This is a genomic window from Aquirhabdus parva (assembly GCF_003351745.1).
Classification (GTDB): Bacteria; Pseudomonadota; Gammaproteobacteria; order Pseudomonadales; family Moraxellaceae; genus Aquirhabdus; species Aquirhabdus parva.
The window spans coordinates 1,959,334-2,074,676 of sequence record NZ_CP031222.1; the positions used below are offsets into that span (position 1 = coordinate 1,959,334).

At 44.5% G+C, this 115,343-nt stretch carries 106 protein-coding genes and 2 tRNA genes (2 of these 108 only partly in view); 51 read left to right on the forward strand and 57 right to left on the reverse strand.

The genetic code is table 11. The features are described 5' to 3' along the window. The 3 genes from nirB to HYN46_RS08760 form a co-directional block, all read right to left on the reverse strand. Positions 1-357: the 5' portion of a nitrite reductase large subunit NirB gene (gene nirB / locus HYN46_RS08750; protein WP_114899029.1), read on the reverse strand. It extends 2,199 nt beyond the left edge of the window; 357 of the gene's 2,556 nt are visible here — the first part of the coding sequence; it begins with the start codon at positions 355-357; its stop codon lies off the left edge, out of view. Between the two features lie 80 nt (positions 358-437). Beyond that, positions 438-3,182 (reverse strand): nitrate reductase, encoded by a 2,745-nt coding sequence (locus HYN46_RS08755; RefSeq protein WP_210009111.1) that lies wholly within the window; start codon positions 3,180-3,182, stop codon positions 438-440. Then, positions 3,179-4,474, reverse strand: a complete 1,296-nt coding sequence (locus tag HYN46_RS08760; protein WP_114900690.1) for an NAD(P)/FAD-dependent oxidoreductase — start codon at positions 4,472-4,474, stop codon at positions 3,179-3,181. Before HYN46_RS08760 ends, HYN46_RS08755 begins: the two co-directional genes overlap by 4 nt. A 290-nt stretch (positions 4,475-4,764) precedes the next feature. Between HYN46_RS08760 and HYN46_RS08765 the strand changes: the two genes are divergently transcribed. Then, positions 4,765-5,886 carry an aminotransferase class I/II-fold pyridoxal phosphate-dependent enzyme gene (locus HYN46_RS08765; protein WP_114899031.1) on the forward strand — a complete coding sequence of 374 codons (1,122 nt, stop codon included), beginning with the start codon at positions 4,765-4,767 and terminating at the stop codon, positions 5,884-5,886. A 22-nt stretch (positions 5,887-5,908) separates the two neighbouring features. Here the strand turns inward: HYN46_RS08765 and HYN46_RS08770 are convergent, their stop codons facing one another. The 6 genes from HYN46_RS08770 to tusA form a co-directional block, all read right to left on the reverse strand. Then, positions 5,909-6,247: a YceK/YidQ family lipoprotein gene (locus tag HYN46_RS08770; RefSeq protein WP_162818134.1), complete on the reverse strand. Its 339-nt coding sequence runs from the start codon at positions 6,245-6,247 to the stop codon at positions 5,909-5,911. A 93-nt stretch (positions 6,248-6,340) separates the two neighbouring features. Continuing rightward, entirely contained in the window at positions 6,341-7,714 is a 1,374-nt protein-coding gene (locus HYN46_RS08775; protein WP_228254783.1) for a leucine-rich repeat-containing protein kinase family protein, read from the reverse strand. 9 nt (positions 7,715-7,723) lie between these two features. Beyond that, positions 7,724-8,845 carry a cell division protein ZapE gene (gene zapE / locus HYN46_RS08780; RefSeq protein ID WP_407640798.1) on the reverse strand — a complete coding sequence of 374 codons (1,122 nt, stop codon included), beginning with the start codon at positions 8,843-8,845 and terminating at the stop codon, positions 7,724-7,726. A 2-nt stretch (positions 8,846-8,847) separates the two neighbouring features. Continuing rightward, positions 8,848-9,465, reverse strand: a complete 618-nt coding sequence (locus HYN46_RS08785) for an alpha/beta hydrolase (RefSeq protein WP_114899034.1) — start codon at positions 9,463-9,465, stop codon at positions 8,848-8,850. 1,468 nt (positions 9,466-10,933) lie between these two features. Continuing rightward, a complete protein-coding gene (locus HYN46_RS08790) occupies positions 10,934-12,193 on the reverse strand; it encodes an NADH:flavin oxidoreductase/NADH oxidase family protein (RefSeq protein WP_114899035.1) in 1,260 nt (419 codons plus the stop codon). A gap of 137 nt (positions 12,194-12,330) precedes the next feature. After that, positions 12,331-12,579: a sulfurtransferase TusA gene (tusA, locus tag HYN46_RS08795; protein ID WP_322887807.1), complete on the reverse strand. Its 249-nt coding sequence runs from the start codon at positions 12,577-12,579 to the stop codon at positions 12,331-12,333. 154 nt (positions 12,580-12,733) lie between these two features. Between tusA and HYN46_RS08800 the strand changes: the two genes are divergently transcribed. Both HYN46_RS08800 and lnt read left to right on the forward strand, forming a co-directional pair. Beyond that, the gene (locus HYN46_RS08800) at positions 12,734-13,588 is read left to right on the forward strand and encodes a transporter associated domain-containing protein (RefSeq protein ID WP_114899037.1); all 855 of its coding nucleotides are present in this window, start codon (positions 12,734-12,736) and stop codon (positions 13,586-13,588) included. 185 nt (positions 13,589-13,773) lie between these two features. Further along, a complete protein-coding gene (gene lnt / locus HYN46_RS08805) occupies positions 13,774-15,273 on the forward strand; it encodes an apolipoprotein N-acyltransferase (RefSeq protein ID WP_114900692.1) in 1,500 nt (499 codons plus the stop codon). 45 nt (positions 15,274-15,318) lie between these two features. On the opposite strand, the gene HYN46_RS08810 is transcribed toward lnt, so the two are convergent. Beyond that, positions 15,319-16,380, reverse strand: coding sequence for a CobW family GTP-binding protein (locus HYN46_RS08810; protein WP_114899038.1), 1,062 nt, complete (start codon positions 16,378-16,380; stop codon positions 15,319-15,321). 209 nt (positions 16,381-16,589) lie between these two features. Here HYN46_RS08810 and HYN46_RS08815 point away from each other — a divergent pair, with 209 nt between their 5' ends. Further along, positions 16,590-17,312 (forward strand): pirin family protein, encoded by a 723-nt coding sequence (locus HYN46_RS08815; RefSeq protein WP_114899039.1) that lies wholly within the window; start codon positions 16,590-16,592, stop codon positions 17,310-17,312. Positions 17,313-17,358: 46 nt separating this feature from the next. Then, positions 17,359-17,772, forward strand: a complete 414-nt coding sequence (locus HYN46_RS08820; RefSeq protein ID WP_114899040.1) for a DoxX family protein — start codon at positions 17,359-17,361, stop codon at positions 17,770-17,772. A gap of 62 nt (positions 17,773-17,834) precedes the next feature. Here HYN46_RS08820 and gspG read toward each other — a convergent pair whose 3' ends face one another. The 3 genes from gspG to wrbA form a co-directional block, all read right to left on the reverse strand. Beyond that, on the reverse strand, positions 17,835-18,284 hold the full coding sequence (gene gspG / locus HYN46_RS08825; RefSeq protein WP_114899041.1) for a type II secretion system major pseudopilin GspG: 450 nt from the start codon (positions 18,282-18,284) through the stop codon (positions 17,835-17,837). 76 nt (positions 18,285-18,360) lie between these two features. Then, positions 18,361-19,572, reverse strand: a complete 1,212-nt coding sequence (gspF, locus tag HYN46_RS08830) for a type II secretion system inner membrane protein GspF (protein ID WP_114899042.1) — start codon at positions 19,570-19,572, stop codon at positions 18,361-18,363. Between the two features lie 164 nt (positions 19,573-19,736). Beyond that, complete coding sequence (wrbA, locus tag HYN46_RS08835) at positions 19,737-20,342, reverse strand: NAD(P)H:quinone oxidoreductase (protein WP_114899043.1); 606 nt, start codon at positions 20,340-20,342, stop codon at positions 19,737-19,739. A 249-nt stretch (positions 20,343-20,591) separates the two neighbouring features. On the opposite strand from wrbA, the gene HYN46_RS08840 reads away from it, so the two are divergent. Continuing rightward, positions 20,592-21,893 (forward strand): YhjD/YihY/BrkB family envelope integrity protein, encoded by a 1,302-nt coding sequence (locus HYN46_RS08840; RefSeq protein WP_114900693.1) that lies wholly within the window; start codon positions 20,592-20,594, stop codon positions 21,891-21,893. 74 nt (positions 21,894-21,967) lie between these two features. Here HYN46_RS08840 and lpxA read toward each other — a convergent pair whose 3' ends face one another. The 12 genes from lpxA to HYN46_RS08900 form a co-directional block, all read right to left on the reverse strand. After that, a complete protein-coding gene (gene lpxA, locus HYN46_RS08845; protein ID WP_114900694.1) occupies positions 21,968-22,768 on the reverse strand; it encodes an acyl-ACP--UDP-N-acetylglucosamine O-acyltransferase in 801 nt (266 codons plus the stop codon). A gap of 80 nt (positions 22,769-22,848) precedes the next feature. Continuing rightward, a complete protein-coding gene (fabZ, locus tag HYN46_RS08850; protein WP_210009114.1) occupies positions 22,849-23,325 on the reverse strand; it encodes a 3-hydroxyacyl-ACP dehydratase FabZ in 477 nt (158 codons plus the stop codon). 231 nt (positions 23,326-23,556) lie between these two features. Next, positions 23,557-24,639, reverse strand: coding sequence for a UDP-3-O-(3-hydroxymyristoyl)glucosamine N-acyltransferase (gene lpxD, locus HYN46_RS08855; protein WP_114899045.1), 1,083 nt, complete (start codon positions 24,637-24,639; stop codon positions 23,557-23,559). Next, positions 24,640-25,143: an OmpH family outer membrane protein gene (locus HYN46_RS08860; protein WP_114899046.1), complete on the reverse strand. Its 504-nt coding sequence runs from the start codon at positions 25,141-25,143 to the stop codon at positions 24,640-24,642. 76 nt (positions 25,144-25,219) lie between these two features. Then, on the reverse strand, positions 25,220-27,649 hold the full coding sequence (gene bamA / locus HYN46_RS08865; RefSeq protein ID WP_114899047.1) for an outer membrane protein assembly factor BamA: 2,430 nt from the start codon (positions 27,647-27,649) through the stop codon (positions 25,220-25,222). Between the two features lie 78 nt (positions 27,650-27,727). Next, on the reverse strand, positions 27,728-29,092 hold the full coding sequence (rseP, locus tag HYN46_RS08870) for an RIP metalloprotease RseP (RefSeq protein WP_114899048.1): 1,365 nt from the start codon (positions 29,090-29,092) through the stop codon (positions 27,728-27,730). A gap of 45 nt (positions 29,093-29,137) precedes the next feature. Then, on the reverse strand, positions 29,138-30,394 hold the full coding sequence (gene ispC / locus HYN46_RS08875) for a 1-deoxy-D-xylulose-5-phosphate reductoisomerase (RefSeq protein WP_114899049.1): 1,257 nt from the start codon (positions 30,392-30,394) through the stop codon (positions 29,138-29,140). Position 30,395: 1 nt separating this feature from the next. Beyond that, complete coding sequence (locus HYN46_RS08880; RefSeq protein WP_114899050.1) at positions 30,396-31,211, reverse strand: phosphatidate cytidylyltransferase; 816 nt, start codon at positions 31,209-31,211, stop codon at positions 30,396-30,398. Then, complete coding sequence (uppS, locus tag HYN46_RS08885) at positions 31,204-31,992, reverse strand: polyprenyl diphosphate synthase (protein ID WP_114899051.1); 789 nt, start codon at positions 31,990-31,992, stop codon at positions 31,204-31,206. Before uppS ends, HYN46_RS08880 begins: the two co-directional genes overlap by 8 nt. Positions 31,993-32,014: 22 nt before the next feature. Continuing rightward, positions 32,015-32,569, reverse strand: coding sequence for a ribosome recycling factor (gene frr / locus HYN46_RS08890; RefSeq protein ID WP_114899052.1), 555 nt, complete (start codon positions 32,567-32,569; stop codon positions 32,015-32,017). A 165-nt stretch (positions 32,570-32,734) separates the two neighbouring features. After that, positions 32,735-33,466, reverse strand: coding sequence for a UMP kinase (gene pyrH, locus HYN46_RS08895; RefSeq protein WP_114899053.1), 732 nt, complete (start codon positions 33,464-33,466; stop codon positions 32,735-32,737). Between the two features lie 441 nt (positions 33,467-33,907). Beyond that, positions 33,908-34,543, reverse strand: coding sequence for a glutathione S-transferase N-terminal domain-containing protein (locus tag HYN46_RS08900; protein ID WP_114899054.1), 636 nt, complete (start codon positions 34,541-34,543; stop codon positions 33,908-33,910). Positions 34,544-34,770: 227 nt separating this feature from the next. On the opposite strand from HYN46_RS08900, the gene HYN46_RS08905 reads away from it, so the two are divergent. The 9 genes from HYN46_RS08905 (at position 34,771) to HYN46_RS08945 (ending at position 40,538) form a co-directional block, all read left to right on the forward strand. Next, positions 34,771-35,472 (forward strand): TetR/AcrR family transcriptional regulator, encoded by a 702-nt coding sequence (locus HYN46_RS08905; RefSeq protein WP_114899055.1) that lies wholly within the window; start codon positions 34,771-34,773, stop codon positions 35,470-35,472. Next, positions 35,469-35,903 (forward strand): thiol-disulfide oxidoreductase DCC family protein, encoded by a 435-nt coding sequence (locus tag HYN46_RS08910; protein WP_114899056.1) that lies wholly within the window; start codon positions 35,469-35,471, stop codon positions 35,901-35,903. The genes HYN46_RS08905 and HYN46_RS08910 overlap by 4 nt, the downstream gene beginning before the upstream one ends. 262 nt (positions 35,904-36,165) lie before the next feature. Continuing rightward, the gene (locus HYN46_RS08915) at positions 36,166-36,381 is read left to right on the forward strand and encodes a hypothetical protein (protein WP_114899057.1); all 216 of its coding nucleotides are present in this window, start codon (positions 36,166-36,168) and stop codon (positions 36,379-36,381) included. Between the two features lie 29 nt (positions 36,382-36,410). Beyond that, complete coding sequence (locus HYN46_RS08920) at positions 36,411-36,791, forward strand: VOC family protein (protein WP_114900695.1); 381 nt, start codon at positions 36,411-36,413, stop codon at positions 36,789-36,791. 109 nt (positions 36,792-36,900) lie between these two features. After that, positions 36,901-38,178, forward strand: coding sequence for an OmpP1/FadL family transporter (locus HYN46_RS08925; RefSeq protein ID WP_114899058.1), 1,278 nt, complete (start codon positions 36,901-36,903; stop codon positions 38,176-38,178). Between the two features lie 82 nt (positions 38,179-38,260). After that, positions 38,261-38,671 carry a YeeE/YedE family protein gene (locus tag HYN46_RS08930; protein WP_114899059.1) on the forward strand — a complete coding sequence of 137 codons (411 nt, stop codon included), beginning with the start codon at positions 38,261-38,263 and terminating at the stop codon, positions 38,669-38,671. 13 nt (positions 38,672-38,684) lie between these two features. Further along, on the forward strand, positions 38,685-39,098 hold the full coding sequence (locus HYN46_RS08935) for a DUF6691 family protein (RefSeq protein WP_114899060.1): 414 nt from the start codon (positions 38,685-38,687) through the stop codon (positions 39,096-39,098). Between the two features lie 208 nt (positions 39,099-39,306). Further along, positions 39,307-39,942 (forward strand): lipocalin family protein, encoded by a 636-nt coding sequence (locus HYN46_RS08940; RefSeq protein ID WP_114899061.1) that lies wholly within the window; start codon positions 39,307-39,309, stop codon positions 39,940-39,942. Further along, positions 39,939-40,538, forward strand: coding sequence for a short chain dehydrogenase (locus HYN46_RS08945; RefSeq protein ID WP_114899062.1), 600 nt, complete (start codon positions 39,939-39,941; stop codon positions 40,536-40,538). The genes HYN46_RS08940 and HYN46_RS08945 overlap by 4 nt, the downstream gene beginning before the upstream one ends. Positions 40,539-40,671: 133 nt before the next feature. Here the strand turns inward: HYN46_RS08945 and bfr are convergent, their stop codons facing one another. Beyond that, on the reverse strand, positions 40,672-41,136 hold the full coding sequence (bfr, locus tag HYN46_RS08950) for a bacterioferritin (protein WP_114899063.1): 465 nt from the start codon (positions 41,134-41,136) through the stop codon (positions 40,672-40,674). A gap of 302 nt (positions 41,137-41,438) precedes the next feature. Here bfr and HYN46_RS08955 point away from each other — a divergent pair, with 302 nt between their 5' ends. Both HYN46_RS08955 and HYN46_RS08960 read left to right on the forward strand, forming a co-directional pair. Further along, positions 41,439-41,900, forward strand: coding sequence for a hotdog fold domain-containing protein (locus tag HYN46_RS08955; protein WP_228254938.1), 462 nt, complete (start codon positions 41,439-41,441; stop codon positions 41,898-41,900). Between the two features lie 85 nt (positions 41,901-41,985). Then, positions 41,986-42,573: a TetR/AcrR family transcriptional regulator gene (locus HYN46_RS08960; RefSeq protein WP_162818136.1), complete on the forward strand. Its 588-nt coding sequence runs from the start codon at positions 41,986-41,988 to the stop codon at positions 42,571-42,573. Between the two features lie 51 nt (positions 42,574-42,624). Here HYN46_RS08960 and tsf read toward each other — a convergent pair whose 3' ends face one another. After that, entirely contained in the window at positions 42,625-43,515 is an 891-nt protein-coding gene (gene tsf / locus HYN46_RS08965; protein WP_114899066.1) for a translation elongation factor Ts, read from the reverse strand. A gap of 291 nt (positions 43,516-43,806) precedes the next feature. Continuing rightward, on the reverse strand, positions 43,807-44,583 hold the full coding sequence (rpsB, locus tag HYN46_RS08970) for a 30S ribosomal protein S2 (RefSeq protein ID WP_114899067.1): 777 nt from the start codon (positions 44,581-44,583) through the stop codon (positions 43,807-43,809). A gap of 347 nt (positions 44,584-44,930) precedes the next feature. Here rpsB and map point away from each other — a divergent pair, with 347 nt between their 5' ends. The 3 genes from map (at position 44,931) to dapC (ending at position 49,813) form a co-directional block, all read left to right on the forward strand. Next, complete coding sequence (gene map, locus HYN46_RS08975) at positions 44,931-45,734, forward strand: type I methionyl aminopeptidase (protein ID WP_114899068.1); 804 nt, start codon at positions 44,931-44,933, stop codon at positions 45,732-45,734. A 168-nt stretch (positions 45,735-45,902) separates the two neighbouring features. Further along, a complete protein-coding gene (gene glnD, locus HYN46_RS08980) occupies positions 45,903-48,581 on the forward strand; it encodes a [protein-PII] uridylyltransferase (protein ID WP_114899069.1) in 2,679 nt (892 codons plus the stop codon). A 47-nt stretch (positions 48,582-48,628) separates the two neighbouring features. Further along, positions 48,629-49,813 (forward strand): succinyldiaminopimelate transaminase, encoded by a 1,185-nt coding sequence (gene dapC / locus HYN46_RS08985; RefSeq protein WP_114899070.1) that lies wholly within the window; start codon positions 48,629-48,631, stop codon positions 49,811-49,813. Positions 49,814-49,891: 78 nt separating this feature from the next. Here the strand turns inward: dapC and trxC are convergent, their stop codons facing one another. From trxC to HYN46_RS09000, 3 genes are all read right to left on the reverse strand, one after another. Then, positions 49,892-50,311 (reverse strand): thioredoxin TrxC, encoded by a 420-nt coding sequence (gene trxC / locus HYN46_RS08990; RefSeq protein ID WP_114899071.1) that lies wholly within the window; start codon positions 50,309-50,311, stop codon positions 49,892-49,894. 80 nt (positions 50,312-50,391) lie between these two features. Next, a complete protein-coding gene (locus tag HYN46_RS08995) occupies positions 50,392-50,646 on the reverse strand; it encodes a DUF6868 family protein (RefSeq protein WP_114899072.1) in 255 nt (84 codons plus the stop codon). A 171-nt stretch (positions 50,647-50,817) separates the two neighbouring features. Continuing rightward, the gene (locus HYN46_RS09000) at positions 50,818-51,465 is read right to left on the reverse strand and encodes a YidC/Oxa1 family membrane protein insertase (RefSeq protein WP_114899073.1); all 648 of its coding nucleotides are present in this window, start codon (positions 51,463-51,465) and stop codon (positions 50,818-50,820) included. A 256-nt stretch (positions 51,466-51,721) separates the two neighbouring features. On the opposite strand from HYN46_RS09000, the gene HYN46_RS09005 reads away from it, so the two are divergent. Continuing rightward, on the forward strand, positions 51,722-53,278 hold the full coding sequence (locus HYN46_RS09005) for a S41 family peptidase (protein WP_162818137.1): 1,557 nt from the start codon (positions 51,722-51,724) through the stop codon (positions 53,276-53,278). A 72-nt stretch (positions 53,279-53,350) separates the two neighbouring features. On the opposite strand, the gene HYN46_RS09010 is transcribed toward HYN46_RS09005, so the two are convergent. From HYN46_RS09010 to dusB, 4 genes are all read right to left on the reverse strand, one after another. Next, entirely contained in the window at positions 53,351-54,400 is a 1,050-nt protein-coding gene (locus HYN46_RS09010; RefSeq protein WP_114899075.1) for a GGDEF domain-containing protein, read from the reverse strand. Between the two features lie 164 nt (positions 54,401-54,564). After that, complete coding sequence (locus tag HYN46_RS09015; RefSeq protein ID WP_228254784.1) at positions 54,565-56,037, reverse strand: glyceraldehyde-3-phosphate dehydrogenase; 1,473 nt, start codon at positions 56,035-56,037, stop codon at positions 54,565-54,567. Positions 56,038-56,186: 149 nt separating this feature from the next. Then, positions 56,187-56,441 carry a DUF1244 domain-containing protein gene (locus HYN46_RS09020; RefSeq protein WP_114899077.1) on the reverse strand — a complete coding sequence of 85 codons (255 nt, stop codon included), beginning with the start codon at positions 56,439-56,441 and terminating at the stop codon, positions 56,187-56,189. 83 nt (positions 56,442-56,524) lie between these two features. After that, complete coding sequence (gene dusB, locus HYN46_RS09025; protein ID WP_114899078.1) at positions 56,525-57,541, reverse strand: tRNA dihydrouridine synthase DusB; 1,017 nt, start codon at positions 57,539-57,541, stop codon at positions 56,525-56,527. Positions 57,542-57,668: 127 nt separating this feature from the next. Here dusB and trmB point away from each other — a divergent pair, with 127 nt between their 5' ends. Beyond that, positions 57,669-58,424 carry a tRNA (guanosine(46)-N7)-methyltransferase TrmB gene (gene trmB / locus HYN46_RS09030; protein ID WP_114899079.1) on the forward strand — a complete coding sequence of 252 codons (756 nt, stop codon included), beginning with the start codon at positions 57,669-57,671 and terminating at the stop codon, positions 58,422-58,424. A 96-nt stretch (positions 58,425-58,520) separates the two neighbouring features. Here the strand turns inward: trmB and HYN46_RS09035 are convergent, their stop codons facing one another. The 3 genes from HYN46_RS09035 to HYN46_RS09045 all read right to left on the reverse strand — a co-directional run bounded on the left by HYN46_RS09035 (position 58,521) and on the right by HYN46_RS09045 (position 61,516). After that, positions 58,521-59,792: a dihydroorotase gene (locus tag HYN46_RS09035; RefSeq protein ID WP_114899080.1), complete on the reverse strand. Its 1,272-nt coding sequence runs from the start codon at positions 59,790-59,792 to the stop codon at positions 58,521-58,523. Continuing rightward, positions 59,789-60,802: an aspartate carbamoyltransferase catalytic subunit gene (locus tag HYN46_RS09040; RefSeq protein WP_114899081.1), complete on the reverse strand. Its 1,014-nt coding sequence runs from the start codon at positions 60,800-60,802 to the stop codon at positions 59,789-59,791. The genes HYN46_RS09035 and HYN46_RS09040 overlap by 4 nt, the downstream gene beginning before the upstream one ends. Positions 60,803-60,934: 132 nt before the next feature. Beyond that, positions 60,935-61,516: a flavodoxin family protein gene (locus tag HYN46_RS09045; RefSeq protein WP_114899082.1), complete on the reverse strand. Its 582-nt coding sequence runs from the start codon at positions 61,514-61,516 to the stop codon at positions 60,935-60,937. Between the two features lie 221 nt (positions 61,517-61,737). On the opposite strand from HYN46_RS09045, the gene HYN46_RS09050 reads away from it, so the two are divergent. Genes HYN46_RS09050 through HYN46_RS09060 form a run of 3 tightly spaced genes read left to right on the forward strand, consistent with a single transcriptional unit; the run spans position 61,738 to position 63,461 of the window. Then, a complete protein-coding gene (locus tag HYN46_RS09050; RefSeq protein WP_114899083.1) occupies positions 61,738-62,778 on the forward strand; it encodes a hypothetical protein in 1,041 nt (346 codons plus the stop codon). Positions 62,779-62,805: 27 nt separating this feature from the next. Next, positions 62,806-63,156 (forward strand): VOC family protein, encoded by a 351-nt coding sequence (locus HYN46_RS09055; RefSeq protein WP_114899084.1) that lies wholly within the window; start codon positions 62,806-62,808, stop codon positions 63,154-63,156. 14 nt (positions 63,157-63,170) lie between these two features. After that, positions 63,171-63,461, forward strand: a complete 291-nt coding sequence (locus tag HYN46_RS09060; protein WP_114899085.1) for a hypothetical protein — start codon at positions 63,171-63,173, stop codon at positions 63,459-63,461. On the opposite strand, the gene HYN46_RS09065 is transcribed toward HYN46_RS09060, so the two are convergent. From HYN46_RS09065 to uvrB, 3 genes are all read right to left on the reverse strand, one after another. Further along, positions 63,458-64,663 (reverse strand): GNAT family N-acetyltransferase, encoded by a 1,206-nt coding sequence (locus tag HYN46_RS09065; RefSeq protein ID WP_114899086.1) that lies wholly within the window; start codon positions 64,661-64,663, stop codon positions 63,458-63,460. The two genes, HYN46_RS09060 and HYN46_RS09065, sit on opposite strands and share 4 nt — an antisense overlap. A gap of 53 nt (positions 64,664-64,716) precedes the next feature. Then, positions 64,717-65,880: a hypothetical protein gene (locus HYN46_RS09070; protein WP_114899087.1), complete on the reverse strand. Its 1,164-nt coding sequence runs from the start codon at positions 65,878-65,880 to the stop codon at positions 64,717-64,719. A 140-nt stretch (positions 65,881-66,020) separates the two neighbouring features. After that, entirely contained in the window at positions 66,021-68,138 is a 2,118-nt protein-coding gene (gene uvrB, locus HYN46_RS09075; RefSeq protein WP_114899088.1) for an excinuclease ABC subunit UvrB, read from the reverse strand. Between the two features lie 415 nt (positions 68,139-68,553). Here uvrB and HYN46_RS09080 point away from each other — a divergent pair, with 415 nt between their 5' ends. Continuing rightward, positions 68,554-69,801, forward strand: a complete 1,248-nt coding sequence (locus tag HYN46_RS09080; RefSeq protein WP_114900696.1) for a pyridoxal phosphate-dependent aminotransferase — start codon at positions 68,554-68,556, stop codon at positions 69,799-69,801. A gap of 113 nt (positions 69,802-69,914) precedes the next feature. Here HYN46_RS09080 and HYN46_RS09085 read toward each other — a convergent pair whose 3' ends face one another. The 5 genes from HYN46_RS09085 to HYN46_RS09105 all read right to left on the reverse strand — a co-directional run bounded on the left by HYN46_RS09085 (position 69,915) and on the right by HYN46_RS09105 (position 75,918). Then, a complete protein-coding gene (locus HYN46_RS09085; protein ID WP_162818138.1) occupies positions 69,915-71,936 on the reverse strand; it encodes an SRPBCC family protein in 2,022 nt (673 codons plus the stop codon). 291 nt (positions 71,937-72,227) lie between these two features. Then, positions 72,228-73,316 (reverse strand): oxygenase MpaB family protein, encoded by a 1,089-nt coding sequence (locus tag HYN46_RS09090; RefSeq protein ID WP_114899090.1) that lies wholly within the window; start codon positions 73,314-73,316, stop codon positions 72,228-72,230. Between the two features lie 247 nt (positions 73,317-73,563). After that, the gene (locus HYN46_RS09095; RefSeq protein ID WP_114899091.1) at positions 73,564-74,181 is read right to left on the reverse strand and encodes a carboxymuconolactone decarboxylase family protein; all 618 of its coding nucleotides are present in this window, start codon (positions 74,179-74,181) and stop codon (positions 73,564-73,566) included. 83 nt (positions 74,182-74,264) lie between these two features. Continuing rightward, positions 74,265-75,233, reverse strand: a complete 969-nt coding sequence (locus tag HYN46_RS09100; RefSeq protein ID WP_114899092.1) for a 3-hydroxyacyl-CoA dehydrogenase NAD-binding domain-containing protein — start codon at positions 75,231-75,233, stop codon at positions 74,265-74,267. A 277-nt stretch (positions 75,234-75,510) separates the two neighbouring features. Continuing rightward, the gene (locus HYN46_RS09105) at positions 75,511-75,918 is read right to left on the reverse strand and encodes a DUF3224 domain-containing protein (protein ID WP_114899093.1); all 408 of its coding nucleotides are present in this window, start codon (positions 75,916-75,918) and stop codon (positions 75,511-75,513) included. 179 nt (positions 75,919-76,097) lie between these two features. Between HYN46_RS09105 and HYN46_RS09110 the strand changes: the two genes are divergently transcribed. Beyond that, the gene (locus tag HYN46_RS09110; RefSeq protein WP_114899094.1) at positions 76,098-78,134 is read left to right on the forward strand and encodes an Ig-like domain-containing protein; all 2,037 of its coding nucleotides are present in this window, start codon (positions 76,098-76,100) and stop codon (positions 78,132-78,134) included. Between the two features lie 152 nt (positions 78,135-78,286). Here the strand turns inward: HYN46_RS09110 and HYN46_RS09115 are convergent, their stop codons facing one another. Continuing rightward, a complete protein-coding gene (locus HYN46_RS09115) occupies positions 78,287-78,724 on the reverse strand; it encodes a hypothetical protein (RefSeq protein ID WP_114899095.1) in 438 nt (145 codons plus the stop codon). Positions 78,725-78,943: 219 nt separating this feature from the next. Continuing rightward, positions 78,944-79,126, reverse strand: a complete 183-nt coding sequence (locus HYN46_RS09120) for a DUF3224 domain-containing protein (protein ID WP_114899096.1) — start codon at positions 79,124-79,126, stop codon at positions 78,944-78,946. Positions 79,127-79,347: 221 nt separating this feature from the next. Between HYN46_RS09120 and HYN46_RS09125 the strand changes: the two genes are divergently transcribed. Next, positions 79,348-79,704, forward strand: a complete 357-nt coding sequence (locus HYN46_RS09125) for a hypothetical protein (RefSeq protein WP_114899097.1) — start codon at positions 79,348-79,350, stop codon at positions 79,702-79,704. 111 nt (positions 79,705-79,815) lie between these two features. Here HYN46_RS09125 and HYN46_RS09130 read toward each other — a convergent pair. The 3 genes from HYN46_RS09130 to HYN46_RS09140 all read right to left on the reverse strand — a co-directional run bounded on the left by HYN46_RS09130 (position 79,816) and on the right by HYN46_RS09140 (position 80,916). Beyond that, positions 79,816-79,891, reverse strand: a tRNA-Asn gene (locus tag HYN46_RS09130). Between the two features lie 258 nt (positions 79,892-80,149). Then, a tRNA-Asn gene (locus HYN46_RS09135) sits at positions 80,150-80,225 on the reverse strand. 232 nt (positions 80,226-80,457) lie between these two features. Continuing rightward, entirely contained in the window at positions 80,458-80,916 is a 459-nt protein-coding gene (locus HYN46_RS09140) for a DUF1289 domain-containing protein (RefSeq protein ID WP_114900697.1), read from the reverse strand. Positions 80,917-81,208: 292 nt separating this feature from the next. On the opposite strand from HYN46_RS09140, the gene trhO reads away from it, so the two are divergent. From trhO to HYN46_RS09200, 12 genes are all read left to right on the forward strand, one after another. Next, a complete protein-coding gene (gene trhO, locus HYN46_RS09145; RefSeq protein WP_407640799.1) occupies positions 81,209-82,123 on the forward strand; it encodes an oxygen-dependent tRNA uridine(34) hydroxylase TrhO in 915 nt (304 codons plus the stop codon). Between the two features lie 231 nt (positions 82,124-82,354). After that, the gene (locus HYN46_RS09150; RefSeq protein WP_114899099.1) at positions 82,355-83,557 is read left to right on the forward strand and encodes a class I SAM-dependent rRNA methyltransferase; all 1,203 of its coding nucleotides are present in this window, start codon (positions 82,355-82,357) and stop codon (positions 83,555-83,557) included. Positions 83,558-83,623: 66 nt separating this feature from the next. Next, positions 83,624-84,559, forward strand: a complete 936-nt coding sequence (gene prmA, locus HYN46_RS09155) for a 50S ribosomal protein L11 methyltransferase (RefSeq protein ID WP_114899100.1) — start codon at positions 83,624-83,626, stop codon at positions 84,557-84,559. A gap of 103 nt (positions 84,560-84,662) precedes the next feature. Further along, positions 84,663-86,261 (forward strand): zinc-ribbon and DUF3426 domain-containing protein, encoded by a 1,599-nt coding sequence (locus HYN46_RS09160; RefSeq protein WP_162818139.1) that lies wholly within the window; start codon positions 84,663-84,665, stop codon positions 86,259-86,261. A 247-nt stretch (positions 86,262-86,508) separates the two neighbouring features. Further along, complete coding sequence (gene fis, locus HYN46_RS09165; protein ID WP_114899101.1) at positions 86,509-86,778, forward strand: DNA-binding transcriptional regulator Fis; 270 nt, start codon at positions 86,509-86,511, stop codon at positions 86,776-86,778. Positions 86,779-86,983: 205 nt separating this feature from the next. Next, positions 86,984-88,561 carry a bifunctional phosphoribosylaminoimidazolecarboxamide formyltransferase/IMP cyclohydrolase gene (gene purH, locus HYN46_RS09170; protein ID WP_114899102.1) on the forward strand — a complete coding sequence of 526 codons (1,578 nt, stop codon included), beginning with the start codon at positions 86,984-86,986 and terminating at the stop codon, positions 88,559-88,561. Positions 88,562-88,772: 211 nt separating this feature from the next. Further along, on the forward strand, positions 88,773-90,059 hold the full coding sequence (gene purD, locus HYN46_RS09175) for a phosphoribosylamine--glycine ligase (protein ID WP_114899103.1): 1,287 nt from the start codon (positions 88,773-88,775) through the stop codon (positions 90,057-90,059). 267 nt (positions 90,060-90,326) lie between these two features. Then, a complete protein-coding gene (locus tag HYN46_RS09180; RefSeq protein ID WP_114899104.1) occupies positions 90,327-91,733 on the forward strand; it encodes an ABC1 kinase family protein in 1,407 nt (468 codons plus the stop codon). Between the two features lie 43 nt (positions 91,734-91,776). Next, positions 91,777-92,436 (forward strand): lipoyl(octanoyl) transferase LipB, encoded by a 660-nt coding sequence (lipB, locus tag HYN46_RS09185; protein WP_114899105.1) that lies wholly within the window; start codon positions 91,777-91,779, stop codon positions 92,434-92,436. A gap of 304 nt (positions 92,437-92,740) precedes the next feature. Next, positions 92,741-93,352, forward strand: a complete 612-nt coding sequence (locus HYN46_RS09190; protein ID WP_114899106.1) for an SCP2 sterol-binding domain-containing protein — start codon at positions 92,741-92,743, stop codon at positions 93,350-93,352. Between the two features lie 2 nt (positions 93,353-93,354). Further along, positions 93,355-94,542, forward strand: coding sequence for an iron-containing alcohol dehydrogenase (locus HYN46_RS09195; protein WP_114899107.1), 1,188 nt, complete (start codon positions 93,355-93,357; stop codon positions 94,540-94,542). 119 nt (positions 94,543-94,661) lie between these two features. Continuing rightward, positions 94,662-95,087, forward strand: coding sequence for a DUF2059 domain-containing protein (locus HYN46_RS09200; protein WP_114899108.1), 426 nt, complete (start codon positions 94,662-94,664; stop codon positions 95,085-95,087). A gap of 28 nt (positions 95,088-95,115) precedes the next feature. On the opposite strand, the gene HYN46_RS09205 is transcribed toward HYN46_RS09200, so the two are convergent. Together HYN46_RS09205 and sat are read right to left on the reverse strand one after the other, a co-directional pair. Next, positions 95,116-95,583, reverse strand: coding sequence for a tRNA (cytidine(34)-2'-O)-methyltransferase (locus HYN46_RS09205; RefSeq protein ID WP_114899109.1), 468 nt, complete (start codon positions 95,581-95,583; stop codon positions 95,116-95,118). Between the two features lie 126 nt (positions 95,584-95,709). Beyond that, entirely contained in the window at positions 95,710-96,924 is a 1,215-nt protein-coding gene (sat, locus tag HYN46_RS09210; RefSeq protein WP_114899110.1) for a sulfate adenylyltransferase, read from the reverse strand. 178 nt (positions 96,925-97,102) lie between these two features. Here sat and rlmM point away from each other — a divergent pair, with 178 nt between their 5' ends. The 3 genes from rlmM to HYN46_RS09225 all read left to right on the forward strand — a co-directional run bounded on the left by rlmM (position 97,103) and on the right by HYN46_RS09225 (position 99,694). Beyond that, positions 97,103-98,209 carry a 23S rRNA (cytidine(2498)-2'-O)-methyltransferase RlmM gene (gene rlmM / locus HYN46_RS09215; RefSeq protein ID WP_114899111.1) on the forward strand — a complete coding sequence of 369 codons (1,107 nt, stop codon included), beginning with the start codon at positions 97,103-97,105 and terminating at the stop codon, positions 98,207-98,209. Positions 98,210-98,241: 32 nt separating this feature from the next. Further along, a complete protein-coding gene (locus tag HYN46_RS09220; protein ID WP_228254785.1) occupies positions 98,242-98,724 on the forward strand; it encodes a DUF3465 domain-containing protein in 483 nt (160 codons plus the stop codon). A 127-nt stretch (positions 98,725-98,851) separates the two neighbouring features. Continuing rightward, positions 98,852-99,694, forward strand: coding sequence for a DUF4198 domain-containing protein (locus tag HYN46_RS09225; RefSeq protein ID WP_114899113.1), 843 nt, complete (start codon positions 98,852-98,854; stop codon positions 99,692-99,694). An 82-nt stretch (positions 99,695-99,776) separates the two neighbouring features. Here HYN46_RS09225 and tmk read toward each other — a convergent pair whose 3' ends face one another. The 4 genes from tmk to HYN46_RS09245 form a co-directional block, all read right to left on the reverse strand. Next, complete coding sequence (gene tmk, locus HYN46_RS09230; RefSeq protein ID WP_114899114.1) at positions 99,777-100,370, reverse strand: dTMP kinase; 594 nt, start codon at positions 100,368-100,370, stop codon at positions 99,777-99,779. Between the two features lie 3 nt (positions 100,371-100,373). Beyond that, positions 100,374-101,525: an endolytic transglycosylase MltG gene (gene mltG / locus HYN46_RS09235; RefSeq protein ID WP_114899115.1), complete on the reverse strand. Its 1,152-nt coding sequence runs from the start codon at positions 101,523-101,525 to the stop codon at positions 100,374-100,376. 27 nt (positions 101,526-101,552) lie between these two features. Beyond that, a complete protein-coding gene (pabC, locus tag HYN46_RS09240) occupies positions 101,553-102,404 on the reverse strand; it encodes an aminodeoxychorismate lyase (RefSeq protein ID WP_114899116.1) in 852 nt (283 codons plus the stop codon). A 176-nt stretch (positions 102,405-102,580) separates the two neighbouring features. Then, on the reverse strand, positions 102,581-103,237 hold the full coding sequence (locus HYN46_RS09245; protein ID WP_114899117.1) for a hypothetical protein: 657 nt from the start codon (positions 103,235-103,237) through the stop codon (positions 102,581-102,583). A gap of 506 nt (positions 103,238-103,743) precedes the next feature. On the opposite strand from HYN46_RS09245, the gene ahcY reads away from it, so the two are divergent. The 8 genes from ahcY to HYN46_RS09285 form a co-directional block, all read left to right on the forward strand. Next, on the forward strand, positions 103,744-105,129 hold the full coding sequence (gene ahcY, locus HYN46_RS09250) for an adenosylhomocysteinase (RefSeq protein ID WP_114899118.1): 1,386 nt from the start codon (positions 103,744-103,746) through the stop codon (positions 105,127-105,129). 164 nt (positions 105,130-105,293) lie between these two features. Then, the gene (gene metF / locus HYN46_RS09255) at positions 105,294-106,130 is read left to right on the forward strand and encodes a methylenetetrahydrofolate reductase [NAD(P)H] (protein WP_114899119.1); all 837 of its coding nucleotides are present in this window, start codon (positions 105,294-105,296) and stop codon (positions 106,128-106,130) included. Between the two features lie 46 nt (positions 106,131-106,176). Continuing rightward, entirely contained in the window at positions 106,177-106,752 is a 576-nt protein-coding gene (locus tag HYN46_RS09260; protein WP_114899120.1) for an FMN-binding negative transcriptional regulator, read from the forward strand. Next, positions 106,749-108,122 carry an adenosylmethionine--8-amino-7-oxononanoate transaminase gene (gene bioA / locus HYN46_RS09265; protein ID WP_114899121.1) on the forward strand — a complete coding sequence of 458 codons (1,374 nt, stop codon included), beginning with the start codon at positions 106,749-106,751 and terminating at the stop codon, positions 108,120-108,122. The genes HYN46_RS09260 and bioA overlap by 4 nt, the downstream gene beginning before the upstream one ends. Next, complete coding sequence (locus HYN46_RS09270) at positions 108,119-108,832, forward strand: 16S rRNA (uracil(1498)-N(3))-methyltransferase (protein WP_114899122.1); 714 nt, start codon at positions 108,119-108,121, stop codon at positions 108,830-108,832. The genes bioA and HYN46_RS09270 overlap by 4 nt, the downstream gene beginning before the upstream one ends. Before the next feature lie 181 nt (positions 108,833-109,013). Continuing rightward, positions 109,014-111,905: a putative bifunctional diguanylate cyclase/phosphodiesterase gene (locus tag HYN46_RS09275; protein ID WP_114899123.1), complete on the forward strand. Its 2,892-nt coding sequence runs from the start codon at positions 109,014-109,016 to the stop codon at positions 111,903-111,905. A gap of 362 nt (positions 111,906-112,267) precedes the next feature. Next, positions 112,268-114,547 (forward strand): NADP-dependent malic enzyme, encoded by a 2,280-nt coding sequence (locus HYN46_RS09280; protein WP_114899124.1) that lies wholly within the window; start codon positions 112,268-112,270, stop codon positions 114,545-114,547. Between the two features lie 286 nt (positions 114,548-114,833). Beyond that, positions 114,834-115,343, forward strand: the 5' portion of a protein-coding gene (locus HYN46_RS09285; protein WP_162818140.1) for a hypothetical protein. The gene runs 9 nt beyond the window's last position; only the first 510 of its 519 coding nucleotides appear in the window; its start codon is at positions 114,834-114,836; its stop codon lies off the right edge, out of view.

A 115,343-nucleotide genomic window follows, 5' to 3' on the forward strand; every position in this document is an offset into this window, starting at 1 on the left:
TAACGGCGGCACAAATGGAAATGATCCTGTTGCAAGTACCAGCTTGTCATAAGGAATCTTCTCGCCACTGGTGGTCGTGACCGTTTTAGCAGCACGATCAACTTCAGTTGCGCCTTTACCCAGATGCAACTTAAAGCCGCTATCTTCAAAGAAATTGGGGGCAACCAATGACAAATCATCAGCTGTTTTGCCAGAAAAATAAGAGGTGAGCTGTACCCGATCATATGCAGGTAAATGCTCCTCACAAAGCACCGTTACATCGATAGGTGTCTCTAAGCTGACCGCTGACGCATCACGCGCAAGCACTTCAACAAAACGATGACCCACCATGCCATGACCAACGACGACGATACGCATATCTCACTCCTCACCACTTTAAAAACGCATTAAATTTGGAAACCAATGATCAAGAAAACGTTACAGAAACACTTTAATCACTAAACTGCGCTTGCCACAGGTTTACACTCCTGTTCAAGCAATCTAAAAATTTCGCTTTGACATGAACCACAGTTGGTTCCTGCTTTTAAGCATTGACCAACCGCTGCAACGGTTGTCAAATTCTGGGCATGGATTGCTCGGGTAATTGTATTTTTACCCACGCTAAAACAAGAGCATACAATTGGACCAACATCAGAATTTGGGTCAGCAGCCAAACCAGAAAGCAACGTCCTACGAGTAACACTGCTCACTTCTTGGCCTAATTGATCATCTAACCAAGAGCGTGGCGGCAAAGTTGCGCGCGCATCAGGATTAGATGCGATTGCAGCAAATGCGATGAGCTGCTGATCGAGGACCCAAGCAAATCGGACAATCCCTTGAGCAAGATCGATGTATTCCATACGCTCAGCTTGAACCGGGACAACGACTTGACTTGAAAGCCATTCCGATAAATTCAAATTAGTTTCATGTAACATATCATCAGTGAATGCAAACTCATGACGAAAGCCATTTAAAGTTCGTACATTCACGGCATAATCAGCCTTGATGAGATTCAAGCTATTTAATGACATGATGAAACCATGCGTGTTTAGGGCTGCTTTTTTCAGCATCACTGGCGTGTGTTTGCATTCAGGTTGACCCGAGTATGGATCGACCACAGGATTCACGACTGCACCTATACGACTTTGAGTACTATTAATGCCATTCCAATGAATAGGCACAAAAACCATGCCGGGTTGTTGACCATCACTGATAATTACGCGAGCAAGCGCTTGCCCCCATTGGCTATTAATTTGTAAGATATCGCCAGAAGATACATGTAACTTTTCCGCATCTTTAGGATTAAGTTCCGCGAATGGCTCACCGATATGACGGGTTAAACGTGAAGTCAAACCAGTGCGAGTCATCGTATGCCACTGGTCACGTATACGGCCTGTATTCAACGCATACGGAAACTCGTTGCTTGTAACATTTCCAGTTGCTACATTTTGGACGGGAACAATTTTCGCACGGCGATTAGTGGTAAAAAATCCGCCTTGTTCAAACAAACGCTGAGTTCCCACAAGCTTTTGATCCACCAGCTTGATAGGCCATTGAATCGGATTCAATGCATCGTATTCGCCTTGAGTAAGCGCCGATAATGCAGAGATATCAAAGTCACGGAGGACACCGCCCTCTTGATTGTCTACACCAGAGAGTGCGGCATGCTCAACAAAGACATCACGTGCGCTTTGATAATCGAAACCTTCAAATCCCATTTTTTGAGCAACTTGGGCAAGTGCCCACCAGTCGGCACGACTCTCTCCCGCGCCAGCCAAAATGCCGCGCTGACGGGAGATACAACGTTCAGAATTCGTCACTGTGCCATCTTTCTCACCCCAACCCAAAGCTGGTAAGACCACATCCGCGACACGCGTACAATCGGTATCAGCAATGACATCTGATACGATGACCAATGGGCAGTTGGCTAAAGCATCACGGACACGATCAGCATTTGGCATCGAAACAATGGGATTGGTTGCCATAATCCAAACCGCTTTAACCTTGCCCGTAGCCACAGCATCAAATAAATCAACAGCCTTCAGACCTTGCTTCTCAATCATAGTTGGCGACTGCCAAAAATCCTGCACCAAAGCACGATGAGAAGGTTCATGAATATCCAGGTGCGCGGCCAACATATTGGCAAGCCCACCAACCTCTCGCCCACCCATGGCATTAGGCTGCCCTGTTAAAGAGAAAGGGCCCGCTCCTTCACTGCCGATACGGCCTGTTGCTAAATGCACATTAATAATGGCATTCACTTTGTCAGTACCTTGACCGCTTTGATTCACACCCATCGAAAATAGCGTCATGGCTTTTGGTGTTGCAATAAACCACTCTACAAACTGAGCCAAAGTGACGCCATCCACACCCAAACGTTCTGCAACATCACCCAAAGCGACATCGCGCTGTGCAGCCAACAGTGCGTCCGCTAAACCGTCAGTGAATTGATCAATATATGTCGTGTTGAGCGCTGGGCTTTTTGACACCTCAACTAATAAATAGTTGAATAACAGGACATCCATACCCGATTTAATCGGTAGATGCAGATCAACTATTTCGTTGGTATCGGTTTTACGCGGATCAATCGATACGATTTTCATCTCAGGATTATTGGCTTTCGCTTTTTTTATACGCTGATACAAAATCGGATGACACCAAGCCGCATTCGATCCGACAAAGGTCAATAAATCGGCATGTTCAAAATCTTCATAGCTATTAGGTACTGTATCCGTACCAAAAGCACGTTTATGCCCAGCCACGGCGGATGACATACACAAACGCGAATTGGTATCGACATTTGGTGTACCGATAAACCCTTTGGCAAGCTTGTTCACCACATAATAATCTTCAGTTAAAAACTGACCCGATACATAGAATGCAACAGCCTCCGGTCCATGTTCCGCGATAATGTCTTTCAACTGAGAAGCGATATATGTGGTTGTATGATCCCAATCAGCACGGACGCCGCCAATGGCTGGATACAACAAGCGACCCTCAAGGCCAACCGTCTCTCCCAAAGCAGAACCCTTGACACACAAGCGACCGAAATTAGCGGGATGCTCTAGATCTCCAGAAATTGAAAAATGACGATCGGCGTCTACAGTTGCGAGCACCCCACAGCCTACGCCACAATAGGCACAGGTTGTTTTAATAGCTTCGCCACGCAATGAAGCGGTTAAAACGGTATCTACGGTCATCATGCGGCTCCCTGTAACTCTTTGACAGAAGAGTCATCTGATGTGTGATCTGGCGTAAAAATCAACGTATGACGTTGTGCCGAGATATCAGCGCCGCGCTGAATCAAATCAAAATAGGCAACGCCATCCTGAATATCTCCATAGAGAACGGCACCGACTAACTTATTGTCTTTGATGAAGAGTTTTTTATAGACTGAATTACTGTGGTCGCGCATGATCAAGGCTTCACTGCCCTCACCACTAAAATCACCTGCTGAATACAAATTCACCCCAGTAACTTTAAGCGTCGTCGCTGTCGCTTTTTGTATATAGCGACGAATACCATGCTCAGCCAAATGGCTAGCGCAGACTTTGGCTTGATCAAAGAGCGGTGCAACAAGACCAAAAAGTGCACCACGGTGTTGAACACACTCGCCGACTGCATAAACCCGAGGATCAGAGGTTTGCATCGTATCGTCGGTGAGTACAGCCTTATCAACTTGTAAACCCATGGATTTTGCTAGAGCAACGTTTGGGCGTACGCCGACCGCCATTACGAGCATGCTGCACTCAATCATTTCTCGATCTTTGAACGCCAAACCACACATATTCCCCGCTTCATCTATCACGATATGATCGCTTTTGACACCGATAACAAACTCAATACCGCGACTCTCCAATGCAGCTTGCAACAAATTGGCAGCTTCACGATCTAATTGTCGATTCAGCAAATAATCAATGTCATGCACCACAGTCACTTTCACACCACGTTTGACTAATCCGTTGGCGGCTTCAAGACCCAGTAAACCACCGCCGAGTACAATGGCGCGCTGACCCGATAAATTTGCTGCAGCCTCAACCATTTTTTCAACATCTTGAATATCGCGGAACTGAATCACAGATGGATGCTGGTGACCAGGCATAGGAATCACAAAAGGATTAGAGCCTGTCGCAATCAATAGACGGTCATACCCCACTACACCACCATTGCTCAATGTCACTTCACGACGCTTACGATGCACTGACTCCGCAACAATGCCTGAGATGAGTTTGATCCCATGCATCACATACCACTCTGGGGTATGCAACATGATTTCTTGAAAAGATTTTTCGCCTGAGAGTACGGGTGACAACATAATGCGGTTGTAATTACCATGAGGCTCACGCCCAATCACCGTAATGTCGTATAGATCAGGCTCTAAATGCAGTAGCTCCTCTACGGTACGCATGGCAGCCATACCGTTACCGATCACCACCAAACGCGCACGTTTAGGGTTAGAGTTTTCTTGAGTCGCTGGCAAAATCTGTGCTTGCATGTCAGTATCCCAACAATATCCAAAAAACAAAAAAGCGCCCATACCTAAGAATCGGTATGAGCGCCTTTGCTCAAAGCCGCACGAAACTAAACACGTTTCAATACAGCAGTTAAAATAAGTTGTCGAACGCTTGGCAAATCGCCTTGCCTTGCGTCATGATCTTGATAATGCATAAACCATGCCAACATCACTATACTTAATATGATTAGCACATTTCTCCATAACAACAGCATGTCAATAATCATAAAAACATGTTATAAAACAATTATATTTAATATTTTGTCAATGCCATGTCTAGCAATTCAAACGTCCCCTCAAATAAAGATCTTTTAGCCAAAATTGTCGATGCACTTCCGCACACGACCCCTTTTAAAGCACCAGAAGCGATCGAAGTAGAGTTAGGACGCACTTTCATGCTGCGTCTTGGTGCAAACGAAAGTAATTGGGGTTGTTCACCACTGGCGCAACGTGCCGCAGAAGATATCGCGTCCCATCTGTTTAAATATGGGGATCCCCAAAGCGTTGAACTTCGTACGCTGCTTTCAAAAAAACTAAATTATTCAATAGATTCAATTCTAATTGGTGAAGGAATTGACGGTCTTATTGGTTTGATTATTCGTGCATTCATCAACCCAAATGACCATGTCATCACAACGCATGGCTCATATCCAACGTTCAATTTTCATGCGAACGGTTTTGGTGCACGCTTAATTGAAATTCCGTATGCGGGTGATCAAATTGATTTAGATGGACTTTTAAGTGCTGCTATTCAATACCAAGCAAAATTGATTTATTTGGCCAATCCAGATAACCCGAGTGGCACAGCATATGATCGACATACGATAGAGTTATTTGTTGCAAAAATTCCTGAAGGCTGCCTTCTGATTCTAGATGAAGCCTATGCAGACTTTATGCCGAATACTCAATTAGCAGAGATCGACGTCTACACGTCGCGTGTGATTCGGTTACGTACCTTTTCTAAAGCTCACGGGCTTGCTGGAGCGCGTGTTGGATATGCTCTCGCCCACCCAAACTATATCGCTACATTTCATAAGATACGCCAACATTTTGGGGTGAACCTCGCCGGTCAAGTGCTATGTGCGGCTTCTTTACGTGACGCTGCCTATATAGAACAGGTCACCAAAGAGGTTGCTGAAGGTCGTGCAGAATACTATCAATTAGCTGAATCATTGGGTCTAAGAGCCATACCGTCCTCGACTAACTTCGTGACAATTGATGTGGGGAGTATTGAAAAGTCGATCTGGTGGGTCAAACGGCTTGCAGAAGAAGGCGTCTTCATTCGTCGCCCCGGGACAGGTGCACTCAGTCAGTGTATTCGCATTACTGTAGGAACGCGACCAGAGCGTGCATTATTAGCAGAGATTATGCGGAAGATTCATGCAGAAGGCTAAGTCATCCATCTTTCTTAGCAAGTCACTCTTTTTCAATTGAAATACTTCCTAATTTGTATTGCTGGTAACTGGTATAAGGGAGTGCAAAAGTATCAATGATGAATGATGGTACGAGATCAAAACTAAAAAAGCTAAACTCAGCACCACCATATAAATCAGATCCTGGATTATTTTTATTATTGTTTGCCCGGCATGCATCATAGACCACCCCACTATAGATCTGAGGGATAGAGGTACACTTGGTTTTATGCCGGTTCAAATCAGCTCTGACAGCATATTGATCACGTCCTAAAGTCGAAAATGATCCACATCCTTGAATCACGACCGTGATCAAGGTGAGCAACAAGATTCGTTTTAACATATGAAAATATGAAACCATTTTGACGATGCTATGAGGGATTATCCATGAAAACTTGCCATTTGGATCATTACAGCAATTTATTTCTCGTAATCCCTAAATGAAATGTTGCTCTTCAATGCGCCTCAGGCTGTACGCAGTGCGAATGAATCCAATCTTTGCAGTGATTTCATCAAATAAAGGACGCATCGCGACGTTGTGATCCGCGCAACATTGTTGTAACTCCCAAAGCTCTCTGATAATAGATAAGTCTGGCGTCTCACAACGCTGAAGTAACTCCTCCAACAGATAAGCAAAAGCTAAGACTTCAATACGCTGTAATAAATGTTGCGCTTGAGTCTCCATCGCAGCAAAAAAAGTAGCGCCTCCAAAGTCACCGAGCAAACAATTATGATGATCAGAAGCCTGTGCATTAAATAAAATATTGTGCGCATACAGATCACCATGCAAAATCCCTTGTGCATGTAAATGAGTCATCGCACTAGCAATACCAAATACTAAATCCAGCAGATTAAATATGCTGAATCGATCATCGACTCTGTAAACATCCCGAGTACAGGATTCAAAGCTAGGTGGTCCAGCTAGATTTTTAAAAAGAGGATCAATTAAGGGCATAACCAGACCTAGTGCAGAATCAGGATGTCCGATAACTCTGCCAATTGCACAAATCAGATTGGCATGCTGCCCCACAGCGATGCTGGCTGCCATCTCATTTTGTGGTAATCCATCACTGGTTAATTGACCCTTAAAGATTTTAACCGCAACCTCTCGAGCTTCATGTGATGACGAGTCACTAAGTCTTGCTTGATAAATATGCCCTGAGGCACCTTCACCCAACTGATGTTGAATAACCAAGTCGTGCCACGCTATATCACGAATTGATGCCAAGTCTGATTTCAATTCAGCACAGGGGTTTCCCGCATAAGCAAGCCATGCGAGTCGCGGCAATGTCAGTAACCAGTTAGGGAGCGTCGTTAATTGGTTTGAGGAAATACGCAGTAATTGTAGATTTTGACATGTGGCTAAGGCATCGGGTAAATGTGTCAGTTGGTTGCCAGCCAGCATCAGTTTCTGCATCTTCGTGCACTTGCCGATACTGTCAGGGATTTTCTCAACTTGATTGTCCGTTAGGATCAACCAACGCAAATTGCTAGGCAATGCTTCTGAAGGAACCAGTTGAATCTGATTGCTCTTAAAACCAATCATGCTCAAACTTTGGCATTGACCCAATACCCGAGGAAGCGTTTTAAAAAGATTATTTGAACAGAAGAGGATCTTAAGCTTTTTCAGTCGATATAAATCATCAGGTAATGACGTCAAGGCATTACCGGTTAAATTCAGAATCTCCAAGGTCTCAGCATGGGCAAAAATTTCAGTTGGGAAATAGGTCAGTCCACATGAAAGGTTAATGCGACGACAGTTCTGAATATCGCCAGCTTGAAGTTCTTGAAGGGTATTAATTGTAGGCACTTATGTGACTCAATCCGACTGCCGATGCGCTTCCATCAGATAATCATCGGATTGCATTTCAAGTAACCTTGAGCGAGTCCGTTGAATTTCAAATGCCAACTTCTCACCACTATAGAGCTCAAGAATCGGTTGCTGTGCAGTGACAACCAGCTTTACCCGACGATCATAAAACTCATCAACCAAATAGATTAAACGCCGTGTTGCGTCTGCAATCTGATCATTGAGTACAGGCACGCTACTCAGTAGAACGGTGTTATATAGTTTTGCCAGTTCAATAAAATCTGCGGCACTGCGCGGTTTCATACACAACTCGTCAAAGTGGCACCAGAGCAAGTCATCAGTCCGACCTTCTACCTCAATCAATCGGTCATTGATGGTAATGTCTTCTTGCGACACCAAATGGTTCTTTGTTAATGCACAAAAACGCACTGCCATCCAATTTTCCGCTTCATGAGTTAATGGCGAGCGATAGAGATTGGCTTGCTTCAGCACACGTAGACGATAATCAATCCCCGAATCCACATTCAAGACCGTGCAATTCGCTTGTACAGCAGCGATTGCTGGTAAAAAACGATCACGATGGATGCCATTTTTATAAAGACCATCTGGGGCAATATTGGATGTTGCCACCAATGTGATGCCACGCTTGAATAACATGCCAAATAAATCACCCAAAATCATCGCATCAATAACATTACTGACAAAGAATTCATCAAAGCAAATCACGACCGCTTCTTTGTAGATAATATCCGCGACTTTTTCTAGAGGATCAGTCTGACCCTGTAGTTGATTCAGCTCACGATGCACCCGTTGCATAAAATGATGAAAATGCATGCGCATCTTGCGACGAAATGGTACGGCCTCAAAGAACTGATCCATTAGCCATGTTTTTCCTCGGCCTACACCACCCCAGAGGTAAACCCCTTTGGGTGCGGCAGGACGGCGTAAACGGAAGCCTTGAGCCTGCTGATAACGCTGCATCAGTTGCTGATAGAGCTCATCCAGCGCATAAACCGCATTGGCTTGTTCATCATCATGTACAAAGGAGCCGCTACTGAGTGCTGCAGCATAACGCTCAGAGGGCGATAAAACATTTGGAGTAGCGTGCGTTGTAGATGGATTAACTGGCATATTCATGGAAAACGGCTCTCTAATTGCGATCCAATATCAGGCAAATGCCCATGGAAAAAATGTCCGCTTCCTGCGATGACTGCTAAATCAAAATTACGGGTATTTGCCCAATCGATAATATCTTGAGGTGGAACAACCTCGTCTTCAGCACCGACCATGACAAAGGTATCGTCAGGGAGAACCAAATCACCCATGGGATAGTTTTTAACTGCTGGGGCTACTAAATAGAGCTTTTGCAAAACAAATTGGTGCGGATTATATTGCATTAATTGGCTAAAACCTGCAGCAGCGATATAGCCACCAAAGGAGAAACCAGCAATGTATAACTTTCTGGCCGTGCTTTGATCCGCAATCCAATCTAATACCGATATCAAGTCTTCAATTTCACCCACACCTTGCGCGTGCACACCCGTACTCGTTCCAACACCTCTGAAATTAAATATCACCACAGAAATGCCACTATTACGGAAAAAACGTGCAAGTGTCGTAACCACTTTATTATCCATAGTGCCCCCCATAAGTGGATGAGGGTGACAAATAACTGCGATTGCATCAGATTCCTGCCAAACTGGTCGGATCTGAAGACTACCTGCATTACCTTGAATAAGTTGGTCTGCCATATTAGCTGATATATACGTTTAAATGTGGCACAAAGCCTATCATTTTTGAGCCCTAAAATGCCAATATCAAATGTCTCAAGACGTTTAGATGTATCATTTGAGTCTTCGATATGTAATTAAATCAACATCATTTCGACTAATTATTAAGCGAAGACATAAAAGCTCTCTGTGCTTGAATTCGGCTCAAATCCTGTATCGGGTATGCACCAAAATTTATCCACATCATGCACAACTGCGCTTTTCATGAACAAACAGTTCACCCAGTGCATTTTTTTGATTTTGACAAAGCTTGATTTATTTAAGCTATTGTTTTTATTTAAATTTATTTAGTGGTTAAATTTTAATCAATTTGATCCCACACCTTTATATTTGGTGGCTTAGACCTGTCAACCCTATAGTTGTCCACAGCACCATCCACAACTTTTGTGGACAACGAGGTAAAGCCTTATAGCAATTGGCTTAGCGAGCTATAGGGTTTGAAAAACTTACAGGCATCACTAATCATAAGTGCTACGAATTAATCAATTGGAAAATATATTTTTTATTGGCATCTTTGAAAAAAGATGCTTGTGTTGAGTGGTTTTTGAAAGCAAATATCTTCTGACACTATGGGCTGGCGCGTGTTGCCTTGATCTTAGTCACGAATGTACAAGCAGAAGTCACACTCAACCGTCCTCTTATTTTGTCTGTAGTATTCATAACTCGAAGTCGTAATAGGCTCCCTAGAACCCTGAGTAATTTGTCGACAATATCCTTCAAGTATGGCACATTAAATTGTCAGACAATTATCTCTCTCATCAATTAAAACTTCCTCAGTCACTGGTTATTTTTGGTGCATATGTAGGTCGAGTTACATCCGAGTTATGCACATAAATTGCCCACAGGCTCTCTCTATAATCTTTTTATAAGCATAGTGAAAAAACTTGTCATTTTTTATTTATATTTAATTCTTGATTTATATAACTTGTTGTATTGTATTATTATTTTAATAGATCAAAAAATGTACAATTTGTAGCCGCGCCTTACTCAGCGCCAACTTACGCTGTCAATACCATGGTTGCCCACAATGTTATCCACAGCTTTTGTGGACAACTGGCTAAACCCTTGCTACGACACGCAGAGGAAGATTACAGTACAATGAATTTTGAAAAAAAGATTAATTTCTGACCAACAATCACTTTTTAAAGTACGGACATAAAACGGAATTCATTGTAAGTAAAAATGGACAAACGCTATATGCTATTCATTCAAAAATATCCGCCCAACAAGATGCTAAAACAAAGTGCATAAAACGAATTGAGATGGTGCGAAAGATAACCCGTTATTAAAACTCCACTGATAGGCATGACTCCTTTAAAATTTGGATTTTTAAATACATAAAAAAACAGCCCATGTAAACATGAGCTGATCAATTTGCGACATTTTTTTAAATCGAATGATTTATTCAATCATTTACACGCATCATTTTTTAGCTTGCGCGTAACTTTGTGATGATTGGTTTACGTTTTAAAATCATTTCTTGAATACTTCCTTTCATATAGCGCAAAAACACGACAAGCGGTGACAATTTTGGATTTGGTGATTTACCTTGTCCAATGGCTCTAAACTGAGCCGCATACCATATCACCTCCATGACCGCTAATTTATCAATCGGAGCAATTCCGGTTTTAATCGGCTGAGTTGCATATTTCACGTTTGCTCCAGCGATCAGACTATCCGTCACATCCGTTTCCACAGCCAATGGGCGCGCAATACCGATTAAATCACAAGCACCCGATGCCAGAGCAGCATCCATCCCTGCACGTGTACGGAAGCCTCCTGTCACCATTAGTACGGTTTTTACTTCCTTACGCACTTTCTCAGCAAACTCGAGGAAATAAGCTTCTCGCTGAATGGTGCTCTCTTTTGCAGGTTGTTTCCGTTTAGCGCCTGCCATAGCGGGTGCTTCATAGGTACCGCCTGAAATTTCAATGAAATCGACGCCTAAAGCATCCAGTGCTTTAAATACAGCAACAGAGTCTTCTTCAGTGAATCCCCCTTTTTGGAAGTCCGCAGAATTTAATTTCACACCAACGACAAAACCAGCACTGGTTTGTTTGCGAATTTCTTTGAAACTTTCAAGGAGGAAACGCATGCGGTTTTCTAAACTACCACCCCATTGATCAGTACGATGATTATGCTTTGGAGATAAAAAAGCACTGACTAAATATCCATGTGCACCATGGATTTGTACACCTTGAAATCCTGCTTTTTCGCAAATTCGTGCTGATTCACCGAAACGGCGGATCAAGTCATAAATCTCTGCTTCAGTCAGTTCGCGAGGCACACCAAACAACGGAGCCATAGCAGGTCCAAACCCGATCGCGGATGGAGCAACGGTTTCACGATTAAGTCCCTTTGGACATTGTTTACCCGGATGAGAAAGTTGGACAATTTGTGCTGTATTGTATTTTTTCCCCAGACTCGCCCATTCTGTTAAACGTGCTAAATCACTTTCATCTTCGACAATAACTACACCTGGCTCGTTTTTAGCACGATGATCAATCATTACATTGCCAGTGATTGAGGCGCCCAAGCCCCCTTTACCCCACGTATCATAAAGCTTTATAAGTGCCGGTGTAACTTTACCATCAGATGTTGCTAGCGCTTCACTCATTGCACCTTTGATGATTCGATTTTTAAAGATCTGTTTATTGATTTTGAGAGGCTGGCTGATATTGACCGACATGAGAACTCCATCGTGTACAAGTAATAATTAACAACGTGAATCGATTTTACGCTAAAAACAAAATTTGACAATGAATAGTGTCAAAATATTCAATGCTGAATACTTACAATATGTTTAATATTCAGACGATAGAATTATCAACCTTTAATAATTTCAAAGCGATAAATTTCTTTTTCACTACTATTAGCAGATGCAATTTGCTCTTGACTACGCAGTTCATGTCCGAGGTGTATACAAAATTTTGGAATATCACGCATACTTGAAGGATCAGTAGACTCGATTATAAGTATTTCGCCAGTCGCGATTTTTCGTATCGCACGATGCAGCATCATGACAGGCTCTGGACAAATTAAGCCTTTGGTATCTAAAAAATGCGGTGCTGACACGATTAACGCTCTCCTCTAGTCATCATAATGCTAAGCCTAGCAGAAAAATTTTCATCTATTTAAGACAAACCACACCAAAAGTGATAATGATTCATGTATCTGTCGTCTTGCTTAGGCTATTATGCAGACTGTTTTTTTATTTTAAAGGTTAAATATGAGTGGCGAATCTGGTTCGGCGTGGACGGTGCGCGGGCTTAAACGCTGGCTGTCGGCTACGCCGGAAACACGAGATGATTTAGTACGACTACTTGAGGATTCTAGACGCTTTCTGGAACCTGATACGGTTGATATGTTGACAGGTGTATTAGGATTACCCAAAACCCCTGTACGAGAAGTCATGACCCCGAGGCCATCCGTAGTTGGTTTGTTTGAAGATGATGAACTGATGGAAATTCTTCCAGTTCTGATTGAATCTGCACACTCACGCTTCCCTGTATTTTCGCGAGATGGACGCGACACCGTAGTTGGCGTCTTGTTGGCAAAAGACCTCTTGCGCTTTATTCAACCCGACAATAATGTGTCTTTTGATCTGCATACTCTGCTTCGTCAACCCGTTTTTGTCCCTGAATCAGCGCGTTCAGACCAATTGCTCGGGATGCTAAAACATACTCAAACACATATGGCAGTCGTGGTTGATGAGTATGGCGCGACTGCTGGTTTAATCACACTGGAAGATTTGCTCGAAGAAATTGTGGGTGAAATTGAAGACGAACATGATGAAATCGACCCACTTGCAGACTGCATTATTCCAGATCCTGATGTGAAGGAAGCATGGCTTGTTCAAGCATTAACACCGATTGATCACTTTAATGAAGAGCTGAATGCTGAACTTGAAGGCGAAGGTGTCGATACCATTGGCGGATTATTGCTTGAAAAAACTGGCTTAGTCAGTGAATTAACGGGGGAAACGGTTGAAATCGCAGATTGGGAGTTCACAGTATTGGCGGCCGATCTTCGCAGTTTAACCTTACTTCGTGCCCGCCGTGCACCTGCTCTCATAATAGAATGACACTTACATGAGGAGTATGTGATTAAAAACAGACTCCTTTTTTTAAATACCGTTTGAAATTTAAAGCCAACTCAATACTCTCACGACAATGGGCAGAGGACAATCTTTTGAGCATAAAGAAAACTGCGAGTGCAACAGCGAACTATACAGCTCATCGCTCGGATCGTCGCAATGCGACATGGTCTTTGAGCAAACTCCCTCTTTTCGTTGCTGGCGTAGCCAGTCTTATTGCAGGCGTATTACTTCCTCTGGCCTTTGCTCCGTATAATTTGTGGCTCATTGCTTTTATTTCTCCAGCACTGCTGTACTTACTGCTCAATCAGCGCTCACCTGCACAGGCATTTTTATTGGGTGAAGCATATGGATTTGGACTATGGGCAGTCGGTGGATTCTGGTTATATACCTCGATTCATGAATACGGCGATACCTCGGCCCCTATTGCACTGCTGATGATTGCGGGTGTAGCACTGGTCATGGGCCTATTCAATGCGATTGGTGCATGGTTCTATCGACGTTTTCTTCCCGAGTCGCCTCTCACCTTTGCTCCGCTTTGGATTGTTATTGAATGGGTTAAAACGTGGTTGTTTACCGGATTTCCATGGCTCTTTGTAGGCTATGCGCTAATTAGTCATGGTTTAGATGGTTATGCCCCGGTTGCTGGCGTATTTGCAGTTTCTGCGGTTGTGGTATTAATCGGTTGTGCATTTGCAGAGTTACTACGTCGTCGCTGGTTCTGGCTAGTGCCTATCATTATTTTGATTGCAGTCGGAATTGGTCTCAATCAAATTCGTTGGACCAAACCTAAAGCCTCACCTGTACTTTCGGTTTCACTGATTCAAGGAAATATTCCTCAAGATCTCAAGTGGTTAACTGAGTATCGTGAGAAGACCTTGCAGATTTATGCTCACTTAAGTAAAAGTGAATGGGGACGAGACCTCATCGTATGGCCTGAATCGGCTATTCCCATGTTTCAAAATGAACCAGAGGCAGCACCATTCATCGAAGAGATGCATGAAATTGCTTTAGCGCATCATTCAGCATGGGTAATGGGCATTCCTTACCTTGACCTCAGCAATCAGACTTCGACATCCACAATCGATCCGCCTTTTTACAATGCCATTGGGGGACTTGGAGATCATGGGTCAGGTCTTTATAAAAAACAACGCCTCGTGCCTTTTGGCGAATACATTCCTTTTGCTGGTACCTTAGACTGGATATTGCCCAGTTTAAGTAAAACAGGCAGCTTTACAGCCGGTCCTGCAGGACAAGCTCCTCTGCATGTTAAGGGTCACGCATTAGCTGCTGCGATTTGCTATGAAGTGGCTTACCCTAATCTCACCCGCCTTAATGCGCAAGACAGTGATTTCTTAGTGACCTTATCCAACGATGCTTGGTTTGGCACATCTGCTGGACCTTTGCAGCATCTGCAGATGGTACAAATGCGCTCGAAGGAAACCGGTCGTTGGTTTATACGCGCAACCAATACTGGGGTGAGTGCATTTATTAACGATCAAGGTGAAATCGTTAAACGGACACCACAATTTAAAACCGCGGTGCTCCGTGGCAATTTACCGGCCATGACAGGTGAAACACCCTACATGCGCTGGGGCGATCTCCCTATTCTATTGATCAGTGCGTTGCTGATGCTTATCGGACTTTGGGCAAAGTTGCGTTATCAGCGCTAATCAACATAAAGCCGCTCCTTGTTGAGCGGCTTATTTGCTTTCCTTTTATGCAACTCGGCAGGCCATCAATGCTTGTTCATATCGTTCCCAATCGACATCTGGCTGAGTAATAATTTCTAAGCGGTTATCATCATGCCCTGTATGACTGGTAAAGCTAATCTTGCCCGGAATCAAGTTGAGTGCCAGCCACTCGCCCCTCGCCTCTAGCGCATGGTTCTGCACATGCACTACGCCTTTAATTCTCAGCCACCCTTGCATCGATAGCAGCCATGTTAATAACTGATCGCGATTGAATTGCCATTCTGCGGGTAATCGCCACCCACCCACAGATTGAGCCAATGCCTGCTCATGATAATGATAAGGTAACATAACCTCTTGTTCTTCTTGAGCAGTAGGATCATTGATTAAGCTTGCGGTTTTTGGCGGAGCGAGATGCAGAAGCGAACGCCGAGTTTGACGATTTGCTCTGCGCGGCATATCAATGTCGTCGAGATCCAATTGTCCCTGATTTACCTTATAAATGACTGGTGCTATCGCATTTTTTTTGGCAAGATCATCCAGCATTTTTTTCAGTTGAGTCTGATCGGCATCAGACATTTGTGCATGGTGAGAAATACTCAGTACATCGGCCAGAGCCCATTGAGCTTGATAGGTTTCATGACTCGTTAATCGCTCATCAAGCAATCGAGTACCATCGACAACACAAACGACTGCGCGAAGATCCAAAGCCCGAGACCAATGTGGTTCTGTTAATTGCTCAATCAGCTGTAGTGGATGACCTAAGCCTGTTGGTTCTATAAATAAACGCGTGGGTTTGGCTTTGGTCAGTAACCGCGCTAAACCAACTTGCATGGGAAGCTGACTGGTACAGCACAAACAACCTCCGGCGACTTCATAAATGGATACACCAGCCTCTGCTTCTAAGAGTGCGCCATCGAGCCCAATTTGCCCGAACTCATTGACCAATATCGCCCAATTTTCATCCGCAGGTTTTTGAGAGAGCAGATGCTTAAGCAATGTCGTTTTACCCGCGCCAAGAAAACCAGTGATTACATGCGTTGGGACGCGATCCGCAATCAATGATTGCACCGGGGAAATACTTGTCATGATGATTTAAAACTCCGCAGAAGAAAGTCATTGTAAGCATTTTATGGTTGCAAAGCATCTGATTGGAATCATCCTCGGTGTGGATAAACCACAAACTATTAAGTTAAACTAATAAGTAATAGTATTTAATCGATATTTAATTCATCAATCAATTAACTTAATATGCTCTCAACGACACGCAAGCCCAGCTTGCACTTTAGGAGCAGATCATGAGTTATGTCATACATAAAAGTGAAAATCGTGGTCAGGCAGACCATGGCTGGCTAAAGGCCAAACACAGCTTTTCGTTTTCAAGCTGGCAGGATCCACGTTATATGGGCGTATCCGCACTTCGTGTGATCAATGAAGACCGCGTGGCTGCACATCGTGGTTTTGGTATGCACTCGCATGACAATATGGAAATTCTGACTTGCGTCTTGTCAGGAAAACTAACCCATAAAGACAGCATGGGCAACATTGGTCATATCGCAGCGGGTGATTGGCAATTGATGAGTGCAGGAACTGGTGTCACGCACAGTGAAATGAATGAAGGCGATGTACCTGTTCACTTACTGCAAATTTGGTTGTTTCCCAACATTAAAAACCCTGAGCCGACTTATCAGGAGCTGGCTCTTAATGTAAAAGAACAGCCGAATCAATGGCATCTCATTGTTGCTCCAACAGACAATCATCTAGCTAACTTTAAAGGCATGGTTATTCGTCAAGATGCTCGAATCTTGTCTACTTTTCTACAAACTGGACATGAATTAGTTTTGGACTCAGAGAAAAAAACCAGTTATGTTCACGTAGTCAGTGGAAATATTCGCATTAGCAATGGTACAGAAGAGCAAATTGCTTCTGAGGGTGATGCGATCATTTTTGACAATAGTACTCCTTCTAGCACAGTGATTGCAGATACTGATGCACAGCTCATTTGGTTTGATCTTCCATAACTTTTGATGTCACACAAAGCAATATTTTATTTTTTGGAGAAGCACAATGTTAAGCCCTAATCAAATTGTAGAACGTGTTTTAAGTAACCCTGCTCTGGCGGGTATCACATCGGTACTGATGCGTGCCATGCTTGCCTTTATGTTTATTGTGTCAGGCTGGGGCAAAATTACCGGTTATGACGGAACAGCTGCTTATATGGCCTCTCAAGGTGTCCCAGGTGCGCTGCTTCCTTTAGTGATCCTGACTGAACTTGGTGGCGGAATTGCAATCCTGATTGGTTTTCAAACACGTTTCGTCGCGTTTTTATTAGCTGGTTTTACGGTCTTGACAGCACTGCTTTTTCACGATGGAAGTGACATGAATAGTCACCTCATGTTCATGAAAAACATTGCCATCGCAGGTGGTTTCCTATCCCTCATGCTATTTGGTGCAGGTCGCTATAGCGTTGATCGTAAATAAATTCAGTCAAATAAAAAAACGCCTATTGAATAGGCGTTTTTTTATGCTGGAATCATACAACATCAATGCTGATAATGAAGATCCGCATCATCGCCTTCACCACCATCTTTACCATCAGCACCAAAAGAGTAAAGATCGTAAGGATTCCCATCGTTACCTGGCGCGATATATTGTAAATCATTATCCCAAGCATCTTGAGGCACTTTTCCACCTTCGATGTATGGTTCTCTCCACACTTTGACATTCGCAGGTTTGTGGACCAATGCATCTAGGCCTTCTTGCGTTGTAGGGAAACGATTGTTATCGAGATAAAATGACTTAAGAGCGCCAGCCGTATTCGATAAAGTAATTTTGGTGACTTTCACTTTAGAGCTAGACAATTGGCCAAAAAGCTTGGGGACAACTAATCCACCCAGGATACCCAAAATCACAATCACAACCATGACTTCAATCAATGTAAATCCTGATTGAGATTTACGCTTTATCCCTGTTACGTTACGTTGAATATTCATTTAAAACCTTTATCAATAAGCTTAATAATAAAACGGTGAATCAGTATCTAATTGCTGGATTCAAGCATATCTGATGTTATTTAACCAGACTATTCATGTTTATAATCGGCATCATGACTGCCAATACAATCATCAAAACAATACCAGCCATAAAAATCAGCATCAATGGCTCAAGTAATGAGAGCAATGTTGAGATCAGCGTACTGACCTCGCGATCTTGCATGGTTGCTGCACGAGCCAGCATATTTTCCATTTCACCGGACGTTTCACCACTGCGAATCATTTGCACCATCATCGGCGGGAAAAAACCTGAGCGCTCAAGCTGTGTTGCCAAGGCCCCCCCTTCCGTGACTTTTTCTGCAGCCAAAAGAATCGCATCACGAATAATCCAATTACTGGACACTGCGGCACCAATCCGCAACCCATCCACCAACGGCACACCAGACTGCGATAAAATGGATAATGTGCTCGCAAATCGTGCTGAATTGATACCTCGGCTCAACTTCCCAAAGAGTGGCATGCGCAGTACGAAGCGATCTAACGCATAGCGCCCCGTTTCAGTACGAATAAAGCGCGTGAATAAATAGCCGCCGCCTACGATAGCCACTACCATAAAGGGCCAAGCCGCTTTAATAAAACCACTGGCTCCCATCAGCATCCGCGTCAATAATGGCAATGCTTGATCTGAATGCTCAAATACTTTAACGATGTTAGGAACGACAAAAGTCATTAACCCCATGACTATCGCAAACGACATTAACATCAACAGGATAGGATAAATTAAAGCCCCTTGGATCTTTTTCTGCATCGCAAAACGATTTTCGGTGTAATCCGCTAATTGATTCAGGATGAGATCCAAATGACCCGACTTCTCCCCTGCAGCAATCGTTGCAATATACAAGGCTGGAAAATTACCGGACATACGCAGGGCTTGGGCTAAGGAATGCCCTTCCATGACTTTAGAACGTACCGACAAAATAAGGCTTTGTACATGCGGCTTATCTCCCTGACGGGCAACCGCACGTAATGTTTCTTCAAGGGGAATACCCGCAGCAATCAGTACTGAAAGTTGACGGGTCAAAAGCGCAAGTTCATAAGCACTTAAACCTCGTTGAAACCACTTCTTACCCATCGCGGCAGTTTTGGTTTCTTCTACCGGCTCAACCTGAACAGGCATCCACGTTTTATCACGTAATTGCTGACGGATTTGGCGTGCAGAATCTCCTTCAAGCACACCTTTGTGCTGTTTGCCTGTGGCGTCAATAGCGGTAAACTGATAAGCAGGCATCACATTGACTCAATTAAAAAATTTAAAGATATAGAATAATGAACTGAATAATTATCAACAGTTTGAACCAGAATGTGAAGACACTTTTATAGCACTCCTGTAATCATAAACACGTCACGTGAGGATATGATGAAAAAGCGCGATTAAAACTTAGAAATATTCGCTTAGTTCACTGCAACAGCAAGTTGGCGAACCAACAAGCCCAAGCGTTTTCCTTGAGCAATACACAGCGTCTTTTCATCACTGCTCATCGGCTGATCATGGGCTGTGCCGCTGACATGAGAGGCCCCATAAGGCGTACCGCCTCGTACGGTCTGTGAGAGTGCAACCTCAGAATATGGGATCCCCAGCAAGAGCATGCCGTGATGAAGTAAGGGCACCATCATGGTCAACAACGTTGTTTCTTGACCACCATGCATAGATCCTGATGCGGTAAATACACAAGCGGGCTTGCCCTGTAAACTACCTGACAACCAAATCGTTGCCGTTTGATCCCAAAAATATTTCATGGGTGCCGCCATATTACCAAAGCGCGTAGGACTTCCTAAAGCCAAACCCGCACAATCCTGTAGCTCTTCTTGAGTCGCATACAGATCCCCATCCAAAGGAATACTTGGAAGCACTTCACTCGTGACGACAGCAACTTCAGGCACAGTGCGAATCTTGGCTTTTACCCCAGCACTCTCAAGACCTGCTGCAATTGCTCGCGCCATTTGACGGGTTGTCCCATATTTACTGTAGTACAGCACTAATACATAAGGTTCACTCATAACACATCCACTCACTAAACCGAATCTCACTCATAATGAACCCAATGTTGTCAATTTATTCATAGAGTTATTACACATTCACTATTAACAGCATACAGTGGCACGTCTTGAGATAGCATCACTTGCTTATGCTATCCTGTATTATTGATATTTAATCATGTAATCATTGTTTATTCATATCGCGATAGTTTAGTTATTTTTAGTCCGGACCACTAAACTAAAATTGCTCGATATGATCTAGGTATGCCTATGTATAAAATAATAGAAAAACTGCCCTTTTATCAAAGTCAGTGGTTTCAATTTCTCGTTTTTTTATTAACACGCTACGAGAAAGATAATTGTCGGGATCGTGCTGCCGCATTGACCTACACCACCATGTTGTCATTAATTCCCATGCTAACCGTTTTTGTCGTTGTTTTATCATCTATCCCGGCTTTTGCGCCTGCATTAAATAAAATTCAAGGGACGCTCTACGGTTATTTATTACCCGAATCAAGCTCAACAATCACACAGTATCTCAATGAATTTTCAGAAAAATCAGCCAATTTAACTATTATTGGTATTATATTCTTATTCGTCACCTCCATTATGATGCTTTCAAGTATCGAAGAAGCTTTTAATAAGATATGGCGAGTGAGCAACCTCCGTGGCGGCGCAATTGGATTGATGCGTTACTGGATGGTCATTTCATTGGGTCCCTTATTTATGGGGGCGGCTTTTGCGTTGTCATCGGCAATCACGTCTATCGATCTACTGAACAGTAATTTTGCTGGATACTCCATCGACTGGTCAGTCTGGCTCAAATTGACGGCGCTTGCGCTAACATTATTCGCGTTTACATTCATGTACTGGATGATTCCTAACCGTAAAGTTCCTGTTCGTAACGCAGTGCTTGCTGGTATTTTCGCAGGTTTGCTCTTTGTACTTCTTAAAATGGTCTTTGGCTTTTTTATGAAGAACTTTACCAGCTACCAACTTATTTATGGTGCATTTGCCGCACTTCCTGTCTTTTTATTATGGATATACTTGTCATGGAACATCGTTCTACTCGGCGTTGAGATGAGCTATGCATTAACAATGTTTCGCTATTCAGATCATCTGCCTCGCCACCCTCTTCTCTCTTTACTGTATATTTTACATCTATTTTACGTGAGCCAAAAAACTGGGGCTGTCGTTACAGAAGCGAACATGATGTCTTTACTTGGCAAAGGCGAAGTTGAAATATGGCCAGAGTTTATCGAACTCTTACAGAAACAGAATTTGGTCAGAAAGACCGATCAAGGCGACTATGTACTCTGTCGTAATTTAGACCAAGTTGATTTCTGGTCATTCTATCAAACTCTACCCTACCCATTGCCGCGCCTCGAAGAGCTTGAGAACTGCAATGCACATATGGCCTCAGGCGACGAGTGGAGCATGCGGATCGTTCCCTATTTGACAGAATCCAATACTTTTTTGGCTCATCATCTCAGCATCCCTCTGTCTCAGCTCCTTGAGGTTGAGTCTTTAAATTCAACCACATCAAAAGAAGCAAAAGCGATGACATTGTAAGCAACTGATCAGTACAGCATGCATAAAAAAGGGCAATCAACTTAGCTTTGATTGCCCTTTTTATTTAATATCTGTTACCGAGTAATACCACGATCTGAACGGATCAATGAATCTATCAGCAACTGTACTTCCGGATGCTTAGGCAGAATATCTCGAGTAAGCTCAATAATAGCCTGCTCTTTGGTTAAACCCTGACGATAAACAACTTTAAAGGCTTGTTTTAAAGCTGTAATCGTTTCAGACGGCCAACCACGGCGACGCATCCCTTCAAAATTCATACCGTGCGCTTTCGCAGGATTACCCGAAACCATGACATAGGCCGGAACGTCTTTTAGAATAAGACTTGCGCCACCTACCATCGAATATGAATCTAAGCGACAAAACTGATGTATACCGGAGTTACCACCAACAATCACGGTATCACCAATTTTAACGTGACCCGCAATGCCAACATTATTTGCAAATACACAATGACTGCCAATAACACAATCATGAGCCACATGCGTATTCACCATCAGGAGATTGTGATTCCCGATTTTAGTTAAGCCTTCATCTTGTGTCGTACCACGATGAATGGTGCATGACTCACGAATGACATTGTCATCACCGATCTCGAGCCAAGTTTCTTCACCCTGATATTTCAAATCCTGACAATCTTCACCGATGGTCGCGAATTGAAAAATACGATTCCGAGCCCCAATGCGCGTCCAACGACTAATAACAACATGAGGACCGATTACGCAACCGGCATCAATCGTAACCTGAGGTCCAACAATACTGTATGGACCGATACTCACTGATGGATCAATTTGCGCAGTCGGATCAATAATGGCAGTCGGATGGATAAAAGGATGGCTTGTTGTGTCAATGCTCATTGTCGTCTTAGCGTGATTAGTCCTGCGAACTTGCGTTCGAGTGTTTGGAGCCAAATCGTTTGCCTGACCTGACGCAAGGCTCATTTCACAATCTCCATATATTGTTCAATAACCAAAATTTCTGCACTGGCAGCAAGCTCATCACCAACTCTAGCCTGACATGCAAACTTGTATATTTTTTGTTTTGAAGTCAATATTGTAGCACTTAATGTCAATGTATCACCGGGAACGACTCGACGCTTAAAGCGTAACTTGTCTACACCTGCAAATAAATACATATAACCATCAACAGGTCGTTTTCCTTCAGTAATGAAACCCAATATGCCAGAAATCTGAGCCATCGCTTCTAAAATCATAACACCAGGCATAATGGGAGTTTCAGGAAAATGTCCTTGAAAAAACTGTTCATTAATCGTAACGTTTTTGATACCAACAATTGATTTTCCTGCTTCGACGGATAAAACACGATCCACTAACAGGAAAGGATAACGTTGAGGCAAAAACTCCCGAATTTCTTCAATGTGCATCGGAATATTGACTGAAAAAGGTAGACTCATAAAAACAAACTTCTGGGCTATGTCTACTTATTCTGCATGCTATTTAGAACATTTTTGGCCTAAAACGACAAGCTATGCTATAAAAATACAACGCAATAGACATGAAGTACTAGATATTTAATATTCAACCAACAATATCAGATCAGTAGGACTTGAGTAAAGTTTTTAACAAGTATTTGATATGGCTTTGCTTTTCTATACTTGTTGCTCATCAACAGGCTCAAGATGTAACTATTGATTACCAAGTTGTAATTCTAACCTTTCCAGCGCCAGTTGCAAACCTTTGATTTGCGCCGCCATCTCCCCTAGATGTCGAACTCTGACCGCACTTTTGCGCCAATCTGCTGTTTTTTCAAATGCTGAACCGGAGGAATAACTCCCCGACTCTTTAATTGAGCGTGTGATCATACTCATGGCTGTAATATGAACGCGATCTGTAATTTCAAGATGCCCAGCTACACCAACCAATCCACCCAAAATACAATGCGAACCGATTGTTGTACTTCCCGCCACACCCGTTCCTGCAGCAAGGGCGGTATGAGCACCAATTTTCACATTGTGTGCAATTTGTACTTGATTATCAATGATCACACCATCAGCGATAATCGTATCATCAAGCGCACCACGATCTATCGTGGTATTAGCTCCGATACGAACATCATCGCCAATCACCACACGACCCAGTTGCACAATCCGGTGCCAACGACCTTCTGCAGTTGCAAAGCCAAAGCCCTCAGCACCAATCACTGCACCCGCATGTATACGCGTGCGTTGACCGAGAATACAGCCATGATGAATCGTTACACCGTGACCTAACCAACATTTGGCACCGATCACACAGCTCCGACCAACATGCACCGATGAGATGAGTACTGCACCATCACCAATTTGTGCATGATCTTCAACAACAACAAATGGGCCAATCGAAACGTTTTCACCAATTGTGGCAAGTGGAGAAATCACCGCCGTAGGATGAATTGCAACTTCAACCGCATTAAACGGGTCAAACAGATGGGTTAATTGAGCAAAAACATAATAGGGATCAGAAACAACAATAGCAGAACCCGCAAAAGCCTCGCGGTCTGCTTCAGTCAAAATCATGGCGCCCGCGCCTGTTGTTTGCAATTGACCACGATATTGAGAATTCGCTAAAAAACTCAATTGAGTTGGGCCCGCTTGTGACAACGAGGCAAGTCCAGTAATGACTAGATTTTCATCACCAGAGACGACGGCAAGCGTAGATAATGGAAAAGCACCCTCAGCAATACGCTGATTCAGGTGCTTAACAATTTCACCAAGTGTCAATGACGACATTTATTTCGCTGCATTCAAACGGTCAGTGATTTTTTTAGTGAGGTCCGCAGTTGGAGCAGCCCAGATCACATATTTCTTCTCAACGATAACGTCGTAATTCCCTTCTTTACGCAAGTCTTCGATAATGCCTTCAAGCTTGGGCATTAATGTTTTCAGCATATTGGATTGGGCTTCTTCAATACGACGTTGTACGCCTTCAGCAGTACTGTTGTATTCATTCAATTTAGACTGCGCTTGAGTTTGCAACGCTTGTTTGTCTTTATCACTCATTACAGAGCCGTCTTTTTGAAAACGCTCTTGAAAACCTGTGATTTCTTTACGCAACTGCTCTAAGCGATCGCGTTGGCTTTTCAAACTTGTATTGAGTCCTTCAATGGTTTGTTTCGCCACATTGGATGCCAAAACTGCGGCTTGTGAATCAGCAACAGCCACGTTATTCGCATGAGCCAATGGTGAAAGGACCATGGCCGCTGCAAGACCTAAACCTGTGAATAATGAACGCATTATGTTTCTCCTTGTACATAAAATATAGCTAACGCAAAAGCGATTAACGTAAAGTAAAAAAACTTAAACTCGAAGATTAAAATACCCGACCAATAGCGAACTGAACCCGCTTGAGCTGATCGTTGGGCTTAGAATCGATTGGCTGTGCATAGCTCAACGCAATTGGACCAATCATCGTAATCCAGGTGAACCCAAAACCTGCGCTATAGCGGAAATTATTGGCACTGAATTTGTAGCTGGTTGTCCCCGTATCTGCAACGCCAGTGGTGTCAAACACCTGCCCGCCTTCAACAAATAAAACCGGACGGATCTGGCTTGCCCAATCACCCGCATAAGGGATTGGCAGAATCAACTCAAGCCCCCCTGTAATCAAGCCGTTACCACCCACGGATTCTGGATCTGGATCGGGACAAGTCGTTCCAGCGCCTTTACAATAGCCAATACCTGGACTTAAAGGTCCCAGCGTATAGTCGCGGTATCCGCGAACTGAGCCATAACCACCTGCATAAAAGTTCTTCCAGAATGGCAAGTCATGACCATAACCAAGTTTGGTATAGGCTCGAATTAGGAACTTATCCAAAAAATGGGTCGGTAATGGAAAGAATGCCTGTCCAGTGTAAGTGATCCGCTGATACTGCACATCACTACCCGGGAGTGTGGTATCTAACGAGATTTGATGTGACATACCCCGTGTCGCAAGGACTGGGCGATTCAAAGTGTTGTATGCCCAAGATAAATTCAGGTTATAGGTCAAGAAATCTTTATCATAAAGAGGATTGGCATCATCACCCGACTTATTCACAGCACCATGTGACAATAAGTAATTTTGCGCAACTTGCGATACAAAAGATGATGTTTTAATCGTTGTATTATCAACGTTTAAAGTAGCACTGACACTTTTGTTCTCATCGACTGGATAGCCAAATGTCATCGATGCACCGAGTGCATCAGAATAATAACGCTGCACATTATAAGTGCTGTCGAGTTTGGTATTTCTCATATAGAAATTGAAACCACGACTAACGCCATCGACCGTATAGTAAGGATCGAGAACATTAATGTTATAATTTTCAAGTGTTTCGGAACGAGAAACGTCTAAACCAACCTGTGTACCGGTACCAAAGAAGTTGGTTTGATTCAAGCCAAACTGGAACGTAACACCACCGTATTGTGAATAACCGACGGAGATACTACTGGTTCCTGAAGGCTGTTCTTCTACCGTAACATTGACATCGACTTGGTCATTGCTATTTGCAACGCGAGGGGTATCAATCGTGACCGTTTTAAAATAACCGGTGCGCTCTAAACGTACTTTTGATAGATCAATCTTCTCGTTGGACGCCAGAGAGCCTTCGAGCTGACGCATTTCACGGCGTAAGACTTCATCGGCGGTCTTATCATTCCCTTTGAAGTTAATCCGGCGGATATAGACCTGCTTGCCCGGATTAATGGCGTAATTCATTGTGACTGTTTTAGTCGGTTCATCAATCTCAGGAATCGGATTGATTTCTGCAAAATAATAACCGCTATTACCAAATTTCTTACTGAGGAGCTGCGTCGTTGCGGTCACTTCAGCCTGTGAGTATGTCGTTCCCGGTTTATAAATAACCAGTTGTTTCAGATCTTCATTCTTATACAGCGGATCACCAACAAACTTACTCTCGCCAAATTTGTATTGGGCGCCTTCATTCACGCTGACTTCGATAAAGATATTCTTCTTATCTTCACTAAGATTCAGCTGTGCACTATTGAGGGCGTAATGAATATAGCCTTTGTTTAAATATAATGATCTTAAGCTTTCTAAACTGGCGGTCATTTTCTCACGTGCATAGCGATCATCACGCGTTACGATAGAAGACCAATTACTGGATTTAACCTGAAATGCTTTTTTAATTTCATCATCAGAGAAAACCGTGTTACCCAATACACGAATATTGACGACTTTAGCCGCATTTCCCTCGTAGATTTTAAATGCTAAATCCACCCGATTATTAGGCTTAGGGACCGTCTCAATTTTAACTTCGGCATCATAGCGGCCTTGTTGGGCATATTGCTGCTCAAGTTCATTTTTAACCACTTGTAAAGACGAACGTTTCAGCACTTCGCCTTCGCTAATACCACCACCTTTGAGACCTTTGGTGAGAGAATCGGTTGGGATCAGTTTATTGCCCGTAATCGTCATCGTAGCAATCACCGGACGCTCAACGACTTTGAACAATAAAACATCTTGGTCGCGACTCGCCTGTACATCATCAAAATTACCACTGGCATAAAGCGCACGAATCGCCTCAGCCAATTTTTGTTCAGTAATCGTATCACCGCTCGCGATCGGCAATAGTGAAGATACACTCGCAGGTGATAAGCGAACTAACCCCTCTATACGAATATCTCGCGCGACAAAACCACTCGCGACGGACGATGTAGCAGCGAAAACGCTGGAAGTCGTCGCAGTCACCGCCATGCTGGTGACTATTGCTAGGGGCAGTAGTGCTAAAGGATGCTTCATGCCAACATTATCCACTTCAAACTAAAAATTTTAAGAAAACCTACCATCAATTGAATTAACGCTGTCTCAACTTTGACGTTAAAATAACCGTGTTAGATCATTAAATATTGCAACGATCATTAACATGCCAAGCATGGCAACACCCACTCGAAACCCCGCCTGTTGGATGCGTTCTGAAACAGGACGTCCAATCACAGCTTCAATAGCGTAATACACTAAATGCCCCCCATCAAGAATTGGAATGGGCATGAGATTCAGCACGCCTAAACTCACACTCATGATGGCCATAAAGCTAAAAAAAGCCTGCCAACCGATATCAGCCGTATGACCCGCAACTTTAGCAATGGTAATCGGGCCTGAAATATTATTCAGGCCGATTAGTCCACTCAACATTTTGCCAAAAGAGCTGACAGTCAATGTGGAGAGATGCCATGTCTTTTGTAATGCAAGCGATAAGGCCGACAATGGATCATGCTGGACAATTTGCTTATATTCCGCAGGAATTTCGTAGCGTTCTGTTTGTTCTGTTTTGGGTTTTAAGCCTAACAACCCAATTTTTGTACCAAAATCATCTTTTTTTGCAGCAGGTGTGAGTATTAATGTCTGCTGTTTACCCTGCCGCTCAATGACCACGGACAATTTCTGATCTGCGCTCGCATGAATAATCCGGGTCAATGCAATCCAATCACTGATCGGCTTGCCATTCACACTGATAAAACGATCACCAACCAACAATCCTTGCTTAGCACCCACTGCATCAGGCTGAATCTCACCGATGACCGCATCAATCTTAGGAGAATACGGATAAAAACCTAAGGTTGCCAGTGGGTCGGCCCCATTAGATCGCATAAAACTCTGTATAGGTAGCTGATGCGTCTCGACTAGACCTGAACGATTAGTCGTTACCGTAAGCTGACCCGTCTCACCCATGCGATCGATTAAAGCGTAATTGAGCTTCTCTAAATCGGGTGTGGACTTTCCATCAATCGCCGTAACTAAGTCCCCAGATTGAAGTCCTGCAACGGCTGCAGGTGAATGCGGTTCAACTTGCCAGATTCGAGTATTCAGCTGCTCAGATTTGGGTAAAAATAATATCCAAAATAGCAGTACTGCAAATAAAAGGTTGATCAATGGACCCGCAGCAACAATCGCCATGCGTTTCCAAACGGATTGACGATTAAATGCAAAAGGGAGATCTGCTTCGGCGACTTCGCCTTCGCGCTCGTCAGCCATACGTACGTAGCCACCGAGAGGAATAGCAGCGAACTGATATTGAACACCATCTTTACCACGCCATTTAAATAGCGCAGGTCCAAATCCAATCGAAAAAGTCAGAACTTTTACGCCACAACGTCTTGCAACCCAAAAATGACCAAACTCATGGATTGCCACCAGTGGACCCAAAAGAAGTAGTGCTGCAAAGATGATCTGGATAAAACTCATGTATACCTATATTAAATGCTTTTGCAAACTAGATTAAAATTAATGCTATGCAACTTTTTCAGCTAAAATTGAGCGTGCTATTTTTCGAGCAGCCTCATCATAATGTAGGATTGTGGCAAGGTCATGCGCTGCAATCATCGGTAATTGTGTAATAACTGCCTGAATTATGCGAGAAATGTCAGTAAATTTTATTTTATTGGCGAGAAAAGCAGCAACAGCAATTTCATTTGCCGCATTAAGTACAGCTGGTGTGGTGCCACCCGCCTCCATGGCTTCGCGTGCCAAACGTAAACACGGAAAACGCAGCTCATCTGGCTGTTCAAAATTCAAACTTGCATTCAAGAACAAATCCAGCGGCGCAACACCTGCATCAATTCGCTTTGGCCATGCTAATGCATGCGCAATCGGCGTACTCATATCAGGATTACCCATTTGTGCAAGTGTAGAACCATCTACATATTGCACCATTGAATGAATAATACTTTGCGGGTGTATCACTACCGTGACACGCTCAGGCGGTAAATCAAATAAATGACAGGCTTCAATAAGCTCCAGCCCCTTATTCATCAACGTCGCAGAATCAACTGTAATCTTCGCTCCCATCACCCAATTGGGATGTTTGGAAGCCTGTTCAGGCGTCACAAGCTCCAGTTGCTCAAGACTAAACTTACGAAATGGCCCACCTGAAGCCGTCAGTAATATCTGAGAAACGCCAGCACGTGAGGCATTGTAATGCAAGCTTTCTGAGCTTTGGAAATATTCTGCAGGTAGGCACTGAAAAATGGCATTATGTTCAGAATCGACGGGTAAAAGCGTTGCCCCCGACTGGCGAACACAGTCCATAAAAAGACTACCAGCCATCACCAAAGCTTCTTTATTCGCCAGTAATACACGCTTCCCAGCTTTAACCGCCGCAAGCGTTGGAGCGAGACCTGCAGCTCCTACAATGGCAGCCATCACAATATCGACTTCAGGATGTGCGGCTATCTGCTCAAGACCTTCTTCACCTTCCAGAACTTTAGGGACACGTGCATCAGGAAACTGATGCTTTAAATTCTGGCTGAACTGTTCAGCCATGGCGACAGGAACACAAACATATTGCGGCTCATACACGGCACACAATTGGATCAACTTATCCAACCGCGCATGACCACTTAACGCAAACACCTCATAGCTTTCTAAATGTTTATTGAGCACTTTGAATGTACTATCACCAATCGAACCCGTTGCGCCCAAAACGCAAATGCGTTGACGCGCTTTCTCATGATGTTGATGATGTGATGAGCTGTTTGCCGTTAGCATATTAGAATCCGCCAGCCAACCAAAAACCAAATGCAAAAATCGGTGCTGCAGCAAGCAAGGAGTCAATACGATCCAATACTCCGCCATGACCAGGCAAAAGTGTCCCTGAGTCTTTAATATTGGCCTTACGTTTTAATAACGACTCAAATAAATCGCCCAGTACTGATGCAAGCATGGTAATCACAGATAAAACCACAAAACCCACTAAGTGCAATCCAGCAAGTTGCCGATCATAAGCAACTGCGAAAACAACCACACAGGCAAGTGCTAGCCCACCAATCAACCCCTCAACGGTTTTATTCGGGCTGACATCTGGAATTAATTTATGCTTGCCAAAAAATTTACCTGTAAAATAAGCACCGCTATCGGCAACCCATACCAATGCAAATAAATACATGAGCCACCACGGTGAATCAGACCAAAGACTGTAGATCGCTAAGGTTGTCGCAATCAATAATAAAATACCAATCTGTGGTAACCAGCGTTCAGAGGTAATCCCTTCAAGTGGATATCGACGAACGGTTACGAGTGCCGAGAGCCAAAACAACGAAGCAACGCCCCAGATAATTGGCCAAAGATTGGCATAATAAGGTTGGATGTTATAGGCAACGACAGCAAGCCCAAAAGTGATCAGGACAAACTGAAACGGATGGGTATAAGCCTTGCCCTCACCCTTACCAAACTTAGTCCATTCATTGGCTCCTACAGCCAATGTGACGATCATGAGGATCACTATCGGGATCGGGCTTTTCGTCGCAAAAAGGCATAAGAGCACAATAGCGATAAGAATCAGTCCTGTCCGAATCCGTTCAAACATGACGATCACCTTTATTTTTATTTTCTATATTTGATGTTTCGGACTGGTATGCCAAAGCCTGTTCGCTCGTACGTCCAAATCGACGTTCGCGGAAAGAAAACTGCCCAAGCGCACGATCAAACTCAGCTTCATTGAATGCAGGCCATAACGTATCGGTGAAGTACAACTCGGCATAGGCTGCTTGCCAAAGCACAAAGTTGGATAAACGATATTCACCGCCTGTACGAATCAATAAATCTACGGGGGGTAAATCCCCCATTTGAATCTCTTGTTGCATGCGCACTTCATCAATCTGATCGACTTGAAGCTGACCCGCTTGTACTGCCGCGGCTAAACGCTGAGCGGCTTGCGCCATATCCCATAGCCCACCATAACTAATGGCAATGACCATGGTCATTTTTGCATCTTGAGCCGTCTGCCTTTCAGCATCGTCCATCAACTGTTGTAAACGTTCAGACATCTTTGAACGATCACCAATAAAACGCATTGCAATATTTTGACCCAGCATTCGAGGAACTTGCTCTAGCAAAGCCTGCTCAAACAACTTCATCAACAGCGCCACTTCATCTGGAGGCCTACGCCAGTTTTCGCTCGAAAACGCAAAAACCGTTAAGACCTCTAGTCCAAGTCGTCTTGCATGTTGAGCAATGACATCCAGTTGATCTTTGCCCGCGCGATGACCACCGCCATCGTGCAAATGATGCTGCCGACCATAGCGATTATTACCATCCATAATAATCGCAACATGACGCGGCAGGCTCCCTGCAGCATCGTAATCCATCAAATCTGGCGCTGACAAAATATTAAACCTGCAATAATTCGGCTTCTTTTGCCGCTAATTGTTTTTCAACTTCCGCAATATATTTATCTGTGAGCTTCTGAACGTCATCCGTAGCCTTACGTTCATCATCTTCAGTAATTTCTTTTTCTTTCAAAAGGTCTTTAACATCGCCTAAAACATCACGACGAATATTGCGTATCGCTACACGCGCATTCTCTGCCTCACCACGTGCCAGCTTCTGCATATTTTTACGGGTTTCTTCAGTCAAGGCTGGAAGAGGAACTCGAATAACATCACCAGAAATTGGATTTAAGCCCAAGTCGCTTTCACGAATCGCTTTATCGATGGTGCTGATCATTGAGCGCTCAAAAGGCTGCACAACCAAAGTACGCGCATCATCCACCCCTACGCTTGCGACTTGATTTAACGGCACGTCTGATCCGTAATAAGGCACCATCACGTCTTTCAACATGGCAGGATGAGCACGACCAGTGCGCACGCGAGAAAAACCAGACTCCAAAGACTCTAGGCTCTTACGCATCCGAATTTCGCCATCTTTTTTAAGATCATTTAACATATATTTTTCCCTTCAATTCCAACATATTTGAACATGAATGTATCAGCAAAGTAATGCGTATTGCTCGTTGACTCTAAAATTCAAGCTTTAGTCATATGAGCCTTTTATCACCACCTTGCGTTACATGCAACTTTCAACTCGTTCTATAGAGAACGAAACTTAAAATCAGAGCGACTTACTCACTCGTGTGCCTTCATTACCATCCATCACGACACTCAATAATGCACCCGCCTTATTCATATTAAAAACTTGCAAGGGCACATCATGATCGCGACACAGACAGATCGCAGTAAGATCCATCACTTCTAACTTTTCATCCAGCACTTGATCAAAGGTCAAATGCTCATAACGAATCGCATCATCATATTTATTTGGATCTTTATTATAGACCCCATCAACTTTCGTTGCTTTCAAAATCAGTTTAGCTTCAATTTCAATACCGCGTAAACAGGCTGCGGTATCCGTAGTGAAAAATGGATTACCCGTACCAGCAACAAACACACAAACGTCACCAGATTTCAAAAAACGAATCGCATTACGACTTGAATATTGCTCAACTACACCATTAATTGCGATTGCAGACATTAGACGCGTTTTGATATTACGACGTTCGAGTGCATCTCGCATTGCAAGGCCGTTCATGACCGTCGCGAGCATGCCCATTTGATCACCTGTCACGCGTCCAACCAGACCATCTTTTTGCAACTGGCTGCCACGATACAAATTACCACCACCGACCACGATACCAACCTGGACGCCTAAACCAACAAGATGGGCAATCGACAAACTCATTTGATCTAAAATATTGGCGTCGATTCCCATATCCTTGTTTCCTGCCAATGCCTCACCAGACAGTTTCAATAAAATCCGCGAAAAGCGTGGGCTTTTTTCTGTCATGAGAAACACTCCAAAACAAATGAGAAACGATAAAAAGAGAAGAGTAAATTTAAATGCAAACGTTGGGGTCGTTCAATTCATGAACAGGACATCGCAACACGTATTTAAAGCTTATATACCTTAGATACGACGAATACCACGCTGCATTCACTTTACGGTGAGGCATGGTAACAAAAGGGCGCGTTTAACGTAAGCAGCGCCGCGAGGGATTTTCTATGTATTTATGATGAATCTAAATAGCTCTTTTTTAATATGCTCCGCCAGAACACAAATTCAGAATTACAACCATATGATTAAGTTATATATTTACAAGATTGATGGTGCACAAAAACACCACACAACCCATTTTGTTTAATTTTCTAAAAAATAATCAATAAATCAAATTAGATACAGTAGAAAAGAGGGCATCTTCCCTACGATCAATTACTAGACAATTCAAAACTAAACAACAGGGATCTGCATCCCGCGTTGCACCGCTGGGCGACTTCCAACAAGTGCAAGCCAACGATACAGATCGACCTTTGTCGCTAGGCTTTCGGCGAGGACATCTTTTAGAAATGTTGTTGCCGCCAATGCCCAAGGATAAATCGCGATGTCAGCTATCGAATAGCGATCCCCTGCGACATAAGTCGCTTCACTGAGACGCTTATCCAATACTGTTAATAGGCGATCTGATTCCTCGGTGAATCGTTGAATCGCCAATGGAGATTTTTCTGTAGAGCGCACTCCGAAAAAACCAAGCTGGCCCAGCATAGGACCCAGCCCGCCCATTTGCCAATTCAGCCATTCAAGCGCCTTATAACGCCCACTCCCAGACTGATCTAAAAATTGACCGTGTTTTTCAGCTAAGTAAGTCAGTATCGCCCCACTCTCAAAAATCGTTAATTCACCGCCAACGGCTTCATCATCGACAATTGCTGGGATTTTATTATTCGGCGCGATTGCGAGGAAATCTGGTGAAAATTGTTCATTTTTCCCAATATTGATGGTCTTGACTTGGTATGGAATACCAAGTTCCTCAAGCATTATTGAAATTTTCCGACCGTTGGGGGTTGTCCACGTATAAAGCGTAATCATTGCTGGTCCTTAATTCACAGAATCGATCATATAAATAACTTTTTTCATTTCTAAGATAAAGAACGAACACCGTTATTGATAGGCAGTCTATTACCCTTGTTGCAGATTTGCTATATGCAACCATCAAATTTCATATCAAACGATACAAATATACTATCAGAAAGGCCGCCACGTGTTAAACTCGCCTATGTTATAATCAGTCAACGATTTAAAACGAGGATATTGTCATGGCGGAACGAGGACGCCCGCGTTGTTTTGAGCGCGAGGACGCGCTGCGCAAAGCAATGAATGTATTTTGGTGTAAAGGTTTTGAAGGCGCTTCACTGTCTGAGTTAACGACAGCGATGGGCATTAATTCGCCTAGCCTCTATGCCGCTTTTGGCAGTAAAGAAACGCTCTTTTTAGAAGCCGTAGAATTGTATCGCCAGACTGATGGGGCCGCGACCAGACAAGCATTTGATGCAGGAACAACCGCAAAAGAAGCCATTGCGGCACTGCTTGAAACGAGTAGCAGTTGCATCACACACAAGAAACATAACGACTCATTGCAAAATCATGACGGTGAAGCAAAATCTGATTTAGGTCAACCTACAGGATGTATGGTCGTCTTGAGTGCCTTGCATTGCTCGAATGAAAATCAAAAAGTTCAAGAACAACTCAGCAGTAAGCGGCGCGAAACCGAAGTGCTGATCCATGAGCGCCTTTTGCGCGGCGTACAAGACGGTGAGATTTCAAGTGAAGCAAACATTGCGGATATCGCTCGGTTTTATGTGACTATTTTACATGGCATGTCGATACAAGCCCGTGATGGTGCTTGTCAGGACATCTTACTTACTATCGCAAAGCAAGCGATGCTGGCTTGGGACTCATTGACGCTCGAAACTTCACGTGAAAAAAACAAAGCGGGTCAAGTCGCTGAATTAATATGACTGATCACATCTCACAAACGCCGCCTCATATGAAAGCGAATGATAAAGTCATCCTCTATGACGGCGTTTGTAAGCTGTGTAACGCGTGGAGTATCTTCATCATTAAATATGATCGGGCGCATGCCTTTAAACTTGCATCAGTTCAGTCTCCTGAAGGTCAGGCGCTTCTTAAATATTTCAACATGCCAACGACCCACTTCGATACCATGCTCTACATCGAAAATAATACGGCATACAGCAAAAGTACCGCTTTTTTAAATATTGTGCGTCTACTTCCCACACCCTTTAACCTTCTTAAAGTTTTACGTTTTATACCCACACCCCTGCGTGATTGGTGTTATGACCGTGTTGCCCTCAATCGCTATCGTTTATTTGGAAAATACGATCAATGCGTAGCACCGAGTCCTGAACACCAACAACGATTTCTATAAAAGCCCTGTTTAAAATATCAAAGTCACTCGTCACCTCGACTGCATGCTTTTACCCTCCTCACAATCCATTACATTTAAAAACCCCATTCAAGTCCCACAACAACATTACCAATTCACATTGACTTTTTTTTCTTAAAATTCTACTTTTGAAATAGAGGAGATTTTCCAGCTCCACCAAACAATTCATTTACCGTAAAACTGCATATGCAACAGTAATCACCCTGCTCATAAATTCTTTTCACGAAGTCGTCGGGATGATCGCATGAGTCTCCGTTTTATTATTATTTTTATCATTGCGACGCTGTTAAGCGCAGGCACATTATTTGTCGCAATTATTGCCATTGATGACTATATGCGCTGGTATGACAGCCTCGCGCCAAACCGCGCGCACATTTTCACGATGGTTTTTGTTCTTTGCGTGCTTATCGGCATTTATTTATACTGCCGCAAAAAAAAGCCTCAAGATAAAGAAATCTGATCACTGGTCAATAGAGTATTGCAATGCCTATATCCATCGAACGACTTGACCACTTGGTCCTCACCGTTCACAACATCGAACAGACGATTGAATTTTATACGACCCTCTTAGGAATGCAGCATGTTTCATTTGGCGACAATCGCCATGCGCTTGTATTCGGACAACAGAAAATTAATTTGCATCCTTCAAGCGCACCGCTGCAACCCCATGCGCAGCATCCCACTTCTGGCTCTGCTGACCTCTGCTTTATTACACAGACTCGAATACAGGATGTTATTAGTCAGCTTCAACAATCAAGGGTTAGCATTGAAGAGGGACCTGTGCCTAGAACTGGGGCGCTCGGCGCTATTACTTCTGTTTACTTTCGCGATCCAGACTTTAATTTGATAGAAGTATCCAACTATGATTAATTCTCTTATCTCTATAACAGCTTAAAATATCAAAAATAATTACTTTTTAACATAAGACATACAGTTCTACACTGCCCTCAAGATTTCTTAAATATAAAAGAGGGCTGTGATGTCACGCATATTCGTTCAATCTAGTTTATCTATTAGCATTGCGTTCATTGTGATGACTGGAAGTGCTGCACATGCAACCAATGGATACTTCTCAAGCGGTTATGGCATTAAAAATGATGCTGTTGCAGGAGTCGGTGCTGCACTCCCTCAAGACGCATTGACCATTGCTGTCAATCCCGCAGGACTCACCGAAGTAGGACATCAACTCAATATCGGTTTGGATATCTTTGCCCCTGAGCGATCAGCGAGCATTCAAGGCAATGCATTTGGTCCAAATACGGAATTTAATGGCGATCGCACAAAGCTCTTCTATATCCCTAATGTGGGCTATAGCCACCCTATCGATCCCGATGCCACACTCGGAGTCGCTGTTTATGGTAATGGGGGGATGAATACTGATTATGCCACCAATCCATACAGTCGCTTCGGCGCAACAGGCAAATCTGGCGTTAATTTAGAACAGCTTTTTGTTTCCCCTGCTGCCGCATGGAAAATCAACGAACATAATAGCGTCGGCTTAGCAGTCAACTTGGTCTATCAAAGCTTTAAAGCCAAAGGCATTGGCGCATTTAGTGCATTCTCCCAAGATCCGCGCCATGTCAGCGATAATGGTGAAGACACATCTTATGGTGCTGGATTGCGTCTCGGCTGGATAGGCAAGATCAATGATTATGTCTCTGTTGGTGCAAGCTGGCAAACCAAAACACGGATGAGTAAATTCGACAAATATGCAGGACTATTTGCAGATAGTGGTCGCTTTGATATCCCAGAAAATTATACGGTTGGTTTTGCAGTCAAGCCATTAGACACTCTAACCGTGGGCTTCGACTGGCAGCGCATTCTTTATCATGATGTTGCCGCTGTCGGCAATCCATTCTCCGCACTCTTACAAGGCCAACCCCTTGGCGCAAAAACAGGTGCGGGTTTTGGTTGGAAAGATATTGATGTGTATAAACTTGGCGCTGTGTGGCAAGCAACCTCCCAACTGACATTACGCGGTGGGTTCAGCATTAACCAGCAACCGGTGCCGAGTAGTGAGACGTTCCTGAATATCCTTGCACCGGGTGTCGTCAAGAAGCATTTAACAGTCGGTGCCAGTTGGGCAATTAATCCAGCTAATGAGATCAGTGCCTCTTATATCCATGCCTTTGATGAAAAAGTACATGGTAGCAATTCCATTCCTGCGGGCTTTCCCCCTGGTGGATTTGGCGGAGGTAATGCTGATCTTGAGCTTCAGGAAAATGTATATGGTCTGGCATGGAGTCATAAATTTTGATCGCGATCAAGCTTTAATCGCTTCGATTCAAGCATAATCCAATGACATCATATGACGTACTTATTTTTAGGAGGATCGCACAATGAGCCTTCAACAGTTCGCCCCCCAAGTTTTAGGGGGTGCTCTCATTGGGTTGGGTGCAGCGGTCTTGTTATTGTTTAATGGCCAAATCGCGGGAATCAGTGGTATCTATGGACGCCTCATTCGCGCAGACTTCGGAGCAAGACATTGGCGCTTGGCTTTTTTAATCGGACTGCTAATCCCTGCGACCTATCTCCTACTCCAGCATACCACGCCCATTAAAACAGTCAGCGTTGGGATTTTAGCTTTGGCTGGCTTACTGGTCGGTCTCGGAACAGGGATCAGCAATGGCTGTACCAGCGGCCATGGTGTTTGCGGTATTGCAAACTTATCACCACGCTCACTGATCGCTACATTACTTTTTATGGCCAGTGCAATCGTAACGGTCTTTGTCATTCGGCACGTGATCTAAGGAGCTGGTACAAATGAGATCGATATTCACTGCGCTATTAGCCGGCTTATTGTTTGGATCGGGCTTGGTCATTTCAGGAATGACTAATCCAGAAAATATATTGGCATTTCTTGATGTGACTGGAAACTGGAATCCAGCTTTAGCGCTCGTTATGGCAAGTGCGATTGTTGTCACTCTCCCCGCATTCACTTGGGTACGTCGACGTCAACATAATTTAGTTGGAGACCCAGTCACTTTAAGCAATCGCCGACCACTCGATAAAGACCTCATCTTCGGTGCAATTATTTTTGGCGTGGGCTGGGGCCTATCTGGACTTTGTCCAGCACCCAGTCTCATTGCAGGCTTAGGTGGTAATGCCCATATTCTGGTCTTTGTCCTTACCATGACGATTGGCTTATGGCTTTCAACACGTTTCAAAAATAGCTAAATGGGCGTATCACTATAACCACAAGAACACTCAGAAGAATAAATCATCTTCGCTGTGGCAATCAGGAATCTGATGAGATGATCAGCGCATATTAGATTTAAATCTTTTTTTATCGCTACTTACACAAACACTGAGCAAGATCACTAAAGTCATTTTGTAGCCTGAATTGATCCTCCTCAGAATCTCTATATTCTTAATATGAGTATTGATGATGCTTATCACGGCTAAAAAGATGACCAATATATTTAAATCAACAGTCATGATTGTATTCACTACCGCACTATTAAATCCTTCGGCACAAGCTGAGGAAAATTCCAATACATTTCCGAAAGTCACCCCTGTTGAACATATCGACATCAATCGATATACAGGAAAATGGTATGAAATTGCCCGCTTGCCTATGTTTTTTCAGCGCAACTGCGCAAGTGATGTAACCGCAACATATAGCTTAGAACCAACTAAAAGTGGAGAACCAGCAAAGATCAAGGTCGATAATCAATGTCGTAAATCTAATGGAGAAATCATCGGATCTATCGGTCAAGCACAACCGCTTAGCGTCAGTAATAGCCAGTTGCAGGTGACTTTTTTACCAAAATTTTTGCGTTGGTTACCTATAGGCCAAGCGCCCTATTGGATTCTAAAAATTGATGAAAGCTATACCACGGCATTAGTCGGAAATCCTGAGCATAAGTATTTGTGGCTTCTGTCCCGCACTCCGCAAATCAGTGATGCAACCTATCAAAGCTATATCCATGAAGCGCAGAAACAAGGCTTCGACACGTCAAAATTAATACGCACCATACAGAACAACTCCTCACTCTCAACTCAGGGACTAGTGCAATGAAAGTCATCGTAATTGGCGCGACAGGCACACTTGGTAAAGCAGTATCGAATGAATTAGCCGCACGCCACGACATCATCGAAGTCGGTAAAACCAAGGGGCAATATCAAGTTGATCTCACTAGCAGCGAAAGCATCAAGGCCCTGTTCGAAAAAACAGGAAAAGTCGATGCCATCATCGCAACAACCGGGAAAGTGCACTTTGGACCACTCGCTGAAATGACAGCAGAACAATTTAAAATTGGTTTGCATGACAAATTATTAGGTCAAATCGACTTGGCCTTGATTGGACAGCACTACTTGAATGCAGGCGGATCAATTACATTGACCAGTGGCATTCTCACAGAACAGCCTATTCGGCTCGGGGTCAATGCAACCACCGTCAATGCGGCACTTGAAGGCTTTGTCCTTGCTGCTGCGGCAGAATTTAACAATGGCATACGCATTAATATTGTTAGCCCGACGGTATTGCAGGAATCTTTAAAATCCTATGGTTCATTTTTTATTGGTTTTGAGCCTGTCGCAGCAAGTCGAGCTGCTCTGGCTTATAGTCGTAGTGTAGACGGTATACAAACTGGGCAGGTCTATCGGGTTTGGTAAATTAGCGAGTGAAATAAGGCTATAACATTATGAGACCTGCAGACACCTTATGCAGAATTTGATTAATACTGCAAAGGTGTCTACTAAACAAAAACAGCTTCCGTAGTTTTTTGATTCATGACCCTACATAAAATTACAGCTGTGATTGAAGATAATTCGCTAAACCAATTCGTTTAATCAGACTCAATTGCTGTTGAAGCCAATAGGTATGATCCTCTTCGGTATCAGCCATCTGCTGACGCAAGATATCTCGACTTATAAAATCGGCTTTTTCTTCGCAAAGTTGAACGCCTTTGGCAAGAACCTCTCGGACTTTATATTCAAGCGCCAGATCCGCCTCTAAACAGCTTACGACATCTACACCAATATGCAGTTCATCGCGTGACATATCTGGTGTGCCCTCAAGAAATAAGACGCGACGAATAAGCGAATCTGCATGCGTACCCTCTTCCTGCGATTCATGATTTAAGCGTTCATATAACTTTGAAAATCCCCAATCTTCGTACATCCGAGAATGGATTAGATACTGATCACGTGCAGCAAGCTCGCCACCGATCAACATATTTAAATAATCAATGACTTCAGAATGACCTTGCATATCTTGTTCCCCAACATCGCTTTGATAATGACTGCATTATTATCGAGTAGCCGCATAAATTAAAGGATATTTTTGTTTAACCTTATGTTTTTAATAATTAAATGAGAAGCATACTTATTTCCACTATACTTCCAAGCTAAAGAAATAATTTTTCAAAATCCTATTTTCTCTTACATTTTCGGCCCTTTTCTTTCTTATACCCATCAATCAGAGAACTGCCTAGTCACTTGTATTCCTTTTAAGTCTACCAATACTAGAATATTATTCTAATTATTGTAGTTCCATTTCACTTCAAGGATCAAATCATGCAAGCACTACAACTTTTTGAGAAATTTAAAAACATCCCAGGTGGCCGCAAACTGTTTAGTATTGGCCTCTGTCAAAAAGCCCCCTACTTCTCAAGTATTCACCCACTGATTGAAGATCTAAAGCCGAATTACGTCCGCGTCTCAATTAAGAAACGCCGCTCTGTTGAAAACCATCTGAAAACTGTGCATGCGATCGCGATGTGCAATATGGCCGAACTTGCTGGTGGGCTCATGACCGATGTGTCTATCCCTAAAGGTGCACGTTGGATTCCTGCCGGCATGACTGTCGCTTACGTCAAAAAAGCGACGACTGATCTTGTTGCTGTCGCAAACGGTGATGCCGTAGATTGGACAACCAATGGCAATATCGTGGTTCCTGTCACAGTGACCGATACACAAAATAATGTGGTCTTCACCGCGCAAATTACGATGAACCTCAAGCAACCCAAGGCATAAATCGCCAGTTTCGGATATCAATATTGACTTATCAGTAGAATTATCAGTGGTATAATAGCCACGGATAATTTGGGTTATGAGAGAGATGACACCACGCACAAATGATAAGCGTAAAAATATACTCAAAGCCGCTTTAGCATGTTTTACACAGTACGGCATAGAGTCTACGACCATTGAACAAATTCGTGATCTCTCAGACACCAGCGTTGGAAGTTTGTATCACCACTTTGGTAACAAAGAAGGCATCGCATCATCACTTTACAAAGAAGGCTTACGACAATTTATGCGTGGCCTTTCAGAGCAGATGCACTCCGTGACTTCGATTGAGCAAATGATCGCTGTAACAGTCCATTCTAATTTAGACTGGATTGTTGAAAACCCTGACTGGGCTCGCTTCATCTTTAATCATCGACACGTCTTAAAAGAAAATGCGCAAGAGGATAGTTTTAAAGCCGAAGTCAAAACAGCCCATCTGGAAATGACCAATCAGTGGCTAAGCTTGAGCGACAGTGATCGTTTAATACCTATGCCTCTTGATGTATATCAAGCCATCCTGATCGGTCCAACTCATCATTATGCAAAAGAATGGCTTGGCGGGCGTGCAGAGACGTCGCCTAAAGAGATGGGTGATTATTTAATTAATATGGCGTGTCGCTGTTTATTACTTTCATAAAAAAACCTCGCAAAATGCGAGGTTTTTTTACTTAAAGCTGAGAGGATAAAATTAACCCGCAGCAGCAGCCGATGCAGCAGCAGTTGCAGCAGCAACTTCTTCAGCAAAGTTGTCTACTTTCTTCTCGATGCCTTCACCAACTTCTAAACGAACGATAGTGTTAACAGTTTGACCAGCAGCTTTCAGTACATCGCCAACTTTCTTTTCATTGTCGATCACGTATGCTTGACGGGTCAAAGTCACTTCGTTTAGATATTTGTCCAAGCTACCAGTAATCATTTTTTCAACGATGTTTTCTGGCTTGCCTGATTCACGTGCTTTAGCAGCGAAAATTTCTTTTTCGCGCTCTAACACTTCTGCTGGTACGTCTTCTGCATTGATTGCCAATGGGTTGAACGCTGCAACGTGCATTGCAATGCCTTTACCGGTTTCAGCATCACCACCAGTGTAACCAACAACAACACCGATTTTCAGACCATGACGATAAGTCGCCAATGTTGCGCCTTCAACCAATACTGCACGGCGGATCTGGATGTTTTCACCAATTTTTTGAACCAATGCAACACGCGCTTCTTCGATGGTTTGACCATCGCCGTATGGCAATGCAGAAATGGCAACAACATCTGCAGTGTTATTTGCCAATGCAATTTCTGCAACTTTGTTAGCAAATACAGTGAAGTTTTCGTCTTTTGCAACGAAGTCAGTTTGGCTGTTTACTTCAATCAATAATGCACGACCATCGGCTTGAGCAATAATGATCGCACCGTCAGCAGCGATATTACCGGCTTTTTTAGCCGCTTTTGCTTGACCTGACTTACGCATGTTATCGATTGCAACTTCAATATCACCACCTGCTTCTGCAAGGGCTTTTTTGCAATCCATCATGCCAAGACCTGTACGGTCACGCAGCTCTTTAACCATGCTTGCAGTAATTTCTGCCATTTTCATTTCCTCAATAATTGATTCTTAAAGACTCTCAATTCGAAACTTTCAATCCGAAAGCCTATCTTCAAAAACAGCATTCAAATTCGTTAGATACACCCATCACAATACCCAAAAGGTATTTTAAAAATGAGGCATCAAAATCAAACAGCCCAATCAGTAGATTGGGCTGTACACCTGTCAGATTCAGGATAACGAAGAACTTAGACAGAATCGTGACAGCTCAAAACTAAAAACCGACTTCAGCGAAAAATATCTTCAAATAAATATTAATCGCTGAAGTTTTACAGCTTATTCAGCAGCAGGAGCTTCTTCAGCAGCAACAGGCGCTTCTACAGCAGCGTCTTGACCGCGTGCAGCAGCATTACCTTGAGTCGCAGCATATTCTTTACCAGCAATGATGGCATCAGCCATTGCACTTGCGTATAAAGTCACAGCGCGGATCGCGTCGTCGTTGCCAGGAATGATGTAATCAACACCATCTGGGTTTGAGTTTGTATCAACGATACCGATCACTGGAATACCAAGGTTTAGCGCTTCTTTGATTGCAATCGCTTCATGATCAACGTCGATCACAAACAATGCATCTGGCAAGCCGCCCATATCCTTGATACCGCCCAAAGATTTTTCCAATTTTTCCATTTCACGAGTACGTTCCAACGCTTCACGCTTAGTCAGCTTAGCGAAAGTACCGTCTTGTGATTGAATTTCGAGGTCTTTTAAACGCTTGATTGACTGGCGAAGAGTTTTCCAGTTTGTCAGCATTCCACCTAACCAGCGGTGATCAACAAAAGGCATGCCTGCACGGATTGCTTGTTCACGGATAATCGCGCTTGCAGCACGTTTAGTTCCAACAAACAATACTTTGTTTTTGCGGCTTGCAATTTGGTTTGCATAGTTCAGAGCATCATTCAATGCAGGAACGGTGTGTTCCAAGTTGATGATGTGAATTTTGTTACGCGCGCCGAAAATGAAAGGTTTCATTTTTGGGTTCCAGAAACGAGTCTGGTGACCGAAGTGAGCGCCTGCTGTGAGCAGATCGCGCATTCCTACGTTATAAGATGCCATATCTATTCCTAATGCACCACGTGCATTTTTCAAGTTTGGGTTAGGCCTCCATACGCCCGATTCGTCCACTAGAACGCAAATTCAGTATACTTTTTTAATCAGCTTGTAAGAAAGTTGGACTAAAAATACTGTTTCACAGCCCCAGCACCCAGACGAATTGTCGGCGTATGTGCGGATTTATTTCCTCAATTCAAACAACAAGAAATATAAGTATTTGATTTATTGATGCTAATCATCCAAAAAATGAACAACATACAAACTTACCAAACGACGTATAAAACTGATTGCTAAATTGGGGGCGTATTTATATCATGTTTTAATATATTTTCCAATTAGATTGACACGATATGAACAGTTTTATTCAACAGCCGTCACTGATCAAGTCGGCAGAAGACATCGAAAAAATGCGCGTGGCAGGAAAACTTGCTGCAGAAGTGCTGGGCATGATTGCGCCTTTCGTCAAAGCAGGTGTAACCACCGCTGAACTTGACCGCATTTGCCACGATTATATTGTTAATGTTCAAGGCGCGATTCCAGCCCCACTGAACTATCGTGGATTTCCAAAGAGTATTTGTACGTCAGTCAATCACGTCGTATGTCACGGGATTCCTAGTGATAGCAAAGTCTTGAAAAATGGCGATATGATGAATATCGACATTACCGTGATCAAAGATGGATTTCACGGCGACACCAGTGAAATGTTCTTTATTGGTGAACCCTCTATTCTTGCCAAGCGCTTAAGTGATGTCGCTCAGGAGGCCATGTATCGCGGCATGCAAACAGTTAAAGCCGGCTCCTACGTCGGCGACATCGGCGCGGCTATTCAAAGCTATGTTGAAAGCCAGCGTTTCAGCGTAGTCCGTGAATATTGTGGTCATGGCTTAGGGCGTGTCTTTCACGAAGACCCACAAATCCTGCACTATGGCAAAAAGAATACTGGCATGAAACTTGAGGCGGGTATGACTTTTACCATTGAGCCGATGGTGAATGCTGGCGTCTGGCAAACCACTCTGATGAATGATGGCTGGACCGTCATTACTAAGGATCGTAAATTGTCGGCTCAATTTGAACATACCATTCTCGTCACTGAGACAGGCATCGAGATTTTGACCGCACGCCCTAACGAAGATCTATCGCGCTTCGGTGTTTAAAGCTGACGCTTCACATCTGTGATCGAAGTTGCTTTTTATACTGATCTGGCGTTGAAATTTTCAAAAAAGACTCTCATTTCGAGGGTCTTTTTTATCACTGAACTCGACTTCCTGCTATGATTCAGTCTTATTTTTTTGTTCACTCATTCTTTGAGAGACTTACGCCTTATGTCTGCTCTGCCCTCGCCGCTTGATTATCTACCTTCTAAAGAAAGCCCTTCCTCAAGTACTGGCAGTACGGGGAATAATTGTCGCGGTCTCATTCAGTGGCGCCAACTTCTTGAGAAGCAATTAGACGAGAAACTAGAGGCCGGAGAGTCCATTCGTAGCGTTGTCCACGCACGTACCCATGCGATCGATGATGTCCTGCAACATCTTTGGAATAACCAGCATCTTTCCAATCAAGGCATTGCGCTCATCGCAGTAGGTGGTTATGGCCGCGGGGAATTACTGCCTAAATCTGATGTCGATGTCATGATTCTGAGTCAAAATCCGCTTACCGAAGAACAAGAGGGACAAGTCTCACTGTTTGTCGCAAGTCTTTGGGATGCAGGTCTTGAGCCAGGTGTGAGCGTACGAACACTTTCGGAATGCATTCAAACTGCCCAAGATATTACTGTTGCCACAAGTTTAGTTGAGTCTCGTTTAATTGTTGGCGATAAATCCTTAAGTCTTCTGCCTCGCCGCATCGTATCGGACACTTGGACAGACTTGGACTTTTATAATGCAAAAATGGCCGAGCAGTCTGTACGTTACGGTCAACATCATAATACTGAATACAATCTGGAACCGGATATCAAAAATGCGCCGGGTGGTCTCCGCGACATTAATCAGATCGGTTGGATCGCCAAGCGCTACTACCGCGTTGTCAGACTCTATGATTTAGTTCACTTAGGTTTTATCAGTGAGTTCGAATACAACGAACTGGAATCCTGTGAGGATTTCCTGTGGCTGATTCGCCATCATTTGCACCGCATTACCAATCGCAATGAAAACCGCCTACTCTTTGACTATCAGCGCGCTGTTGCTGAGCGCCTGAATTATCATAGCCACGAAAGTGATCATCAGAATGCGATTATTGAACGCTTCATGCGCGATTACTACCGTGCAGCCATGCGCGTTTCCAGTTTTAATGAAATGCTTTTGGCGTATTTCTATGAAACGGCGATTGAACCTAAACTCAAAGAAACATCTCCGCTCGTCGTCACTGCGATTAATGATCGATTTGAGCTCATTAATGGCAAGATATCCGCGCGTCATCATCGTGTGTTTTCGGAAACACCGAGCAGCATTCTAGAGATTTTCTTTCTGATGGCTTCGCGTAATGATGCTATCGGCATCCGTGCGCGTACCCTACGTCTATTGATGCTTGCGGTCAAAGGGATTGATGATGCTTTCCGTCAAAATCCGATGCATCGCGCGCTCTTTATGGCGATTATTCGTGGGCGCTATCGTTTGTATGAAACCTTCCAAGCGATGAAGCGCTATGGCGTGTTAGGTAAATACTTACCCGCTTTTGGTCAGATTATCGGCTTGATGCAATATGACCTGTTCCATATCTACACCGTCGATATGCACACGTTGATCTTGCTCCGTAATCTACAACGTTTTGGGGAGGATCACTCCGAAGAAAACTTCCCTGTGGTCAGCCAAATCTTTAAACGTCTCGATCGTAAGGATATTATTTATCTTGCGGCGCTATTTCATGATATCGCTAAAGGTCGCGGCGGGGACCACAGTGAACTTGGGGCAATCGATGCAACTGAATTCTGTTTAGCACACGGATTAACACAGCGTGAAGCGAATATTGTCGCATGGCTCACCCAGAACCACTTACTCATGTCACTGACGGCGCAAAAGAAAGATATTTCCGATCCCGATATCATTCATGAATTTGCTCAAAAAGTCGGTGACATGGTGCATCTGGACTACCTGTACACGCTCACTGTAGCCGACATCAATGCCACAAATCCAACACTTTGGAACACATGGCGCGCATCATTACTGCGTCAACTTTATAATCAAACTCGCCGAGTGCTACGCTCTGGCCTAGATAATCCGATGGATCGCCAATCCTGGATTGAAGATACCAAAAAGCAGTCCTTCGATTTACTAGCCGGAGCTTTTGAGCGCCATGCCGTTGAAAAAATTTGGCAAGAAATGGGCGATGATTACTTCCTCCGTGAACGACCTTCCGAAGTCGCATGGCACACGCGCGAAATTCTATTGCACGGCCATGAAACTCCGCTCGTGCTGATGCGCGAGCATCGTGAGCTCAATCAAGATGCCGTGCAGATTTTTATTTATACGCATGATTTGACCAATCTGTTTGCCGCAACCGTGGCTGTCTTTGATCAAATGGAGCTCAACGTTCAAGACGCGCGCATTATCACGGCGAAAACAGGTTTCTCTGTAGATACCTATGTGGTATTGGATAAATATGGCACCCTGCTGACCGATCCAGTTCGAAATGCAGAAGTGACTGCACGCCTGAAAGCGGTGCTTGCTCAGCCTGAAAAAGCACAGAATCTCTCCAAACGACGTATGCCCCGTCAGCTACGCCACTTTAATGTACCAAGCGAAGTCACGATTAAACTGGATATCGTGCATCAGCATAATGTCGTTGAGATTATCTCTCTGGATCGTCCGGGTCTTTTGGCGCAGATCGGTGCTTTGTTTTTTCAGAAGAACATCGATATTCAAACAGCACGAATCGCGACCTTGGGAGAACGTGCGGAAGACGTGTTCTTCATTACAGATAGTCAGGGCAAGCCACTCGATAATGCTGCAGCCAGTGCACTTGCTCAAGAACTCAAACATGATTTAGATGCACAGAGCCAAGCCTAGGCTCTGTAAAACCTTTTTTTGTACTTTTGAATGTAATCCATATCTCTATGAATCCAAATTTATCCAGTTTACATCCCTATCCTTTTGAAAAACTTGCGCGTTTATTTAGCGATCTCACACCACCCAAAGACTTGCCTAATATTGCACTCTCGATTGGCGAACCTCGCCATGCAGCACCAGAATTCGTCAAAGAAGCACTGGTGAGCAATCTTAAGCATTTATCTACCTACCCTTCAACCAAAGGCTTACCTGCACTACGTCAATCGATTGCAGATTGGTTAACAGCTCGCTTTAAACTTGAGCAGGTAGATGCAGAGTCGCAAGTGTTGCCCGTTAATGGGACACGTGAAGCGATTTTCTCATTTGTTCAAGCAGTGATTGAACCCGCTGCAACGGGCCAACAACAGCCCTATGTCATCATGCCCAATCCGTTCTATCAAATTTATGAAGGCGCTGCGTTTTTAGCGGGTGCTATACCCTACTTCGTAAATTGTACTGCGGAAAATAACTATCTCGGGGACTGGGATGCCATTCCTGAGTCAGTATGGGCAAATACACAGCTTGTCTTTATCTGTACCCCTGGTAACCCGACAGGCGCAGTCATGCCTGCTGAAAAACTAAAGAAACTTATCGCCCTTTCCGATCAATACAACTTTGTGATCGCCTCTGATGAATGCTATTCAGAACTGTATTTTGATAAAGCGCCGATAGGCTTACTAGAAGTTTGTGCTGAAATAGGTCGACATGACTATCGCAATTGTGTCGTCTTTCACTCGCTGTCTAAGCGTTCAAACCTGCCGGGTCTACGGTCGGGCTTTATTGCCGGTGATGCGCGTTTACTTGCGCCTTATTTACTGTATCGCACCTATCATGGCTCCGCGATGCCTGTACAACATCAACTGGCATCGATAGCCGCTTGGCAAGATGAAGTTCATGTTGAAGAGAATCGTGTTTTATATCGTCAGAAGTTTGATTTATTCCTGAATGAACTTGGCCAAGAGCTTCCATTTAAAAAACCTGATGCTGGATTTTACTTTTGGTTACCCGTTGCTGATGATGAAGCGTTTGCACGACGCTTATATGCCCAGCAGAATATTACCGTACTCCCTGGTCGTTATTTATCAAGGGAATCAGGAGGCATCAATCCGGGTATGAATCATGTCCGTATGGCATTGGTTGCCGATATGGCGACGTGTGAAATTGCCGTGGCCCGAATTAAAAGTTTGATTTAAACGTTATTACAAGGCTAGAAAGCAAAGACGTGGATATCACTGATTTCCACGTCTTTTAAAGATAATTAATGCCTTAAATTAAACAACTTGTCCCAGCCAAGACAGCAATTGCGATGCCTGCATAGCACCTGCTTGCCGCGCTACTTCCTTCCCCTGCTTAAAAACTGCAATCGTAGGAATACTGCGTATATTAAATCGCGCACTAATCTGTTGAGCTTGTTCGGTATCTACTTTGATAAAGCGATATTGCGGTGCATTTTGCGCGGCTTGATTGAATTGTGGCGCCATCATTTTGCAAGGACCGCACCACTCTGCCCAAAAATCGACGACGATGGGGAGTTCAGTATTTTGCACATAATGGTCAAAGTTTTGGTCATTCAATGCGATAGGATGATTAGGCAATAGCTCTTTTTTGCATTTTCCGCAAGTCGGATGCTCTTGCAAACGCTCGTCAGGGACACGATTTTTGGCCATACAATGTGGGCAAACAATTAGCATATCTCTATATTCCCATTACAATATTTACTAAGCATTTTCATCCAATGCTGCTGATTTTGCTAGTCTTAATCGTTTATGTTTTAGAAACCATATTTCACAATGATACTCAACGCAATGTAAGGGATGAGATTAAGCAATAGGATGCCAACTTTATAAAGTGTCATGCCTGCATAATGAAGCGTATCAAAAGATTCATCAGAAAAGTGAAACCACCGTCCATGCAAATGACGCATCCACTCATGGGCAAAAGTGAACACCAGAAACCAAACTAACAGTACGCCATAATTGATGATGGTGCACCAAAGCAGCAAGCCGCGAATCAGTTCAATATTCATCAATCAATCTCCTTGATTATCTCTTATTATACACCCTTAAAAAAAATGCAAGATGCCTCAAATTAATTTGGGATAGCCACCGCTGCCCAGTAAAAAAACCGACACATTCATGTCGGTTTTTTTACTTTCAATCGGTAACACAGTACTCGACTCTACTTAAGTTGGCCCATCTCAGATCGTTGGAATTTGCCGTTTTACAATTACACGTAAAATTAGCATTTGTACAACTGTCACTGCATTAGATGTTGCCCAATAAATGCCCAAAGCCGCAGGTAATGCAATAATAGCAAAGACAGAAATAGCCACAGGAATCATCAGAACCAACCACATCGACATATTTTCAGGTCCATTAGGCATGAGTACCAAACCAAACATCATCAGGCTGCCCACCACAACGGTGAGCAAAATATCTGGCTTTGCTAGTGTTGCGATCCATAAAAACTTACTACGGAACATCATGTTTTTAAGCACATGAAATATCCCGATGCCAAATAATCCTTGAGTACCCAAATTAAATATAGAGACCTTATCGACAATTGAAATGCCGTGTTTTTGATAGAGTGCCATAGTTTTATTGGTTAATTCAGATCGGTTATCTTTAAAGTTTATTTTGATTTCATCAAGCTCAGGCTTAATACGTTTCATGGCCACTTTATTCTTTTGCATTTTATAAGCGGCAGCTAACGACACTGGCATCAATGCAAAACGGACTATCAAAGTCAGTGTAATAATCGAAAATGCTTCAGATAAACCCCAGTTTGCACTGAAATAACTCAAGCTCGTTCCAAGAAAATGTGTCCAAGCGGTCCAAAATTCCATGAGTGACTCCAATGCGGAATAAAATAAGAATGCGTAATGAAGAGGTTGTGACGTTCAGTATATTATCAATGCTTCATCGGTCTTTGATGTCTACTTAATCTAAGCAATTTAATCTAAGCAATAATGATGCCTACAAAACAATCAACACAAATAATAAATACAACTCATGTAATTAATAGAAGTTGGCATATTACTTGTTTATCAATGAATATATTTTTCCATTTGATTAAAACATTTTCTTTAGTGAGAAATTACATTGCCCTGTCTATGGCCTACTTTCATCTTTTCACCTTGGGTACAAAAGAGAAAAATTCTCAAACTTGGCTCAATCTCACTGCTCCTATTTGGCTCTGCATCAATAGCCGCCAAGGATCAATCTTTTATTAACACGAGCCCTTTGCAAATACAAACCGCCAAATACTGGCAAAACATAACCAAGAAAGATCTGACATTTATCCATAAAACCATTCTAGAAGCTCATCCAGGTGTCATTGACAAGCAAAACCCTAAATTTAAAGAATGGTTAGAAAATGGTTATATTCAAGCGCAGCGGCTCATTCCACAAGTCAAGAACCAAGAAGAGGAGTTGGCGGTCTTAAGATTCTATACTGTTGGTTTTCAGGATGGTCATGTATCGATAGACCCATCTACAGAACAAAAAAAAACAGCCTATTGGCCGGGGTGGTTAATTGAGATGCAAGGGAATACTTCAAATGCTAGCTTTATTGTTAAAAATGTTCAAATAAACTGGCCAAGCCCAGTCCCACCCAATGGATCGCAAATACTATCCTGTGATGGTCAATCAGTTAAGTATCACATTGAGCACGATATTGCCCCGTTTGTAGACACACGTTTGACACTCGAATCGAGCTGGAAAAAATTAGCCAATCAAGTCATGATTCAAAGTAATGATTTCCCAACCCTAAATCAGCATTCTATGCAAAATTGCATCGTGCAATTACCAGATCAAAGTCAAAAGACCTTTGCACTTTTATGGCAAGCAGCAGATAAAGGTACGTTAGACCAGCTATTGAAACCTCCTAAATCTATCGGCTTATCTAATTTGGGTGGAGGGCGATACTGGATCAATGCCTCTAATTTCTTACCCAACGCAGAGGAAAACTTACAGTTTGAGAAACTACTTACGGATCTAACGCATCTTGATTCAGCAAAGCTTGTTGTCTTTGATGTTCGTGGAAATACAGGCGGAAACAGTACCTTTGGAGGTCGTATGTTATCCGCATTACTCGGGAACAGCGGACGCCTCAAAGATTTATCTGAATCGGCTTGGTGGCGTGTCTCTAAACAAGCTATTTCCTCTCGTGATAACGTGTTATCCATGATGGAAAAAAATTATGGAAAGACGAGTAGCCTATATATTTATACGCAACATTTACAAGCAAGATTAAAACATGCTGAACAAAGGCATATTGAATGGTTAAAAGATGGGGAACTTGAACCCGACCCTACAGAAGATAAAAAGGAAGGAAGTGATTTTCAAGGGCAAATTATCTTATTGACCGACTCCAAATGTGCCAGCGCATGTCTTGATTTTGCGGATAGTGTGATGTCCATTCCCAATGCAATACAGATGGGGCAAGAGACAAGCGCTGATTCTATATATAATGATATTGGATGGTTCAGGACCCCAAGTGGGTTATATCTCATGATCCCTTTGAAAGTATTTCGCGAGCGCCCTCGTGGTAATAATCAGCCCTATACGCCGAAGTATCGCTTCAATGGTGATATCAGTGATACTGCAGCCGTACAGCAATGGGTACTGAGGAGCATTCAGCCAATCAATAAAAATTAGTACTGCTCAATTAAAAATCTACAGTGTAAATATTGTCGTTTTCTAATATATCCCCCCCTACTCCAATGCCCCTCAATGCTTGTGTATCGCTTTACACGCATACATTCTCTGATCAGCTAAGCGGATCAACTCTTCAGGAAGCTTATAATCTTGTGGTCCCGTTTCCACACAGCCCACACTTAAAGTCACATTCTTTTCGCGACTTTGTAACTCCAGACTAAGCCGCTTCATATAAACTTCCTCAGCTTGGATTTCCCCACAATTCGATAAGATAATACAAAACTCGTCCCCGCCATATCGAAAGCAGCTATCCTCCATTCTTGAGATTTTCTTGATTACCTCTGCCACATTACGCAGCACTTCGTCACCCCGTAAATGCCCCTCGTGGTCATTGATCGCTTTAAAATTATTTACATCTAAATAAACCACGGTTATTAACTCTGACCTGCGCTGTGCGCTGCGTAATGCTTGAGTCAGTATTTCGGTTAGGTAGCGTACATTTAACAAACCTGTTAAAGGATCAGTACGTGACATCGATTCAAGCTGCTTTGTTTTTCCCTCTAATACAAGCGCATACTGATCTGACTTATCTTTAGAGGTCTCAATTTCAGCCACTAAACTTCGGATATACGTTTCAAAAACAAAGGAAATATCCAACATAAATAGTTTAGTTAAGGCCGCGATGGTCTTTTTACTTTCTTCTTCATCCAGAAGCGTTACATGCAACAAATCCGTTAATAGCTGCTGCAAGGTATTGATTGCTGCCAGATATAACTTTGGCTCAACACCAATCCGTTTGTGAACCAGTCCGATACGCAAACGATTGTTCACATATTCCAGATCATAAAAACCGCTAAATAAATCATTAACATACTTTCGCTGAGCATTTCTCAGACGCGTCAGAGTATCCGCATCACCAATCAGCAAAGCAATCTCGGCGACGCTCGTTTGTGTCTCGTAAAACTTATCGACGACGGAATCTATTTTTGCAGCAATTTTGGATTTTGCTTTGACAAGTACGAGCACATCTTGCTCAGTAAGTGAAAATAACGATTTACGGTATTCAAGCTCGAAATCAGTAATACGTAATTGTTCTAAAAGTGTTTGGTCAGTTTGCTTCATATATTGAATCTCCCTTTCTTCTAAGAAACACATCCTGTGTATTCTTCGTACAGCTTATCGTATCGCTCAAGTTATGGCTATGATGTTTTTAACTTCCTAATCTGACAATCATCCATAAAAAAACCGACATCTTCATGTCGGTTTTCTTTTTTTTCACTCAGTGATTACGCACTGACTGTTTCTAATGGAAAGTGTGGGTACTGTACACCTGCCATTTGCTCGACAATACGCAGAACTTGGCAGCTATATCCAACTTCGTTGTCATACCAAACATAAAGTGTGGCATGGTTACCGCTGACGATCGTTGCTTGTGCATCAAACACACCTGCCGAACGTGAACCAATGAAGTCTGATGAAACTACTTCGCTTGAATTGGTGTAGTCAATTTGACCTTGCAGATTTGAGTACACAGAAATTTGGCGAATATATTCGTTAATTTCTTCACGTGTGGTTTCAGTTTCTAAATTCAGATTTAGAATCGCTAAAGACACGTTTGGTGTAGGTACACGTACAGAGTTACCGGTTAACTTACCTTTTAACGCAGGCAATGCTTTTGCCACAGCTTTAGCAGCACCGGTCTCTGTAATAACCATATTCAATGTTGCAGCACGGCCACGACGATCCGCTTTATGGTAGTTATCCGTCAGGTTTTGGTCATTGGTGAATGAGTGAACAGTTTCGACATGACCATTTAATACGGTGAATTTATCATGGATCACTTTGAGGATCGGTGTGATCGCATTGGTTGTACAGCTTGCCGCACTGATGATTTGGTCTGAATCAATGATATCCGTATGGTTCACGCCGTATACAACGTTCTTCATCTCACCTTTACTTGGTGCAGTGAGAATGACGCGTTTTATGCCAGGGCAAGTTAAATGAACGGACAGACCTTCAACATCACGCCATTTACCGGTGTTATCAATCAATAACGCATCTTTAATACCGTAAACAGTGTAATCAACTTCTGATGGGCTACCAGCATAGATCACTTTAATATAGTTACCGTTTGCAATGATCGCTTCGTTTTCTTCATCAACAGAGATCGTGCCTTGGAATGAACCATGTACAGAGTCACGGCGCAAAAGGGATGCACGTTTTTGCAAATCACCTTCAGAAGATTTACGTACAACAATTGCACGCAGACGCAGACCACGTCCGAGACCCGCTTGTTCAATGATCAAGCGCGCTAGAATACGACCAATACGACCAAAACCGTAAAGGACAACATCTTTTGGCTCAGCACGTTCACTCTGTGCGGGCAATACTGCTAAAGCTGCACTGAGTAATTCTTTCGCAGCAGTACCGGTTTCGCCTGCGGCACGAGCCAGTTTACCCAAGTCAACTTCACATGAAGTCAATTTACCGCACTCTGCCAAAGCCTCAAGAATAGGCATGGTATCTACAACGGACAAATCCCCTGCAATCATGCGTACACGACGATGCGCTTTAAGAATTTGAATGACAGACATGTTAACCAAAGAACGGCCATAAACTGAAACGACAACATCATTTTCGCGATACAAGCGACCAATAATCGCAATCATCCGCTCAGCTATTTCTTCACGATTTTTCCAGCGGCCCCAATGTTCTTGGGTCAGTGCTACGGTATTGTTTGGTTGTGTCGAGTCAGTCACGGATAATTCCTTCATTGAGGCCCTATTTTATTTGGGCAAACTGGGGGAAATGTTTAGAGGCGCATATTCTAACAAACTACGACGTGTTTTGCCTGTGAATGTCATCATTTTGCGATGAAATGTGTATAGAGAAAGATAATACGACAGCATTATTTTTGATATTTACTTTTCCACTCTTCATAGGGCATGCCGTAGACATGCTGACGTGCTTCAGGATCTGTTAATGCAATTCCTTGTTTTTCTGCCTCTTCACGCATCCATTTCGATAAGCAATTACGACAGAAACCACCAATATTCATCAAGTCGATATTTTGCACTTCTGTATGGGTTTGTAGATGATTCATAAGCCGGCGAAATGCTGCTGCCTCAAGTTCCGTTTGCTGTGCTTGGGTTAAATTTGACATAGAATATTCCTTATTAATAATGACACATTAGAAATGCAGTACCTTAAATGGGATTTATAAGATCATAAAACAATAATAACGAATTAATCCGCTGTGACCACAAGATCACTCTCATAGATCAGGCGCTCACCACGCTGCAACAAATGATCAAAATAATCACGTGTAATTGTCGCTTGCTCCGCAGTTGACTCCACTGCGTACATGGCTTGCCGAAACTCATTACTGGCATGCAGGCCTTTGGTATACCAAGCAATATGCTTACGGGCAATACGACACCCCGAATACTCACCATAGAATTGGTACAAGTCCTCTAAATGCCCGAGAAGCACATCTTTGATTTCAGTCACTTCAGGTAAAGGCAATAGCTCCCCAGTCGCTAGATAATGGGCGATTTCACGAAATATCCAAGGTCTTCCTTGAGCGGCTCGCCCAATCATAATAGCATCGGCGCCTGTTTCCGCTAAAACGTATGCCGCTTTTTGAGGACTATCAATATCGCCATTGGCAATAATCGGTATCTGGACATTGCGTTTTACTTCACGGATCAACGCATAACGGGCTTGACCTAAATACATATCTTCACGGGTTCGTCCATGTATCGCCAATGCAGCAATACCCGCTTGCTCTGCGCGTTCCGCAATACGGTGGATATTTTCTGCCCCGTTGATAAAACCCAAACGTGTTTTCAACGTTACGGGCACATCAACCGCATTCACCACGGCATCCAAGATTTCCCCGACCAATACTTCATCTTGCAAGAGTGCTGAGCCTGCAAGTTTATTGCAGACTTTTTTTACAGGGCACCCCATATTGATATCGACGATTTGCGCACCATTTGCCACCTGATAGCGTGCAGCCTCAGCCACTTGCTTCGGATCAGAACCGGCTATTTGAACAGAAATGGGGGCAAGTTCACCGGTAAAGTCTGCGCGGCGCAATGATTTCTTGCTGGCATGCAATGACTTATCGGCCGTAATCATCTCACTCACCGCATGGCCAGCCCCGAAATGCTTACACAGTTGGCGAAATGGACGATCAGTGACACCAGCCATCGGGGCAACAATAAGGTTATTACGGAGTTGATAAGGACCGATATGCATGGAGAAGGCTTAGATCAAGTAGTAAAGAAGTGAATTGTAGGCGTGACAGGAGAAATGGGCAATCACGAATAAAATCCCTTACAATAGCCGCCAATTTCGATGATGAATTTCTTACGGCACCATTTCCATGAACGATACAACTGATGTACCCACAAATCTAACCGAAGCAGTAAACGATAATGTAGAAAGCGGGTCTGTAAAAGACGAATCAGAAGATAAAAGCTTACGCCCTATTCTGACCTTTATGCGTCGCTCATCCCCGCTCAACACTTCACAAGAACGTGGGCTGGATGAATATGCACATCTCATCGTTAAAGCGCCAATCAGTGATGCACGCAATTTATTTGAACATCCAGAGCACCCACTGACAATCGAAATTGGCTTTGGTATGGGCACATCACTCGTACAAATGGCGATTGCTGCGCCTGAGCGTAATTTTCTAGGGATTGAAGTTCATATCCCGGGAATTGCGCAGTGTGCCTTTGAAGCCGGTCAAGCCGGAATTAATAATTTACGGATTATGGATGCTGATGCGCTAGAGGTTCTTGCGGGGATCCCTGACGGCAGTGTCGATCGGGTGCAGTTATTTTTCCCAGATCCTTGGCAAAAGAAACGTCACCATAAACGTCGTTTTGTCGCACCTGAACGGATGGCGCTGATTGTCCAAAAACTGACTATGGGTGGGTGGTTTCATTCAGCAACGGATTGGCAGCCCTATTCCGAATGGATGATTGACGTGCTTGAGCAAGTACCGGGGCTTGAGAACGTTTATGGCAAAGCACAGTTTGCCCCACGCCCAGAATGGCGCCCACAAACCAAGTTTGAACGTCGCGGTGAAGCGGCAGGACATGGGGTTTGGGATGTAATTTATAAGCGCGTGTGATGCTTCAGCAGTTATTTCGGATATGAACAAATCAAGCCTCATTAGTGGCTTGATCTTTATCGAGAATAATCGGCAACGACAGGTTACTCACGTCGTTTAAACAAATACCTCAACGACACGTCCAGTCAATGCCGATCCTAAAAACGGCGTATTCTTCCCTGCCGATTTAATTTCTGTGGCATCTAGAGTCCACTGCAGCTCTGGATCGACCAGCAGCCACCCTCCCATGCTTTTCCATGTTTGATGTACGCCAGCAATTGCTGCTGGGATCAGAGAGATCTGGGTCACCAGTTCAAGAGGTGATAACAGCCCATCACGGACCAATCCAATCCCGAGTGCCATAAAACTATCAAAAGCAGAAATACCTGCTTGAGTTTCGGCAAAAGGCATCATCTTGGCCGTTGCAGATAGCGGTTCATGATGACTACATATCGCATCAATAATCCCTGCTGCCACACCTGCACGCAATCCCAATCGATCTTCTTCACTGCGCAACGGTGGACGCACGTGTGCAGCTGAGTTGAAGCCGTCGATGCTCGAATCCGTCAAATACAACTGATGCATCGCAACATCCGCCGTTACAGGTAACTTTTTATCCTTAGCAGTCGCGATTAAATCCACCGAAGCCGCACAGGAAAGCTGGCTAAAGTGGGCACGTACACCCGTTGCTTCTACCATTTGTAGCTGGGTGCTCAGCGCAACAGTCTCTGCAATCGCAGGAATCCCTGCCAAACCTTGCCGTGCCGCCATAAAACCTTCGTGGACACAGCCATCTTGTGCGAGTACGGCATCTTCAGGGTAAAAGAAAACGGTTAAGCCTAAAGTGGCGGCATATTCTAAGGTATGGAACAGCACATCATTATCTGCGAAAGAATGACGTGCATTACTGACAGCAATACATTTGCCTTGTTTTAGCCCTGCTAAATTCGCGGGTTGTTTCCCTTCAAGTCCTTTGGTCAACGCACCAATCACATGCAGGAAAATGCCGCCATCATCGTAGGCTTTTTGACGGAGTCCAGGAAGCAAGGCCCCACTCTCCAGTACAGGCTTGGTATCTGGCGGAATAACGACGTGAAGGAAGCCATTAGCGCGCGCGGCCAGACCTTCGGATTTCAAGGTGCCGTGTTGCTGTTCACCCGGCTCACGTAAACGTGCACAAAGATCCACGAGCGAAGGTACTAACCACTTGCCCTGCCCATCGATCGTTTTTGATACACTTTTAAAATCGGAAGGCTGATCAATTAAATGACCGTTTTGAATCCATACGGAACGAACATCATCCGTATTGTTCTCTGGATCAAGCAAACGAATTTTATTGATTTGGATAATACGATTATCTGCGGGTTTCAAATTTTTTACGTCACTCATGCCTGCATCTCCCGCGCTTCTAACTGTCCTTGCATTGCCAACGAGAGCACGGCCATTCTGACCGCGATCCCATAATTCACCTGTTTTAAAATTAATGACTGTGGACCATCAGCAACGCTGGATGCGATCTCAACCCCCCGATTCATCGGACCTGGATGCATGACCAAGGCATTTGGATTAGCCAGCTTTAAACGCGCCTCACTTAACCCATAAAGCTTATAGAATTCATCAGAACTGGCTAGTAACGGTGAGGCAATACGTTCATTCTGAATCCGTAATGAAATCACCACATCACAACCCGCGACGCCTTGATCCATATTTTCAAAAACTTTGACACCAAATGTCTCAAATCCTGTCGGCAATAGAGTCTTTGGCGCAATGATGCGGACTTCTTTAGCACCTAAGGTTTGCAGCGCTTGTATGTCTGAACGTGCCACACGGGAATGCTTGATATCGCCAATAATAGCGATCGTCAATTCACTAAATGGACGCCCCGCATGACGGCGTATGGTGAGCATATCTAACATTGCTTGGGTCGGATGTGCATGACGACCATCACCGGCATTAATGATCGCAACTTTAGGGCAAACCGATTGCGCCATGAAGTGTGCGGCACCCGATGCTGAATGTCGTACTACAAACACATCAGCAGTCATCGCCTCTAAATTCCACAAGGTATCGCGGAGTGTCTCGCCTTTGGAGGTACTTGAACGCTGAATATCAATGTTAAGTACATTGGCAGAAAGACGTTGGGCAGCCACTTCAAATGTGGTCCGTGTCCGAGTAGAGGGCTCAAAGAAAAGATTCATGACTGTGCGCCCAGCCAGCAAGGGATTATTTAAAATCCGACCATTCTCACCCAAAAATGTTTCTGCAGTATCTAATATTTTAGTAAGGTGAGCGCAAGATAGGCCTTCGATTCCTAGAAAATGTTGCAAATTGCCTGCGCGATTGAGTTGCAGTTGACTAGGCAGGTGTAACGCAGAAATATGCTGTGCTGACTTTTGCATCAACGATGTCTCTAATGGCTATTTTTAATGGCGCTAAGTTTAACGGATTACTCAAAAAAATTCCCGTCGAATCGCGCCTAATCGATAGGCAAAAAAACAGCCTCACAAAGAGGCTGTCTTAATATTCATCACTTATAGTTTTTTATTCGCACGAATCACTTGTTCAGCGAAGCGTTTACCGAAAGCTTTCGCGGTTTCGAGGTCGCCTGCATGTGGACCTTCTTCTGGGGTTGAGTCCGATGGTGACGCAGCCAATAGTCCAGAGAATCCGCCTAGCCAATTAATATCACTGCGCTGTGCAGCTTTGCTGCTCGCTGGCATCAGACCTGTGCCGACCCAAAGCATGCCATGCTGCATTGCAAAGGTGATCAGGTAAGAAATCGTGACACCCTTATCACCATTTTGTGAAGCTGAATTGGTGAATCCAGCGGCTAATTTATCTTTCCATGCACCGATAAACCAAGGCTTGCTTGAAGCATCGGCAAACTTCTTGAATTGCCATGCCACATTACCCATGTAGGTCGGTGAGCCAAAAATAATACCATCAGAAGCAACTAACATTTCCCACGCTGCATCAGAGAGATTCCCTTCAGAATCAATTCGAATCAATTCCACAATCGTACCCGGTACGGTAACCAAACCTTCTTTAACCGCCTCTGCTTGCTTGTGGGTATGACCGTAACCACTGAAATAAACAACTGCAACCTTTGACATTTTAAATCTCCGTGAAGTGAATTGAGCAAACTTATCTTAATCGCTTTATATGGCAACGATACACCTTAGTTTCTAACAATAACTGTAAAGTAAATGTTAATAATTGGTTGCTAAAATCATTAGGTTAGGATTTGTAATTCATTATTTTGCATGGCTCGATATTTGCTATTTTAAACGTATACTTTCTATTGAACTTCGAAAACAAATTAAGGCAAACGATTATGTATACCGACGAAGATCTCAACTCAGCCGTTAAAGAAGGCATTTTTACTCAGGATGCCATTACCAACTTCCGTAGTTATATTTCAAAAAGCCAAAACGTGACCTTGGTGGATGAAGAGAACTTTCGCCTGATCAGCGGTTTTAATGACATCTTTGTCGTTATCGCGTGTTTACTGTTGTTGACTTCGGTGGCATGGCTCGGTTCAGCAATTAGTCCAATCGCAGCAGCGATCATCTTTACGGCAACATCTTGGGGATTAGCTGAATTCTTTGTACGGAAACGGCGTATGGCCTTACCGGCGATTGTTCTACTCATAGCCTTCATTGGCGGAGTCATGGCGACCTCAGTGTCGTTCTTTGTCAATCTCGGGATTGGACAAGCTCAGCAGATGAATATTGAACACTTTGAACAAATGAGAGTCTTTGGCTTTATCACCACAGCAGTGGTGAGCATCGCTGCAACGTGGCTACACTGGCGTCGTTTTAGAGTGCCTATCACTGTGGCCGTGGGTGCTGCATCGTTGGTGATTTGTTTGATGGGATTATTAGGTACCAGCTCATTAGACTCCCATTGGCTCACACCGATACTCTTTATCTCGGGGTTATTGATCTTTGCGCTGGCGATGTACTGGGATGCCTCAGATACACTGCGTCAAACCAAGAGATCAGATGTCGCTTTTTGGCTGCATCTGCTCTCCGCGCCACTGATTGTTCATCCAATTTTTAAGACTTTGGGCATACTGAGTGGCCATAGTACGATCCTACAAGTCGTGCTCGTCATTGCACTCTATATCGTCATTGCGTTCATCTCGATCGCGATTGATCGCCGTGCACTGATGGTTTCTTCGTTGATCTATGTGTTGTATGCATTCTCAGCATTGCTGAAAAACTATGGACTGGTGAGCTTAAACTTTGCAATGACGGGCGTCATTATCGGGGCAATATTGCTGTTCTTATCTGCGTACTGGCATACCGCACGTACGTTCTTGATTCGGTACTTTCCGCAATCTATCAGTGGTCGGCTACCTGCTCTAAGGTAAGGGCAATGAAAACATGACGAGGGCTTTATGCAAATACGTACCATTTACTTCAAAGTTCTCGACATGCAAGCTGCAATTAATTTCTGGCAAGCGCTTCTCAAAGCCAAACCCATAAAGCAATCTACTCGCTGGTCAGAATTCAAGATTGGAGCCACTCGACTAGGATTATTATTAAATGATTTTGGAGAGCAAGTTTCAGGTAGTGGTTGTGTTCCTGTCTTTGCTCTTGAAAAAGATCAACTAATTGCGTTTGTAGAACTTGCAAAATCTCTTGGAGCAATAGTTGTATTCGATGGATTAGATAAACCTGAAATAGGAAGTATTGTTTTAGAGGTACCTACAGGACATGAGTTTGAAGTGTGTCATTGTCATGATTAAAAACGGGCTCCCATATGGATTTTGAAATTCACGTTTTCCTCGCCAAAGGCACAGCTCAATTTGGAAATTCATTTACTGAAGGCGAACGTCACGCGCTCCATATCTATGTTCGTCAAAATAAAAATGCTGAATATGATGGAGAGTTGGCGATGGAAATTGCTGAGCGTAATTATTGGACTTCAATTGAACTGTTCCAAGTTGGAAGATTATCAATCAATGCCGTTATGGAAAAATCTGAACCGTGGTGTTTATATGCACTTGAACACGGTGATGCTATAGTTGCTTATGACAAAATCGAAACTTAAATCTGCTTAAACGGCAAACTCCCTACCGCCTCCTCAAAATAAGCCTTGACCCCCTCTCGTTCACGCACAACAAAATCACTCACGGCATCCATAAATGCTGGTTCTGCCAACCAATGCAGTGAGTGCGTATAGACCGGGGCAAAGCCGCGAATAAGCTTATGTTCCCCTTGTGTACCCGGATCAAACCAGTGTAGATGATTGCGGATTGCGTACTCAATACCTTGGTAATAACACACTTCAAAGTGCAATGAGTCGACATCGCGAATGGCGCCCCAATAGCGTCCGTATAAGGTCTGCTCATCCTTGAAAAACAGTGCTGCAGCAAGCGGCGTTTGATCACGATCATAGGCAATATTTAATACCAGTGAATCTGGCATCGTAGCACCCAGTTGCTTAAAGAAATCAAGCTTTAGGTAAGGCTTCTGACCCCGGATATGATAGGTATTCTGATAGCAACGATAGAAGAAGCCCCAATCCTCATCGCTGATCTCTTCACCCTCAAGCCAACGACAAGAAATCCCTTGAGCAGTGACTTTATCGCGCTCTACGCGGATGCTTTTGCGGCGTTTTGCAGTCAATACGCTTAAGAAATCCGTAAAATCGGTGTACGGTTTGTTTTCCCATAAAAACTGGACGTTACTACGCTGGGCCAGCTTCTGTGTGGCAAAATTTGGAGAGTGCGCCAAGTGCGCTGCACTGTCTAAGAAAGATTGGTCAAGAAAAAGACCATGCCAAGAAGATGCACCCATCTGCTGCACCAAGGCTTGAATACCCTGTAGTAATTGCGGGAATACATCACTCAGCTGAAAACCATCAACCAGCAATATTCGCGATCCTGTCACAGGGGTAAAGGGCACACTGGTCACTAAGCGCGGGTAATACTCTAGCCCATGCCTTGCATACGCTTGCGCCCAAGCATGATCAAAAACATATTCCCCGCGATTATGGGTCTTGGCAAATAAAGGCAGAGCCGCAATGGGCTGATCATCGCGATAGAGCATGAGATGCTGTGCATACCAGCCTGCGTGTTGCCCCACGGCACCACTGTCTTCCAGCGCCAACCAAAATGCCCGTTGCATAAACGGGGTGCTTTGCCCTTGCCATAGATTTTCTGGGAAATGACTGACTGAATCGACAACCTTGATCAAATCATCGAGTCTGGGTGGTGATAATGGCTGAGCGGATAACACAGGATCTGGCATAGCGCGGTTTCGACTTTTAAATGCGTAAAAACAAAAGGGGGTATTGAATAAATCTAAGGTGCAGTCGCCCAAGAGCTACAGGTATTAAATTGCTGTATATCTTTCCAGACACTAAAATCTGGCGATTGGACTTGCTTTAAGGCTTCAGCGGCTTCTACACGATTTCCCGCATTACATAAGAACAAGAAATTTTGATTGGCATTGCGATTGGCTACTTGCTCACCTGTAGTAATCGATGTCGTGCTATTACTAGTCACTGGGCCCTGATAAAGCGGCGAATTTGGATTGGGTTGCTCTGGGCTTGCTGGATAAGCTTGGGCATATTCAGGGGTATAGGGTGGTTGCTCAGCTTCATCAGGAGGATAGTCCATTTGATCTGCTGGATAACCAGAAGCCTGCATTTGTTGACGAATATCTGCGTCATATATCAACTGCTGACGTAAATTATCATCGTTTATGGCTTGCGCAAGCTCCGCATCTGACCATGCTTGACTATAGGCCATACTCGTTACGATTGCATACCAATAGGGATCTACAACCTGATAGTTTACACGCCAGCCATGATCTCGCCAGCCATAGTCGCTCGGCCAACTGCGATAGTAATGCACTCGATAGCGACCTGAATCCCCTTGCCAGTAAGGCATCCGATAATGATTGGTCCAACCCTGATTAAACCCGCCATTCCCCGCCCATACACGCTGATGATTATCCCCATTCCAGCGAGAATCTCCTCGCACACCATTCCAGCCAGAGCGATCGTTGGTTCGACGATCTACGCCTTGAAAGGATTCATTAGGTCTGTTGGGGTTACTGCCATGATTGAAAGCTGGGGCTGTACCTGGTGTGACTTGGGGACTTGGCATCTGACCCTGTTGAGTATGATCACGATTTCCGGACCCATGCCAGCCATCATGTCTTGGATTAGATTGTACTGGTGTCGCGATGGGTTGATTAAACGCTGTTTGCGCATTACCAGTCCATTGCGGACGATTGGCTTGCGGATTAGCAATGCCGCCACCGGCAGGCATCCGACCCGTGCGCATAGCACCATTATCAGCCCGCTCTCGATGCTCCCCCCCACGTTGATTAGATTGACCTGACCGTTGTTCATGCCCGGGATTGGCCTCATCCGCGTAGGACACTTGTGATAAAACGGTCACGCCCAGTATCATCGAAACGGAAGCGACCGCTATAAAAAGCTGATTATATCTGCGCATGATGGGTCTTCTAAGTGAGGGTTGCAGCAAGCTGTATATTGGCTCATTTTAACAGCAGGTCAGTTACTTGCGCGTAAGACATCGTAAGCAATGACCTGCCCTCCGCTGTATTTATGTAGCGACTAATGAGCCTGTCATTTTCATGATAACAACAACTGCGACTTGAGTTTCTTCACTTCGTCGCGCAATCTTGCCGCTTGTTCAAATTGAAGCTGTTTGGCTTTCTCATTCATCGCTTTTTCAAGCTGCTGAATATGCTTGGCGAGCAGCTTCGGATCACGGAGCAGATGCTCATCGATATCACTTGGCGTCGGCTGTAGCACGCTCATATCATCCGGATCATAGACCGCTTCACCGACATTGATATCGCGTAAGGTCTGACGTATAGCGCTACGCGGCGTAATGCCATGCTCTAAGTTAAACGCAACTTGCTTGGTCCGACGACGATCAGTCTCATCAATCGCACGCTGCATCGACGGCGTAATCCGGTCTGCATAGAGGATCGCCTTACCATTCAAGTGACGCGCTGCTCGTCCAATGGTCTGGATCAAGGCGCGATCGGAACGCAAGAAGCCTTCTTTATCCGCATCCAAGATGGCAACCAAAGACACTTCAGGCATGTCTAAGCCTTCACGCAGCAAGTTAATCCCGACCAATACATCATGAATCCCCATGCGCAGATCATGGATGATCTTAGTTCGCTCCACGGTATCAATGTCAGAGTGCAGATACGCGACTTTCACCCCGTATTCTTTTAAGTAGGTGGTTAAGTCCTCTGCCATGCGCTTGGTGAGCGTGGTAATCAGTACCCGTTCATTCTTCTCTTTGCGCAGGGTAATTTCAGACAGCACATCATCTACTTGAGTTAAGACGGGACGAATCTCAATCTCAGGATCGATCAGACCTGTTGGGCGCACTAACTGCTCAACGATCTGCTCACTTTTTTCCAATTCATATAGTGCGGGTGTTGCCGAAACATAGATTGTGGCGGGCGTGATGCGCTCCCACTCTTCAAACTTGAGCGGACGATTGTCTAGGGCACTGGGCAAACGAAAACCATAATTCACCAGTGTCTCTTTACGCGAGCGGTCACCTTTGTACATGGCACCAATTTGTGGAACCGACACATGCGACTCATCAATAAAGAACAAGGCGTCTTCAGGAATGTAATCAAACAATGTTGGCGGCGCTTCACCAGCGGGACGACCCGATAAATGACGGGAATAGTTTTCAATGCCATTGGTATAGCCCAACTGTTGAATCATCTCCAAGTCATAGCGCGTGCGCTGCTCGATCCGCTGTGCTTCAAGCAGCTTGTCATTGGCGCGGAAGAACTCCAGACGCTCGTCCAGTTCAGTCTTAATCGTATGACGTGCATTCTCTAGCTTTTCACGCGGAGTCACATAGTGGCTCTTCGGATAGATCGTAATCCGATCTACTTTGCGATTGGTTTTCCCTGTCAGTGGATCAAACCAGACGATTTTGTCGACCTCATCATCAAACAATTCTACCCGCACCGCGAACTGATCAGATTCGGCAGGATAGATATCGAGTATCTCCCCCCGCACGCGATACGTCCCGCGCTCAAAATCAATCTCATTGCGGGTGTATTGCATCTCGACTAAACGACGAATGATCGCAGCACGATCCACACGATCGCCACGCACAATATGCAGTAGCATTTTTAAATACGCTTCAGGATCACCCAAACCGTAAATGGCTGATACAGACGCCACGATAATGGCATCGCGACGCTCAAGCAGTGAACGTGTCGCGCTCAATCGCATTTGATCGATATGATCATTGATGGCTGAGTCTTTCTCGATAAAGGTATCAGAGGAAGGCACATAAGCTTCGGGCTGGTAATAGTCGTAGTAGCTCACGAAATACTCCACCGCATTGTGCGGGAAGAATGCCTTAAACTCGCCATATAGCTGCGCAGCCAGCGTTTTGTTGTGCGCCATGATGATGGTTGGACGCTGGGTCTGTGCAATCACATTCGCCATGGTGTAGGTTTTACCCGATCCGGTTACCCCCAAGAGCAATTGATTACGCATGCCTTGATTGACCCCGCGCACCAGTTTTTCGATCGCCTGTGGCTGATCACCTGCGGGTTTAAAATCCGTCACGAGTTCAAAGGGCTGCCCAACCGCTTGAGTACCGGACAAGTTGGTACCTGTTTTTTTCGCCTCCGCTTGAATCGTTTGCGCGACGCTTTTTAAGTCATCGGTAGAGCGGGCTTTTATGGGTTCGCGCATAGAAATTTCCTATTCATCAGTAGACGATTTAAACATGGACTCAAACCGTTCGCCATGCCCTTAACCTTAAAATTAATCTTAAAACCGCTTCAGGATCATGTTGAATACGATGGTAAAAATATGGAGTGGCCGGTCAATAATGACTTAATTGTGCATGATGCCATCATTGAACTATATAGCATCAAGAGAGCATTTGGGTCCAATCACTCTATGTTGTGCCGACTCGACTTAAACTCAATAGGCTTCTAACAGGGCACTCATCAACAAAAGTTCAAAAACATTCATAAATTCGCACCATAAAATAGCAACATTTAGGTAAAAATCAGCTAAAATTATCAGGTTTGCCGATTACCATTTTCATCCTGTTTGTTTTATCTCGTCCGCATAAGGAATCAAAGCCGTGTCCAGCAATGCCGTGCCAAGTCTAGAGGTCCGTCTATCAGACCGTGTCAACGCCATCAAACCTTCACCAACGCTCGCAGTCACCAATAAAGCCGCTGAATTAAAAGCCGCTGGTCGCGATATTATTGGTCTGGGTGCAGGTGAGCCTGACTTTGATACGCCACAACATATTAAAGATGCTGCGATTGCTGCGATTAACAATGGCTTCACCAAATACACCGCTGTAGACGGTACACCGGGTCTTAAAAAAGCGATTATTGCCAAATTCAAACGTGACAATAATCTTGATTACGCACCAAACCAAATTTTGGTGTCATCAGGCGGTAAACAGAGTTTCTTTAACTTGGCACTCGCGTTCTTGAACGCAGGTGACGAAGTGATCATTCCTGCACCATTTTGGGTATCTTACCCAGACATGACCATCATCGCTGAAGGCGTACCAGTCATCGTTAAGTGTGGTGAAGAACAACGCTTCAAAATCACCGCTGCACAATTAGAAGCTGCGATCACCCCGAAGACTCGCCTACTGGTCCTGAACAGCCCATCAAACCCAACCGGTATGGTCTACACCAAACAAGAGTTGACCGAACTGGCTGAAGTACTGCGTCGTCATCCACATGTTTATGTTGCTTCTGATGACATGTACGAACCAATCATCTGGACCACAGAGCCATTCCACAACATTTTGAACGTTGCACCTGACCTTTACGACCGTACTTTTGTATTAAACGGTGTGTCTAAGGCCTATGCAATGACTGGCTGGCGTATTGGCTATGCAGCGGGTCCTGCAAAAATCATCAATGCGATGAAAAACGTGCAATCCCAATCAACCAGTAACCCAGCGTCAATCAGCCAAGCTGCTGCTGAAGCTGCGCTGAACGGTCCACAAGACGTGCTCAAGCCGATGATTGAAGCCTTCAAACGTCGTCATGACTTGGTGGTTGCTGGCTTAAATGAAATCCACGGCATCACTTGCTTGCCTGCCGATGGCGCGTTCTACGCCTACGCCAGCGTGCGCCCACTGATCCGTGCTTTAGGCCTCAAATCTTGCACCGAATTCTCTGAGTGGTTACTTGAGAAGACTGGTGTAGCGGTTGTACCGGGTGATGCATTTGGTCTGGGTGGCTACATGCGTATTTCCTACGCTACTGCGGATGCGACCTTGGTCGAAGCACTGCGTCGTATCAAAGAAGCTGCAGATAGCATTGGTGCCGATAAAATTGATGCTGCGATTGCATCGATTGCTGCTGAAAAGAAATAATCTGGAAAGCCTATTGAAGCAGTTCACCGCTTCAATAGTGAAAAAGGGCATGGATTTATTTCCATGCCCTTTTTTATTGAAGTTCTCATCCCGCGCCTAGCAATAAAGACGTTTTATTTCTTACTCACCCAAACTCGTGCTTTCTCAAAGATCACAGGCGCGGTACCTGCGGTCGATAGATAGTCGTAATACGGCAGACTCTTACCCAGTTTCAATAAAAATGGAGGATGCTCTCCCAGCTTACCGCCAGCCGTGATATTCACCAACGTCGTTTTATTGCTCGTTGGCTTAAGGGTGATCCGACCTTGGACAAACTCAATATCGCCACCGGTACTATAGAGCCGTGTAGCTAATTCCGATTCCGCTTTATAGATCAGATTTAAATGCATCGGTATCGACAAGATGCCCAAGCCCAATGCGATTTTGACATCGTTCTGCGTACTACCGTCTGCCAGTGGTGTGCTGGTGACTTTACGCACTTGGCGATAGATCTCTGGAAAATTCTTTGGTGTGGCAAACGCCTCTTTCATCTGATCCAGTGATGCAGGCATATGGTAGAACGAACTGACAAAGTAGAGCTTTTCAGGTCGTACAGCTGTGGCAAGCCAGACGGGGCGATGGCTAAACTGCACGGTACCGCCCTGCTGAAGCAACTTATAGAGCGTCGCTTCCTGGTTACTGGTCATTGTCATCGTCGGTACGATGTTACTGAGCGGCAATGGCGTCTGCTGAGTATCTGGATTAAAGCGCTGGCGTAAAGACTCCAACACGAAGCCCTCAATGCCGCTCGGTATGGCTTGTTTGATTTCAGGCATGGCGCTTAGTACCGTGCTGACCAAGAAACCTACAGGATGATCAAGGTCGCCCCATTGGGTCAAGGTCACTAGGGTCTTGCCATTTTTCAAGGGAAACCATTCAAATCGACCCGTCCCATACTGAATGGAAGACTTCAAGATCAAGGTCGAAATACTGTTGTTCTTACGCTCATGCTGAATCAACACATCTTCGTCAAAAGTTAAGAATGGAAAGGGAATTTTGATCAGCAAGTGATATTTAACAATGCTTTTGACACTGCCATTCGGATCATTAACATCCCCTTCTTGCGCTTGAACCGTGGATTCAGTCATCTTGGGGAAGAGTTTTTGATAGCCGCTAAAGTCTGAAAGCGCCTTTGCTACTTGATCAGGACTGGCAGAAACAACGATAGCGCCCGTGTAGTACTGAACATTCGCGTAGCTTTTTGGCCCTCGGGTATAGGGCAAGGTGATGGTCTTTCGCGCTTGCGGATAAAAGAATAGCGACTGCCCTGCCATATCGGCTACCGCATCAGGATTACCATCGAAAGGTTGGAGTGCTGAGGGTGTGGGGTCGTTCCAGGAGACAAACTTCGGCGTATCGGCATGCGCTGACGTCAGCAAGACGGATGCAAGCCCTAAGCTGAGTAGTGCCGGAGAGATGCGCCTCAAAGTACTCGATTTTAAGTGGTTTGGCGCTGCTCGCTTGCGATGTGAACACGCGTGTATCGCGCTATCAAGCGAAGCATCATGAGAATCAGGGATCAGAGAATCAGGAATCAGGTTAAGGGAATCAGGAATCAGAGAATCAGCAGGGTCAGTCTGGGGTAAAACCGAGGCATGCCCGAGATTAGCCCGAGGCAAGACTGGGGCATGACTGAGGTTATCTTCTGTCATATCTAAGCCGCCTCTCATATCCATGTGACCCATATCCATAGCACTATCCATGTCCTTATTTATCGGCATAATAGCACCACTACCAGCATCATCTCTAACAGCAACATCCTCATCTTGAGAAACGGGCTTAGGGATTACGGACAAGGCTTCCTTGTGATGTGGGTTTTGATGTTTGCTAAAGTTCACGACATGAATATACCTCACGCCCGCCACCTTATAGCGATGGATAAAACCCGCAGTCGCTAAATCGCCAAGCAAGGCATCAACATCCAACTGATCAGCAGGAAACAGCGACATCTTGATCCGCTTAGGGCGATCTTCAAGATAACCCTCGCAATCCGCCAATGTCCATAACCCAATAAACAGCAACCGCGCCGCAAAGCACAGCTCAACCAACTTATCATTCATAAAGAATGATGGTTTTATATTTCTGGCTCTAGCCATGTTTGATTCCCCAACAGTCCACTTGCCAATGACCTGCTTTATTTTTCCGTCGCATTAGTTTCTATAAATGCTTTTGCAAACTGATCATTATAGCATATAAGTTTCCAAAACTCCACATAATGTTTACTTTAAGAAACTTTTGTGTGCAGCTCAAATTGATGGAAAGTCGCCTTATGCAAAGAGGATTGATGATCGCATCTGCGCGAGATGGGAAGCATCTCGCAGCACAAAGCGCCTCATGGTATCAGCAAAAACCACGAGTCGCTGACGACATGGTGTGGCACGGTGATCCTAAGCCTGCTTAAGCTTAACTTCAGAAAGGGGGATCGCCTCAGACTGTGGGTAGACAATCGTGTTAGCTTTTTCTGTACTCATTTTAAGACCCTGATATTGCTCGGCAGGCATGGGGGTCTCGTAGCGTTTAAAAGCATCCGCAGGAGTCTGCACGACTGGATTTTGTACCGGCGTATTCAGCAATACATGCCGAACAATCGGTGCTGTAGCTGGGGATATCCAGCCGAGCAGCATGAGTTGAAACTTCTTACTGGTCAGTAGCGCAATACTACGGAACACCAATCGCCCAACCCCACGCACAACCATCGAGCCAAAGGAAGAAAGTCGCAGATTGGCAAGATTACGCTGCCAGCTTGGCATGGTCGCCAAAGTGGCCAATTGGATCATCTTGGCGACAAACCAAGCCCCGAGAAACAGGAAGCGCGGCAGTGGCGGAAACATAATCTCCGCGTTCATGAGGTGACCCATTACGTGCTGTGTTGCTTCTGAAGCCGCCAAACGCGGACGCATCTGTTCGAAATACTGACGTACGCCTTCGCGGGTTCGAGGCACCGTAGCGGGGTCACACGTCTGCAATTCAGCACCGATCGCACACTCCGCCCAATAGCGACTTTCGTCCTCCTCAGACAGTTTGCCTGGGCCATACACCTCATAGGCATACAGGATCGAATGCCATGCAGTGAGGTGAATCCACAATTGGGAGGCAGGATTATTGGCATCGTAATGTAGTCCAGACACGGGCTCTACACCCACTGCCCGTGCATGGATACGCACCAGCACATCCGCCGCTTTCACCGCTGTGCGGCTATCGCCAAAAGCGACAATGGCGAAGTAGCGCAACGTATTGTCATAGCGATTCCGCGAGCGGGTTAAGATCTTTTGAGTCGTATGCACCGCAGCAAGTAAGAATGGATCAAGCTCTTCAATCACCACAGCGCGCTGGAAGCCGATGGTCAGCGAGGTTGGATAACTCCACACCCGCCAAGTGATCGAGTCTGGGCCAAAGAAGCCGTAGTCCTCAGGTTGAGTTGATGCAGGAGTTCCTGCTGCTGGCTGTGGGGTCGTGATGGGTACGCTGGCGGTCATGGTATGCTTCCTAGCTCTGGGTCGGCTTGACACCCTGATGGTTTTTGTTTGTTTTATGCGAATCGCCTAATGGCGCACGACTCCGTAGAAGCTCGAAGTATAGGCGCGAGATTCGGGGCTTACATTTACCATGGTTAAAAAATGATTTGGCAGATGGGTCAACCCATCAACTCATTAGGATGACCCTAATAACTACTTAGCGCCTGCCGAAAAATAAGAGTTATCAATCATACGAAGGATTGAGCCGCTACTTTGATGAATGGATATTGGTAGTTGCCAAAACCTTCTCTAACCGTGACTCCAATGGCAAACCTGTGCTGTTCAGTACCCCAGCAAGCATTTCATAGTGCCCAATTAACATAATGACCTCTAGTAATAGTCTGCTGTTATAGTGCTGTGAGAGTTGCTGCCAGGTAGGCTCAGAAATCATGCGATCATGATGGAATTCATCACAGGCTTGCATTAACATTTGGTGACGTGGCTTCCAGCCAATCGCTTCTGCGCCTAAAGGGATCCGAGCAATATCTTCAACCGATAAGCCCGCACGTAGGCCGATATCCACATGCTGCCCCCACTCATAGCGCGAGCGACAATTCCACCCCACACGAAGAATCACCAATTCCGTATCGCATCGATCGATCTCTCCATATGGCATCATTCGTGCAGCAAAAGGTAGCCAAGCACGAAACAAACTAAAATTACGTATCAGCATCTTAAATAAATTAGAGGCCTCAAGCTTTCCAAACTTATTAATCAACTTGATAACAGTCCGCGAAAAAAGGTTTCCATCCAATACATCTATACGCACTCTGGTTGTGTGCCAACCACCTGATGGCGTTAATTGCTGATCAATTGGAGTCGTCATACCGAGGATCCTATGGTTTAAATGAGTGAGTCTGAAATCGAAAAAATGTATATCTAAATATTAAAATGATCGCCGCTCAGTTATTACTTCACTTTATCAAGGGTTCGTTGTAAGGCGATGATGCAACGATCGCGATCCGCCTCAAGCTCTGTGAGTGACTTTTTGCCAAATGATGCTGATATTTGATTCAACAATTTTTCTTTCAATTCAGTGCTAAAGAATACTGGTGAGAATTTTGATTGCAGCCACAATAGCTGCATACCCCATGAAAAGTGATCAATGAAGCCTGTGAAGCCTTTGGGACCTCCTCCCATATGAAAAGACACAAAAGGACCTCCTGTCGCCCAGCGTAACCCTAAAGAACGCGTAACAATTTCATCTAACTCATCGACGGTCACGACATCCCATTTAACCAATAACAGCGCCTCTCTCATCAGCGCAGCTTGCAAACGATTAGCAACAAAGCCGGGAACTTCCTTGCGCAGGAGTATCGGTTGCTTTCCAATCATGCGATAAAATGACAGCGCTCGCTGGGTAGTCTCAGGTAATGCACGCTTGTGCGGCACAACCTCTACCAGCGGAATCAAATGGGGAGGATTGAAAGGATGGCCGATAAGCAAGCGTCCGGGTCTCTGCATACCTGAAGCTTGGATACGGGTTGGAATCCCTGAACTCGAGGACAAAAACAAAGCATGCTGCGGCGCGTACCGCTCTATTTCAATCCAAAGTTTACGTTTAAAATTAATCTTATCGGGACCGTTTTCCTGTATGACATCGGCACTCATGACTGCTCTCGCCAAGTCCGTTTCAAAGCTAAGACGCTTGAGCAACGATGACACTGGTAGCTCGACGGTTTCAATATTTGGCAGTATCGCTTGAATACTGCTAATCACCCGCTGCTCAATATTTGGCGCGTTGTCATAGACCACAACCCTCAAACCACGGGCTAAAAATAACGCAATCCAAGAAATGCCAATCACGCCAGCACCAATCACGGTAACGTTCTGCATCGCAATATGAGATTCAATCAAACTTGCAGTTTGCTCATCCATTCGAGTGTCTTCTTTAAGTGGTTCTTTAGCCCATAGTTAATCTAGAGTCTAAATGCACAACACATGGATGCATGTCATATAACCAGTCAATAAATTGACACTTTCGGACATTTTATGCGAGTGAGAAAAGTCTTTTGTGCGGGGTGCGGAAGATTAAGTGAGTAATAAAGCTTGTTGCTAGAATTGAATATTTTTCACTTGTGAAGAGAAAATAAAAAACGAGTCAAACATATCGACTTTAGTGTTGGAGTTGGCTTTAGAAGATTATCGTCCTGCTTTACATACTATCTGGCAAGGTATAATCAAACTGATAAAAATGCTGACCATCGGTAATGGTAATGGTCATCCGACCCGCAAGCCCGACCAGACTCCCCGTCCCTGAGTCTGGAACAACCGTAATGGATTGCTCAGGTACACCGCGCGTCATCGTCGAGCTATGCTGTAAAACAAAACTCCCTTCATGACCCTGTAGCGAGCCACTCACCTTCTCCATTGCCACATAGCCCGCTGATCCTTGAACACTCGTTCGGAAGGCCAGCATTTCGCCCTGACTGGTTGCTTTCAAATCTCCATGAAATGTCTTGTCCAGTGACATCCGCCCTAAACCTGTAGCGTCAGCAATACTACTGATCGGCTCTGGGTTTAGTTTGACTTCAAAAGGTCCTGTGGCTTGGTGATTTGGCATTTGGTAATCCTTTACGTGAATCATGAATTGAAGTTTGAGTAGATCATTTATTTTGCAATAAAACCAAAACAAATGTATCAAAAAATGTCCAATTGGTATAAATGTGTTTCTGATTAAGTTTTAATCGCATAGAAGCTATGGATTAAAACAATTAAATAGCACAAATTAGGAATGAGACAATGTCCGTATTCTCTAAGATTCAACCAAAAGCATTTTCCCGCCATTTATTCTTTTTTATGGGATTATTATTACTAACCCTATTTCTGAGCGCATGCGGCGGCTCCTCTTCCAGCGAACCGCCACCACCGACTCCACCCGTTGTTACTCCACCTGCTGTTTTGAAAAATATTATCGTCACGCCTGTATCCACGAATATTGCACAAGGTTTAACGCAGACGTTTACAGCCGTAGGACTCTATAGTGATGGAAGCTCTAGTGCCATTACTAATGTCAATTGGAGTACCTCTGCAAGTAACTTAGCAACGATTGATGCCAACGGCCTACTCATAGCAAAATCAGCAGGCACACTCACAGTAACTGCGACTCAAGGCAGCATTAGTGCATCTGCACCCCTAACGATTTCGGCAGCAGCCTTAAAAGTGGTCAGTATCACCGTACCCCTGACAACCATTCCTAAGGGATTAAAAGAAAAACTATCCGCTACGGGTTTGTTCACGGATGGATCGACGCAAAATCTGAATAACATCATCTGGTCATCATCGGACTCCACAGTTGCCACAGTAGATCCTACAGGTCAGTTTCTTGCCAAGGGCACAGGCACGGTCACTATTTATGCCAGTCTAAATGGCTTGACCAGCTCAGTAACTATCACCGTCACCGCAGCCGTATTACAATCCTTAAAGCTACAGCCCCCCAGCCCATCTGTGGCTGCTGGGTTAACCCAGCAATTTACCGTTAATGGCATCTATAGCGACGGGACCACTCTAAATCTGTCCAATCTGACTTGGAGCTCATCTAATACTGCAATTGCAACAGTGAATACGTCGGGTTTAGTAACGACAAAAAAAACAGGGAGCTCGACGATCTCGGCTTCGATCAATGGAATCACTGGATCAGCTCCGCTGACTGTAACGACAGCTGTACTGAAATTAATTACCATAGCATCCCCTCTTAAAGATATTCCCATCGGCTTAACCGCCCAACTAACGGCAACTGGACAATATTCAGATGGGACGACTCAAATCTTGAATAATGCAAAATGGACATCTTCAGACACCAATACGGCTATTGTCACTTCTACAGGTTTAGTCACCGCTCTTAGTTTTACTCAACCAGCATCCGCTAACGCAGTAATCAAAGCTGAATTAGATGGCATAAAAGGTAGTTTTGTGATCACCCTAACCCCCGCAATTCCGACTTCCATACAAATCATTGGTTCAGATCAAGCATACGTTGGCCTAACTAAAGGATATACCGTGAAAGCAAATCTGTCTGACGGAACGACATCTCCAAATCTGATTGACACTACGACTTGGAGCTCTTCAAACTCAAATATTGCAGTGTTTACTAATCAGGATTTTTCTGCCAATTTTAAAGCTATTGCTATCGGCTCCTTCACTATTTCTGCGACTTATAAGGGCTTAAATAGTTCAAAAACTGTCACTGTTAATCCTGCTGTTTTAATAGAGCTAGATATTAATTTAAACGATGCAAATGGCGGAACGACTTCAGGCCCAGATGGTAATTTTGGTAGTGGGGTGAACAGTGGTTTGCTGGTTGCAAAAGCAACATCGTCAACTGGATCCAGTAGTATCGTGACACTGGATAAAGTAACAATCTCAGATCCAAGCGTAATATCCATTGATACTACTGGACATTATCAGGTGTTAAAGCAATCAGGTTTTGTACTCATCACAGGGCAATACCAAGGACTCCAAAGAACCGTGGCTTTAGATACTTCTAGCCTAAGGTACTACTACCTCCTAGGCCCTCAAATTCTGACCTTGTATGGTCTCCCAAGTTATTATTCCTTACAGCTAGCACCTACAGGCGGAGAAACCAACTTACTGTCTACATCAGTTTATTTACCTGCTAGCAATCAATTAAGCGATCCATCTATTATAAATTTTATTCGAAGTGGTCGATTTAACTCACAAGCGACGACTCTCAATTCAGGTACGACTTCTGCGTTAGTCAATGTAGCCAACCTACCTTCCACGCTCAAATGGTATGAATATTTCAAAGTTCTTCCTTAAAATGATTTAACTACAGACAACAAAAACCCCTAAAGCTTTAGGCTAAAGGGGCTTTTTGTTTTATGGTGAAGCGTCATTGAGTGGTACTTTGCCTTCAATGCCACATAGACTTTCCGCACTGAAAATTTTAGCTTAGACTGGTATCAGATCCGTCACAGGCAAGCGGATGCGCTACAAATTTTGCGAAACGGTTGTCCAGCTGCATCTACCCCACTATAGGTCGCACTCGCACCCTGTACTGCGCTCACTCCACTCCATTGAGTTTTCTGCACATCATTAAAACCTTTCCAGCTATAGCCATTAGGTAGTTTGGTGACCTGATAGTAATTTCCATTACTCATATAGCAGGTAAATTCGCCATTCTGCTGCGGCTTTTCACAACTGGTCGGCAGGATTCGATAGTTATCTCTTGCAAATACGCCCGAACCATCATTTTTCTGGCTTTCGGCGTTAGTAGACGCATTATTATTACGTTCTATTTCAAGACGCTCTTTTTCGATTTTATCCTTGAATCGCAATGATTTTTGAATATCTTTCTGCTGATAATCAGCATTGTAGGCCTGCCCGATCTGAGCAAATAATACATTCATTGAGTCGTCCGCATAGGCTATCGAACTGATAACCAGCAACAAAATACAGAAGGGGGTGCTTCTCTTGCTTATCATAGAAATTCTCATCTGATTTCCGCCATCAGCACCACCGATACCTATCAGGTGTTATGTCAGCATGGGGGATTTATCATGTTATTAATTCATTGTTTATAATAAGCAAACTCGCGCCCTTTTTATATAATCCGAGTCCTTTATATTTTAGTCATTCCAGCGTTGGGACAAAATGGGTGCAACGATTTCGCTCTGACTGGTTGTTTTCAAATCCCCATGAAATGCCTTATCCAGTGACATCCGCCCTAGAGCTTTACCGTCAGCAGTACTGCTGATCGGCTCAGGGTTCAGTTTGACTTCAAAAGGTTCAGTGGCTTGTTGATCGGTCATTTGGCAGTCCCTTTAAGTGAGCAATCCTTTAAAATTATTAAAGAAGATATCCGCGTTTGGCTAGCATCCGTCCAGTCTGGTCAAAATCATCAGTGAAATGCTATTGGTACATTCAAAATGGATTAAAAAAACTCATAATAAATTAACAAACTTCAATTTCGGTAATGTAGAGTCTTCAACATCAAAATTTGATTTTCTTATTGTCTAAAGAAACACACATTATGAACATTTCTATTTCAGGCTTACCTGCATTTGCAATTGAACTAGGTTTTATTATTGTATTCTCAGCACCCATATGGCTAGCAGCGCGATTCGTTGGTGCGGAGAACCCATCATTAGTGCGAGCTATATTTTCTTTACTGATCGGAACGATAGGCGCTATCTTTAGTGCATTCATAACAGGTGCTTTTGCGCTTATTCTTGCACCCTTGGCATATTTGCTATCGTTTAAATATATCCTTGGCACCTCCATGATAGGCGCTATTATTCTTGCGATTGTTGCCGCAGCAGGTTATGTCGCCATGATCCACTTTATGGGTGCTGGCCTGAATGTCACAGATCACATTTCAAGTTCTTAGAATAGCCCTAATCAGCATAAGCCTGTCGATGTAGAGATCTAGACAAAAAAACCCCAAAGTCTTCCGACTAAGGGGTTTCTGTTCTACGGCAAACCGTAGCTAAGCAAAATATGGCTCCCTGACCTGGGCTCGAACCAGGGACACATGGATTAACAGTCCATTGCTCTACCGACTGAGCTATCAGGGATCGGTACGTCTGGGCACATTATACAGGGTAATGAACCTATATTTGACAAGCATTTAGCTGAATGTTCATTTTTTCTCCCAGCGCATTAAAACGACTTACCCACGCAGTGACTTTCCAGCTTATTGCGACAAGTACAACAACACTCGCAAAACGTAAGAAGGTATTAAGGAAAAAAGACTTTCACAAATACTCGTGACTCACCCAATAAAAAAGCCCTTACAGAATATGTAAGGGCTTGATTATTTTGGAGCTTAAATATGGCTCCCTGACCTGGGCTCGAACCAGGGACACATGGATTAACAGTCCATTGCTCTACCGACTGAGCTATCAGGGAATGTTTCGTTTCGGTAGGCGGCATTTTAGGGATATGAACCTACTCGGTCAAGCAGTTTTTAATATTAAATCGTTCGACCGTATACTTTGTCGCCAATGCTGCTGCTTTTGAGCCGATTACGCAATGATTTGTATATATTTGATACAGTTACGCACACCAACCGATCATTTCAGCATGATCGCTGGATGAAAAATTTAACCTCAACTCAGTTTAAAAACTAAACTTCTGCGTTTTAAACACCGAAATTGGCCGCGCGTAACCACGCAAATTCAAAATTAGCGACCGCCAAAGTATATAAACGACTATCGACCTGCTGCCATATCGCATCGAATTGCTCGGTGGCGATATTTAAACCGGACTGAGGTAATAGTTCACGATTGCGCTGACATGCGCGCAGTGCTTCATAGACATGACGCCCTGCAGATCCGCTGGGCAGAAGGCGGACTTGTCTGGATGCAAGGAACTCATCGACCTGTATCAAATTAGCATCGGGAATCAGCGGTAATACAATGCGATCAAGCTGTTCATCCAAGCGCTGCCAGATGAGGAGCTTTTGCTCTCCCGTGTAGCGATTCCACTCGATTACCTCATAACTAAAACGACGACACCCCCGGCAGACATGATCACCAAACACAGTGGAGCACTTCCCTGCACAAGGCGTCAGAGAGTCGTGAAGTTGTACACCTTTAATCGAATCGTTCAAACCGCTCAAAACACCCACCTTAAATTGATCATCAAAACTACTCAAGACAACAAAACCACCCACAATCACGCTTTATGTAGTGCCAAATATGATCCAGATCAAGATTAAACACCATCTATTCATCAATGCGTGCATTTCAACCATTATCAAACGCCGCATAAAGGATTAGAATAGCGCACCCCGAATTCATCTATGTGCGCTTGACTAAGACTTAAGCGTTTCACGAAGAGCTATTTGCCCCATGAACGAATCTGTACATTTACACAGCCCATCAGACGAGATGACTGACGATACCATCCAGCAGGATCAAACCGACAACACCAAAGAATGGGTGATCGCTGCATTATACCAGTTTCACCCTGTCTCCTTCCCTGCTGATTTGCGTAATCGCTTGGATGAACTCAGCACGCACTTGCAATTGCGTGGGACGCTGATCGTCGCCAGTGAAGGGATCAATGGTACGGTTGCTGGCAGTCGTGCTGCGATTGATGAGCTACACCAAGTGCTGATCAATGAAGGCTTTGATCGCATGGAATACAAAGAATCCTTCAGCCGTGAAAAACCGTTTAAACGCATGAAGGTCAAGTTTAAAGAAGAAATCGTCACCCTAGGTGTGGATGTTGAGCCGCTCGCGCAGGTCGGGCACTATCTGGAACCTGAAGCGTGGCATGACTTCATTCAGCAAGAAGACGTACTGGTGATCGACACCCGTAACCGTTATGAATATGCGGCAGGCACCTTTAAAAATGCGATCGATCCCAATACCGAGACCTTTCGAGAGTTCCCTGCATTTGTAGATGAGCAACTTGCCGATGCAAAGCACAAGAAAATTGCCATGTTCTGTACGGGCGGGATTCGTTGTGAAAAATCAACAAGCTTGCTCTTACAACAGGGCTTCGAAGAGGTTTATCACCTTAAAGGCGGTATTCTGAATTACCTCAATACCATTCCAGAAGAAAAAAGCCTCTGGAAAGGTGAATGCTTTGTATTTGATGGACGTGTTGGTGTGGGTCATGGTGTGGAAGAAGGCGAAAGCGCGATGTGCTTTGGCTGTGGCTGGCCACTAAAACGCCATGAGCTGCAATCGGTTAAGTTTGAGCGCGGCGTCAGTTGCCCGCATTGCTTTGACCAAACCAGCGAAGCACAAAAAGCACGCTATCGTATGCGTCAGAAGCAAATGGACGGAGATATTTAATCAGCGTACGTTTTTCTAAGTATGATTGAGGCAGGGCCTATGGCACTGCCTTCTCTTATATCAAGCATGACTTTTATATTGAGTATCGTTAGCGCTATCTGATTAAAAAAGCTATTTTGCATCCCTATTTCAACATTGAATTTTAAGCCGCGCAGTGATCACTTAAATAGCACTGCACTCTGCGGCACTTTTAGAACATGCTAGGCAACTAGTACATTTAGGATAGATACCATGACCACGCCACGCCTCCGCATCAAGAAACGCGATCAACAACGCCTGCGCGACGGTCATCTTTGGGTTTATTCCAATGAAGTCGACACGGATGCCACTCCGTTAAAGACCATTAAATCCACATTAGTTCACTTGGAAGATTATCGCGGTAACTTTCTGGCAACTGCGAGCTTTAACAGCCAAGCACTGATTTGCGCACGAATCTTGGATACAGCTGCGCGTGATGAGTTAGATGTTGCATTCTTTGAAACCCGCTTAAAAACAGCGCTGGGTTTAAGACAAATCACCTTCAAACAAGATTACTATCGCCTTGTATTTGGTGAAGGTGACTTGCTACCGGGTCTCGTCATTGATCGTTTTGCACAGACGTTCGTGATCCAGATTGGTACACAAGCGATTGAGCAAGCCAAGGCTGCACTTGTTACTGCATTACAAAACGTCTTCGGCGCAGACAGCATCATCGTCTTTAAAAACGATGGCAAAGGTCGTCAGATGGAACAGCTTGATGAATATGTAGAGACGGTTCCTAGCGATGCCAAGATTGATGCATTAGATGTGATTGAAAATGGTGTGGCCTTTAAGGCACCGCTAGATGGTCAAAAAACAGGGTGGTTCTACGACCATCGTGACGGACGCCAATGGTTAAATGGCTGTGCCGCTGGGCGCAGTGTGCTTGATGTGTTTAGCTATATCGGCGGTTGGGGTATTCAAGCGGCAGCTCATGGTGCGACGCAAGTGACCTGTGTGGATAGCTCTGGGAAAGCCGGTGAAGCGGTACTTGCCAATGCGGCTTTAAATCAGTTAACTCAAGTCAAGTTTATTGAGTCTGATGCGTTTGAGTATCTCAAGAAACCGGTCACCGATACCTTTGATCTTGTGGTGCTCGATCCACCCGCACTCATTCAAAAACGCCGTGATTTCGAACAAGGTCGCCAAGCGTATTTCTTGTTGAATGAAGGTGCAATTCAGCGCGTCAGTGAAGGGGGCTTGCTGGTTTCAGCGTCATGTTCACTGCACTTGCTGCGTGATGAGTTGATCCGTATCGTGCAGCAAGTCGCACGTCGTCAAAACAAACATGTACAGTTGGTGCATGAAGCGCATCCAGCAGCAGATCACCCACGCTTACTCAGCATGACCGAATCTGACTATTTAAAATGTCTCGTCTTTCGCGTGACCAGCCTGCCTGAAGGCGCTACACACTAATTTACTGATAATTTTACTGATCATTCAAATTTAATGACATGGCATACAGGCCATGAGGAAAACAATATGCGCTGGTTACAAATACGTTTTGAAGTGACTAAAGATGAAGTCCAATTGGTTGAGACTTTGCTCGAATCACTGGGCGCGGTCAGCGTCATTTTAGATGATGCGGCAGATCAACCTTTACTTGAGCCACTGCCCGGAGAAACACCGATTTGGGATCAAGTCATTGTGACCGGCTTATTTAATGAAGTCGTTGACTCTTTCAATATCGACCTAGAGCACACCCATTCAGAACCCACAGACCCAGAACAAATCATTGCGTTTGTCCAAGCGCAAGCACCAACCGTACGCGCCTTCTATGAATATCTGGAAGAACAAGTCTGGGAGCGCTCATGGATGGATCATTACGAGCCAATCCAATGTGGTGAAAACTTCTGGATCGTGCCTGAATGGCTCACCCCACCCGATCCTAATGCCGTGAACTTGATCCTCGATCCGGGTCTGGCATTTGGCACTGGTAACCATGCCAGCACCTTCCTCTGTCTGCAGTGGTTAGGCAAAACTGATCTTAAAGATAAAGTCGTGATCGATTATGGCTGTGGATCGGGCATCTTGGGTGTCGCTGCACTTTTGCTCGGCGCAAAACAGGTTTATGCAACCGACATCGACCCACAAGCTCTGCTTGCAACCCGCCAAAATGCTGCGATTAACGGTACTGAGTCTCACATTTGGGTCGGTCTTCCAGAAGAACTGAACAAACAGTTTCCAAACCTGCAAAGTGATGTTATCGTCGCTAATATTCTAGCTAAACCGCTCATGGAACTCGCGCCAGTTTTTGCGGAATACAGCTTGCCCAACGGAAAAATCGCCCTTGCGGGATTGATTGAGGAGCAAGTTGAGGGGATCCGCGAGGCCTATGCACCTTGGTTCGATTTAAATGAGCAAGAGTTTAGAGAAGAGAATTGGTGCCGATTATCTGGTCATAGAATTAACAAATAATCATCATAGGGGTGATGGTTTTAGAGCGTTAATGTGATCATGGATTGGGCACGAATTCTAGTTTGTTTTTATGGGATAAAATCAAAATTAGGAAGACCGGCTCGTGAACACCACTCAAAAAACCAGATGCCCTTATTGCTCCAGCATGTTTGCTGTGAGCGCCGCTCAGCTTTCAATCCGCAATGGATATACCCGTTGCGGTAAATGCTTTCAAGTCTTCAAAGCCGATGATCATCTGATCATCGACCAAGCCCCCAAAGTAGAACAACCAGCAGTTGCCTCTATTGCTGTAGACGCTTTAGCCGCGGAACAAGAAAAACTAGCTACACCGCAAATCACAGCAGAATCCCCTATTGAACACGTGCAAGAAGCTAAAATTGCATTAGAGGAAACACCCGCTGCTCAAGTGACACCCATCGCTGAACCAGTCACTGCAGAAACTGTTGCTGCAGAAACTATCGAAAAGACGCCTTCATTTGAAAGCGTTGAAATGAAGAGTGAACCGTTATCTATCGCTGCGGAATCCCTGCCTGAAGATGCTCAAACCGTAGAATTTATATCGACTAAACCTCTTACTGCACAATCATCGATTGCAGAAGATGGTTCTGAGTCTCTCTCTTTTGTAGCCCCCACAGTAGCGCATGAAGAGGTGGTTCACGCTGAGCGCGTAAGTCATGAGTCGCTTATCACGGATCATGCTCCTGAAATCATCACGCCATCAATCAAGACGCCTGCTGTTGCTGCATCTGAAATTGCTGCAACCGTACCAGTGGCCGAGATCGACCCTCCACCGGAAGCAAACACACCAACCATGTCACATACTTTTGAGCAAGAGTTTAATGATCTGTGGTTAAGTGCAACTAACTCTGCTCCAGAGGTTGATACCAGCCATGCACTGCGTGAAGCGCTGACCCCAGAGTCGTTGATCATTCACGATTCAGCGATTGAGCATGACTCCGATCACATGCATATCGCTAAAGATTCAGTTTTACATTTAGGCAGTGTCGCCTTGGCCAGTGGACCGAACTCCGTCATTCATGATGATGATCTGGTCAGTTATTTAAACAAAAATAGCGTGCCTTCTTCCCCAACTGTCAATCGCCGCGAATACGCTGCCCCAGAGATCAACATCCTGTCTTCCAAGCAAAAGAAGAAGCAGGCTTTGACCACTAAACCGGGTAATCGCGTGATGGAGCGCTTAAATCAGCCGAAGTTTCGTTTTAAAATCAATTTTCCGGCTTTTTTTGGCAATGCAATCTTGTCATTGTTGTTGTTGGCGTTACTGGCCGCACAGTATATTTATTTCAACTTTGATCGTTTAGCCGCAGATCCCCAATATTATCCGACCATGCATAAGGTTTGTGCCTCTCTCGGATGCGATGTTCCGCTCGTGGATGTCAGTAAAATTAAAATGAGCCAAGTTATTGCCCGTCACTTCCCTGACTCTCCTAAAGAGGCAACGCGTTTCACTGCAGTCATGACCAATAATGCGGACGAAAGTCAGCCTTACCCTGCTCTACAACTACTCGTCTTAAAAGATGGGAAAATACAATCAGGTCGTGTTTTGAAACCTTCGGAATATTTACCAAATGGTTATACGGCCTTAGCAAAACTCCCCGCTCATACGCCAACCACTGTGCAATTCGTCCTGAAAATTCCTCGGGAAAACATTGCCGTGTTTGCGCTTGATCCTATTCGCTAGACATCTGTATATACACTGAAATTCTGCGCATCTGAAATATTGTTGAAGATATACGAATTATTCAGCAATATTTTTGCATAAAAAAGCATCAAGCCTGCTGCATTAGTCAGCAGGGGATGTTATGATAACCGACCGCGCAGTGCGTGGTTCTTTTCAATTTTTTAGTGTTCTGCGGTGCCTATGCACTCACTGCGATGACTTCCCCCATCTTGCAGTATGAATATGATTTCGCTTCGGATTTTTACCCATGAATATCAAGTCACCTGATTTTAACAACCCTACCGATGTCGCACTACGCCTTCATGTTGAACGCGCTGTTCGTCATTACTTTAAACAACTTGATGGCGCAGAACCTGTACAAGTGTACGACTTGGTTCTCGCTGAAATTGAAAAACCACTTTTATCTGTTGTACTTGAACAAACTCGTGGTAACCAAACCCGCGCGTCAGAAATCCTCGGATTGAACCGCGGCACGCTTCGCAAAAAACTTAAAGCACATGGCTTAATGAGCGAGTAAGCGTTAAAATATCTATAAGTACGGTAAGGGCTGGTTTTCCAGCCCTTATTGTTTATGTTGTTTGCGTTTGCACTGGATCAAACCGCGATGTGTCAAGTGTTCGATCGTTTTATTTTCGCTATACGCTGACTGTGCACCGCCTTTATTGCAATTGCATTAAATAAACATTCTTTTTCATTTTTTATTATCAAGCCAAACGCCTATCATGACTGTCTCTCGCGCCCTGATTTCTGTTTCTGACAAAACTGGCATCGTTGAATTTGCCCGTGAACTATCCGCTCTCAATATCGAACTCCTGTCAACAGGTGGCACATATAAGCTGCTAAAGGAAAATAATATTCCTGTCGTTGAAGTCTCCGAACACACTGGCTTCCCAGAAATGATGGATGGACGGGTTAAAACTCTTCACCCCAAAATTCATGGTGGTATTCTGGCTCGTCGTGGCATTGATGAAGCGGTTATGCAAGCGCATGACATCGCTCCGATTGATCTTGTTATCGTTAACCTCTACCCTTTTGCACAAACGGTTGCCAAGCCAAATTGCTCACTTGAAGATGCGATTGAAAATATCGATATCGGTGGTCCAACCATGGTTCGCGCAGCGGCAAAAAATCACGCGTCTGTGGGCATCATTGTAAATAGCAGTGACTATAGCCGTGTTATCGATGAGCTTAAAGCCAATCAGACTCTGTCTCAGGCAACCCGCTTTGACTTGGCGGTAAAAGCCTTTGAACATACTGCACAGTATGATGGCATGATCGCCCAGTACCTTGGTGCGCGTGTTGGCAAGACTGAAGATCAAAAACCCGATGCTTTTGCACGTACGTTTAATCTGCAATTGGTTAAGGCGCAAGACTTACGCTACGGCGAAAATCCGCACCAATCAGCAGCGTTCTACATTGATCCAAGCGCACGTGAAGCATCCGTTGCAACGTCAAAGCAATTGCAAGGCAAAGAACTGTCTTATAACAACATCGCTGATACCGATGCAGCTTTAGAATGCGTAAAATCTTTTGCAAAACCAGCTTGCGTCATCGTTAAACACGCGAACCCATGTGGTGTCGCAGTTTCTTTAGGCGGCATTTTAGAAGCGTATAACCTTGCCTACGCGACCGATCCTGAATCGGCATTTGGCGGAATTATCGCTTTCAATCGCCCGTTGGATGTTGCAACGGCACAGGCGATTGTCGCGCGTCAGTTTGTTGAAGTGATCATTGCGCCTAGCTTAGAAGAGGGTGTGTTAGAGATTACTGCAGCGAAACAAAATGTCCGCGTGCTGACCTGTGGTCAACTTCCAGATATCAGTGCACGTACCAGCCAGTTGGACTTCAAACGGGTCACTGGCGGGTTACTGGTTCAAGATCAAGACTTGGGCATGATCAAAGATTCTGACCTGAAAATCGTCAGTAAACGTGCGCCTACCGAAGCCGAAATTCATGACCTGATCTTTGCATGGAAAGTGGCAAAGTATGTGAAGTCTAACGCTATCGTTTACGCTAAAGATCGCCAAACCATTGGTATCGGTGCAGGTCAAATGAGCCGTGTGAACTCTGCACGTATTGCTGCGATTAAAGCAGAACATGCGGGACTTAATGTCCACAATGCTGTCATGGCCTCCGATGCGTTCTTCCCATTCCGTGACGGAATTGATAACGCAGCGAAAGTGGGTATTTCTTGCATTATCCAGCCGGGTGGTTCTATGCGTGATAATGAAGTCATCGCTGCAGCCGATGAACACAACATTGCCATGGTCTTTACCGGTATGCGCCACTTCCGTCATTAATGAATGATGAGTGAGCATTAGAAAACTCCCCCTGCTTTTTGGGGGAGTTTTTGTTTTTAAGCATCTTCAATAAAACCACCTTAAAAACATATTAATGCTAAAATACGCCGCGACATTTCACGTATAAAGGTTGAGGGATTATTCTTCATCCGATTGGCGGTATGTCAACTTCATTTGATTTAACGATTTCATTAGCTTTTAAGGGAACACTATGAACATTCTCATTCTCGGTTCAGGCGGTCGTGAACATGCGCTCGCATGGAAATGTGCCCAAGACGAAGCGGTCAGCCAGATCTTTGTTGCTCCCGGCAATGCCGGCAGCGCGCTTGAAGCCAAATGTGAAAATGTTGCCCTGAACATCCTAGACAATGATGCAATCATTGCCTTCGCCAAAGCCAATGCGATTGATTTAATCATCGTCGGCCCAGAAGCTCCGCTTGTGAATGGTGTTGTTGATGCCTGTCGCGCCGCTGCACTTAAAATCTGGGGCCCGACCCAATTTGCAGCGCAACTGGAGGGCTCTAAAGCCTTTGCAAAACACTTTTTAAAACGTCATGAAATTCCGACTGCTTTTTATGATGTGTTTACCGACGTAGCGGCTGCCAAAGCTTATATTGATCAAAACGGCGCACCGATCGTGATCAAAGCGGATGGACTTGCTGCGGGTAAAGGCGTGATCGTGGCAATGACTGTAGAAGAAGCTTATGAGGCCATTGATGACATGCTGGCAGGCAATAAGTTTGGTGATGCAGGCTCACGCGTGGTCATTGAACAATTCCTAGATGGTGAAGAAGCCAGTTTCATCTGTATGGTCGATGGCTATAACATTCTCCCGATGGCAACCAGCCAAGATCATAAACGTATATTCGAACAGGATCTCGGTGCCAACACCGGTGGCATGGGTGCTTATTCCCCTGCCCCAGTTGTCACCTCTGAAATTTTCCAGCAAGTGATGCAGCACATTATGCGCCCAACCGTAGATGGTATGGCTGCTGATGGTCACCCTTACACGGGTTTTCTCTATGCGGGCCTCATGATTGACTCAACCGGCACAGCACGTGTCATTGAGTTCAACTGCCGCTTTGGCGACCCTGAAACACAGCCCATCATGATGCGCTTACAGTCGTCACTTGTTGAACTTGTTGAAGCAGGTCTTGCCGGCGAACTTCCTAGCCATGCAGACTGGGACAGCCGCCCAGCAATCGGTATCGTGCTTGCGGCGGGTGGTTATCCTGCAGAGATTCAAACAGGCGATGTGATCCATGGTTTAGAATCGGTCAGTCCGACTGCTAAAGTCTTCCATGCTGGAACAACACAAAAAGATGGCAAAACCGTCACGAGCGGCGGTCGTGTTCTTTGTGTAACCGCTTTGGGTCATACCGTAGCTGAAGCGCAAAAACTGGCGCTGGAAGGTGTTGCACAGATTTCATTTGATGGCATGCAGTATCGCCGTGATATCGGCTACCGCGCCATCGCCCGTGAACAAGGCAACGCATAATCAAGTCCTACGCACCACCACCGATACTCAAATCGTTGATCTACAAAATGCTCATTTATGAGCATTTTGTGCAAGTTGACCCTCTATTCATCCGATCTGCACCGAGAAGCAATTGAATAAGCTATCCGTTCCCCTTATGATGGCTTAGATCGATTCGGGCATGATGTTTATCTAATCACCGATGTGCCATCAGTAAAAAATATAACCTTGTTAAATTTAAGAGCAGCCTCATTTAGTTATAGCTCTTATTCAGGATAAACCACGCTTATGTCTGATGCCTCAAACCCCAATACTCGTGATAAACATAAACAGCATCATACCCTCGACAAGCTGAAAACCAGTGCCTTTGAAAGACGGATGTCTTTAGCGAAAGCATCACTTCGCGCTGGCTCACGTTGGGCCACAGTTAATGCTGGCACGATGTTTTCAAGTGAAGCAGATAAAGACCGTAAGCGTAAGAAAGTCATGAGCGAACAAGCTCAGTATCTCGTGCAAGAAATGGGCAAGCTGAAAGGTTCAATCGTGAAGATTGGACAGATGATGGCGCTCTATGGCGAGCACTTTCTGCCACCAGAAGTGACCGAAGCACTCCATACGCTCAACAATGACACGATGGCGCTCTCATGGTCCGCTATCGAACAACAGCTCAAACTCGAACTCGGTAGTAAGCTCGATGAGCTGAATGTCGATCAAGAACCCCTAGGCACCGCCTCACTGGCACAAGTACATCGCGCAGTGCGCAAGTCAGACGGACTCGAGATTGTCCTCAAAGTGCAATATCCGGGTGTAGCCGCGGCAATCGATTCAGACTTAGGCTTGTTCCGCAATATGCTCAAACTGACGCGCATGGTTCCTCAAACCCGTGAGTTTGAAGAATGGTTTAGCGAAGTCAGTGAAATGATGCATCGCGAAGTGAACTACCAAATGGAAGCGGCGACTACTGAGCGCTTCTATGAACGCCTCAAAGATGATCCGCGTTATATCGTGCCTCAGATTATTCACGAATACTGTACCGATGGCGTGCTGTGCATGACCTTTGAACGAGGTGTCCCGATTAACAGTGCCGTCATGCTCTCTCTGCCGCAGTCACGCCGCGATAAGCTCGGTGCCGCATCGATTGAGATTGCCGTACGCGAGATGTTTGAGTGGGGGGAAATGCAGACCGATCCAAACTTTGGTAATTACCTCGTACGATTGGGCAATGGCAAAGACATTCCAGACAAGACCATACTCTTGGATTTTGGTGCGATCCGTGGTTTTGACAGTAATCTGCTCAAAGTTGCTCGTAACCTGATTATTGCGGGTTATAACCATAACAAAGCGGAAATGATCGACGCGATGCAAGGTTATATCTTTTTTGATCAAATGCCTGCAGAAGTCAAACCGGGCATGGCCGATGTTTTTCTGATGGCGACCGAGCCCTTCACCTCGCCAGAAGTTAATCCCGATGCACCTGCAAATGTTTTTGATGCAGAAGGTAAATATATCTGGAAGCAAAGCTTACTGCATTCACGCGTTATGAAACTGGCTGGTAATTCGATGACTTCGCGCTACTTCAGCATCCCACCTAAAGAATTTATGTTTATTAGCCGTAAATTCATCGGTGCCTATACCTTTATGACCGTGATTGATGCTCGTACCAATGTGCGCAGCATGGTGAGCAAGTTCTTGTAAATCAGGCTTCACTTTTTACTTTTTTACCGTGTCAGTGAATACCATGTCGATACCCGCATTACATATCCGCCACTTTGAAGGTCTCGTTGATTATGCAGAGACCTATCGGGATATGCGTGAACTGACCGAACACCGTGATGCAGATACGCCTGATGAAGTCTGGCTACTCCAGCATCAGGATGTGCTGACACAAGGTCAAGCAGGTAAACCCGAACATATCTTATTTAATCCGCTTAATCTGCCCATCATCCAATCTGACCGCGGTGGTCAAGTCACTTGGCATGGCAAGGGGCAGCTGGTTGGCTATCTGCTTTATGATCTGAATCGTTTAAAGTGGAATGTGCGCCAGTTGGTGACGAATACCGAAAACGCCTTGATTGAACTTCTTAATCATTACGATATCGATGCCTACGCAAAAAAAGACGCACCGGGTGTGTATGTCGATGAAGCCAAGATTGGATCTCTAGGCTTTAAAATAAGACATGGGCGAAGCTACCATGGACTGTCACTCAATATTGATTGTGATCTTGCAGGGTTTGGTCAAATTAATCCTTGCGGATATGCAGGGCTAGCAATGACCCGTTTAATCGATCAGCTCCAAGCTCAAACGCCCCAAAAGCCCTTCCCTAGTTTTGTTCAGGTTGCCCAAGCGTTAGAGCAAATTCTTCGTGCTCAACATGACTTGCCCACTACTGAAAAGTAAAAAAACAGACCTAATCGCTGTTTTTGCGAGCAACCGCGACGTCCGCAATGAAACTTTGGACGATTAAGAACAATGAGTCACAGACATATAATGCAGATCTACGCAGTATCTGATATCTTTTAGCCCGCTATCGATTTATGATCTTGTGGTGATACCATCTACTGCAAGGACGCTATCCGTACTGTGTACCAATGCAGTCAGTAGCAACAATAATTAATCATTATAGAAATGAGCAACGTTACGATAGTGGAACCAAAACTATGGTAGCTCGCCCCATAACTTAGCCCAGTGCTAGAGAGAGTCAATGTCTGTGAAATCATCACCAATATCCTCTACGACCCAACGTATTGTCCCCTCAGCTCAAAAAGCCTATGTTGGCTTAATGATGGATGTGATTGCCCGTGCACTCGTGTCTGCGAGTCAAATTGATGGTGAACTGCATGGTGAGCTGGAAGGCTTTAAAGCTGGCACTACGATCCAAATGATCGTTCTGCCTAAAGGCGCTAACTTCACGATCCAAGTTCAAGAAGATAAGACCCTGAAGCGTGTTGATTTAGGCGATCAAAAGCCCGATCTTTCCGTCAAATTCAAACATGTAAGTCATGCATTTCTCGTATTCTCTTTTCAGGAAAGCACGGCTCAAGCCTACGCCAATGACCGTATGGTTGTCGATGGTGATACCGGTTATGCAACGCGCTTTGTACGCTGCCTCAACCAATTAGAAGCATTGATCCTGCCTAAACTTGTAGCTGATCTAGCAGTTAAGCGCTACCCGACCGAACTTGGAATCGGTGAAAAATTCAATAAAGCGGCTCAAATTTACCTGAATGTTGCTGGCTCCTATGCTGAGCTACTGCCTAAAGCAGCGCAACTCTTGAGTCAGACCCTCTCTAACAAAACCATTAAACGGAGTTAATCATGTCAAAGTCATACTACGAATTTTTCTGCCCTGTCAAAGTCGTTGCAGGACATATGGCACTAGAACATATTCCGTTTGAACTTGCCGCTTTGGGCGCCAAACGCCCAATGATTATTACTGATAAAGGCGTACGCGTTAATAATCTGCTGGTTCCCATTGAAGCCGCGTTCATCGATGCCGAAAGCGTCATTTCAGCCATTTTTGATGAAGTGCCACCAGACAGCAGTCTGCAAACCGTCCGTGCAGCAGCGCAGCTGTACCGTGAAAACAACTGCGATGCGATCATTGCCGTTGGTGGCGGTTCAGTCATTGACACCAGTAAAGGCGTGAACATTCTCGTCTCTGAAGGCGGCGATGACCTGCTGAAATACTCAGGCGCACACAATCTGCCACGCCCACTGAAACCATTTTTCGTTGTGCCGACTACAGCCGGTACAGGCTCTGAAGTCACCGCAGTTGCAGTGATTTCGGACACTGAAAAAAGCATCAAAATGCCTTTCGCATCGTATTACCTGATGCCCAATGCCGCGGTTCTTGACCCACGCATGACTCAGACGCTGCCACCGCATATCACCGCTATGACCGCAATGGATGCATTGACACACGCTGTAGAAGCCTACACTTGCCTAGCGCACAATCCGATCAGTGATGCTTATGCCACAGCCGCAATTAAGAAGATCAGCGAAAATCTGATTTTCGTTCTCGACAATCCTAAAGATGCCAATGGCCGCCTTGAACTCGCTCAAGCATCAACCATGGCCGGTATTGCATTCTCAAATTCAATGGTCGGTCTTGTCCACTCCATCGGACATGCAACTGGCGCTGTGGCACATCTGCCACATGGTTTAGCGATGAGCCTGTACCTGCCATATGTACTTGAATACAACATCGACACCAATGGTGATCGTATTGCCGATTTGCTGCTCTACCTTGCTGGTGCAGAAGTCTACGCAGCGACTCCTGCAAAAGAACGGGCATTAAAAGCGATTCAGGTGATCCGCAATATGCGCGATACACTTTATGATCGCACCAAACTGCCACGCACTTTGCAAGAGACTGGTAAAGTTGAGAAATCGCAGCTTGCTGAGATTGCTAAGAAAGCCATTGATGACGGTTCAATTATCTACAACCCGAAAGAAGCCAATCTCAAAGATCTCAAAGCGATCTTGGAAAAAGCTTGGGGTTAATGATTTTTCTGAAATGAATTGAAGAAAAGGGTGCCTGATTAAGGCATCCTTTTTTTTATTCTAAATATGTTAGAGTCAATTCGTAATTGAGTTAAACCAAACGACTTGGACTATATCTGATGAAAAGACTTTATATCGTACTCACAGCACTCTTGATTTCCAATGCAACATTTGCCTTTGAAACCAATAAACCGGATAAAAAACTGGTGGCTGAATATTTAGTCGCGGCGAAGTTTGAAGACGCAGCGAATGCCACACTTGCTGCTATCGTAGAAAGATTGCCAAAAAATACGCCTCCAGAACAATTGGCGGCTTTAAAGAATGCACTGAATAAAACCATGGGATGGGATGCAACCAAAGATCAATTAGCCGACTTGGTCAGCAACACCTATACCAAGCAGGAACTTGAAGCCTATATTCAATTCTCAAAAACACCTGCTGGTATCTCTTATTCAGAAAAAATCACACCTTTTAGCAAAGGCTTTTCTGAAATCGTTATTCAAAACGAAGCCAATTTGAAAAAGGCGGAACAACCCAGCAAATAAGGGTGTGGCGCCTCAGGCATCTGACGCCTTATACATCAATCCCCTGCTGACGCCATGCCTCATACACCATCACGGCTGCAGAATTGGATAGATTCAAACTGCGCGAATCAGGCTGCATCGGCAGTCTGAGCCAATGCTCTGCAGGAAACATTTCACGCACTTCAAGCGGCAAGCCTTTAGTTTCAGGCCCAAATAGAAAAGCCACAGGACGGTTTAAATCCGTTGTGAATGGAGAAGCTGATCCTTTGGTCGTGAGTGGAAAAATGGCCGAGACACCCTGCTCCTTCACATTGGCTAGACAAGACTCCAAATCAGGCCATATCTGCATTCTTGCCCATTCATGATAATCCAGCCCTGCACGCCTTAACTGTTTGTCTTCTAGCGTAAAACCCAGTGGTTCGATCAAATGTAGATGCGCACCCGTATTGGCACATAAACGGATGATATTTCCAGTATTCCCGGGAATTTCAGGTTGGTACAAAATAATATGAATCATGTTTAACACACTTATCCATGAGCAAATACAGCTCGACTTTAATCCAAATCACTTAAAAATAAAAAAGGTGATCACTCATGGAGCAACCACCTTTTCTACGTCTCTACAGCATCATAATCCTATGGATTATTTTGCAGAGTGACCTTTTAGCTCAACAACTGCGCGATCTTCTTTTGCGATGGTTGCGTAGTAGTTACGCAGCACTTGCAATACTTCAGGACGACTAAAGTTCGCTGGCACTTCTTCATCTTCTGAGAGTGCTTTACGCAGTTTAGTACCAGACACTTTGACATGATGCGATGCATCATGTGGGCAAGTTTTGGTAGAAGCCATCGCTTCACACGCATTACACCAGAAGGTCCAGTCAATTTTCAGTGGCAATGTGATCAGTGCATCACGGCCGATCTCATCAAAAATATGCTGTGCATCAAATGGACCGTAATAATCGCCCACACCCGCATGGTCACGACCGACAATCAGATGTGAACAGCCATAGTTTTGGCGGAATAATGCATGCAATAACGCTTCACGAGGACCTGCATAACGCATGTCGAGTGGATAGCCGGATTGAATCACGGTGTCTTTTCTGAAGTAGTTATCGATCAATACGCCAATCGCTTCTTGACGTACATCCGCAGGAATATCGCCTTCTTTCAGTTCACCGAGTAGTGAATGAATCAACACGCCATCACAAATTTCTACTGCGATCTTCGCTAAGTATTCGTGTGAGCGGTGCATTGGGTTACGGGTTTGGAACGCCGCAATGGTTTTCCAGCCTTTTTCTTCAAACAATTTACGGGTTTCTGCTGGGGTCATGTAGATGCCCGCATACTTGGTTGGGAACTCACCTTGTGACAGAACCTTCACCGGTCCAGCAAGATTGATCGCGCCTTGGTTCATCACCATTTTTACGCCAGGGTGTTCGATGTCGGTCGTACCGAATACTTCACGGCACTCCAGATCTTTATCGATACCGTATTTTTCAGTCAGGGTCAGAATGCCCATGATTTCGCCAGTTGCTGTATCTGCCAGCGCAACTTCTTGACCGATTTGTAATGTGTTTGCAGTTGCAGTATCCGTTGACAAGGTGATTGGAATTGGCCAGAACAAGCCATTATCCAATTGCATATTGGTGACAACGCCTTTCCAGTCTTTTTCACCCATAAAGCCCGTAAGTGGGGTGAAACCGCCGATCCCAAGCATAATCAAGTCACCCACTTCACGCGAACTGATATTGATGGTGGTCAATGTCTTGGCGTGTTGTTGCGCCTGTGCCAGTGCCTCGCCTTCGAGTAATAACGTAACGAGGGTTGGACTACCGTGTGGGGTAACTAAGGCCATGAGAACTCCGTAAAGTGAAAAACACGTGTATTAAACGTAAATATTGTCTATGAGACGAATGAAAACCAATAAACAACTATAAAAAACCAAAACAAAAATCTGATCAGGTGCATTAAAAAGTGCGCGAGGGATTATAATACTTCACAACCTTTTAATCCAAACATAAAGCACATCATCAATGACAACTTCAAATCCTGCCCCAAATCCTAAACCGAGTAAGAAAGCTGTAAAACCAGCCATCGTCGGTCTACTGTCCCTTTGCCGTCCAGGTTTTGAACGTGAATGTGCTGCAGAATTAGAGCGTTGGCTCGGTGAGTTAGGCGCTGACGGTTATGCCAATTTTGAAAAAATCAGCGGTCAGGTGATCTGGATTGGCACTAGCCCCAAATGGCCTGTTACCCGAGATTTAGTCTTCTCACGCCAAGTGATTCGTTTATTGGATAAAAAACCACTGTATTTCGAAGCTCGTGATCGTATTACACCGATTCTGACTGCTATGGCAGGCATGAAATTCAGTGCGATTTACCTCGACCATCCCGATACCAATGATGGCAAGGCGCTGTCTGATCTCTTTGAACGCTTACAACGTCCGCTGCTCTCTGCCGCTGGTAAACAAGAAATTCTGGATCGTGAAGCAACCATGCGTGCGCATCTGGTTTTCATTGATGGCACATCGGCTTGGTTCGGCATGAGTGAACCGGGACAAACATTACGCTGGCCCATGGGAATTCCTCGCTTAAAGATGCCTGCTGATGCACCGAGTCGCTCGACCTTGAAGCTCACTGAAGCATTTGCATACTTCTTAAGTCCAGAAGAACAAAAAGAATGGCTGCGCGAAGGCTTAACTGCGGTTGATCTTGGTGCATGCCCAGGCGGTTGGACTTGGCAATTGGTTCAGCATGGCATTCAAGTCATCGCGATTGACAATGGTGCCATGAATGAAAAACTGATGGAAAGTGGCTTAGTCGAACATTTCAAAACCGATGGCTTCATCTATCGCCCTAAACGCCCTGTACATTGGTTGGTCTGTGATATGGTAGAACAACCTGCCCGCGTTGCTGAACTCATCGGCGATTGGCTAGCCGATGGAGCAGCTGGACGAGCCATCTTTAATCTTAAACTTCCCATGAAGACCCGCTTAGATGAAGTCATGTTTTGCCGAGATCTCATCGAAGGCATCGTGAAGAAATCAGGGAAAAAATTAGAACGACTCGAGTTCCGTCAGCTTTATCATGATCGCGAAGAAGTCACGGGTTATGCGGCTGTTGCCGTACGTCCAGAATAAATTCAAACCATGAACAAGCGAAGGGTGATGTCTTGAACAGACCATTATCAGTGAAAACAATCCTGTTTATTCTTGCGCTGTGTGTGGGGTACTTCCTCACCACGCGCCATGAACAAAGTCATCCTTCGCTGCCCAACACTCCTGTACGGGATTCATCCAGCTATCAATCTCCATCCCGTACAGATCAACCTCCTCAGCAATCTTTTGATCATCGAACGATTGAAGGCAGTGGTCAGGTCGTGAAAATACTGCCGGATGATAATAAAGCGGGCGGAATTAATGGGAGCCGTCATCAACGCTTTCTATTGCGCTTAGACTCAGGTCAAACAGTTCTCGTCGCGCATAATATTGATCTTGCACCCCGTATTGATCATCTGCGCGTTGGCGGAACTGTTGAGTTTAAAGGCGAGTTTATCAATAACGACAGAGGCGGTGTGCTTCATTGGACGCATCGTGACCCCAATGGTCGTCACACGGATGGCTGGTTAAAGTACGGTGGTCAGATTTACCAATAAGTTTTAAATACGATTTCCCACATCAGCTTCCCAGCTATCTATTGAACAAATTAATAATACTTTATTACGCTGGGATGACTATAATCAATAATCATTCTCATATGTTTATTGATTATAGGCCCTCGCAATGACACTATCTCCGGTATATAAAACTTCGTTTTTAGCAGCCATGCTATTCTCATCATCGGTTGCACTCGCACATACCCCTTATATCTTGCCCTTTCATTTTGATACCAAGAAAGATGTCGCCACGATTCAAGCCTCAGCGACAGAAGATCTTTTTATCCCAGATCATGGGATTACCGGTGACTTTACAGTGACCTCTCCAGCAGGGACCAAAAGCAGTATTACCGATGCAACCTCTCTCAAAGAAGTTACCCTCGTTCAAGTGCCGCTGGCTGATAACGGCACCTATCGCATCACGTTAAATGCAAAACCGCGCGTGAGTAAATATACCAACATCAATGGCCGCTGGCTCAGTGTGCGCCCCGCTCGTCCAGATGGCAGCCTACCTAAAGAAGCACTAAGTGACCGAGGTTATGCCTTACCGAGCGAACTCAGTAAGGATGCCAAACTGGTTGAATCAACATCAACCCGTACACTTGAAACCTTTGTCACCAAAGGGGCAAGCTCAGATAAGGCACTAACACCTACTGGCAAAGGACTAGAGCTCAAATTTACGGATAATCCAAGCGAGATTTATGTCGATAAGGGCTTAGAGTTTGATGTTTTGTTTGATGGCAAACCCGTCAAGAACCAAGTTGTGCAAATTGAACAGCCCGGCAAGGCACCTATTGAACTGACAGCAGATGAAAAAGGTCATGTCAAAGCAACGTTCACACAAGCAGGGACTTATCTTCTGGAAGCAACTTACCCTAATGACCCAGAATCCCACAACGAAAATGGCCGTAAAACACCGCCTAAAGCCAACAGCTATAACTATGGCTTAAGCTTTTCCGTTTCACAATAAACTCAGTAAAGCTTATTTTTAGTGCGTAAAAAAAGAGGCTGTATCAATGTAATACAGCCTCTTTTGCTCAAACCATCGCCTATCAAAGGTGATTTAAAACTGCCTTTAAAACATCAGACGCAGCTAACGTCGCATCGACACGGATAATCCGATTACTTTCAGCGACAGCACGCTCGGTATAGACAACACGCACCCGTTCAAAAAATTCTAAACGTTCCTGCTCAAAACGATCTAAAGCCCCACGCTTGGAAGCGCGCGCCATTCCAATTTCGACTGGTGCGTCTAACCAAAACGTTTTATTCGGTAAAACCGATACAAACTGATCAACCAATACCTGAACTTGTGCAGTTGGCAATGCGCGTCCACCGCATTGATAGGCAAAACTGGCATCCACAAAACGATCACAGAGTACCCACTTGCCTGCCGCAAGCGCAGGCTCAATCACTTGACTGATATGCTGGGCACGCGCTGCAAAGAGCAAAAGCAGCTCGCAAGCAGGTGCGATTTTTTCACCATCTGGCGTTAATAATAATCCACGAATTTGCTCAGCCAGCGGGGTACCACCCGGTTCGCGCGTCAGAATATATTCAATTTTCAGTGTATCTAAATGGGCCGCCACGCCTTGTATTAAAGTACTCTTGCCTACCCCTTCAGTCCCTTCAAAACTAATAAACATGACTTAATTCCCTACTGAATTGGTGTCTTTTCTAGCGCGCATCACTTGCAGATACTGCTGTACCGCCAAATTATGTTCGGCCAGTGTATTGCTGAATTTATGACCACCCGTCCCTGTCGCCACAAAATATAATGCATCAATCTTGGCAGGATGGAGTGCTGCATGGATTGCAGCCTGACCGGGCATAGCAATCGGGGTTGGCGGCAATCCATTGATTGTATATGTATTATATAATGTTGGTGTTTCTAGATCCTTGCGGGTAATGTTGCCTTCATAACGATCCCCTAAGCCATAAATAACGGTTGGATCAGTCTGCAAACGCATCCCTTGTTTCAAGCGATTCACAAAAACGGCGGCGACTTTGGCACGCTCACCATCCACACCTGTTTCTTTTTCTACAATAGACGCCATGGTCAGCGCATCATTTTGGGTATGATAAGGCAAATCAGGGGCTCGATTCTTCCACTCAGTACTGACTATTTTCTTTTGCTTCTCATAGAGTAGCTTAAGAACATCGACATCACTCACACCCGCAGTAAAGAAGTAGGTATCCGGTGCAAACCAGCCTTCGGGACTTTTTTCATTGATACCCAGTTTAGCCATGAGCTGCGCGTCTGGGAGGTCAAGTACCGTTTTCTCGACTTCGTCATTGGCTTGCAAACGTTTTCTCAATTGATTGAAAGTCATCCCTTCAACGAGTAAAACACGATTGAGTTGCGCAAGCTCTCCACGATTCAACAGATTCAGCAGTTGATAAGCATTAACCCCGGCTGGCAACTCATACGCACCAGCCATCAACGTATTATGAATAAAGATGTGTTGATACGTTTTAACGATCAGTGGGAAGCGCACCATATCGCGCTGCGCCATATAATTAATGAGACCAGAATAAGTCTGCCCATTCTTAATTTGCAAGATTTTGCCGTTTTCACTGATCGAGATCGGACGGAATAACGACTGCCAGACGGCAATACAGAAAAAAATACTTAAAATGAGTCCAATGCTTTTAAACCAAGGAAACCCTTTGTTTAAAGATTGATTATGTTTACCCGCAGTTTTTGCCCCGCGTGAATGAGTGGAACGTTTAGAGGACGATTTGGCGGTCGTCTTTTTAGAATTATTTGTATTAGGAGCTTTGCGCGGCGGCTGAGGCATGACAAAAACCGATTTTTTAGAAGGCGGCTAGAATAACAGATTTGATAATGATTTCACTGCCTCGAAATCGAGCAAACGATCCTGCAAGTGTGAAACAGGTACCATGCCAGTTAACGCATTACAAAAAAATAACGCCTCTATTTTAAACAGAGAATCACGGTGTAAGGATTCTATGCGTAAAGGGAATTTGCGTTCTTCCATTCGAGCGATCAACTCAGCACGCATGACTCCTTGAATACCTGAGAGTGATATCGGTGGCGTCATCCACTGACCCTCAATACGAAAAAAACAATTGCTGTAAACACCTTCGACAATTTGACCCTGCGCATCACAAACTAAAGCCTCTACCCAGCCACAGTTTGCGAGCTCCCGTCTTAAAATCACTTGTTCAAGCCGATTTAACGTTTTTAGTCCCGCCAACTGCGGTATAGTTTGACCCAAATGCCCCTGCAATAGACCGCTCTTAATCGGTTGTTTTTCATGCGATGTTAAAGCACCACTTTCTGGAAACAACTGGATGTAGATTGTTGACGCTTGATCAGGAGCTAAATATCCGCGCGCCCCAATACCACGGCTGATGATGACTTTTAAAATACCATTGATTAAAATCCTCGCCTTTTGCATCACTTCAGTTTCAACCCAAGCCATCTCCGCATTTAATGTCAAACGCCGCACACCTTGCGTGAGTCGATCCAGATGATGATTCCATAATAGCGGCGTACCATCGCGCACAAGAATACTGGTAAAGAATCCATCTCCATATAAAAAAGCACGGTCAAAAGGATCAATACCTAAACAGGGTGATCCATTCATAAAAGTCGTCACCACCTCTTCTACCGAACAGGTGCTTACATCCGATGTCGCCACTTTTAATGTCATGGTTTCAAAATCAGTATAGGAATGAAGAATAGTGATCTTTATAAACTAAATTCGAAAATATTGCCCCTGAGGAAAGATCTTTTTTAGACATAAAGAGCAATCCATAATTTTTAAGCAAAAAAAACGAGCCGAAGCTCGTTTTTTTCATCTTAAGACTTAAACTTCGGTCTTAGATATTAGAAGCGGTAAGAAACACCAGCTTTAGCAACTGGAGACCATTTGTATTGATCAGCCAAGTTGTAGTCTTCGCCAGGGAAGTGTGAGTCTAAGTAAGCTTGGCCAGCTGCGTTAGTTGCGCGCAGTTTAGCTTGTTGTTGACCTTGATAGATTACACCAAGATCAAGGTTAACACCCCAATGGTCGTCGATCTTTGGTGCAAAACCAAAGCCGAGGTATGGGTTAACAGAAGGACCAGTTGACACTTTACCAACGATGCTACGATCGTTAGAAGTCAGCTTGATTGAGCTGTCTTGGATGTAAGTACCGAACTGTACGTTGAACCAGTTATAATATTGCGCAGTGAATGGGCTATATTTGATAACAATAGAGGTGTTCTGTAAATCGCTGTAGTTCGCTTTGTATTTGCGATGACCAACGTTTAATGAATCGCCATGAACATTTGGGAAGCTACCGCCTGCCCAACCGATATTCAAGCTAGTGCTTGGGTTCACTGCGTAGCCAAAGTTTACACCGTAGCCAGTAGTACCGGCTTCTACGCCAACTGACAGGTTTGACAATGACAGTGCAGGATCACCTAAGTTTGAAGGCGCAGCAAAAGTTGATCCAGCAGCGAAAACAGCTGCAGTAACAGCAAGAATACGAAGAGTTTTCATAGATATTCCTCAGAACTAAATATTATTAGTAGAACACGATGTTCTCTAGTGGGGTTATTAAAACATAATTTGAAACAAATTTGCATCATTAAAAATTGTAACGTTTGCTTATTTTATGTAAAATTTTAGGTTATTTTTTGTACTTATAGCTAAATTTCAATAACAATCAATACTTTAAAAACATCGTTTATTTCCGTTTTATTACTAAGCGGTTACATTTTAGTGTCAGATTACGCACCAAAACAAGCCTACCTGGTGCTTTTTATGCACTTTTTTAGCGATATCTATATAAATTTATGTAAACCCCTAGTCGAAATGAATACACATCCGTACAATATCACCGCCGAGGGATGCTGCAACAAGATGAATATGCTTGCTCTATATAAGTACTACATATCAATCTTGCTAGGCTCGGTACGTCGCTCTTTCAACACCGCTGCTCATATCCAATATAAGTAGCAATTCTAGCAACGGCATCCGCGAACTTAAGTGATCAGGAGATCCTCATGAACGCGGTTGTAAACAATACAAACGATTATAAAGTTGCTGATATCACCCTTGCTGACTACGGTCGCAAAGAAATTCTTCTCGCTGAATCTGAAATGCCAGCTCTGATGGGGCTACGTCGTCGCTACGCTGCGGCGAAACCATTGGCCGGTGCAAAAATCCTTGGTTGTATCCACATGACGATTCAGACTGCGGTCTTAATCGAAACATTGGTCGACCTTGGTGCGGAAGTTCGCTGGACCTCATGTAATATTTTTTCGACTCAAGACCACGCTGCCGCTGCAATCGCTGCAAGCGGTACGCCTGTGTTTGCCTGGAAAGGTGAGACTGAAGAAGAATACTGGTGGTGTATCGAACAACAACTTCATGTGAATGGCGAACTCTGGCAAGCCAACATGATTCTGGATGATGGCGGCGATTTGACCGGCGTAGTCCATGATAAATACCCGCAACTTCTCGCTAATATCCACGGTGTAACCGAAGAAACCACCACAGGTGTCGCTCGCCTATTTGAAATGTGGAAAGACGGCTCACTCAAAGTTCCTGCGATTAACGTTAATGATGCCGTGACTAAATCGAAAAACGACAACAAATACGGTTGCCGCCACTCGCTGAATGACGCCATCAAACGTGGTACAGACATGCTGCTTGCAGGTCGTCGCGCACTCGTAATCGGGTATGGCGATGTGGGTAAAGGTTCAGCGCAATCACTACGCCAAGAAGGCATGATCGTTCGCGTCACCGAAATCGACCCGATCTGCGCAATGCAAGCCTGCATGGATGGCTACGAAGTCGTTTCTGCTTATAAAAACGGAATCGTTACTGGCAATACTGCGGATATCGATCAAGTACTCCTTGGCTCGACTGATCTCATCGTCACCACAACAGGTAACGATAAAGTCTGTGATGCCGCAATGCTTGACACACTTAAGAAAGGTGCTGTTGTTTGTAATATTGGCCATTTTGACACTGAAATCGATACCGCTTACCTGCGTAAGAACTATCGTTGGGAAGAGGTAAAGCCTCAAGTACACCAAGTATTTCGTAGCGATGCACGTGACGACTATCTGATTCTTCTTTCCGAAGGTCGTTTGGTCAACTTGGGCAATGCTACAGGTCATCCTTCACGCATCATGGATGGTTCATTTGCTAACCAAGTATTGGCTCAAATGTACCTGTATAGTGAAAAGTTTGCTGACCTCCCTGCTGATCAAAAGCAAGCCAAGGTGCGTGTTGAACTGCTGCCGAAGAAACTTGACGAAGAAGTTGCTGCGGCAATGGTCGCAGGTTTTGGTGGTGTATTAACCCAGCTCACCACAGAGCAAGCGGCTTACCTTGGCGTCCCCGTTGAAGGTCCGTTCAAGTCTGATAGCTACAAATACTAATCTCTAAACGTAAAAATTTCCTTCATGTCACCCTGATGTGAAGGAAATACACTATGTCCGATTTTATACACTCGCAAACTTTTTGAGTCGTTTAAAACGATGCAATGGTCACGGCCAAAAATGTTTGATTGATCTTATTAAAACTATTTTATTGAACAACCATCATGAGCACATCAACGTCAACGCCGATCTCTTTTGAATTCTTTCCACCTAAAACAGATGTCGGTGCAGAAAAAATTCTAAAAGTTCATCAAGAACTGCAAGCCTTAAATCCGGCTTACTTCTCCGTCACTTATGGTGCAGGCGGATCCACACGGGATCGTACACTATCAACGATTGATGCGATTCATGGTCAAGGCGCACCAGTTGCTCCTCACCTATCATGTATCGGTGATGATAAAGCCCGTATTGCTGAACTCCTCGAACGCTATAAAGCGCAAGGGATTCGCCACTTAGTTGCGCTCCGCGGTGACCTCCCTTCAGGTCAAGTCGGCCTAGGCGAACTGCCATACGCGCGCGATCTGGTCCAATTCATTCGTGAAACGACAGGCGATCACTTCCATATTGAAGTTGCTGCTTATCCAGAGATGCATCCACAAGCGGAATCCTTTAATAAAGACATCGAACAGTTTATTGCCAAAATAAAAGCGGGTGCTAACTCAGCCATCACACAGTTCTTCTTTAATGCGGATAGCTACTTTTATTTTGTGGATGAACTCGCCAAACGTGGTGTTCACACGCCAATTATCCCAGGCATCATGCCGATTACCAATGCCAGCAATTTAATTCGTTTTGCCGACTCATCTGGTGCTGAGATTCCACGTTGGATCCGTAAACAGTTAGCGGCTTTTGGTGATGATAGTGAAAGCATCCGTGCTTTTGGTCATGACGTTGTGGTCAATCTTTGTCAACGTCTCATTAAAGGCGGTGCGCCCGCATTGCATTTTTATACGATGAATCATACTGAACCCACCCAACAACTGGTCTTAGACATTCGTTAATTCAAACATTATGATCCGCGCAAAGGATCTTGAGTGAGCTTGGTAAATGTATATTCCCCATTCATTTAAGATGGAAGAAACGGCACACATAACCCAGCTCATTCAGGATCATGGCTTTGCGACACTCATCCATATTGATCATGGCATCCCCATGGTCAGCCATGTGCCCTTATACCTCGATGTTGCACAGCAAAAACTGATTGGACATCTGGCAAAAAAGAACCCGCATACTGAGCTGCTCAACCACTCTGAAGCTTATGTGATCTTTCAGGGACCGCACGATTATATTTCGACTGAAAACCATAATACCCGCGGTGTACCCACCTGGAATTACGCGACGGTTCATATTCGGGGACGTAGTACAGTCATTGATAATGATGCGCTGATCACCCAACACATCACTGCCCTTCTGCATCAATACGAAGACACTGACTTAAATACTGCTCTTTTTGATCAACTTAAAAGTGCAATCGTATTTTTTGAAATTGATATCGATCAGATTGAAGCAAAATTTAAACTCAGTCAAAATCGAACCGTTGAAGAGCAACAACGCGCGATTCAAGATCTGCTGACTAGAAACCCAGCACTCGCCAATCTCATGCAAAAGGTCTTATTTGAATGAATATCTTTAATTCGACCTCCCCCCTTTGGCACCCCTGCACCCAAATGCAAAGCCATGAAACCATGCCCCCCATTCAGGTCGTGCGTGGACAAGGAGCGTATTTGTACAAAGCGGATGGCACGCCGATACTAGATGCCATTAGCTCATGGTGGGTCAACTTGCACGGACACAGCCACCCAGTAATTAATGCAGCCATCATTGATCAATTGGGGCAGTTGGAACAAGTGATGCTCGCTGGATTCACGCACCCCCCGATTGAACAACTGGCGCAGCGCCTTGTTGAAATCACGCGTCCAGAGCTTACGCGTTGCTTCTTTGCAGATAGTGGCTCGGCAGCCGTTGAAGTCGCGCTCAAGATGAGTCTCCAGTACTGGCATCAATCCGATCAGCCGCAGCGCAAAACATTTATCTCCTTAGCCAATGGCTATCATGGTGAAACGCTGGGCAGTCTGGCCGTCACAGACATCCCCCTCTTCTCCAGTCAATATCAACCGCTACTGATAAAGCATTTACGTGCTCCATCTCCTGATCTGACATTGAAAGAAACCGGAGAGAATGATGACGCGTTTCTTAAACGTCAATTTGCCGCATTAGAAAAACTATTAATTGAGCACGCTGAGCAAGTCTGCGCAATCATTGTTGAGCCCCTCATTCAAGGCGCGGCTGGCATGAAAATGTATCCACCGATATATCTCACGTGGTTACGCCGTTTGTGCGATCAGTTTCATGTTCATTTAATTCTCGATGAAATTGCCGTAGGCTTTGGTCGTACAGGAACAATGTTTGCACATGAACAAGCCGATATCACCCCTGATTTTTTATGTTTGTCGAAAGGGCTGACCGCTGGCTACTTACCGATGTCTTGTGTGATGACCACTGAAAATATCTATCAGGCTTTCTATAGCCCACAAGTTGCACGTGGCTTTCTACATTCACATAGTTTTACTGGCAATCCACTGGCTGCTCGGGCGGCTTTAGCCTCCCTTGATTTGTTTAAAAATGAACAGGTCTTGGATCGCAATCAACTCCTTATTGCAGCCATGCAAAAGGCACTGGAAAAGCTTAAGCCTCACCCACATATTGGTCATATCCGGCAAACTGGTATGGTTGGTGCCTTTACCTTATTGCAAGCCAATGGGCAACCCTATTCAGCTCATGACTCGCGCGGACAATTGATTGCACAATTCGCGATGAACAAGGGCGTTCTATTACGCCCGATTGGTCATCATATTTATCTCATTCCCCCGTACTGTATCAGTGCGGACGAAATTGAACATATTATTGATGTGGCACAACAGGCCATCGAGTGGGCAGTAATGCAAACCCTATCCACGCCTCTATCACCCACAGGAAATATTTCACTGCCATGAGTCGCTTTTTTGCAGATATTCCACTCACCATTGGTGAAAAGGTGGAACTCCCGGAAGTTGTCTTTCATCATTGGGTGCGCGTCTTACGTGCGGAACTCGGTGAACGGGCAACTTTTTTCAATGGATTAGGCGGAGAGTATCAAGCAGAACTCATTGAGATAAATAAAAAAAATGCATTTGCTCAAATCTCGGACTTTAATCCCATAGATCGAACAGAGCCTTATTTTGTCACGCTTGGGCAAGTGATGAGCAAAGGGGATCGTATGGACTATGCGATTCAAAAAGCAACGGAATTGGGTGTGGGAGAGATCCAGCTCCTGACCAGCGAACGCTGTGAAATGCGTCTAAAATACGACCGAGATCAAAAAAAAATAGATCATTGGCAGCAAGTGGCGATCGCGGCATGTGAGCAATGTGGTTTAAATCGTGTACCCAAAATTCTTGCCCCACTCGGACTTGCAGACTGGTATAAAATTATTGAGGCAGAATTAAAGCTGGTTCTTGCGCCAATTGATGCACCGGATCCGATCCCTAAGCAACTCCCCAAAACAGTTGCATTATTGATTGGCGCTGAAGGGGGCTTAAGCGAAGCAGAAATTATTGAAGCAGAAGAAAACGGCTTCTTACGCTGGCAAATCGGCCCACGAGTATTGAGAACCGAAACTGCACCAGTCGTTGCATTAGCAAGACTAAGTATTTGCGAAAAATGATGTTACAACAAGCGTATAAAGTGATACCTTAACACAAGGTAAAATTTAGCTGTAATACATAAATATTAATCAACCAGTCAACGTTTGTGAGTGTATGTTTTTTTAAGCATCAACTCTCTCGTTAATCATGGCAATACAAGTAGAAAAACTCGCCGCCTTAAGCGGAATGTAGGAGCGATGAATGTCGGAACAAGAAGACCAAAGCATTCTTATGCAACGCATTTGGCGTATGCAGATTGCAAACGCTCGTGCGCATCAAGGCCTCTTGCATTTTGCATTGCTGGGACTCGTCTTAATTACATTCTCGTTTTATCAACAATTCTCACTTGTCGATAGCAATCAGTTGGCAGGTTGGACTGTCGCTGCAATCAGTCTCATCGCTGTTTCTGCAGTACTTAGCAATCATATCAACAGCAGACAACATCGTATTTCTACTGAGATTATTGACATTTACTTACTGGTGAATACCTTCGTCTTCGGTATTATCATGGCATTTGGTCAAGTGATTTTTCATGCCAATGTCGCGCCCTTTAGCACCCAAAATACATTAGATATTTCTGTTAATCTGTTTGGCTTCGCCATTCTGTTTTCGCATATGGTCGGACTGATTTGCTATACAGACCGCTATCGCTATTTCTGCACCTTCGTTTTGACCAGCATGTCTCCACTCATCGCGCAGCAGTTAGTACGCGGTAGCGAAACGCTGATTAAGCCGAATAGCATTTTGATCGATATCTACATCCTCTTTATTTTATTTTGCGGTTATCGACTACATAAGATTAGAACCAAATCGGCTTGGCTGGTTATACGCAACGAAAACCTCATCGATTACATGGAATCGTCCAAAGACCATACGGAGTTGGTCAATGCCCAACTTGAACAAGAGATGAGACAACGGATTTATACGGAAGAAAAACTTCAGGAATCGAATACCCGTCTAGAAGAAAAAGTGCGTGAACGTACTCAAGATCTGACGAACAGTAATACCCAGCTACAAAGTTCACAACAGCGTCTAGAAATGGCACATAGTGCCGGTGGCATCGGTACATGGGACTGGGACATTGCCCATCGTAAAATGCACTCTACCAACTTTGAACAGATCCTCGGCTATAGCGATGAAGAGATGGAGTCATTTCTTTCCGATATGGCAAAGATTGTCCATGTTGAAGATTATCCTATCGTCCGTCAGGCTGTTGCAGCCCACCTCCTCAATCATACTGATCGCTATGAAGCTGAATTCCGCATGCGCCACAAGTATGGTTATTGGGTCTGGATTCAGGATATCGGTCGCGTCGTAGAACGCGATCCTCAAACACGCTTTGCAAAGCGAATGGTTGGCGTTCGCCGGAATATCAATGCGGAAAGACTAGCAGCCGAAGGCCAGAAACTCTCTTCGACAGTATTCCAGCAAGTAGCTGAAGGGATTTTTATCCTTGATGGCAAAATGCGCTATATCAATATGAATCCGTTCTTTGAAAAAATCACTGGATTTTCAAGAGACGAACTCATTGGCAACGGCTTCTTAAATCTGAATCGTATCTTCACGACCCGAGCCCAACAGTCGCAACAAAAAATCATCAAAACACTAGAAACCATTGGTGAGTTCGAAGGTGAAGCCATTGGTCAGCATAAAAATGGCGATGAGTTCCCGATGTGGATGCATATCAACTCCATCGTTGATGAAAAACAACGCAAAACTCATTATGTTGGCATTATCAGCGACCTGACTGAACGCAAGAAAAACGAGCAACGTCTGTCCTATCTGGCCAACTACGATCTACTCACCGACCTACCTAACCGCAACTTCTTTAAAGATCATTTACACCAGTTGATTTTGCAAAGCACCGATGACGACTCCTCTTTTGCACTGTTACGCTTGAACCTTGACCGCTTCCGCTTACTCAATGACCTGCTGGGTGCTGAAGGGGCTGATCAACTCTTAAAGCAAGTGGCTCAGCGTTTGTCTAGTTATGATGCACGTACAGGAATCATCGCCCATTTAGGCGGCGATGATTTTGCAATCGTCCTGCCCCATACCGAAGAAAATCAAAAAGAGCTTGAGCAATACTGCGAAAAATTACTCGAAGTGTTTGAAACACCTTTTGATATTAAAGCCCAAGAAATTACTGTCACGATTTCAGTCGGTATTGCGATATTCCCAGAGCATGGCCGCCAAGTAGATACCATTTCAAACTATGCAGAAAATGCACTGCAAGAAGCCAAACGCGTCGGGGGCAATACCATTCGCTTTGCAAGTAAGCAATTGGGTATCCAGTCCCTTGAGCGGATCAATCTTGAAAACGCCTTACGCAAAGCGCTCTCCAGCGAACAATTTGTCGTGTATTACCAAGCCAAATTCAATGCAGCTACTCAAACAATCGTCGGTTTCGAAGCCTTAGTTCGTTGGAATCATCCAACCAAGGGCTTGATTGCGCCGATCCAATTTATTGGTCTGGCTGAAGAGATGGGTATTATCTCTGCACTGGGTGAGTTCGTACTGGATCAATCCTGTGCCCAAATCAAAAAATGGCAAGAGTCTGGCTTTGATAGTCTCACCGTTTCAGTCAATGTTTCTGCGCAGCAATTACAACGCGGTAATTTCATTGCTACGATTGATCGCATTCTTAAAAAGCATCAGATTGATCCCAGCCTGCTTGAATTAGAAATTACCGAAACATTACTGATGGATGAACCTGAAAAGGTTCGCGGAATTCTACAAGAGATTAAAACGCGAAATATTTCGATCGCGCTGGATGACTTTGGTACAGGTTACTCCTCACTCTCTTACCTTGGGCTCTACCCCATCGATGTTATCAAAGTTGATCGCTCCTTTGTCATGCACATGACCAGTAATCATGAACAGCGCGCTATTGTTCGTGCGATTCTTGCGATGAGCCATTCCTTAAACATGAAGGTCGTTGCAGAAGGCGTCGAAACCATTGAGCAAGCGCAGCTACTTCGCGCCGAAGGTTGTGATTTATTGCAGGGATTCTTGCTGAGCAAGCCCCTGCCTGCATTTGAAGCAACCCTACTCTTGATCAATGCCATGAGCACTCCTCTGATTACCATTTAAACTTCATCAGCGGTCATTCACAGAATGATAGAAAGCCACTTTCATTTCAAAGTGGCTTTTTTATATCTACAAGACGAACATGTTAAATACAAAGTAATCCTCACAAAAACATATTACTGCTATGGTATAATCGACCGCTTGGTACTTTTGCTACAAATCTTGTAGTTCGCGAACCACTTAACAGACTTTTATCATGAGTTTGTATGCAAGTCCGCTCTTCGCAAACGGCTGATCAAAAATGAGCCTGACCAATGATCGACTATTAACGTGACTGCAGCATTTCATGACCGGTTGTCATAAAGCCAGTCACGTCCCCGATATATGATTATCGTAAACGCTTTTAAGTATTCAATGAGATGAAGATGGACAACCAAGAACTCAAGCAAGCCGCTCTCGATTACCATGAATTTCCAAAGCCTGGAAAAATTAACGTTGTACCCAGCAAACAACTCGCTAACCAACATGACCTTGCACTCGCCTATTCACCTGGCGTCGCAGCACCTTGTCTGGAAATTGAAAAAGATCCATCGCTGGTCTCCCGCTATACCGCCCGTGGCAATTTAGTTGCTGTTATCACCAACGGGACAGCCGTACTCGGTTTGGGCAATATTGGTCCTTTGGCCTCTAAGCCTGTCATGGAAGGCAAAGGGGTACTGTTTAAGAAATTTGCCGGCATCGATGTATTTGACATCGAAATTGCAGAAAATGATCCAGATAAACTGGTTGATATCATCGCATCACTAGAGCCTACCTTCGGTGGGATTAACCTAGAAGATATCAAAGCACCAGAATGCTTCTATATCGAGAAGAAACTCCGCGAACGCATGAAGATTCCTGTCTTTCATGATGATCAACACGGAACATCAATTATCGTTGGCGCAGCTCTACTTAATGCGTTGCTACTCGTCAAAAAAGACATCGCTAAAATCAAAATTATTTGTTCAGGCGCAGGTGCCGCAGCACTATCCTGCTTGGATCTCCTCGTTGCCCTCGGTGCCAGTCGCGAGAATATTATCGTTGCTGACTCTAAAGGTGTGATCACCACTGCACGCTTGGCAACCCTAGATGAAAGTAAACGTCGTTACGCGCAAGATATTACGCAGACCCGTCTAGAAGAAGTCATGGCTGATGCCGATATGTTCCTTGGATTATCGACTGCTGGTATTTTGTCTCAGGACATGGTTGCCAAGATGGCTACCGATCCAATCATTTTCGCTTTGGCCAATCCGAATCCAGAAATTCTGCCGGAGCTTGCGAAGGCTGTACGTCCGGATGTCATTATTGCGACAGGTCGCTCAGACTATCCAAATCAAGTGAATAACGCCCTTTGCTTCCCATATATCTTCCGCGGAGCACTGGATTCAGGTGCGACAACGGTTAATGAAGCCATGAAAGTGGCCTGTGTCCATGCAATTGCAAAGATGGCGCACGTTGAATCCAGCAGCAAAACCTATGGTGAAGATGGCCAACGCTTTGGTCGTGAATATCTGATTCCAGGTCCACTTGATCCACGTCTGATTTTAGAAATTGCCCCAGAGATTGCACGTGCAGCGATGGAATCTGGTGTTGCGACCCGTCCAATCCAAGACTTCGCAGCTTATCGCCAAAGCTTGTCAGAGTTTGTTTATAACTCTGCATTCCTGATGAAGCCTGTTTTTGCACAAGCCAAAAGTGATCCGAAACGCATCGTCTTCTGTGAAGGTGAAGATGAGCGTGTTTTACGCGCGGTTCAGTTGGTGGTGGATGAAGGCTTGGCGCATCCGATTCTGGTTGGACGCCCTACAGTCGTTCAGCATCAGATTTCTAAATTTGGACTCCGTTTACAGGCAGGCGTTAACTTTGAACTCGTCGATCCAGACCATGATGCACGCTATAAAGAGTACTGGCAGTATTACTACAGTCTCATGCAACGTCGCGGTGTTGGCGTTGAATTAGCTAAGCGCGAAGCACGTCGTCGTACCACCTTGATTGGTGCGCTTCTTGTGCACTTTGGCGCGGCTGATGGTCTGATTTGCGGTACGTTTGCTCACTACGGTTTGCATCTCGATTATCTCAAAGACGTGATTGGCAAAAAAGAAGGGGTTAAAAACTTCTATGCCATGAATGCACTCATGCTGGAAGGTCGTAACCTGTTTATCGCTGATACTTACGTCAATGAAGATCCAACCGCTGAACAACTGGCTGAAATGACGTTACTTGCAGCAGAGGAAGTTCGTCGCTTCGGTCTGACACCTAAAGTGGCATTGCTGTCTCACTCTAGCTTTGGCAGTGCCGATGGTGAAAGTGCTCAGAAGATGCGTGATACTTATCGCATTCTCTCCGAGATCGCACCTGAACTTGAAGTCGAAGGCGAAATGCATGGGGATGCCGCACTTGATGAAGAAATTCGTTTAGCCGAATTCCCAAATTCTCGCTATAAAGGTGCTGCAAACCTACTGATCATGCCGACCATGGATGCCGCCAATATTGCATTTAATCTCCTGAAAACCTCAGCAGGGAATAATGTCACCATTGGTCCAATCTTGCTTGGCGCTGCAAAACCTGTACATATTTTAACGCCAACAGCGACACCGCGTCGTATCGTCAATATGACCGCTTTAGCCGTTGCTGAGATTCAACAAGCACAAAAAGGCTTGGTTTAAGCAGATATCTCTCATTTGATTGATCAACGATATATTGGTCAATCAAATGACTGTCCCATATTTAAAAAAGCATGTCGATGACATGCTTTTTTTTGCATTGATGTTCAAGTGAAATACTCTAAGATCAAAATACTTAAATTTCTATTCTTTCCTATGCATAGTGGTCTGTAATTTGCTTAACTTTTACACACTCAACCTCAATACTTTCTTCACGATTGAATACTAGACTCGCTCCTAGACATTCATCCCATTAACCATATGCATTTAATAACAAAGGTCTAGTCGCATGGTACACCTTCCCTCAATGGCGCTTCTTGCCCTGATCCCACTATTGATTTGGCGTATATATTCACGCATCAAACGCCATTTAGGCCCACAGAAGTCTATTTTATGGCGCCATATTTTAGTCGTCGTGCTTTATCCGTTGGTACTAATCAGCTTAAGTGTCCACGCTCTGCAATATACGAGCAGTTTAATTGGCCTCTTAACGGGCATTACCTTGGGTATTGCGTTGGCTATTTATAGCCTAAGAGTAACTCGCTTCGAATACATTGATCAGAGTTTCTTTTATACACCGAGTGCGCATATCGGCATTGCATTGTCCGTAATCCTCACTGGTCGCTTGCTCTACCGACTATATGAAGTTTGCGGTGGTGGAATCACCCCTGAAGAATTAGAGGGGTTAAGTGAAAGCTCAGCAACTTTGCTGATTTTAGGTACTTTTTTTGGTTATTATTTGAGTTATACCATTGGTATTCTAAGGTTAAGATCACGTTTTCTAATACCCGATAATAAA

Coding starts and splice junctions, on each gene's coding strand:
- HYN46_RS08755 (WP_210009111.1), bottom strand. CDS start 3,182: ATGATGACCGTAGATACCGTTTTAACCGCTTCATTGCGTGGCGAAGCT.
- HYN46_RS08760 (WP_114900690.1), bottom strand. CDS start 4,474: ATGCAAGCACAGATTTTGCCAGCGACTCAAGAAAACTCTAACCCTAAA.
- HYN46_RS08765 (WP_114899031.1), top strand. CDS start 4,765: ATGTCTAGCAATTCAAACGTCCCCTCAAATAAAGATCTTTTAGCCAAA.
- HYN46_RS08770 (WP_162818134.1), bottom strand. CDS start 6,247: ATGTTAAAACGAATCTTGTTGCTCACCTTGATCACGGTCGTGATTCAA.
- zapE (WP_407640798.1), bottom strand. CDS start 8,845: ATGCCAGTTAATCCATCTACAACGCACGCTACTCCAAATGTTTTATCG.
- HYN46_RS08785 (WP_114899034.1), bottom strand. CDS start 9,465: ATGGCAGACCAACTTATTCAAGGTAATGCAGGTAGTCTTCAGATCCGA.
- HYN46_RS08790 (WP_114899035.1), bottom strand. CDS start 12,193: ATGTCGGTCAATATCAGCCAGCCTCTCAAAATCAATAAACAGATCTTT.
- HYN46_RS08800 (WP_114899037.1), top strand. CDS start 12,734: ATGAGTGGCGAATCTGGTTCGGCGTGGACGGTGCGCGGGCTTAAACGC.
- HYN46_RS08810 (WP_114899038.1), bottom strand. CDS start 16,380: ATGACAAGTATTTCCCCGGTGCAATCATTGATTGCGGATCGCGTCCCA.
- HYN46_RS08815 (WP_114899039.1), top strand. CDS start 16,590: ATGAGTTATGTCATACATAAAAGTGAAAATCGTGGTCAGGCAGACCAT.
- HYN46_RS08820 (WP_114899040.1), top strand. CDS start 17,359: ATGTTAAGCCCTAATCAAATTGTAGAACGTGTTTTAAGTAACCCTGCT.
- gspG (WP_114899041.1), bottom strand. CDS start 18,284: ATGAATATTCAACGTAACGTAACAGGGATAAAGCGTAAATCTCAATCA.
- gspF (WP_114899042.1), bottom strand. CDS start 19,572: ATGCCTGCTTATCAGTTTACCGCTATTGACGCCACAGGCAAACAGCAC.
- wrbA (WP_114899043.1), bottom strand. CDS start 20,342: ATGAGTGAACCTTATGTATTAGTGCTGTACTACAGTAAATATGGGACA.
- HYN46_RS08840 (WP_114900693.1), top strand. CDS start 20,592: ATGTATAAAATAATAGAAAAACTGCCCTTTTATCAAAGTCAGTGGTTT.
- lpxA (WP_114900694.1), bottom strand. CDS start 22,768: ATGAGCATTGACACAACAAGCCATCCTTTTATCCATCCGACTGCCATT.
- fabZ (WP_210009114.1), bottom strand. CDS start 23,325: ATGAGTCTACCTTTTTCAGTCAATATTCCGATGCACATTGAAGAAATT.
- lpxD (WP_114899045.1), bottom strand. CDS start 24,639: ATGTCGTCATTGACACTTGGTGAAATTGTTAAGCACCTGAATCAGCGT.
- HYN46_RS08860 (WP_114899046.1), bottom strand. CDS start 25,143: ATGCGTTCATTATTCACAGGTTTAGGTCTTGCAGCGGCCATGGTCCTT.
- bamA (WP_114899047.1), bottom strand. CDS start 27,649: ATGAAGCATCCTTTAGCACTACTGCCCCTAGCAATAGTCACCAGCATG.
- rseP (WP_114899048.1), bottom strand. CDS start 29,092: ATGAGTTTTATCCAGATCATCTTTGCAGCACTACTTCTTTTGGGTCCA.
- ispC (WP_114899049.1), bottom strand. CDS start 30,394: ATGCTAACGGCAAACAGCTCATCACATCATCAACATCATGAGAAAGCG.
- HYN46_RS08880 (WP_114899050.1), bottom strand. CDS start 31,211: ATGTTTGAACGGATTCGGACAGGACTGATTCTTATCGCTATTGTGCTC.
- uppS (WP_114899051.1), bottom strand. CDS start 31,992: ATGGATTACGATGCTGCAGGGAGCCTGCCGCGTCATGTTGCGATTATT.
- frr (WP_114899052.1), bottom strand. CDS start 32,569: ATGTTAAATGATCTTAAAAAAGATGGCGAAATTCGGATGCGTAAGAGC.
- pyrH (WP_114899053.1), bottom strand. CDS start 33,466: ATGACAGAAAAAAGCCCACGCTTTTCGCGGATTTTATTGAAACTGTCT.
- HYN46_RS08900 (WP_114899054.1), bottom strand. CDS start 34,543: ATGATTACGCTTTATACGTGGACAACCCCCAACGGTCGGAAAATTTCA.
- HYN46_RS08905 (WP_114899055.1), top strand. CDS start 34,771: ATGGCGGAACGAGGACGCCCGCGTTGTTTTGAGCGCGAGGACGCGCTG.
- HYN46_RS08910 (WP_114899056.1), top strand. CDS start 35,469: ATGACTGATCACATCTCACAAACGCCGCCTCATATGAAAGCGAATGAT.
- HYN46_RS08915 (WP_114899057.1), top strand. CDS start 36,166: ATGAGTCTCCGTTTTATTATTATTTTTATCATTGCGACGCTGTTAAGC.
- HYN46_RS08925 (WP_114899058.1), top strand. CDS start 36,901: ATGTCACGCATATTCGTTCAATCTAGTTTATCTATTAGCATTGCGTTC.
- HYN46_RS08930 (WP_114899059.1), top strand. CDS start 38,261: ATGAGCCTTCAACAGTTCGCCCCCCAAGTTTTAGGGGGTGCTCTCATT.
- HYN46_RS08935 (WP_114899060.1), top strand. CDS start 38,685: ATGAGATCGATATTCACTGCGCTATTAGCCGGCTTATTGTTTGGATCG.
- HYN46_RS08940 (WP_114899061.1), top strand. CDS start 39,307: ATGATGCTTATCACGGCTAAAAAGATGACCAATATATTTAAATCAACA.
- HYN46_RS08945 (WP_114899062.1), top strand. CDS start 39,939: ATGAAAGTCATCGTAATTGGCGCGACAGGCACACTTGGTAAAGCAGTA.
- bfr (WP_114899063.1), bottom strand. CDS start 41,136: ATGCAAGGTCATTCTGAAGTCATTGATTATTTAAATATGTTGATCGGT.
- HYN46_RS08960 (WP_162818136.1), top strand. CDS start 41,986: ATGACACCACGCACAAATGATAAGCGTAAAAATATACTCAAAGCCGCT.
- tsf (WP_114899066.1), bottom strand. CDS start 43,515: ATGGCAGAAATTACTGCAAGCATGGTTAAAGAGCTGCGTGACCGTACA.
- rpsB (WP_114899067.1), bottom strand. CDS start 44,583: ATGGCATCTTATAACGTAGGAATGCGCGATCTGCTCACAGCAGGCGCT.
- map (WP_114899068.1), top strand. CDS start 44,931: ATGAACAGTTTTATTCAACAGCCGTCACTGATCAAGTCGGCAGAAGAC.
- glnD (WP_114899069.1), top strand. CDS start 45,903: ATGTCTGCTCTGCCCTCGCCGCTTGATTATCTACCTTCTAAAGAAAGC.
- dapC (WP_114899070.1), top strand. CDS start 48,629: ATGAATCCAAATTTATCCAGTTTACATCCCTATCCTTTTGAAAAACTT.
- trxC (WP_114899071.1), bottom strand. CDS start 50,311: ATGCTAATTGTTTGCCCACATTGTATGGCCAAAAATCGTGTCCCTGAC.
- HYN46_RS08995 (WP_114899072.1), bottom strand. CDS start 50,646: ATGAATATTGAACTGATTCGCGGCTTGCTGCTTTGGTGCACCATCATC.
- HYN46_RS09000 (WP_114899073.1), bottom strand. CDS start 51,465: ATGGAATTTTGGACCGCTTGGACACATTTTCTTGGAACGAGCTTGAGT.
- HYN46_RS09010 (WP_114899075.1), bottom strand. CDS start 54,400: ATGAAGCAAACTGACCAAACACTTTTAGAACAATTACGTATTACTGAT.
- HYN46_RS09020 (WP_114899077.1), bottom strand. CDS start 56,441: ATGTCAAATTTAACCCAAGCACAGCAAACGGAACTTGAGGCAGCAGCA.
- dusB (WP_114899078.1), bottom strand. CDS start 57,541: ATGCATATCGGTCCTTATCAACTCCGTAATAACCTTATTGTTGCCCCG.
- trmB (WP_114899079.1), top strand. CDS start 57,669: ATGAACGATACAACTGATGTACCCACAAATCTAACCGAAGCAGTAAAC.
- HYN46_RS09035 (WP_114899080.1), bottom strand. CDS start 59,792: ATGAGTGACGTAAAAAATTTGAAACCCGCAGATAATCGTATTATCCAA.
- HYN46_RS09040 (WP_114899081.1), bottom strand. CDS start 60,802: ATGCAAAAGTCAGCACAGCATATTTCTGCGTTACACCTGCCTAGTCAA.
- HYN46_RS09045 (WP_114899082.1), bottom strand. CDS start 61,516: ATGTCAAAGGTTGCAGTTGTTTATTTCAGTGGTTACGGTCATACCCAC.
- HYN46_RS09050 (WP_114899083.1), top strand. CDS start 61,738: ATGTATACCGACGAAGATCTCAACTCAGCCGTTAAAGAAGGCATTTTT.
- HYN46_RS09055 (WP_114899084.1), top strand. CDS start 62,806: ATGCAAATACGTACCATTTACTTCAAAGTTCTCGACATGCAAGCTGCA.
- HYN46_RS09060 (WP_114899085.1), top strand. CDS start 63,171: ATGGATTTTGAAATTCACGTTTTCCTCGCCAAAGGCACAGCTCAATTT.
- HYN46_RS09065 (WP_114899086.1), bottom strand. CDS start 64,663: ATGCCAGATCCTGTGTTATCCGCTCAGCCATTATCACCACCCAGACTC.
- HYN46_RS09070 (WP_114899087.1), bottom strand. CDS start 65,880: ATGCGCAGATATAATCAGCTTTTTATAGCGGTCGCTTCCGTTTCGATG.
- uvrB (WP_114899088.1), bottom strand. CDS start 68,138: ATGCGCGAACCCATAAAAGCCCGCTCTACCGATGACTTAAAAAGCGTC.
- HYN46_RS09085 (WP_162818138.1), bottom strand. CDS start 71,936: ATGGCTAGAGCCAGAAATATAAAACCATCATTCTTTATGAATGATAAG.
- HYN46_RS09090 (WP_114899090.1), bottom strand. CDS start 73,316: ATGACCGCCAGCGTACCCATCACGACCCCACAGCCAGCAGCAGGAACT.
- HYN46_RS09095 (WP_114899091.1), bottom strand. CDS start 74,181: ATGACGACTCCAATTGATCAGCAATTAACGCCATCAGGTGGTTGGCAC.
- HYN46_RS09100 (WP_114899092.1), bottom strand. CDS start 75,233: ATGGATGAGCAAACTGCAAGTTTGATTGAATCTCATATTGCGATGCAG.
- HYN46_RS09105 (WP_114899093.1), bottom strand. CDS start 75,918: ATGCCAAATCACCAAGCCACAGGACCTTTTGAAGTCAAACTAAACCCA.
- HYN46_RS09110 (WP_114899094.1), top strand. CDS start 76,098: ATGTCCGTATTCTCTAAGATTCAACCAAAAGCATTTTCCCGCCATTTA.
- HYN46_RS09115 (WP_114899095.1), bottom strand. CDS start 78,724: ATGAATGTATTATTTGCTCAGATCGGGCAGGCCTACAATGCTGATTAT.
- HYN46_RS09120 (WP_114899096.1), bottom strand. CDS start 79,126: ATGACCGATCAACAAGCCACTGAACCTTTTGAAGTCAAACTGAACCCT.
- HYN46_RS09125 (WP_114899097.1), top strand. CDS start 79,348: ATGAACATTTCTATTTCAGGCTTACCTGCATTTGCAATTGAACTAGGT.
- trhO (WP_407640799.1), top strand. CDS start 81,209: ATGACTGACGATACCATCCAGCAGGATCAAACCGACAACACCAAAGAA.
- HYN46_RS09150 (WP_114899099.1), top strand. CDS start 82,355: ATGACCACGCCACGCCTCCGCATCAAGAAACGCGATCAACAACGCCTG.
- prmA (WP_114899100.1), top strand. CDS start 83,624: ATGCGCTGGTTACAAATACGTTTTGAAGTGACTAAAGATGAAGTCCAA.
- fis (WP_114899101.1), top strand. CDS start 86,509: ATGAATATCAAGTCACCTGATTTTAACAACCCTACCGATGTCGCACTA.
- purH (WP_114899102.1), top strand. CDS start 86,984: ATGACTGTCTCTCGCGCCCTGATTTCTGTTTCTGACAAAACTGGCATC.
- purD (WP_114899103.1), top strand. CDS start 88,773: ATGAACATTCTCATTCTCGGTTCAGGCGGTCGTGAACATGCGCTCGCA.
- HYN46_RS09180 (WP_114899104.1), top strand. CDS start 90,327: ATGTCTGATGCCTCAAACCCCAATACTCGTGATAAACATAAACAGCAT.
- lipB (WP_114899105.1), top strand. CDS start 91,777: ATGTCGATACCCGCATTACATATCCGCCACTTTGAAGGTCTCGTTGAT.
- HYN46_RS09190 (WP_114899106.1), top strand. CDS start 92,741: ATGTCTGTGAAATCATCACCAATATCCTCTACGACCCAACGTATTGTC.
- HYN46_RS09195 (WP_114899107.1), top strand. CDS start 93,355: ATGTCAAAGTCATACTACGAATTTTTCTGCCCTGTCAAAGTCGTTGCA.
- HYN46_RS09200 (WP_114899108.1), top strand. CDS start 94,662: ATGAAAAGACTTTATATCGTACTCACAGCACTCTTGATTTCCAATGCA.
- HYN46_RS09205 (WP_114899109.1), bottom strand. CDS start 95,583: ATGATTCATATTATTTTGTACCAACCTGAAATTCCCGGGAATACTGGA.
- sat (WP_114899110.1), bottom strand. CDS start 96,924: ATGGCCTTAGTTACCCCACACGGTAGTCCAACCCTCGTTACGTTATTA.
- rlmM (WP_114899111.1), top strand. CDS start 97,103: ATGACAACTTCAAATCCTGCCCCAAATCCTAAACCGAGTAAGAAAGCT.
- HYN46_RS09225 (WP_114899113.1), top strand. CDS start 98,852: ATGACACTATCTCCGGTATATAAAACTTCGTTTTTAGCAGCCATGCTA.
- tmk (WP_114899114.1), bottom strand. CDS start 100,370: ATGTTTATTAGTTTTGAAGGGACTGAAGGGGTAGGCAAGAGTACTTTA.
- mltG (WP_114899115.1), bottom strand. CDS start 101,525: ATGCCTCAGCCGCCGCGCAAAGCTCCTAATACAAATAATTCTAAAAAG.
- pabC (WP_114899116.1), bottom strand. CDS start 102,404: ATGACATTAAAAGTGGCGACATCGGATGTAAGCACCTGTTCGGTAGAA.
- HYN46_RS09245 (WP_114899117.1), bottom strand. CDS start 103,237: ATGAAAACTCTTCGTATTCTTGCTGTTACTGCAGCTGTTTTCGCTGCT.
- ahcY (WP_114899118.1), top strand. CDS start 103,744: ATGAACGCGGTTGTAAACAATACAAACGATTATAAAGTTGCTGATATC.
- metF (WP_114899119.1), top strand. CDS start 105,294: ATGAGCACATCAACGTCAACGCCGATCTCTTTTGAATTCTTTCCACCT.
- HYN46_RS09260 (WP_114899120.1), top strand. CDS start 106,177: ATGTATATTCCCCATTCATTTAAGATGGAAGAAACGGCACACATAACC.
- bioA (WP_114899121.1), top strand. CDS start 106,749: ATGAATATCTTTAATTCGACCTCCCCCCTTTGGCACCCCTGCACCCAA.
- HYN46_RS09270 (WP_114899122.1), top strand. CDS start 108,119: ATGAGTCGCTTTTTTGCAGATATTCCACTCACCATTGGTGAAAAGGTG.
- HYN46_RS09275 (WP_114899123.1), top strand. CDS start 109,014: ATGTCGGAACAAGAAGACCAAAGCATTCTTATGCAACGCATTTGGCGT.
- HYN46_RS09280 (WP_114899124.1), top strand. CDS start 112,268: ATGGACAACCAAGAACTCAAGCAAGCCGCTCTCGATTACCATGAATTT.